Consider the following 115343-nt stretch of genomic DNA (forward strand, 5'->3'; position numbering starts at 1 on the left):
AATCTGATCACCCAGGTCCTGGTTCAGCACATTCAGGCTCACGGTCATACCCGGAATCAGCCTTTCGTCCGGGTTCGGGAATTGCACGCGCACCGTTGTGGTGCCTGAGCGGCGGCCGATGGCCCTGTCGATGGCGACCAGCTTGCCGTTGTGCTCGTAGCGCTCGCCGTTGTTAAAGCGGATAGTGAAAAGCGAGTCAGGCTGCTTGCCCTGCTGCAGGTTGTTGAAGCGGGCGAGCTCGCCTTCGTTGATCACAATGTCAACTGCTATCGGGTCAGAAGAGGAAATGGTGTTCAGCAAAGGTTGTCCCGGCGATACCTGCGCCCCTACCCTTACCTGCGAGATGCCAATGGTTCCGCTGAAGGGCGCATTGATGACCGAGTAGCTCAGGTCGGTGGACGCGCTGCTTACCTGTGCCTGCGCAGCAGACACCTGGGCGCGGGCGGTCTGCACTTCGGTGCGGGCGTAGTCCACCTGCTGGCGGGCAATGGCATCGCGTTCAGCCAGGCGCTCGTAGCGCTCTAGGTCCTTCTCGGCGCGGGCCAGGTTAGCCTTGGCGCTCTGCAGACTGGCCTGCGCCTGCTGTATACCTGCCTGGTATTTGTTCTGGTCTATTTCGTAGAGCTTCTGCCCCTTTTTGACGCGTTGCCCGTCCTGCACAAAGATGTTGGTGATATAGCCCGCTACCTGCGGGCGCAACTCTACCTCCTGCAGCGGTACTACCGTTGCCGGATAGGTATCGCGGCCGGTCACGCTTTGCTGTTTAACCTGAATCGTGTTCACCGGAACGGCCATGGCCATCGGGTTCATCTGCTGCTGTCCGGCATCGTCACCGCCGCAAGACACAAGCATAGTTGGGCTGATGATGGCTGCAAACAGCCAGGTGTACTTATTTTTCATTGTCCTGATTCTCTGATGTTATCGGTTGATGTCTATGTTTCCAAGGGCTCGCTGCAGGTCTAGCTTGCTTGAGAGCACGCTGTAAAGGGCATTGTAGTAATTGAGTTGCGTAGTGCGCAGTTCGGTTTCGGCCACGATCAGGTCCACGTAGGCCTTCACGCCCTCGTCATACTGCAGCTTGATGATCTCGTACACCTCTTCGGCCATCACCAGGTTCTGCTGCACCGTGCGCCACTCTGTGTAGTCGCCTTTGTAGTTGGCCAGTGCCGTCTGGTACTCGGTGTTGATGGCCCTGCGCGTGTCTTCGATCTGCACGTCCAGCCGGTCTTCCTGCAGCTGCGCGATCTTCAGGTTTTGCAGCCTTCTGGTACCCTGAAAGATCGGGAGAGACGCCTGTATACCGACCGACGAGTTGGGGAAGTGCTGATTATAAAGGTTAGCAAACTCGTTGTTGAAGTACAGGAGGTTGTAGTTGGCAAAAGCGGACACAGTCGGCAGGAAGCTCCAGCGGTTGTAGGCCGTGTTCAGCTTCAGCAGCTCGCGCTGTGTCTGCAATTGCTGCAGTTCCACCCTTTTGTCGAAGGCGATCAATTCGGTGGTGTCTACCTGCACCTCCTGCTCCATGCGACCATAATTGTAAGTCAGGTTCAGCTCCTGCTCCACCGGATAGCCCATCAGCTGCTTCAGGTAGGCCAGGCTGGCTTTTATGCTCTCCTGCACCCGCTTGCGGTCTGACCGGATGTTGGCCAAGGTTATGGCAGCTCGCTGGTAGTCGGTCTTGTCAACGATGCCAACCTCGTAGCGACTGCGGGCGTCATTGTACTGCTTTTCCTGGCGCGAAATGTTCTGGTCCAGAATGCGCAGTTGCTCCTTGGTGAGCAGCACATTGTAGTAGGCCTTGCTCACCTCTACCACTGTGTTGATGCGGGTATCGGTCACTTGCTGGTCCAGTAGTAATTTTTGGGAGCGGGAAGCTTTGGAAGCCAGAAACAGGTTGTTGTCAAAAATGCTTTGGGTGGCCTGCAGCGCTATGTTGGAGTTGTATTTCTGTCCGAAGGTGATGATCTCCCCCCCGATTGGCTGCTGCTGCCGCTTGATGTTGTAAGTACCCCCGAAATTGGCACTGATCTGCGGAAACCATCCCGACAGGCTGGCCCTGATCTCCCTTTCGCCGATCTGTTCGTCGATCAGCGCCTGCTCCATGGCCGCCGTGTTCTCCAGCGCGTAGTTCACAACCTGCTCCAGCGTCAGGCTATCTGTTGTGGCCACATTCTTGCTGTCCTGTGCGAACAGAGTGCCCGGCACCAGCAGGGAGGCAATCAGCAAATGTTTAAAATATAGCTTTAATTTCATGTATGCGTTTGGTGTTCAGCTTTTTAGATGAGTATTAAACGTGCAGATGTGGCAACCGATGGTAATTCTGCAGCTTTAGTTTTTTCTTTCATGTTTCATCTTGGCGCTTGTAGTTATTGTTTAAACATTAATAGGCTTGCATTTTTTTGCCTTGGGAGCAGTCGCTAACGACCAAGGGCAATTCCATCCCAGAGCAACTGCTGTATCTGCTGCAGCTCTTTTCTGTCGAAGTGGAGTCGGCCACTGGCCGTCATTTTGGCCATCGAGATGATACTGCTATGGGTGAGCGTGGCCAGAATCTTGGGGCTTACTTTTTTCAACTCCCCCTCTTGTATGCCGCGCTCAAAAAAGGCGAACAGCAAGGTATAGAACCTGTCTTCCGCAAGTGGCGGCATAGTGGTGTGGTATGGCGAGTTCACAAACTGCTCGAAAAACCTCAGCAAATCCTGGTTGTCGCGGTAAAAGGTATAGAGCCCGGTCCAGAGCTTAAAAAAGCACTCCTTGAAAGGTATAGTAGCGGAACTCTCCCGCTCCACCACGGCAACCGCCTGCTGCTGCGCATAGTTAAACAACTCACGGAGCAAATGTTCCTTGCTCTCGAAGTAGTGGTAGATCGTGCCCGCAGCCACCCCCGCATGCTTGGCCACCATGCTCATAGGCGTACCATGGAAGCCGTTTTCCCGGACCAGCTCCATCGTGCTTTTGAATATGGCCCTCTTCTTATCCGACATCTGCTCCATAGACACAACCTCCAATTGAATGTTCATTCGGTTTGCAAAGCTACGGTTGTAGCTACAATTGTGAAAGCATTTCCGTCGAAAAGCAGAATTTTCTGGCCAAACGACTCCGAAAGCATGGTAAATAAACGGGATTGCATGCGGAAACGTAAATATAGCTATAGCGCATTTTTTAATTAAATCATACAGCCATGGCTCTTACACACGAATTCCGCCACAGCCCCCGTATCAACAGCGCCAACAACCCGGTCTGGATGGACGGACTTAGAATCCTCCTCGGCCTGTTCCTATTTGTAAAAGGGATACTGTTTCTGGAGCACACCACCGACGTTTTCTTCCTCCTCACTTCCAGCCAGGACGTGCTTCCGACTGGCAAGGCGCACTTTCTCACCAGCCTGGTGCATGTAGTGGGCGGCCTGATGATCGCTTTCGGGATGCTCACGCGCCTGGCGCTGCTCTGCCAGATTCCGATCCTGCTTGGTGCGCTGCTGGTCGTGGACCCGCAGCGGGGCGCTCTCCTGGGTGACTCCGAGCTGATCATGACCCTGATCGTCACGGCCCTTATCCTGTTCTTTATGATCAAAGGTCCCGGCCGTTACTCCATCGATAATAAGGTGCTGCGACCAAAGCGATCGGGGGTAGAAGCTTAGGCTTGAAGCAGGTTTGACTTGCTGAAAAATATCAATGCCCATGCTATTGGAAACAAGCCTTAGAATGGTTAGATCATCAGGAAATTTCGTTCGCTACGCCTTAGGGATATTGCTCCTTATAGTAGCATTGAACGCATTTGGCGGCGGGTATTACGGCTTGTCGGGAGCAGAAGATATTCCCACTGAATGGTTAGAGGGCAGTCCCTTTCAGGACTATTTTATTCCAAGCCTATTCCTCTTTTTTATTATTGGAGGCTATGCTCTTGTTACTGCTATTGCTCTGTTTAGAAGACACCGCCTGGCAGGTATGATAGCTTATAGCTACGGTATAATCCTGCTGCTTTGGATCGCGATACAGGTTGCTATCATAGGATACACGTCTTGGTTACAACCGGCTACAGCTGTTGCAGCTATTATCATTCTTATATTAACGTGGCAACTTCCCAAGCAGGAGCACTGAACTCCTTTAGCTTTGTAGTACTGCAATTCTCACCTTCGCTTTTACCTGACCATGCGTAGTAATGACTGGAAGAGAATGAATTTATTCCATTAAAAAGACTAATAGCCATCGCAGAAGCTGATACTTCCTATCTGACACTAACTGGATTAAACAGTTATACCTGCCTCTCTAAGGTATAGCCAAAAGATTAGGCTTTTCTACTCCAACGTTTCGACAAAGAGCCGGAATTCCTGGTATACCTCGGAAAGCTTCCGGGGCGGGAAATGCGCGTTCAAGCCGCTAGGGTTAGGCAATACCCACAGCTTCGTGTTCCCGATGGTCTGTTCCTGTATACCTATACCTGCAGTTGCTTTCCCGAAAGCCACGCGGTAGGCGGATATACCCAGCAAAGCCAGCACCTGCGGCTGGTACCCGATTACTTTCTCCTCTAGCTTTGCTGCTCCTTCTTTCAACTCCACGGCTGACAACTCAGCGGCATTTGCCGTGGCCCTGTCCACAACGTTAGTGATTCCGAAACCCAGGTCCAGCAGCTCGCTTTCTTCCTCGGGCAGGTATAGCCGGGGCGTGAAACCTGCTGCATGCAGGGTTGGCCAGAAGCGGTTGCCCGGACGCGCAAAGTGATGCCCGACAACAGCCGTGTAAAGTCCCGGATTGATGCCGCAGAAAAGGACTTTGAGGTTGGGCGCTACGATATCAGGCAAGGTTCTCCCGTTTGCCGCCGCCAGTTCTTCTTTGGTAGGTCTTCGTTTTTGAGGTTGCATACCTGTTCTTTACTGAGGCTTGGTGATTGCAGTTATATCCTGGGATAGGTATAGCATGGGTTGGTCTAGGATGAATAAAGTTGGCAGGCAGGTAATTTGCTGAAGTGGGTGTGTTATTCCGTTTATCTGCTATATTTGGAGTATAGCAGGAGTAGTATTCCTGCTATACTATAGTTGGCGGTAATATAAAACATGAAAACATCCATTATAACCTTACTTATTTGCTTTGTTTTATTTAGCTGTTCAGAAGGGTATCCAGAGTTAGGAGAAGGGTATAAGATTGTTGGTGAAGGAGGCTATACCACTGCCGTAGCGAATAATCAAAATACTCTTATAATTTCGGAATATATACTGGACTATGCAGCAGATTCAACTTTCGTAATTGTTGCACAGTCACCACCTGACAGCTTGCCTGTGATGAATTCTTTTTACTACTCAGATAATGACAGGAAAGAGATTGCATCTGATAAAAATGTATTCAGGCAATATTGGATTATTAACAAGAAGGAGCACAGCAGTTATTCATATGACTCAACAATTCAAATGGCTAGGTATTCAAATGTATATGGACCTTACAATAAAATTCAATATTCTGAGCAACGTATTAATTTAAACGTGTCAAAAAATCTAAAACTTAAAAACGAATAAAACGACTGCCGCCAACAAAGTGCAGCTTTAACCCTTGCTACGCTTCGGGCTTCTTCTGCACCAACCCGTTATGGCGGCATTTATAAAGAAATCATTCAATGTATAAACATGAACAACAACGATATTTTACGCCGGCTCCGCTATACATTTGATTTTAATGACGCTGAGCTGATGGAGCTTTTTAAGTCTGGGGGGGAGCAGGTAACCCGCGCAGAAATCATCGAGTGGATGAAAAAGGAAGATGAGCCCGGGTTTAAGGAAATGAGCGACCTGCACCTGGCAGCTTTTCTCAATGGTTTTATAAACGAGAAACGTGGCAAAAAGGAAGGCGAGCAACCTAAGCCCGAAAATAAACTGAATAACAACATCATACTTCGTAAGCTCAAAATTGCCCTGAACCTGATAGACGAAGACATCCTGGATATTCTGGAACTGGTAAAATTCCGTTTAAGCAAGCACGAACTCAGCGCCTTTTTTCGCAAACCCGACCACCAGCATTACCGCCCGCTCCAAGACCAGATTCTGCGCAACTTCCTACACGGCTTGCAACTAAAGCACCAACCCGAATCAGGTAAATAAGGTAGTTTTAAAACTCGCAAAATGCACAAAGCTTAGTAGAAGCCTAACCCAGTTCTCCCCTACTCTTCTCGAAAAAATATACTTAATTTGGCCGAAAATTGGCTTACAAGGAATTTTACATATAAATGAGCAGCATTCAGGAAGCTCTTCTCACCACACCTTGTCCTTGGTTAGTGCACGCCCACAACCAGCACCAACCAGACAATTACAATAGAAATGCCGCTAATCTTGGCCCTTTCCTGCCCAATTATCTAAATTTGAACCGTATCTTTGCGTATAGAAAAATAACTAAGCATGCTTCACTTCTTTTTTAGTCAGCCCGATACAGTTTACGCCGTACAAACCGAGCGGGAACTAAACGCTACAGACATTCAAAAACTGGAATGGTTATTCGGCAACGCCACTCTAAAGCAGGAAACTGTGCTGAGTGGCTTTTTTGTTGGTCCTCGTGCCGCTATGATCACCCCATGGAGTACCAACGCGGTGGAGATCACGCAGAACATGGGCATCGAAGGCATTATCCGCATCGAAGAGTTTAAAACAGTGGCGGAGGATTTCACGGATTTCGACCCGATGCTTTCCCAAAGGTATAAGAGCCTGGATCAGGAAATCTACACCATCAACATACAGCCGGAGCCTGTGCAGCCTGTAGAGGATATCGCTGCCTATAACAAACAGGAAGGACTGTCGCTGAGCGAAGAGGAAGTGGATTACTTAAACCAACTTTCCGAAAGACTGGGCAGACCGCTGACCGATTCCGAAGTTTTCGGCTTCTCGCAGGTGAACTCCGAGCACTGCCGCCACAAGATCTTCAATGGCAAGTTTGTGATCGATGGCGAAGAGAAAGAAAGCTCGCTTTTCAAGCTGATCCGCAAAACATCCGAAAAGAACCCGAACGATATCGTTTCGGCTTACAAAGATAACGTAGCCTTTGTAAAAGGGCCGGTGGTGCAGCAGTTTGCCCCAAAACGTGCCGATATGCCTGACTACTACCAGGTAACTGACTTCGAATCGGTTATCTCCATCAAAGCAGAAACGCACAACTTCCCGACTACGGTGGAGCCTTTCAACGGCGCCGCAACCGGCTCGGGTGGTGAGATCCGCGACCGACTGGCCGGTGGCCAGGGTGCCCTGCCATTGGCTGGAACGGCTGTGTATATGACCGCCCTTTCCCGTCTCGAAAAAGACCGTCCGTGGGAACAGGCGACACAGGAAAGAAAGTGGCTCTACCAGACGCCAATGGATATCCTGATCAAAGCTTCGAACGGAGCCACGGATTTCGGGAACAAGTTCGGTCAGCCGCTCATCACGGGTTCTGTGCTCACTTTCGAGCATGACGAGAAAGCTGATCTGCTGGAAACGCCACGCAAACTGGGCTACGACAAAGTGATCATGCTGGCAGGTGGCGTTGGCTACGGCAAAGCAAGCCAGGCACAAAAAGGACACCCGAAAACAGGTGATAAAATCGTGATCCTGGGTGGTGAGAACTACCGCATCGGTATGGGCGGCGCTGCTGTTTCCTCTGCCGACACCGGCGAGCACGGCACAGGTATAGAACTGAACGCGATCCAGCGCTCGAACCCTGAAATGCAGAAACGCGCTGCCAATGCCATTCGTGGTATGGTGGAAGGCGAGCACAACCCGATCGTTTCGATCCACGACCACGGTGCCGGCGGACACTTAAACTGCCTTTCCGAACTGGTGGAAGAAACAGGCGGCAAAATCGACCTCGACAAACTACCGGTTGGCGATCCTACCCTTTCCGCCAAAGAGATCATCGGCAACGAGTCGCAGGAGCGTATGGGTCTGGTGATTGGTGAAAAAGATATTGAGACACTTCAGAAAATAGCCGAGCGCGAACGTGCCCCGATGTATACGGTAGGCGACGTGACCGGCGATCACCGCTTTACATTCCAGTCAGGCTCCACAGGTGAAAAACCGATGGACCTGGAGCTGAGTGACATGTTCGGCAGCTCGCCTAAAGTGGTGATGAACGACAAGACAGTTGCCAGAGAATACCAGCCGGTGACCTACGATCAAAGCCAGCTGCATACCTACCTCGAGCAGGTGCTGCAACTCGAAGCCGTGGCCTGTAAAGACTGGCTCACGAATAAAGTAGACCGTTGTGTGGGTGGCCGTGTAGCGAAACAGCAGTGCGCTGGTCCGCTGCAATTGCCACTCAATAACTGCGGTGTGATGGCGCTGGATTTCCAGGGTAAGGAAGGTATAGCCACTTCGGTAGGCCACGCCCCGATCTCGGCCCTGATCGATCCGGCAGCGGGCAGCCGCAATGCCATTGGAGAATCACTTTCCAACATCGTTTGGGCTCCTATGAAAGACGGCTTGCAAAGTGTTTCGCTTTCTGCCAACTGGATGTGGGCTTCCAAGAATGAGGGAGAAGACGCCCGTCTCTACAAAGCAGTAGAAGCCTGCTCTGAGTTCGCGATTGCCCTGGGCATCAACATCCCGACAGGCAAGGACTCGCTTTCCATGAAGCAGAAGTATAAGGACGAAGACGTGATTGCGCCGGGCACAGTGATCATTTCAGCAGCCGGCAACTGCAGCAACGTGCGCCAGGTGGTAGAGCCGGTGTTGCAGCACAATGGCGGCAACATTTACTACATCAACCTATCCAACGACAGATTTAAGCTAGGCGGTTCTTCTTTCGCGCAGGTCCTGAACAAGATCGGAAACGAAACGCCAGATATCACAGACGCTTCTCTGTTCAAGAATGCTTTCAACACCCTGCAGCAGCTGATCAAAGAAGACAAGATTGCCGCAGGCCATGATATTGGCAGTGGCGGTCTGATCACGACGCTATTAGAAATGTGTTTCGCAGACAACAACCTGGGTGCCTCCATTGACCTGACATCGCTCGGCGAAGCGGACAGCATCAAAGTGCTGTTTGCCGAAAACATTGGGGTGGTATTCCAGGCTTCGGCAGACGTAGAAGAAACACTGAAAGCTAATGGTGTTCCTTTCCATAAAATAGGTACAGCGACCTCTTCTGCCACGCTGGAACTGAAGAACGGAAACGATGCCTATACCTTCGATATCGCGCAGCTGCGGGATACCTGGTTCAAGACCTCATACCTGCTCGATATCAAGCAAAGCGGTCCGCACAGCGCCCGGGAGCGATTCGAGAACTACAAGAAGCACGAGCTCACCTATACCTTCCCGGCAGGATTTGACGGCAAAAAGCCAGCGATCGACAGCTCCAAGCCAAGAATCAAGGCGGCCATCATCCGCGAAAAAGGAAGCAACTCGGAGCGTGAAATGGCCAATGCCATGTACCTGGCCGGTTTCGACGTGAAGGACGTGCACATGACCGACCTGATCTCCGGAAGAGAAACCTTGGAAGACATCCGCTTCATCGGCGCTGTGGGTGGTTTCTCCAACTCCGACGTACTGGGCTCTGCCAAAGGATGGGCGGGTGCCTTTATGTACAACGAGAAAGCGAAGAATGCCATCGAGAACTTCTTCAAGCGCGAAGACACGCTTTCGGTAGGTATATGCAACGGCTGCCAGCTTTTCGTGGAGCTCGGTTTCATCACGATGGGGCATGACCAGAAGGCACGCATGCTGCACAACGTGAGCCAGAAGCACGAGAGTATCTTCACTTCCCTGACCATCCAGGAAAACAAATCGGTGATGCTTTCGAGCCTGGCCGGTTCCACCTTGGGTGTTTGGGTGTCGCACGGCGAAGGTCGCTTCAGTCTGCCACACACTGAGGACAAGTACCAGATCGTTTCGAAGTACGCCTACGAAACCTACCCGGCCTGCCCGAACGGCTCTGACTACAACACCGCCATGATCTGCGATGAAACAGGTCGTCACCTGGTGATGATGCCACACATCGAACGTTCGCTCCTGCAGTGGCAGTGGGCGCACTACCCGAAAGGCCGCCACGACGAGGTATCGCCATGGATGGAAGCTTTCGTGAACGCCAGGAAATGGCTGGAAGCGAACGGCAACTAAAGCCAGGTATAACAGTCCTGAAAAATGAAAGGCGCTCCGGTTAATTCCGGAGCGCCTTTTTTGTGTTCACAGCTTTTCTTAAGCAAGGCTGATGCAGGTATACGCCTACAGTGCCCAATGGAAAAAGCATTACCCTTAGGGAAAAGGATTATCCCCAAGGATTATCCCCTTGAGGGGATTATAGGGGTGTATGACTAAGGAGTGTAATACTTGTGTTCTCAGATACTGGTGAATAATCACAGATGTAAACACCCCTCTGCGCTCCCCTCAAGGGGAGAATCTCCTGGAATAAAACTGCATCACCCCAGGTATCGTTATCAAATCCCCTGCAACTGCTGCATGTAGGAAGCCCCCACCGGCACTTCATTTCCTTTGATGCATACCTGGTGGCGCTCTATTTTATCGATCTGCTTTTTGGCTACGATGTATGAGCGGTGCACGCGTACAAAGCTATCGGCTGGTAGTTGCTCGCTCAGTTCCTGTATCGTCATGCGCGAAAGCAGCTTTTTGCCTTCCAGCACAAAGGTCACGTAGTTGCCCGCCGCCTCCAGGTATAGGATCTCGTCGTAGTGTACCTTCACCTGCTCGTAACCTGTTTTCAGGAAGATATAATCTTTAACTGTTGCTGACGTAGCCGAGGTGCCGCGCAACTGCAGCAGTTCCTGAGCCTTGTTGCAGGCCTTCACAAACCTGGGCAATGAAAAGGGCTTCAGCAGGTAGTCCACTGCATCCAGCTCAAAGCTCGTGACAGCGTGCTCCGAGTAGGCTGTTGTGAAAATGACCATTGGCTTCTTGGGCAGACTGGTTACGAACTCCAATCCGGAAATATCGGGCATTTTGATGTCCAGGAGCAGCAGGTCGACCGGCTCGTTCTGCAGGAACTCCAGGGCCTTGAAGGCATCCGTAAAGCAGCCTACCAGTTCTAGGTAAGGTACTTTGGCAGCGTGCGCGCGCACCACTTCCAGGGCCATCGGTTCGTCGTCTATTGCTATTGCGCGCATATCTATTTTTTTAGTGTAGACCTGTTTGAGGGTATTTTATTTTACTTATTCTTTTGATAAAAAGCACTGCGAAAGCCAGTAAATAAATCGCCATCCTATGACAGGCTTTTATCCAGATTTAATCAGCAGTACCTTGAAGCTGTGGATCCAGGAGCAGACCTGTCGTACCCCGTTTCTTCTGTTCTGCTCTTCAACCCTTAATTTACAGATTCCAATTTTGGCAAAGCGTATTCCTTGTTTAATAAAATATGAAAGATCCCCATCACAATTTCTTTATAAGCATAATCAACCCCATTAAAGGTGTATGCAAAAGTCATGTCTTGGTGAGGCATATAAACCAGAAGGGATTTAAATGCGTCCATACCTCCCATGTGGCCAATCATTTTTTCCTCCTGTAAAATAGGAATAGGGTACATTCCAATCCCAGGTTCTTCCTTCATTATCGCAAGGGAATTTTCAGATACTAATTTTCCATCAAAAAGACCGTTCATAAACTTGTTGAGATCTTCTGGAGTTGAAATTATCCCTGCCGCTCCACGGGGAATGCTTAAGTCAATATGAATAGGTTTTTCCCACACGCCATCTTTCTTTTCGTAGGAAATTGACACGAATTTTTTAGGGTTATTCTCCCCGTAATAAGTATTTTTTAGCTTAAGGGGTTTGAGGATCCGCCTTTCCAGAATTTTACCGAAATCCTTATTTTCAATATCTTCAAGAATGAATGATAGTATGATATAATTCGTATTGGAATAGTCTCTTTTTTCCCCAGGAGAGAATACACTGCCGTTTTCTTTGATTTTGATCAACAATTCGTCCTTACTCCTTTTTTCTACCATCCACTCGTTAAAATTTGGGGTTTTTATAATATCAAAAAGACCACTTTTGTGCTGCAGGAGTTGCTGAATGGTTGTTTCATCTGCGTTCGGCAATTCGGGGTAAAAGGCAGCCAGCTTGGTCTCTAAAGATAATTTGCCTTCTTCAACTAGCTGCATGACAAGCGTAGCAGTGAACATTTTGGAAACAGATCCAGTCCTGTATTTCGTGTGAGCCGTTGCTTTTATTTTTTTATCTACATCGGCGTAGCCAATTGATTTTTGATACACACTTTCACCCTTATGATAGACCGATAGACTACCCATTGCTTTGTCATATTTTTCTAACAAGAAAAATAAGCTGTCCATTTTTTTTGTCTCGAACACCTGCGCAGATAAGCTTGTGGCGACAAATAGAAAACCGCAAAAGAATACTAGTATTTTCATGATGCTGATTTTTTGATGGATGATATGTTTTACTAGTCGGACAAAGGAAATTTTGACAATGGACAAAGGACTTCAAATAGACTAAAAATACAGAATTACAATAAAGTGGCCCAAGTCTCAAGAAACTACATAAAACTCTGATTATAAATGTTTTAAAACCTAAAGCTCTTTAATCCTTTGTCCAAACCTCTTTTGTCCTTGCGCTGTACTTACAATTGCAGTGTGAGGTGCACAAAAAACTCTTCCGGCGTATCGCGGATGATCAGTTCATGCCGCTCCGGGTACAGGAGATTGAGTCGCTGTCTTACGTTGATCAGACCTATACCTGAGGCGTCTTTCTCCGGGTCCTGCTCAGATTTCTTCTGCTTGCTGTTATACACGTCAAAAAAGATCTTATTCTGCTCGCTGTGCAGACTTATCCGGATCCAGGACCTATGCTTGAGACTGATGCCGTGCTTGAAGGCATTTTCAATGAAAGGGATCAGCAGCATGGGCGCAATGTAATGGTCCCCTACTACATCGTCAATCTTGGTCTCGATCGAGATGTTGGGTGAGGCCGAGGTGCGCAGCAGCTGCAGGTCAATGTAGTTGCGCATGTACTCGATCTCGCGCGAGAGCAGAATTTTCTGCTGGTGGTTTTCGTGCAGCATAAAGCGCATCATGTCGCCCAGCATCTGTATACCTTGCGCAGTACGTTCGCTGTTCTCCTGCAGGGCTGTTCCGTAGAGGGTGTTCAGAGCGTTAAACAAAAAGTGAGGGTTGATCTGCGAGCGCAGAAAATCCAGGTTAGCGGCCGAATTGCCCAGTTCTTTTTTGAGCACATACACCTCTTCTTTGCCTGCCAACTGGCGCTTGTAGATCTGCCAGGTAATGGGGCCGGTTACCAGAAATTGGAAAAGGGAGTTCACAAAGCTGATTTCGAACGCGGAGTCTTCACTTTGCACGATAACCATCAGCAGCAGGGAAACAGGAACATACGCCAATACCTGTATCAGCAGCACCCGGGCCTGGTAAGCCAGGAATTGCCGCTTTGCCTTGCGGGCTGCTGGTATCAGGTAATGAAACGAAACAAGATACAGGACTATCGCATTCAGAGAAATTATCGCCCACAAGGCGGTCTCATTATCGCCGATGTTGAACACCATCATCAAAAACACGCTCACCATCCAGATAATAAAGACTGTCAGCGTTTCCCGGTTAATAAACCGGTACCTGGCCGAGATAACCGTGGCATTGGACAGCAGGTATAGCCCGCTGTATTTGATAAAGGTATAGATCCCCACCAGCAGCAACAGAAACAGGGTATGGCGGAAGCTGTCCTGGAAAATCAGGTCATAGTCCTGCTCTCCTGGATAATACCAGTTTATCAGGTAGCTTTTGGTGTAGGTGTCGAGCACACCCGACACGAAGCCGTAGGTTAGGTACAGGCCCAGCAGCATCAAGGAATATAGGGGCACACGCTCCTTCTGCATCAGCTTGGGTATGATCCGGAAATTGAGCAGCAGGAAACCCAGGTATAGCAGGGTGTAGCGTATGAGTTGCGGCCAGAAATGGTGCTTATAAAAACGATAGTCTACCCCTGCGTCCTCAAAATCCCATCGATTGGGCCCATGCGTCGTGGAAAGCGCAAAGATCGAAAAAACGAAGATCGCAGTGGCCACCCAGAACTCTATCTTAGTGGTTTGGAGCGGTTTTGCGATGTTGTTGTCTAATGTCATGTCATTCATAAAACAATGATAAATGAAAGGGTTGAGTATAAACAAAAAATGTGATGAAAGCGGCTGATTTTGTGACGGAAGGGGCTAGAACATGGTATCGAGTATAAATTGCAGCAAATGAGATAATTGCGCTACCACATCGCTGTCTTCGAAAAAGAACTGACCCTTGTCCGGTTCGTACAGCGTGGCCAGTACGCGCATCAGCATGTGCTTCAGCCCGTCGTTTGAGGCCAGCAAGAAACACAAACCGAGCAGTATCATCCGATTGATACCTCTCAGGGCTTGCACCCGGTTCGGATAGGTTTTGGAGATGTTTCCGATCGCTAATTCTATCATTTCTGTTTTCTTAACCTGCCTATACCTGGCCAACTGCTTACCAAGGCCTTAACAGGTATAAGATTAGCGAACAGAAATCCGGACTTCAACTAAAAGTGATGAACCACCGGAAAGATGTGATAAACCGAACAAAATATGGATCTGCGCCCGCGTTGGACTCCAATTGCTAGCCAGACTCTCCGGGCTATGAAAAGGACATTTCAGCAGGGTGCATGGAGTACTAATAAAAAAACCGCTCAGGTTCGTGGGCGGTTCTATTAGCAACAGGTTTTCAGGTGTATACCTTGGGCTTTATCCGGATCAGAGCCGGGCAAACCATGGAGATGATTTACAAAGCAACTGTCAGGTTAAACTGGCTTTAGTAGAATCACATAAAATTTTCAGTAACGCAGCGCCAGGTAGGTAAAGAACGTATCGAAGTACTCATCTTTACTCAGTAAGTTATTGCTGTTTCGATCCCAGCTGTCAAAAATTCCCATCGCGAACTCCGCTTCGCTTACCAGTTGACTATTGTCCAGGTTCCACTTTTTAAATAAACCGAGCTTGCTTATTCCTTTGTGGAATTCATCATAATCCAAGTCACCATTCGTGTCTGCGTCCCAGGTGGCCCAGTTTTGCTTTTCGAATCTGAAGTCTTTCACAAACTTCTCCCACTCATCTTTCTTAATATTGTCATCTAAGCTCAACATCATATAGAGGCCATTGCTGAGCTGTGTCTCATTAAATTGGATACCGTTAGTAAAGTCAACCGGAAACCAGCCCCAATCGAGATAGTGATAAAAGGTATTGTTTTCAAAGGCTTTGGCAAATGCTGTTTTGTCAATGTCTGGTGCTTCTACTGTGATCGTGACGGAATCTCTGGCTACGTTATTTTGCCTGTCCTTTGTCTCTGAAACCAACTTGTAAGTTCCGGACGGCATGTCGCGCGGATAAAAAGAGGTATTGAATTCTGTATTTCTCAGGACATCTGTAAACGGAAACAGTTCCATCACTTCGTGCTTTTGCCCATCGGCACTAACCAACCAGGCACTTACGTTTTTCAAAGCATCGTTGTCTGAAAGCCTGACACGAATGGAAACAAGGTTGATGACCAGATGATTCGAGTTTGCTTCCGGAGAAAGAAGTTTGATTTTGGGTTTTTCTGTGTCAGGTAAATTATTATTTGTATTGGGGCTCGGATTATCGTCATCACCGCAGGATACCAGCGCGCACAAAAGAAGCAAAAAGAAGAGTTTATAAATTTTCGCCATAGCCATCGGTTTCAAAAGGAAAGATAGACAAACACGACAGTGCGGAATCAGCCCATAGGAGTGGCTGTAGTGGAATATGAATAGATTTGTGCTCAGGTCAGGTATCCGATGCGGATAGGAATTTTGAGAGACTCAAAATTAGATTCTGTTGCCATTCTGCGTAGACCTGTTCTTTCTTAAATGGTACTGCCCGCGGTACTTCAGCCTAAGGTATACCCCGGCTAATGATAGGCAGGTCTGCTCTATACCTGAATATATACGTTGTGGGCTTATTGCCAGCAAATCCAGAACAGATGGGCGGGGAATTATTACGTAGATGCGCTCATTTTACCCACAAAAAGAATCCAAACAGGGGTAAATTCAGAGGGAGCGTTTCTGTCCGTGCCAGCTTACTTTATACCTGATCTACCCTCACCCACTGCATGCCGGCGGCCTCTGCTGCTTTTACGCCGGGCTCACCGTCTTCAAACACCAGGCAATGCTCGGGTGCAACACCCAGCTTTTCTGCAGCCAGCAAAAACGGGTCGGGAAATGGTTTGCCTTTAGCTGTGTCGCCGGCGCACACCAGCACTTCTACCAGGTGACCGATCTGAAGCACCTCCAGCGTTTTCCGGATCATCTTCTCCGCCCCTCCCGACACCACCCCGATCTTTACCCGCCCGGCATGGGCAACCAGGTGGTCGACCACAAACTGCACGGGCTTTGTTTTGGCGATGAACTCGTGGTAGAACAACTCTGATTTGGTTTTTTCGAAGGCTATCGGGTCGAAGCAGCTCCCGTACCGTTTGTTGATCTCTACAACCACAGCAGGTATAGGTAGCCCGGCAAACTCGTCTATTATCGCAGGGTCAATCACGACACCTTGTTCCGCGGCCACCTGAACATAGGTATCCTTGTGCGCCTGCATGTTGTCAGCCAGCGTGCCGTCGCAATCATAAAGAAAGGCCTGGAAATCCCCTGCTGTTCGCTTGAGGAGTTCTTCATAAAGGCGCTTGTTTTGAATCGCGGTGTTATCTTTTGTCATGGGAGAGTTTGAGTCCAGGTGTAGACAATATTAGCGTATGGCAGCCACAAACCGCCCGATAGACCTGCTCACAGCCCCATTGCTGGCCACCAGCCAGTTGAATAAGAGGATGCCGCACGCAGCACACACTATACCTGCCAACACATCCAGCACATAGTGGTGCGAGGTATAGACGGCCGCGAACCAGATGCCGAACGTGATGATGGTGAAGAGCACTTTGGCAACTATACCCAGCTTGTTCTTTAAGGCGTAGTAGAGCACGATCAACGGGTAGGCGGAGTGTAGCGAAGGCATGGCCGCAAATACATTGGAGCCCTTGGCATACAGCGAATGAAAGACCGTAATGCCAAAGAACGAATCGAAGCGCACCAGACCGGCCGTGTTGCCGGGTGTGGTGGCGATGAAGTCGAAGCCATGCAGCTGCACATACCAGGGCGGCGCGGCCGGGTATAGGTAGTAGACTACAAAGCCCAGCAGGTTAACGAGCAGAAACGTGAGCGAAAAGTATACAAACTGCTGCCGGTTCCAGAAGAACAGAAAACCGGCAAAGGCCAGCGGCACCGGCACCCAACTGAGGTAAAAAATACCGCTCAGCACATCCAGAAAGGTATGGCTGTGCAGCTGCCACCACTCGTTGGGCGTCAGTACAGCGCCACCCTCACGTATCCCGAACACGGCTTTCTCAGCGTTATACAGGTCCCCGATGTGCACGGCGTTGAACCAGTAGTTCGGGAAGGCTTTCATGTAATCGTACAGCACCCAGAACACGATGAAGATCGAGAAGCCGGTGATAAACTTGCGGGTAATGGGCGTGGCAAAGTAGAGAGCATTCGCCAGGCCGATCAAAAACAGCTGATCGGTTTTGAAGCCCACCAACAGGTAGGACAGCAGCAAATACCCAACCGATAAGGCGGCCAGCACCAGTGCTTCCCGTCGCGATACGCCTTTCTTCTCCCCTGCCGCCGCAGTTGTTGTACGCATGTTATTCTTTGTCAAAATCAGATCCGAAATCTTTGTCCCGCAGCGCCTGGCCTATACTATAGCCTGTGGTAACGTCGAAAAAGAGGTGCAAATCCTGGAGAAACTCCCGGCAGGCTGACACGAAATTAAACTTCATCTGTAAACTAAGGCTTTAAGCGACCTGTCACTGCCTTGCCGGTGGCAGCGTCATAGCCGCTCAATTCTACATATAGCACATTAGGCACCCAAAACGTACCGCCTTCGATGCGTACGAACACCCGGTTCAGGATTGCCTCTTGCTTATTGATCGTGGTATAAACGTGGTATTTGCCATCTTTGGCCTTGCGCAGGTATAGCGGCAACTTCCCGTAACTCACGAACTTGAGCTCGTAATTGTCCTTGCCCAGCTTTTTGGTGTTCAGGCCATAGGCGAACTTGCGCTGAATGTAGTTCAGTTCCTTGCGCTCCCCCCCCATCCGCATACCGGATCCAGTAGATGTGTATAGGCTCTGCCTCATTCAGCAAGCCCTTCGCATTCCGGTTCAGTTCGTACACCACCGTGTTGGCATTGGGGTCGCGCTGCACGTAAAATTTCAGGTCCTTAATGCCTTTCGGCACCGGTAGGGAATCAGCTTTTGCTTCGGCTATACCTGCCGGACTATTGGCACTGGCGCTGCTTATACCTGTGTATAACAGCATGAGTGCCAGATAAAATATCTTTCTCACGTTGTAAATCTTCTGCTTAGCGTGCTGCCATCTCTTTCTGCTCCATGGCTTTTTTAGAGTCCATGAGCCTGTTGTAAGCCGTAATATTCGTCATGACGGCCATCACGGTGATGGGCAAGGTGAATACCGACATGGTCTCAAAGATATGGAATGGAATACCCGGCACGTATACCTTGTAATCAGCTCCCACAAAGTAGTAGGTCACCCCGCAGGCAATGGCCGACACGCCGATCAGCACGATCCGTTCCGGCCGCTGCATCAGGCCTCCCTTGCACTCCACGCCCAATCCCTCGGCGCGAGCCCGGGTATAGCTCACCATCATGGAGCCGATCAGGGCCACAAAGGCAAAGAGCGAGCTGAGCAGGTAGTGGTGCGAGATCAGGTAGTAGCAGATACCCATGAACATGATCATTTCGCTGTAGCGGTCGAGCACCGAATCGTACATGGCCCCGAAGGTCGACTTCATGTTACCCAGCCGCGCCACCTGCCCGTCGAGCATGTCGAACACGCCGGCGAACAGCACCAGTGCTCCGGCCCAGCCCACGTACTCTAACTCGCCCCTGTTGCTGGTTTCCCCGCCCCAGATGAAGATGCCGGCTACGCCAATGTTGAGAATCAGGCCGGTGGTGGTGACGGCGTTGGGCGTAAAGCCAAGTTTGATCAGTAGCCTCACAAAGGGGTTGATCACCGTGTAGATCCCCTGCTGCAGCGCGTCGCGTAATTTTTCCATGCTCATGCGTTATCTGACAATTGCTTAAAAATCAAACTTAAACCTGCCCCTTATACCTAATTCCGACACATTAGGATGATCCAGGTAAGTCAGGCGCTTCACCAGATCCACCCGGAAGAAGTTGAAGATGTTGCCTATACCTACGCTCGCCTCCATATACGGCTTGTTTTCCAGGGTATACGTAATTGGCAATCCGTTTGCATCAGTCGGAAAGTGCAACAGGCCCGGATTTTCGTACGGCCTATTTTCATCCCGCACCTTGCCATACAGCGCCTTGAAGGTCACGAATTCCCGCAGCTTGGTTTTCTTGATCAGCGGCAGCTTGTTGAAGATGAAACCGTTAAAGCTGTGGTCGATGTGCACATTGGCGTACTGGTCGCTCACAAACTCGAGGAAATTCATCAGGTTGTAGGACTGCAGCTGGTACGAGTAGCTCTGGTTAGCACGGTGGATCGTGAGCAACGGGAACGGCACCTGCCCGAAGGTATAGCCACCTTCCGTCACCACGTCCGAGTAGCCCAGTTGGGAGAGGTAGAAGCGCTTGTTCACGTTCAGGGCCACCTTCTGGTATTCGAACTGCCCGCCAAACGTGCCCTTTATACCGGCCGCTGCGCGCAGCGTGAACACCGGATGCCGGCTGGCAACAGGCGTGCGGTAGATCTTGCCCTGCAAAAACTGCTCGTTCGGTGCCCAGCGCAGCTCCAGCAAGGCCTCCGTGGTGGTCAGCTGCTGAAGTGGCACTGTCTCGTTTTCGCCGGTTGCATCGCCAACCTGCATGTATTGCAGCGAGCCGGCCGGCGCCTGCTTCCAGTTCCGGAATCCGATGCGGTAAGACATGTGGTTCTCAAACTCCCGCAGGTAATCGATGTTGTAAGTTTCGTTGTAGAGCCACTTGTCGTTATCGCCACGCTTGAATGAGAGCAGGAAATTATCCTCCTGCACAAACTGCAGTTCCTGCCCAGGTATGCTGGTGTCCTTCTGGTAACTCACCCGGATCGCCCGCACCGGAAACTCCCAGATGGAGCGGTCGGTGAGCGAGTAGGTGCCGCCCAGGTAATACTTCCACTTCTCGTCCTTGAAACCATAGGCCGTGTAGGTCTCCAGCATCACTTTCTTGCTGAAGTTGTTGGTCGTACGCCCGCCAAAGCGCAGCCGGAAGCCTTCAACCGGGTTAAAGCTGTAGAACGTATTGATGGGACCGATCTCAATGTTGGCGCCCGCCCGTTTATACCCGGCGATCAGGGCAGTACCCCAGTCCATGGTGCGCCGGAAGGACTTCATGTTCACCAGGCTGTCGATGTTGGTGTAGGTGTTCAACTCCACGGCTGAGAGCGAGTCGTGTCGGCTGGCCTGCCAGAAATCTTCCCCCAGCCCCGCTTGCAGCACGCGTACCACGGCATCGCCTTCGTAATGCGATGCAGGCTGGGCCTCATTTATCTTGTAGTCTTTAAAGGAAACCACACGTTCCCCGTAAAAGCCCATATCGCTGTTCTGCGTTAAGCCGAAGTCGGCTTTAAACCCACTACGACTCAGGTGGTAACGGCCATCCGGGTTCTTCTCGAAGTCCAGTTTGATCTTCAGGTCACGCACCCAGTTGATGCTCACGCCCTTGCTCACTTCCATGTCCACATTTTGCACGGCATAGGTGCCGTCGAGCGTCACGTACAGGCTGCCGGTAAACATAAAGGCCGATGGGTTACGCGGCTCAAACTGGAGCCTGGCCAGTTGCTGTCCGTCCTCGGTCCGCACCGTGTCCTTTAGGTAGAACTTGTAGAACGTAGGCGCCATGTCAGCGATCGGGCTCAGGAACTGGTTAGTGAGGATGGTAATGTTGTTCTCATAAATGTCAACGTCCTGGTACATGTGTTGCATGTACGCCATAACGCCCTTGTTATCGACAAACTCCCCGAAATCCACTTTCTTCTCGGCATGCACCACGGTTTTGTGCGCCTGCGGCGATTTGCGGTAATAGTGCTCCGTCAGTTCCTCCTGTATGAAGAAAGGCAGCACTGCCCTGCCCTCGAGCACAGTCGTGTCGATATTGCTGGTGATGAAGTCGTACTTGCGCAGCAGGATATTCCGCTTCAGTTTCTCCGGTGTGTTCACCAGCGACATCTGCGTTTTTTCGTACTGCTCATACTGCACGTAGTCGTAGTTTTCCGGTCTGTTCTTTGGCTTGTTGGCCACAATTTCTCGGATCAGGTCTACGGCCGGGTTGTTTTTGTTGCTGTAGTGCACCTTGCGTTTCTTGCCCACTACCACCACTTCATTCAGTACTTTGGCATCGGTTTGCAGCTTTACCGCCAGGGTCTGCTCCTGCCCCGGCATCACGGCTAGGGTAGCAGTCTGGTAACCTAGGTATGAGAACTGTATCTTGTTTACGATCTGGTTTGTCCGGATCTGGAAATTGCCCTCGTAGTCGGTGCTGGTACCCGTGCTGGTGCCAGGTATGAAAACAGAAACGCCGATGAGCGCCTCGTTAGTGGCAGCGTCTCTTACGGTGCCTTTAATCGTTGTGAGGCCCTGGGCCATCACAGGTTGGGTGTACATGCCTGCCACAGCGAGCAGCAGGAAACATATCAGCCGGTATAGGTATACGGTATACCTATTCCTATTTGAAAACATATCGTTTTTGAAAAATGTAATTGTAAAAAAAGCCGACAAGCAGCGAGGTAATAATTTTAGAGTAGAGGTAAGGCAAACCGCCATACTGTGTGATCGCATACACACCGGAGGCGTTCAGCACCAGGCTCCCCTTCCAGATAACCAGGTACTTGACTGCCTGCAACGGTACTGTTCTATGCACCGCCTCAAACACCCAGTTCCGACCAAGGGCAAAGTGAGTGACGCCCCCTGAAATGGTACCTGTTACGGTGCCTGTCACATACCAGACACCAAGCAGCTCCACCACCAGCACCGTGACCAGAAAGTCAACAGCAGAAGCCACCATGGAAGCAGCCTGTGCCTTCAGAAAGGTAAACATTTAGAATAGCTTCAGGTATAGCAATATTTGTAAAACAATATTTGCGTAAACGCCCGCCACTACGTCGTCCAGCATTACGCCTAACCCTCCCCTCACTTTCTCTAACCTTCTGATGTACAGCGGCTTCACAATATCAAAGAAGCGGAATAGCACCAGCCCGGCCAGTAATGTACTGAACGACACAGGTATAAACAGCATCGTGATCAGCATACCCGCCACCTCGTCTATTACCACTTTCTTATCGTCCTTGCCCCAGTGCGGTTCCACTTCGTTGGCCGACCAGACACCCAGCACGGTGAGCACCAGGGTGATGATGGGAAGCCAGAAAACAAGCTGGCTCCCACCCGCCTGAGGTATGGCGTACAGACACAGACAGACAGCCACGGCAGCGACCGTTCCGCCTCCCTTGCCTATATAACCGATGCCCAGGCTGGTGGAAACCAGTTTGTGCAGTTTCAGCATGCTGTTTCGTTTACTTCGATTCTACCAGGTCTTCGTAGTAGTCCAGGCCCAGGTGCGTGATCAGGTCTTCGCCCATGATATGGCGCAGCGTGTTTTGCAGCTTGATCAGTTGTTTGAAGATATCGTGCTCCGGACGCAGGCCTTCCGCCGTCTGCGGCGACTTGTAGTAGAACGACAACCACTCCTGTATGCCGCTCATGCCCGAACGTTGGGCCAGGTCGGTGAACAGGGCCATGTCCAGTACGATCGGCGCTGCCAGGATGGAGTCGCGGCACAGGAAGTTGATCTTGATCTGCATCTTGTAGCCCAGCCAGCCAAAGATGTCGATGTTGTCCCAGCTCTCTTTATTGTCGCCATGAGGTGGGTAATAGTTGATGCGCACTTTGTGGTACAGGTCACCGTACAGTTCCGGGTTGTCTTCCGGGTGCAGAATATCTTCGAGCACGCCCAGTTTCGATACTTCTTTGGTCTTGAAGTTATCCGGATCGTCCAGTACCAGGCCATCGCGATTACCCAGGATGTTGGAAGAGAACCAGCCGTTGATGCCCAGCGCCCTAGCCTGCAGACCTGGCGCTACGATCGTTTTCATCAGCGTCTGACCTGTTTTGAAATCCTTACCTGAGATTGCCACGCCATTCTCTTTTGCCAGTTCCACCAGCGCTGGTATGTCCACGGTCAGGTTTGGAGCGCCGTTGGCATAAGGCACACCTAGCTTGAGTGCGGCGTAGGCGTAAATCATGCTGGGAGCGATGCGCGGGTCGTTGTTGCGCAGGCCTTCCTCAAAAGCCGCTATGGTCCGGTGCACGTCGCTCACTTCGGTGTATACCTCCGTAGAGCCGCACCACACGATCACCAGGCGGTCGCAGCCGTTCTCCTGCTTGAAGGTGCGCATGTCGTCCATCAGTGCTTCGGCCAGTTCATACTTCGTGGCGGCTTCCTTCACATTGGTGCCGTCCAGGTTTTTTGCGTAGGACTTGTCAAACACGGCCTTCATTGGCTTGATGGCCTCCAGCTCCGGTTTGATAGAGTGCAGCAGCATCGGTTCCAGCACTTTCGCGTTCGCAGCGGCTTCAAAAACGTTGTCTTCGTACACGTCCCAGCCACCAAAAACGATATCGTTCAGGTTAGCCAGCGGCACGAAATCTTTGATCAGCGGGTTACGGTTATCCGTGCGCTTGCCCAGGCGGATATTGCCCATCTGAGACAGTGAACCCACGGGTTGGGAGAAACCTTTTCGGATTGCCTCTACCCCTGCAATAAAAGTGGTGGCCACCGCTCCCAGTCCCGGAAGCAGGATACCTAAGCGCCCTTCGGCTGGTTTAACTTGATATTCCATCTTATTCACTTAAGTCTAATACTGTTTAAAATTACTACTTATAGCCAATTATTTTCTTTATACCATTTCAATGTGTGCGCCAGCCCTTTTTCCAGGTCGTATGCTGGCACAAAACCCAGGTCCTGCCGGATCCGGTCGATGCTGCAGTTCCAGTTCTCGGCGGCCAGCTCGTTGAGCTTTTCCCGGTTCAGGGCCGGTGTTTTGCTGCTGCCTGCATAGGCCGCCTCCATGACACGGGCCATCGCACTTATTACTCCCATCGGCAGGTGAATGCGGACGGACTTCCTGCCCAGGATGTGCTTGGTAATGGTGGCCAGGGCATAGCGGTCGTAGCTGTTGCCGTCCGACACGTTGTAACTGGCATGCTGTATGTCTGCACCCAGCGCCTGCATCACCGCCCGGGCCAGGTCCTTCACGTACACGAAACTCAGCCACTGCGGCTTGTTGCCGATGTAGGGCTCCAGTCCCAAGTTCAGGGTTTTGAGCACAATGAAAATGTCCTTCTCCCGCGGACCGTATACCGCTGTCGGGCGCAGTACAATCAGGGGCAGGTCCTTGATCTCAGCCAGGTACTGCTCGGCCAGTAGTTTGCTCTTGCCGTAGGCCGTAACCGGCTGCGCCTTGCTTTGTTCATGTATGGGGGTAGTGTCGCTGTAGACCACCGGCCCCAGCGCTGCCAGGCTGCTGATAAAGACAAACTTCTTCAGCGGGATATCAGCTGCCAAAGCAGCCTGCGCCAGCTTTTGGGTATAGCCGGCATTTACCTGCTTATACTCCTGCTCGGTCCTGGCTTTGGTGATACCTGCCGCATGAATGATGTAGTGGTACTGCTTCTCCTCCAGCTCCTTCACCAAAGCCTGGGTATCGTTGAAGTCGAGCGAGGTATAGCGGATGTCGAACGGCTTCAGGTGCGCGATGTCGCTGGAAGGGCGTACGGCGGCGTATACCTCCAGCCCTGCCTGCACAGCCGCTTCGACCAGGTGGTGCCCCACAAAGCCGCTCGCTCCCGTTATCAGTACCCGCTCTTTCATAGCACCTTCTCGTATATCCTGTATTTTTTATAAGGTATAGCACCCATCTTCAACAGCCCCTGGTTCATCAGCAGGTTATTTTCCAGTATCCAGGAGGCCTCCGCAGAATGCATCTTCTTTTCCCGGTGCTTCTGCATGGCAGCGCCATAAAAGCAGGCTTCTATCCCCATCTTCCTGTAACCCTCGATCACCCCGAGCGCGATGATGCGTACGGCCGTTATCTTTTTGCGCAGCATTAGCAACTTGAAAATACCGGTTGGCAACAGGCGCCCTTTTCTGATCTTTTTCAGGATCTGGTTGATGTCAGGTATGGCCAGTGAAAATCCCACTACTTTCCCGTTGTGCTCGGCAATCAGACAGAAATCCGGGTCCACAATCATTTTCAGGTCCTTGGCCATGTAGTCGAACTCTTTTGGCGTCATCGGCACAAAGCCCATGTTTTTGTCCCAGGCGGAGTTGTAGATCTCGCGCAGGCTCTCGGCTTCCTGCTGATAGTTTTTCAGGTTGATGGGGCGGATAATGATGCCTTTCTGCTCTAGGCGCTCACGAAGAGCGGCTGCCATGCGGGCAGCTTTGTCGTTATACCCCTCGGCCAGGAACTGATAGGCCAGCAAGTCCACCTTCTTCTGAAAACCGAGCCCCTCCAGCAGTTCCCTGTAGTAGCTGTAGTTGTAGGGCATCATGGCCACAGGCGAGCTGTCGAATCCCTCTAACAGCATACCGCAAGTTTCGTTCGTCGATAAGTTCACCGGCCCGATCATCGATCCGACTTGCTTCGAGAGCAGCCACTGTTGCGCTTCCTGCACAAGACTACCGGCTACCTCGCCATCGTTCACGCAGTCAAAAAAACCGAAGAAACCGTCCCGGCTGTTGTTGAAGGCGTTGTGGTTGTTGTTGAGGATGGCCGCAATCCGCCCGACGAGCCTGTCCCCGTCATACGCCAGGTATAACTGCACTTCGGAGTGCTCGTGAAACGGATGCTTGCCCGGCGTCAACATATCCTTTTGCGCGATAAAAAGCTCCGGCACGTAATACGGATCGTTCTTATACAGCGCATGCGGAAAGTCGATGAAGGCTTTCAACTGCTGCTTTGTTTTAACAGGCAGTACTCTCTTCATAAGGCATGTTTCGGGAGTTGATGCCCAGCAATTTAAATGCATCGGCAATTTTGGTAACCGCCTCCTCTATCTGGCCAAGGGTATGCGTAGCCATGATGGAGAGACGCAGCAGAGTAGAATCAGCCGGAACAGCGGGTGCTACTACCGGGTTCACGAAGATGCCGTTGTCCTGTAGTATTTTGGTCACCTGAAAGGTAAGATCGTTGTCGCGCACATATACCGGAATTATCGGGGTCTCGGTCGGCCCCAGTTCCAGGCCGGCGGCTGCCAAGAGCTCTATCGCGTAATTGGTGTTGTGCCAAAGCTGCGCACGGCGCTCCGGCTCCGACTGAATGATTTCCAGGGCGGCGAGTGTGCTGGCCACGGAGGCAGGCGACATGCTGGCACTGAAAATGAGCGAACGCGCATGGTGCTTCAGGTACTCGATGGTGTCGAAGTCGCTCGCAATGAAACCACCCAGTGAGGCAAGCGATTTGCTGAACGTTCCCATGATCAGGTCCACTTGGTCTGTCAGCCCGAAGTGAGAGGCCGTGCCTGCCCCCTGCTCACCGATCACACCCAACGCGTGCGCATCGTCTACCATAATGCTGGCGCCATAGCGTTCGGACAGAGCCACCAGCTCCGGAAGTTTTACGATATCGCCTTCCATGCTGAACACCCCGTCCACCACGATTAGCTTAATCGCCTCGGCAGGCAGGCGGCTCAGTTTGCTCTCCAGGTCCTGCATGTCGTTGTGCCTGTATTTGATCACTCTGGAAAATGAAAGCCTGCTGCCGTCGATGATGGAGGCGTGGTTGTACTCGTCCAGAATAATGTAATCGTTGCGGCCGGTGAGGCTGGAGATCACGCCCAGGTTTACCTGAAACCCGGTGCTGAACACCAGGGCGGCCTCTTTGCCGACATAGGCAGCCAGTCTGTCCTCTAGTTCCATGTGAATGTCGAGAGTGCCATTCAGAAAGCGGGAACCCGCACAGCCGCTGCCATACTTCGCAATGGCACTGATGGCCGCCTCCTTCACTTTCGGATGGTTCGTCAGCCCTAAATAGGCATTTGAACCGAACATCAGCACCTTCTGGCCGTTTATAATTACTTCTGTATCCTGAGCAGACTCTATTGATCTGAAATAAGGATAGGCCCCCTGCGACATCGCCCTCTCAGCTGCATGGTATGCAGCGCTCTTCTCTCGGGCGAGGATTTTCTCACGAAGTATTTTGCCCATCTGCAATACTTTAAAAATGATTCGTAATTTATTTATCTGGCACAAACCCACCACATCACCAGTCGGTTTGAAACAGAGCACTTTGTTCCTAAAAGTTCTCCTAGTTCATAAATTATAGAACTACGAACGCATACTAATATTAGCTTTTATTATTGATATTGCCTTGATTTTTGTGGATTTTTTTAATTTTATTTAACGAGGTGAGGAATTTTATGTTTTCAATCCCCGCATTAATATATTGTGGATAATATCCATCCGGCCTTCCAGCGCGGCGAACTTATTTTCAACCAGCAGGCCAACTTCCAGACCCCGAAAAGCGCACACCATGGCAAATGCAATGGCATCTATATCTTCTGCCGCATACTGGGCAAACTCTTTCCGCTCCAGGCCAAAACGGAGGATGTTGCGGACCAGGCTTATTTCTCTCAGTTCGTACCGTTTATGCAGGTCCCGCAGGCGTGGAATATTCGCCTCTATATCCCCTTTGATCACACTATACAGGTTTGCCCTCTTTTTGAGGATATCGAACCGGGTAAGACACAGGGTCCTAAGCTTGTCTTCGGCAGTCTGCATTTTGCCTACCTCCTCCTGCAGCGTCCGGAAAACCTCATCCATTTCGCGCGACACAACCGCATCAAAGATTTCGTCCTTGCTCTTGTAATAGTAGTAGAGGGTGCTCTTCCCCTTTCCGGCGGCTTTGGCAATGTCCTCCATGGTAGTTTTAGACCAACCAAAGTGCCTGAACAGTTTCTGAGCCTCGTCCAGAATCTCCTTTTTTACAAGTTCATCCCTGTCCATCATACCTGTTAGACCAAAATCGTTTTTCGGTCCAAAGGTAAAAGAAAGTCTATCATTTATCTACTTTTTACGAAGCAATATTTTTGAAAGTCTCCCTTGGCAGCAGCCTATACCTGTATTTCAAAAAGCAACAGCAGCACCAGCAAAGCGGGCTTATTGAACTGAAAGGTATTTTCCAACCGGTTAAGTTTAAGAAAAGAGTGTTTGCAAAAAGACCAGGCGTTGACCTGGCAGCCGAGGCGGCTGATTAAGATACACGATAGGAAGCAGGTTGGAGTATGGCGAGAAGAAGCACCCGAAAAAGCCAGAAAGGCAAATAGCAGGTGCTATACCTGCTATACCTGCTATACCTTAAGATAGCGCCTGAGGGGCCGGTCCACCGCCTGCGGGTTTGGAGCGGTCAGCAGGAAGTGGCACATATTCCAGGTTGTCGTTTGGCGGCAACAGGATGCGTCCTTCCTTCCAGTCGGCTTTCGCCTGCTCAATGCGTTCCTTGCGCGACGACACAAAGTTCCACCAGATAAAGCGCTCACCAAGCGGTTCACCGCCCAACAGCATCAGTGTGGCAGGTTCTTTTGCCAGTATGATTGGGTCTGCTCCTTTAGTGAACACCAGCATCTGCCCCACGGTATAGGTTCTGTGACCTACTTCGATGCTCCCTTTGGCCACATAAATTCCCCGCTCGGCATGCTCCTTTGGTAAACCAAAGCGGGCGCCCTTTTCCAGCGCGACATGCAGATAAAACAGGGGTGAAAGGGTTTTTACGTCGTTCCGCAGCCCATAGGCATTCCCGGCGATCAGGCGCATCCACACACCGGTTTCTGTAAAGATGGGTAGTTGCTCAGGTTTGTAGTTTTCAAAGGAAGGCGTAGCTTCTTCGTCCTTCTCGGGCAGCGCGACCCAGGTCTGGATCATTTCCAGTTCGCCGCCGGCCAGGGTGGCGGGGTCTTCGAAGCGCTCGGAGTGCGCAATGCCACTGCCGGCCGTCATCCAGTTCACTTCCCCTGGTCGGATGATCTGCTCTACGCCCAGGCTATCTCGGTGGGTCACCTGCCCGCCAAACAGGTAGCTGACCGTAGACAGTCCGATGTGCGGGTGCGGCAGCACGTCCATGTCGTGGGTGAGCGGCGGCTGCACCTCCACAGGACCGGCATGGTCCATGAAGATGAAAGGGCCTACCATGCGACGCAGCCGAAAAGGCAGTATGCGCCGCACATCCATTCCGGGAGCGAGCGAAGCTTTACGGGCTTCAATAACAATATCCAGCATAAATACGCATTTACATGAATCCTATACCTGACGCAAAGGCAACTACTTTCTGCAATGACAGGGCTTGAAACGGTAATAAACTTACTTACTGAAGTATATGCGGAAAGTTGTGCCTTTGTCCGGCTCGCTTTCCACTTCTATTCTGCCACCAGCATTCTCCACGATCCTTTTCACCATATACAAACCCACGCCGGAGCCTTCTACATGGTCGTGGAAGCGTTTGAACATGGTAAAGAGCTTGTCCTGCTGCGCAGGACGCAAGCCCAGGCCGTTGTCCTTCACCTGCAGCATCTGAAATCCGTCTACCTGTTTGCAACTCACCTTTACCTGCGGCTTTCTGTCCGGATGGCTGTACTTAATACCATTCGACATCAGGTTGTACAGAATGCTGCGCAGGTTTTTCTCTGAAAACGACATAGTGGAACAATCGGCAACATCCGTCTCTATATGGGCGCCGTATTCGGTGATCATTTTCTCCAGATCCAGTTCCACTTCCCGCACGACCTCTGCCACCACCACATGCTCCTGCTTGTTCAGCTCCTCCTTCGGCAGCCTGGAGATTTCCGTCAGACTGGCGATCGTCTTCTTGAACCTGGACACGGAACCCTGGATCATGTTGAGTATTCTCCTGACCTCCAGTTTGCCGAGGCTATCCTCTGAAAGTTCGAGCAACAGCTCGCTTATCAGCATTTCGATATTCGAGATCGGCGCCTTTAAGTCGTGGGAGGCGGTATAGATGAAATTATCGAGGTCTCTGTTGATGTAGACGAGTTGCTGGTTCGCGGTGTCAAACTCTTTGTTGGCCTTTTGCAGCTGTTGTTCGCTTGCTTCCACTGCTTTGCGTGCCTGTACCTGCTCCGTCACTTCCAGTGCGAATACCACCACGCCGTCGATCTGGTTCTGTTCGTTGTAGCGAGCCTGCTGAATGTAGCGGAAGTACCTGTCTTCCATTTCGCCGTCAGGCCGTGCAAAAGGAATGTACATTTCCTTCTCTTGGTGGGTACGGCCCGTCGCATACACATCCCGAAACGTTTTGTAAACCAGGTTGCCTTCTATTTCGGGCAGGGCCTTCAGTATGGGTTTGCCAAGCAGTTGCCGCCCCGGGAAGAATGCAGCATAGGCCGGGTTGACCAGCTCGTATACCAGGTCAGGTCCGTTTAAAATACAGATGGCGGCCGGGGCTCCCATAAACAGGCTTTGCAAACGTTTGCTTTGCCGCTCTGCCTCCGCCTGCGCCTGCTCCAGTTCGAAGGTGCGGCGTTTGATCACTTCTTCCAGGCCCAGATTCATGGTATGCAGCGATGCAGCACTCGACTCCACCTGCCGGCGCGCTGTCACGAAGTCAGTCACATCCAACGCGAAAATCAGGATACCATTTACATTCCCTTGGGCATCCAGCAGGGCCTGGTAGATGAAATTCCAGTAGATGTCCTCGGCGGGTTGCCCTTCGTAGCGCGCCACTGGTATCAGCACTTCTTTTCCCTCGTAGGTGACGCCTGTTCGGTATACCTCGTGGATGATGTCATAAACCGGCTGATGCCTGAGTTCCGGTAAGGCTTCAAACAGGGGCAGGTTCAGCATCTCACGCCCCGGAAAAAGCTGGTAATAGGAGCTGTTGATCACCCTGTAGATGAAGGTTGGCCCTTCAAGCATGGCACAGGCCGCCGGTGCCTGGTCAAAAAAGCGCTCCATGCGCAGGCGTTGTTGCTCTGCCTGAGCGAGTGCGGCCTGCTCCTTTGCACGGCTTTCCTGCAGTTGTGCCTTTGTTTTTAGCTCGTCCGAAATGTTTTTTGTTTCATGCAGAATGCAAACCAGTTCATTCTGACTGTTGTAAATGGGGGTGTTTGTCGAGGCCCAATACCGCTCTATAAATTCCCCACTCTTTTCAGGAGCTTGTATGTCGTACCGCGTGACATCCATTTTGTCAGGTTTGCGGGTAACGATCGCCCGCTCTATGGATGCCCGCAGGGAAACTGAGGGAGTGTGTCCGGGCGTATTCGGGTTGTCAGGAAAAACAGCGAAGAGATGCTTGCCCATGATGTGCTCACGGAGTAAGAACGCTTCACGCAAATAAGCTTCTGAGGCACCCATAATGGTCAGGTCAGGCGAAATAAGCAAGACTAAGCCACTCTGCGCTTCCAGCAACCGCTTATACGGGATAGTTTGGTCAGACTGATTCTCCTGATTGGGAGCGTTGCTATGTAGCATGCGGGATTTTTATTATGAAAACAGATTAGGATTTGTGTAAGGGCCATGTTACTGGAAAGCGGCCTGATCATTATAAAGCGCCATCCAATCATGCCATACCTGAATTTTCGGGGCTCCTATACCTGAGGCACGAGAAGCCCCTGCTCCGCAACAATCAATTTTTTTGTTGCCGGAAGCTGACAATAAACCTGGAACCCACACCCACTTCACTCTCCACAGCGATGCTGTCGCCGGCGTTGTCGAGTATGCGTTTCACCAGGTAGAGCCCTATACCTGTACCTTCCACATGGTCGTGCGCGCGCTTGAACAACGAGAAGATCTTGCCGATCTGACTCGGGGCAAGACCAAGACCGTTATCCTTCACAGAGAGTTCGCATACCCCTTCCCTGGTAATGGCCGTGCTGATGCTGACCACCGGGTTGCGATCGGGGTCTGCGTACTTGATAGCGTTTGAAACCAGGTTGAACAAAATGCTCCGAAGGTTTTTGCGGGCATAGCGTAGCGTGTTAAATTCCATATCGGTGCACTCTACCACGGCGCCGGTGTGCTCGATGTAAGGCTGCAAACTAATCTTGATGTCCTCAAGCATGTCCCCGATCTGCACATCTTCAGGGGATTCCTGCTCATGGTTCAGTCTGGTGACATCCGACAAATCAGCGATCACGTTCTTGAGCGTGCCAAGTGCGCTGCCCATGTAACTTAGCAGTACTTCATGTTGCTCGAGGCTATCACCCAGGTCTTCCCTGAGCGCCTGCAGCAGACCTTCGAGGTTGGTGATCGGGGCTTTCAGGTCGTGGGAGGCGGCGTACACAAAGTTGTCGAGCTCGTTGTTGATCTTGATCAACTCACTGTTTTTGTGCATCAGCTCCTCGTTGCGCCGCCGCTCAGTCAGGTCCCGGGTTACTTTAGAGAAGCCCAGCAGGCGTTTTTTGCTGTTATAGATCGGCGTAATCACCACATTGGCCCAAAAAGCGGTGCCGTCTTTGCGAATGCGCCAGCCTTCGTCTTCAAAGCGGCCCATCTCCTGCGCCTTCTTGAGTTCGTACTGCGGAAACCCGCTCGCGATAGACTCCCGGGTGTAAAACGTAGAGAAATGGCGGCCTATGATATCTTTCGGTTTATAACCTTTGATGCGCTCAGCGCCTTCGTTCCAGCTCATGACGATTCCCTCCGGATTCAGCATCAGGATGGCGTAGTCTTTCACGCTGTCAATCATGAGGCGGCTTTTTTCCTCGCTTTCGCGCAGCTCTTCGTTTGTAAGGAACAGCTGCTGCTCCATTTTCAGTTTATCCGTGAGGTCGCGTGTGATCTTCGAAAAGCCTATCAGCTCTTTTTTGGAATTGTAGATGGAGGTGATCACTGTATTGGCCCAGAACACAGTGCCGTCTTTCCGGTAACGCCAGCCATTGTCTTCAAACCTGCCAAGGGCCTTCGCCTGCTGGAGTTCGTAATCCGGGAAACCCTGCGCGATCAACTCCTGGCTATAGAACCTGGAAAAATACTTCCCGATGATCTCGTGCGCTTCGTAGCCGTTCATGCGGCGGGCACCGTTGTTCCAGGTCGCTACATTGCCTGCCGGGTCCAGCATAAAGATGGCATAATCGGATACGCCTTCTATGAGCAGGCGAAAGCGCTCCTCGCTCTCCCTCAGCTCCTCAAAGGCCCGGTACAGGTCATCTTCGGCTTTTTTGCGCACCGACAGGTCGCGGGTTATTTTAGAGAAGGCAACCAGCTGCCGGTCTTTGTCATACACAGGCGTAATGACCACATTAGCCCAGAATACAGAGCCGTCTTTTTTCACGCGCCACCCTTCCTCTTCGTACTTGCCCTCCGCAATCGCTTTGCCCAGTTCCTGCTCCGGGTGGTTTGTATCAATGTCCTTTTGGGTATAGAAGATCGAAAAATGCTTGCCTAAGATCTCCTTCTCCTCATAGCCTTTGATTTGCCTGGCACCGGTGTTCCAGGTGATGATGTGGCCTTCGGCATCGAGCAGAAAAATTGCATAGTCTGTGATACTGTCAACAAGAATCCGGTACTGCTCTTCGCTGCTGGTGTCTATACCTGCTGCGGTAGCAGTAACTGGTTTTAAGTTTACGTCCATTCAAAAAAGCTGCTTAGGTAAGGTGAGTAAGGTGTAAGAGAGCGTTCAGCCTTTGATGTTTAAAACTGATTGTATTGGGCTAATTTATGGAAAAAAATTAATTCCGTGCGATCGATTCGGTTAAACAGCCCGGGCTATACCTCCTGTGGTTGTAGGATAGCGCTTGGTTCACTTGCCACTGTCGGCTGGTCGAGCCGCTTAATGACGCGGGCCGGGTTGCCCACTGCCACGCAGTTATCGGGTATGTCTTTTACCACGACAGAGCCTGCACCAATGCGCACGTTGTTCCCGACGCGCACCTCCCCGATGATGCACACATTGGAGCCCAGCTCCACGTTGTTGCCGATAATGGGGGAGCCGGTATAGCTGCCGTCTTCGCGACGGATATTACCCAGGGTGGTGGAATGGCGGAAAAAGCAGTTCTCACCGATCACAGAGCAGCCGTTTACGACCAGCGCCTGCCCGTGGCCCAGGAAGAAGTTCTTACCTACTTTGGTCCAGTGGGGCAACTCGATGCCCATAAACCACTCTACCAGTATTTTGTAGAACATCAGGTAGGGCAGCCAGATAATGCGGAAAAAGGTGTTGATGCGGGCAGGATAGGCGATGCGGAACATCAGCATCACAAGGCGACCTTTCAGGTTTCCTCTGTTTGCGTTCCAATCCTGAAAAATGTATGAGAGAAACATAGACTTACTTACATGTATGTTTGCGCATACGCTGTGTTGCGGTCTGGCGTTGCAGGTTTATTTTTATACCTGCTACTTAGTCCTTTTTGCCTCGCAAAGCGCCGTAGAAAATTGGACTAAAGAACCGCAGGTTTTCCAGCACGCAGGCCATGCTGTAAAACTTCTCCGGATCAATCTCGGGCTCCTCCGCCATGGTGGCAAGCAGCACATCCAAGGTATAGGTGAACGTGGCGTCGAACTCTTCTTCGGTCATTTTAAGGTTTTTTTGCCATAAGCTATACCTGTAACAAATTAACAGGCAATTCATTTCACAAAGCAGACATTTTTGTGGAGGGTGGCCTCTTCCCAAACATGCGTCAACTAAGGCCGTACCTTATGAAGGTAGCATCTTATCACTGATTAAACAAATACAACTATGACGATCAAACTTAAACCACTAAAAGACCAGGTAATGGTGATTACCGGGGCATCGAGCGGTATCGGACTGGCCACGGCCTTTGCAGCCGCAAAAAAAGGCGCACGGCTGGTGCTGGCAGCTCGCAACGAGCAGGCCTTGCAGGAAATAGCCCAGGAGATAAACGACAAGGGCGGACAGGCCATTACCGTGGGCGCCGATGTAGGCCGGCAGCAGGATATTCAGCGCATCGCCGACGCGGCCCTCTCCCATTTCGGGGGCTTCGACACCTGGGTGAATGACGCTGGTGTTTCGATCTACGGTCGCCTGTTGGAGGTGAGCGACGAAGACAACCGCCGCCTCTTCGACACCAACTTCTGGGGACTGGTATACGGCTCGCAGATGGCGGCCATGCACCTGCGTAACCGGGGTGGTGCCATCATCAACCTGGGCAGTGTGCTCTCTGATACAGCCATCCCGATGCAGGGGATGTACAGCGCCACCAAGCATGCCGTGAAGGGCTTTACCGATGCACTGCGCATAGAACTGGAAGAAGAAGGGGCGCCCGTTTCGGTTACGCTGATCAAACCGGCCGCAATCAATACACCCTACCCCGACCATGCTAAAAACTACACCGACCACAAGCTGACACTTCCGCCACCAGTATACGAGCCGGAAGAAGTCGCCAATGCCATCCTGTATGCCGCCACGCACCAGAAGCGCGACATTATGGTGGGCGGCGGAGGCAAGTTCATGAGCCTGACCAACAAGCTGGCACCGGGACTGATGGACCTTTCCGGCGAAAAACTGATGACCGACCAGCAGCTGCTCGACGAGCCGGCGCAGCACCGGGAGGGTACCCTGCACCAGCCAGGCGAAGGCGGCCGCATACACGGTCGCATCAAGGACACGATGCCGACCAGCCTCTATACCCGCGCTGTGACAAACCCGGTAGTGGCAGGCGCTGTTGTGGCCGCCGCAGGTGCCGCCGCCCTGGCCCTGATGGGCAAGAAACGCAAGGACAACGGTGCCAAGAAGTATAAGCAGCCGAATACTAAACCGGAGATGGTAGAAGTGGTGGAGATCGTGGAAGAAGTATACGTAACACCGCCGCTGCCTCCACAACGTCCTCTATAAACTGCTTTGCAAGCTCACGATAAGTGGTTGAGACACAGTAGAATCAACTTTTAGAACAGGTGCAGTGGCCAGGAGCTTCTGCACCTGTTTTTGTTTAATGCTGGGCGATTCATTCTATTCAATGTGATTGAAATTGATATAATGCAAATTAAACAAATAAAGAGACTTATAAGGGCTGCCTCTCAAACTTACTAAACTCCGCCTAAAACATTGACATAAACCCTCTATAGGTCATTTTACACCCATTAGGCCCATTATAAAGTTGATATCATATTTTTAATAAACAAATCACCATATCAAAAAACTACCAATTCACGTTGAATCATAATGAATATCATGTTGTTAGAGGTACTACAGTCAGCTGTTGGACTTTCTTGCTCTTGAGGTGAGGAAATTCAATTCAGGTATAGCATCCTGTACGACAATAGCACCACTGAATTTGCCGTTTTGGTAGCAGGCTTTTGAATTGTAGCTTCGCTTTTTAATGAAAGAATATGCTTGAGACGCTCCTTTATGCTTTCCTTTTGAGTATCTCCCCTTTCGGTGAGGCGCGGGCAGGTATACCCTATGCTATCCTGAACAATGTGCACTTTATACTGGCATTCGTCATCGGTACGATGGGCAATGCACTGATCTACCCGCTCTTTATGTGGCTGATCGATACGTTTAGTCAGAAGTTCTGGCCATTCAGAGTATACAAAAGAGGTGTGATCTTCTTGTCGAAGCGTGCCAAGAAACTGGCGGGCAAGGATTTGCAGAAGCATGGCTTCTGGGGGCTGATGATTTTCGTGATGATCCCGCTACCCGGTACAGGCGCTTACATGGGTACAATTGCGGCCAGTATTTTCAAGATTGAGCGCAGGCGGGCTTTCCTGGCCATCAGCATTGGCGTTGTTGTCTCCTCGCTTTTTGTCGCCCTGGCCACACACTTCGGTCAGTTGGGCGTGATGCAGCTTTCCTTAAAATAATAGACAACATGCTTTAACAGAAGCGCTGTTTGCAAAGCCGTCCCGGCCGAAAGCAAACAGGGCTTTTTGATGGTCCACCCTTCGCCAGTGCAAAAAGAATGTGTATTTTTGGCCCATGACGCTCAAAAGAATCACGTCCTATCTTTTACTTTCCCTGCTATTGATTACCGGTGTAGCCGGCTGCAGCTTTATGCATCTCTCACCCCAATTTGGTGGGGAGGCCAAAGGAGAACGGCTCCAACTCATGCAGGCTTCGCCCAATTACGAAGATGGCATTTTTCACAACCCGGTCCCCACCAACATGGACATGGGCTTTGGGGGCATTGTCAAAATGATCAACTCACGCCTTTTCGATAAAACAGAAAACCAGTCGCCTGACTGGGATCTGCCTGTTGAGAAGATAGATCTGAACAAATTCGCCTCAGCCCAGGACACCGCCACCGTGCTCACCTGGTTCGGACACTCCACCTTTCTGATTGAGCTGGACGGCAAGCGCCTGCTCGTTGACCCTATGCTGGGCGACAGGGCCTCCCCGCTCAGCTTCCTGGGTCCGAAACGCTTTACCGACGAGCTGCCCATCACCGTTGAAGACCTCCCCTTCATTGATGCGGTGCTCATTTCGCACGACCACTACGACCACCTTGACTACGGCTCTATCAAAAAGCTGGCAGAAAAGACCGGTCACTTCTATGTGGCACTGGGTGTGGGCGCACACCTGGAGCGCTGGGACATTCCGGCCGAAAAGATAACGGAACTGGACTGGTGGGACGAGGCTGAACTGGCAGGTATAACATTTGTGGCCACGCCGGCCCGGCACTTCTCCGGTCGCGGCATCTCCGACCGTATGAAAACCCTCTGGACCTCCTGGGTGATACAAGGCAAAAACGAGAAAATCTTCTTCAGCGGCGACACGGGTTATTTCGAAGGCTTCAAGGAAATTGGCGAGCGCTACGGTCCTTTCGACATCACGCTGCTCGAGTGCGGGCAATACAACGAACTCTGGTCCAGCATCCACATGATGCCGGAGGAAACCGTGCAGGCGCACCTCGACCTGAAAGGAAAACTGATGATGCCGATCCACTGGGGTGCCTTTGCGCTGGCCATGCACTCCTGGACCGATCCGATCGTGCGGGTGTCGAAAAAGGCAAGGGAGCTGAACGTGCCCATAACCACGCCCCGCATCGGAGAGCCCATCATTCTGAAGCGAAGCATTCCAACGTCGCAGTGGTGGGAGTAGCGGCAGGTATAGCCTTTCGGAAACACAGAAGGCACCGACAGAGTAATGGTGTATAGGTATAAATTTGAAGGCAGGAATTCGTGAACATGAACGAAGAAACAGCACAGGCGGCAAAGCCCAAACGCCTGTTTGATTGCATCGACTGGCAGCTGAAAAACTTTCCGCTGGAAGACATGCTGGCCGCCAAGGAAGACGGCGAATGGATCAGGTATAGCACCCGCGATGTGCAGGACAAGGTGAACCGCATCAGCGCCGCCCTGCTTGGCCTCGGCATCACGAAAGGCGACGGCACTGCCGAGGGCCGCGACAAGATCGCGATCATCAGCCCCAACTGCCCGGAGTGGATGTTGGTGGACATGGCCATCCAGCAGATCGGCGCCATTTCGGTACCCATCTATCCCACCATCAGCAACAGCGAAATGGAGTTTGTGCTGCAGGATGCCGCCGTGAAAATGGTCTTTGTCGGGAACGAAGTACTCTTCCGCAAAATATTAGGCATGCAGGATGCGCTACCTGCTTTGGAAGCCGTCTATACCTTTAAACAAGTGGAGGACGCCCCTCACTGGAAAGAGTTGTTAGCCGAACCCTCTCCCTATACCTTGCAGCAGGTGGAACTGCTGCGCGATGCCGTGGACGAGCACGAGTTGGCCACCATCCTCTATACCTCCGGCACCACCGGCACGCCCAAAGGCGTGATGCTCTCGCACTACAACATCCTGAACAATATGTTCGACAGTGCACTCATCATCCAGGAAGTAGGCGTGTTTCGCAAAAAAGCCATCAGTTTTCTGCCCCTCAATCACGCCTTCGAGCGCATGGCCACCTACTGTTACTTCTATTGCGGGGTGTCGATCTACTATGCCGAAGGGATGGAAACCATTGCCGCCAACCTGCGCGAAGTGAAGCCGACTATGTTCACAACCGTGCCGCGCCTGCTCGAAAAGGTATACGAAGGCATTGTGGCCAAGGGCTCCGAACTCACCGGCAGCAAAAAGAAAATCTTCTTCTGGGCATTGGAACTGGCGGAGCGCTTCGAGATCAACAAGCCGATGCCGCTGGCCTACCGGCTACAACTGGCCCTGGCCGACCGCCTGGTGTTCAGCAAGTGGCGGCAGGCACTGGGTGGCGAAGTGAAATCGATCATCACAGGGGCGGCGGCCTGCCAGGTTCGGCTGCTCCGAATTTTCACTGCTGCCGGTATTGTCATACAGGAAGGCTACGGCCTGACCGAAGCTTCCCCGATCATCAGCGGCAACCGCTACTCCGAACAGAACCGCATGTTCGGCACAGTAGGTCCGTTACTCAAAAGCGTAGAAGTGAAGATTGCCGAAGATGGGGAGATCCTGTGCAAAGGGCCGAACGTGATGATGGGCTACTACCGTCGTCCGGACCTGACAGCGGAAGTCATTGATCGGGCCGGCTGGCTGCATACCGGCGACATCGGCACTATTATCGACGGAAAATTCCTTAAAATTACTGACCGCAAGAAAGAGCTTTTCAAGACCAGCGGAGGCAAGTATGTAGCCCCGCAGCCCATCGAGAACAAGATGGTGGAGAGCAACTGGATCGAGCAGATCATGGTGGTAGGTGAAACGCAGAAGTTCGTGGGCGCGCTGATTGTGCCGGCCTTCAACAAGCTGCGGGAGTGGTACGACACCCAGGGCAAATCCTACCCGGGCAACCGGGAGGTGCTGGAAGACCAGGAGGTATGGAAGCTGATCAAACAGTCGGTGAACCAGTACAACGTGGAGTTCAACCCGGTGGAGCAAGTCAAAAAGTTCGCGCTCATACCTGCCGAGTGGTCCATCGAAAACGGGGAACTCACCCCCACCCTCAAACTGAAGCGCCGCGTCATCCTGGAGAGGTATAAAGACTTGGTGAGCTCACTGTATGTATAGTATGCCTTTGCGCTAGGCGATTCGGCGAAGGACCTGATTTCGTAGCGTTTAAGCTTGTTTAGCTTCTATGCTTCGCATAAGTAGAGGGCCAAAATTTACTGACGATCCGAACTGCCGGGTACTGAGCAAAACGCATGTAGCACGCCTATACCCGATCTCGAACATCTTTCTGACCAGGAGATGGCTGAGGTTCTTAACTGCGAACGATGCATCAGTTCCGGCAAAGCCAAACCCGCACCGGGTACACAGGTATAGCGGAGCGCCCAAGCCGCAAGTAACATGCCTTGAGGCATCACCGGGAAACCATCTGCCTTTCCGGGTAGTAAGTATAGGTATGGAGAACGCTGAAGACAAGCTGGAAGAAACCGGCACCGTATTGCCTCACCCCCAAACGCTCGTACCGACCACGCTGAACAAAGTAAATGTTCTGTTTATCGGGCCTGTAGAGAATGGCTATTTCAAACCTGCGCCGGATCTCAAGCAGACTCCTCCCCGCTGGGAACCAGGCTCATACAGCCTAGCAGCCGGCAAGTGGCCCTCTCTTAACCTCACTGCCGACCTGCTGGACCTTGCACCCTACGACGGGCAGGCCATTATGGTCATTGCATCTGACTGGAACGAGGAAGTGATCAGTGAAGCGCGTATTTTCGGTGTGCTCGACAAAGTTGCCTGCGATGTACTACAGAAGTTTGCCTACGGACACATGCAGGACAAGGAAGAAGAAATAGCCTCCTACATCTCAGGTATAAGTAATTAAATTAAGCTTCTTTCGCAGGAACTGCTACTTACAGAACCAGCAGGGAGTAGGTGCTGCCATACTCTTTGGGTTCTCTCCGTCCGCGTCCGGACCGTTACGCCATTCTGTGCCGTCTACCAGGTATTTGAATTCGTGCTGTGTGTGGCGCGGGAGGGGACAGGTTTTGTTAATGTATTGAGTTTCAGCCAGGCTATCCCAAGCCCCATGTAGGTATAGCTCCTCCATTCAAAGCCCCGATCATTTTAGCCTTGAGATTGTCAAGGCTAATCAGACTCTCAGCTTTGCAGACTAACCTGTTCTGCATGAAAAAAGACTGAATTTTAAAATGGCATCCTTTGAAAAGAAAGAATAAACGTATCTAAAGGCTTTACTTTTTACCAACTTGCGTCTTTATTTTACCGCAATGCATTCTATCACCACAAACCGGCTTTCGCTTAGTCTTTTTTTCCTTCTTTCCGGCTTCAACTTTTCAAGCTGGGCATCCCGCATCCCCACTATTGTTTCCAAGCTTCACCTGAATGAGGCCGAACTGGGCAGCATCCTACTCACCATGCCGGTGAGCTCGCTGATCGGCTTGCCTTTATCGAGCTGGCTTGTCACCCGGTTCGACAGCCGTTTTCCCCTGATTGTGGCCATGGTCCTGAATGCCGCTTCGCTCTCGCTGATCGGGATAGCCGCCACACCATTTGCCCTGATAGTGGCCTTATTCCTGTTCTCGCTGAGCATGCGTGTGTTCAACATCGCGATCAATACACAGGCCATTACGCTGCAGAAACTCTACGACCGCAAAATAAACGGCGCCTTCCATGGTCTCTGGAGCACAGGCGGCATTGTGGGCGTCGGCGTGACCACACTGCTGGTTTCGCTTGGCATATCCATCGTGCCACACCTGGTAGCCGTCTCTGTCATCACGACGCTGCTTGTGCTGGGCGCCTTTCCATACCTCCTGCGCAACGACCGCTCCACGACAGGCAACAAGCTCACGTTTGGCAAGCCCGATCCGTACATCCTATACCTGGGGCTGCTGGTGTTCTTTGCAGCCGTTTGCGAAGGCGGTATGTTCGATTGGAGTGGCATTTACTTCCAGCAGGTGGTGGGCGAAGAGGTCTTTACCGCAGGCTATCTCATTTTCATGTCGTTTATGGCGCTTTCGCGGTTCGTTTCAGATTGGATCATCGAGAAGATCGGGATGGAAAGAACCTACGTGCTCAGTGCCAGCCTTATTTTCTCAGGTATAGCACTGGCCATTCTGTTCCCAAGTTTCTGGCCCGCCATGATCGGCTTCTCACTGGTAGGCTTCGGCACGGCTTCGGTTATACCGATGACGTACACGCTGGCGGGCGCCTCCAAAAAGTACTCGCCTGGCATCGCCATTTCCATGATCGTTACCTTCGGAATTGTGGGTATGCTCATGGGCCCGCCGCTCATCGGCTACCTGGCCCACGCCTTCAATCTGAAGGTATCGTTCATGCTCTTCGCTTTCGCAGGTATCATGCTGATTCCGATATCCAGGAAGTTTTTTAGGCTGGAGCGGTAGGTGAGTGTTTTAGGGGTGTCTGTTATCTATACCCGCTGTGTAGTCGGTTAATCCGTATTTTTTTTTGATTGCCAGAAGGGAATCTCGGCTTAGGCTGAGGTTCTCTTTTTTAATGGCTATACAACTCATCATGAGCCATTTATTACACACTTATACGCAGCAATTCCTTTTCAAACCCGCCTGCGCCCCGAACAATAACGCTAAGTAAGTCCTTACTTTTAAGATTTTCTGTTTAATTTAAACATCCATTAACCTTGTTAACCCCTGAAATTAGCCCATGGAAAACCTAATCAGTTCGGTGAATGACATCGTCTGGAGCAATGCACTTATCGTACTTTGCCTAGGAGCAGGTGTATACTTCTCCTTCGCTACCAAATTTCTGCAGATCCGCTATATCGGCGAAATGCTGCGCCTGCTTTTTCAGGGGGAATCCTCGAACAAAGGCATCAGTTCTTTTCAGGCTTTTACAGTAGCCATTGCCGGTCGTGTAGGCACGGGTAACATTGCCGGTGTTGCCACGGCCATTGCGATGGGCGGACCAGGTGCCGTTTTCTGGATGTGGGTGATCGCCTTCCTGGGCAGTTCTTCTGCCTTTATAGAGGCCACGCTGGGCCAGATCTACAAGCAGGTAAAAGATGGCCAGTACAGAGGTGGCCCGGCCTATTACATCGAAAAAGGACTTGGCGTAAAATGGTATGCCGTGCTGTTTGCTGTCGCTACCATTATCAGTATGGCACTGTTCCTGCCGGGCGTGCAGAGCAACAGCATCGCATCAGGTATAAGCAATGCCTTTCAAGTGCCGGTGGCGTATACGGGTGGTGCCGTTACCCTGCTGCTTGCTCTTATCATTATTGGCGGTGTTAAGCGCATCGGCAACGTGGCACAGATCGTCGTACCGTTTATGGCGGGTGCTTATATCCTGATGGCAGTGGTCATCATTTTGATGAATATTTCTGAAGTTCCGGCCATATTTGGTCTCATCTTCAGTTCCGCATTTGACCTGGAGCCCGCTTTTGCCGGTGTGTTTGGCATGGCCATCGCGTGGGGTGTGAAACGCGGCATCTACTCCAATGAAGCAGGCCAGGGTACTGCTCCACACGCTGCTGCAGCGGCCGAAGTGAGCCATCCTGCCAAGCAGGGCTTAGTGCAGGCCTTTTCTGTTTACGTCGATACGCTTTTCGTTTGTTCAGCTACGGCCTTCATGATCCTGTTTACAGGGCAGTATAATGTGGCAAACCCGGAAGGGGGCTTTCTGGTGGAGAACCTGCCGGGTATACCCTACGGGCCAGAGTATACGCAGCTAGCTGTTAGTACGCACTTCCCTGCCCTGGGTAGCGGTTTTGTCGCTATCTCGCTGTTCTTCTTTGCCTTTACCACCATCATGGCCTACTACTACATTGCCGAAACCAACCTGAGCTACCTGAACACCAAAAACAGAAAATGGATGCTTTGGGCGCTTCGCCTGCTGATACTCGCCGCTACTTTCTACGGCTCAGTAAAGACGGCAGAATCGGCCTGGACGCTGGGCGATATCGGGGTGGGCATCATGGCTTGGCTGAACATAATTGCCATTTTCCTGCTACGCAAGCCCGCCTTACGCACCCTGCAGGATTACCTGGCGCAGCGCAAAGCCGGCCTCGACCCGACCTTTGATCCTGAAAAGCTAGGTATAAAGAACGCCGGAGAATGGAATAAATCGATAGGTATTGACGAGCAGGAAGAGCCAGATCAAAAAGAACTGAAAGCAGTTTAGCTGCGCAAATAGGTGTTATATAAAACAAAAGAGACGCTGTAATCGCGTCTCTTTTGTTTTTATGGTATGCCGTTTCTTGCTCAGAGATTACCCCCTTGAGGGGACCGCAGGGGGGGTAATCGTTAGCAGGCACTTTCTATTTCTTTATAGGCCACTACCCCTCTCCCATTCCACCTCCGGAAACACTACTTCCAGTTGCCGTTTGATCACGCGGTAATTTCCTTTCCAGAAGCTCGCCAGGTCTGACACAGTGGTGATCGGTTTGAGCTCCGGGCTGAGCAATGCCAGTTCCACCGTCATCTCGCCATCGTCTACGGTTGGACTATCTTCCCAGTCCAGCACATCCTGCAGCCGGATTTCCAGTTTGGGTTGACTGCCGCCTGGTTGGTAAGTGAGGTCTATACCTGAGCCATCCGGCAAAGTGATATTAGACGGGGCCAGCACTTCCAGACGGGCACGCTGCTCATCATTCAGGAACTTCGCTTCCAGAATCGGCAGGAGCTCCAGTTCCATCAACTCATCTGGGTGCTCAATATCGAAAAGGTAGGACTTCAGCCAATCCCAGTTAGTCATGAGCAAGGTGGCCGTGCTCACGTCGGGCCAGAACTCGGAGGGGCGCCATTTGCGCAGGCTCAGCACACGGTTTTGCCACTGCCTTACTTCGTAGTTGAAGTCCAGCAGATGTTCTCCTTCGAGCTTGATAGCTTCGGACATGGCAGGTACGCGGTGCTTTTCGTCGGGTGCTGGCAGTGGTTTACTTTGTAGCACGATGCTACCGATACGAGTGTCCATGGAGGCGGTAAGTTCGCCGTCGTTCAGGTCCCAGTGGTAACTTTCCTGCTGCTTCACAAGGGGAGCCAGATCTCTCGGGTTGAGCGGCGAAGCCAGGAAGATGCGGCCCGGATTGTCGCCGGTGCCGGCGTGCAGGTGCGCGATGGCCAGCCAGGGCTCATGCGCCAGGTCGTCGCGGTGACCGGCGGACGCATACTGCCCGCTGGCCAGCTGGAACTGCGCATTGTTGCCGGGACGAGCATAGGCGATGCGCTCCGGGTAGCAATGCGTGAGCAGCACACCGGTTTCATAGTCGTCGAAGGTGCCGTTCTCAGGTTCTATGCTGAAGAGCGAGCGGTATGAGCGGGCAACTTTCTCGATCTTTCCGAATTTCTTGCCTTGCCCTTGCTCTTTTCTATACCTGTGGAGCGCTTCTATCCTTAAGTTAATGTCGATGCCGGCGTTTCGGTCCAGCGGGTCGCGCTCTTCCAGGACGGCGGCAATATCAGAGGCCAGCGCCACCTGGTCGGTTTCTTCAGCTTTGAGCAGCATGTGCGCGATGCGGGGGTGACAAGGCAGCGCGTGCATTTTTTTGCCGTGCTCCGTAATGCGGCCGTGCTCCAGCGCCTGCAGCTGGTGCAGCATTTCGGTGGCGTACTGCAGGGCAGCGCGCGGCGGTGGGTTCAGCCAGGTCAGGCCACGGATATCGGTGATGCCCCATTGCGCCATGTCGAGCACAAGCGAGGACAAATCAGCTTCCATGATCTCGGGGGTGCGGTGCGGGGCCATGCGCTCATGCGTGGTTTTGCTCCACATGCGGTAGGCTTTGCCGGGTCCAAGACGACCAGCTCGGCCGGCACGCTGGTCAGCAGCGTCTTTGGAGATGCGCACCGTTTCGAGGCGCGACAAACCAGACTTCGGATCGAAGCGGGAGGTTTTGCCAAAGCCCGTATCCACCACCACCGAAATGCCTTCTATGGTCAAACTGGTCTCGGCTATACTGGTGGCCAGCACTACTTTGCGTCTGCCGTCGCGGTCGGGCATGATGGCGGCGTACTGCCTACCGAAGGGCAGCATCCCGAACAGCGGGTGTATCCTGAAATCGCGCAACTGGCGGCGCAGGAGTTCTTCTACTTTGCGGATATCATTTTCGCCGGGCAGGAACACGAGGATATCCCCTTCCTGCTCCTTCGCCGCCTGCACCACCACCTTGGCTGTCATTTCGGGCAGCATACGGTCATCGGCATCGCCGGTATAAAAGGTCTCGATGGGGTATTGCCGCCCCATGCTTTGCGCCACGGGTGCCTTGAGAAGGCTCGTGAGCTGCGGCATATCCAGCGTGGCCGACATCACCATAATGCGCAAATCTGTACGAAGCGCCTGCTGCGCCTCCCGGCTCAGGGCCATGGCTACATCGGCATGGATGCTGCGCTCATGGAATTCATCAAAGATCACGATGCCTATACCTGTGAGCGAGCGGTCGCTGTGGATCATGCGGGTGAGGATGCCTTCGGTCACAACTTCAATGCGGGTCTTGTCTGAAATGCGCGTCTCGAAGCGGATGCGGTAGCCGACGGTCTGGCCCACCTCCTCGCCCAGCAGCTGCGCCAGGCGCTCGGCAATGGTTTTGGCCGCCAAGCGACGGGGCTCCAGCATGATGATCTTCTGATCTTTCAGCCAAGACTCATCGAGTATCGCCAGCGGCAGCAAGGTGCTTTTACCGGCTCCCGGAGGAGCGTTTACGATCAGTGTGTTCTGCGCCGTCAGGTGTTCTCTGACGGCAGGTATAATTTCCCGAACGGGAAGGTCTATGGAGAATGGATTGAAAGGCAAGGGAATTTGAGAGTTTAAGATTTTGAGATTTGATGAATTAGCACGTCCCTTAAATTAGCTGTCTGTAAGAGTAGTTTAATGCCTTGAGGTTAGCACGATACTGCTCCAGGTATAGTGCTTTTGTTTCCATATCCAAAAAGCTTTGTGCTATTAAATCGTGTACGGCTTCCTTCTCTTCCCGATATAAATTAAAAAGCTTGATAACTCTGGATTCCATGATGCCGATACGCAGCCCGAATTCATAAAAATCGTCGTAGGCATAATAACCGTTTGCTGCGAAGCTACTGGTTTCATAATCGTCCTCAAACAGGCCTCCTTTTAGAGCCAGGTATGAATCATCTACATGAATCCGGGTATTGATCAGGTCGTAGGCAGGGCTCAGTACAAAGTCGCCGTTTGGTGTCTCGATGAGGCTGAAGTTCTTCAGGTGCGCATCTCCGTTCGAGAACAAATAATTAAACACAACCAGCGAAAACAGCTTCTCCAGCTCCACCACAGACGCCGCCACGTAGCGCTTGACCAACACGGCCAAGGCTTCATAAGTATATTCGTACTTAAAATCCGAGCCAGCTGTCTCGGATGTTCTACCGGCCAGCGAGGCAAAATCTTCTACACCATATTTACTTCCGTCCGGCTTTACATCAAAGCGTTTAGTAATGTAGGCGGGTTCTCCTGTTTGGAAAAAGATCAGCGCATTTTCAGCGGTCTGTATCCCGAATACCTGCCGTGCGATTTGCATGGTCAGGTGCTCGTTGGCGGGCACCTGTTGCACCTTTCGGAGGTCGCGCGGAATAGGTTTTAGAATGTAAGTTCCTTGCTCACCTGACTGTGTCAGCCGAAGCTTGTTTTTATCCAGCACCAGCGATAGCTTCTCCTGCACGCCCGAAATAGAGATGCGTTTTCGGTTCTCCATGAACTTCTCGGCATCTTCCTCGCTTGTCTGCGGGGCATTGTAGGGCAGCACATAACTTACTCTTTTACCACCGAAAACACGCACCAGGCAGGTTCGGCTATAGGCATGGAAGCCTGTTGCCAACGTACCCGGACATGTTGAAATTTCAGGAATAGCCATTCAAGATTAACTTAGTGGTTTAATGGTAACAGCTCCGATCGTATCGGATCCGGCAGTGGCTATGAGCAGGCCGAAATAGTCCTTTTCATCTATCCTGAGCTGACGGACCTGCAGCTGGCGGTTTACCCCTTCAGAAAGCATGTTGAAGAAAAAAGGAAACAAATGATCGGACAGGTATACCTGCTGCGTTTTGGGCAGGGTCAGGCTGATGGCGGGCAGGGCACTGTTCTGAAACCACTCATCGGTATACCTGAATTCATAGTGCCTGTTCGGGTACTGCGTGAGCACACCGACGAAAGCCCCGTTTCTATACACTCCTGCTTGCCGCATCGCTTAAAAGTTTGGTTTCTTTACCTCCAACTTCAACTCCATACCCAGCACCTCTGCCAGCTTGTGCAGAACCTTGAGTGTCGGATTGGCTTTTCCAGTTTCGATCCGATATAAGGTATTGATATTGATATCAGCCAATTCTGCCAGATCAGGCTGCGTGATATGCAGCATGTCGCGGCGAAGTTTGATCTGGTCTCCAAGTTCCTGAGCTAACATTATAATGTGATTTAGCATGTATATCATGACAAAAATAGATATTTAACATCAATTATCATACTATAATGTGATTTACACATCAATTAAAACAGGTAACATATAGAAAACATTTAAAACCACATTATAATGTGGCATAACACTTAGTTTAATAGGCCTTAAAGGTATACCATGCGGCGAATTGAATCGGATTGAGCCAAAAAAAACGATGCTTCCCAGATGCCATTCCTAACACTCTGATATTTCTCTACTACAGGAAGTAAAACCCTTTTTATTGAAACACCGGAGCTCAACAGAAAGCCAGAAAGCTTTCTTATCCGCCAAGCCGCTTTTCCCTCAGCTTAGTTTACGCCGGTAAGTAAACCCGAAAGGTGGTCCCGACATTTTGCTTGCTCTCCACTTCTATCCTTCCGTCTGTGTTTTCCACTATCTTCTTGACCATGTAAAGCCCGATGCCAGTGCCTTCCACATGGTCATGGAATCGTTTGAACATGGTAAAAAGGCCTTTTCTCTGACCGGGAGTCATGCCGAGCCCGTTATCGGCAAAAGTCAGCACATGGAACTGGTCGTCTGTATGGCAACTGATCTGAACCCGGGGTACCCGATCAGCAGCGCGGTACTTGATGGCGTTGGAGAGTAGGTTGTATACCACGCTCCGCATGTTCTTGCCGGAGATGCGGATAGCCGTGTGCGGCGCTACATTCGTTTCCAGCACAGCCTGGGTGGATTTTATCAGGGGCGCCAGGTCTAGGGTCACTTCTTTTATCACCTCCGCCACATCCACTAACTCGACATTGATTTCGTTCTGCTGCTGAAGCTTGGCCACCTCCGTCAGGCTGTCGATGGTTTTCTTAAAGCGTTCCACAGAGCCCTTCATCATATCCAGTATCAGCTGTGTATCACTTCTCTGTTCGCCTGTGGCAGTGTATCCTTGGGGCAGGAGCGCCAGCAGGCCTTCTATGTTAAGGATGGGAGCCTTCAGGTCGTGGGAGGCGGTATAAATAAAATTATCCAGGTCGTTGTTGATGCTGATCAGGTGCCGGTTGTTTACTTCCAATGCCTCCTGTTGCTCCTTCCCCTCGTGCACATCAGTGGCCGTTCCGAACCATGCTGTCACTTTGCCCTCACTGTCGCGTTGAGGAAGTGCGCGGCTCAGGTGCCAGCGATGGCTGCCGTCCCGCATCCGCAACCTGTGCTCTATCTCATAGCGCTTACCCGTCTGCACAGCCTTGTTCCAGGCCTCTACCGTTGGCTGCTCATCCTCTTCAATAAGAATGCTCTCCCAGTGCCATGCACCATTTGGTAGCTGCCTGGCCCCCGAAAACTCAGATACTCTGTTGTTGTAGTAGGTCACCGTCCCGTCTGGTTCGGCGATCCAGACGATCTGTGGCATGGCGTTGGCCAGATTCTGCAGGTCCCGGGCGCTTTGCTCAATCTTTTCTCTGGCCTGTACCTGCTCGGTTACATCAAGCGCTACGTGTATAACGCCGGTCACTTCGCCTTCTTCCATCAGCGGTGTGTAAGACACATTTAAATAATGTGCTTCCAGTTCCCCGTTTTTCAACAGATTGACCAACACTTCATTTCCGGTTTTGGTCTTCCCTGTTTGCAGCACTTCCCGGACAATTCCCAGCACAGGCTGGTCCTTCACCTCTGGCAGCGCTTCCTCTAATTTCTTACCGTTCACCTCGTCTGCCGTCTCTTTGCCCATAATATGCAGCATGGGTTCATTCACATTCTCAAACACCATATCGCTGCTCCTCGTTAAGGCAATGGCGATAGGTGCCTGCTTGATCATATTCCGGAAACGTGATTCGCTTTCCGCTAATCGCCTTTGGGCCAGTACCTCTTCTGTAACATCCACGGCTGTGTGGTGGATACCGTATACTTCGCCTTCTTTGTTAAAAAGTGGTTTATAGGTAAAGTTGAAGTAAGCAGGCTGTAAGCGGCCATCTATTTCCAGTTCCGCTCTTTCTTTAGTGCCAACATAGGTTTGCCCGGTTCTGAAAACTGTCTCCAATAAGTCGGGGAATGGCTGGCCCTCTAACTCGGGCACTGCCTGGCGTAATGTTTTCCCTGCTACCGTGCTGTCTTTTCCCCAGTAACCCAGCATGATTTTGTTGGCATACTGTATTTTTAAGTCCTTGTCCAGATAAAGTGCGGTGGCGATCGGGGCTTCTTCGATCAGGGTGCGATAACGGGATTCGCTTTCCTCGACCTTTCTGCGGGCCAGCACCTGCTCCGTGACGTCATGCGCCACACTAAACACTCCGGCAGCTGCCGTATCGCCTGCGTTGGCATAGTATGGCTGGTATACAAAATTGTAGTAGCAGAGCACTTCCTCTCCATCCTTGATCAGTTTAACAGGAAACTCTGTCGCATAAAAAGGCTGCCCTGTTTCACGCACCTGCACCAGCAATTCAGGGAACCCCTCCGTTGTGATTTCCGGGATGACTTCAAATAACGGCTTGCCAATGAGGTCTGATGTTCTGCCTAATAGCCTGAGCATTTCATCATTGGCGAACTCTACCGTATTTTCAGGGCCGGTGACAATGTAGACCGCCACAGGAGCCTGTATAAACAAGCTGTACTTTTTTTCAATCTCCCGCATGGCAGCAGCCTTTCTTTCTGCCATCACTTGTTCCGTGATCTCAGATGGGGCATGCAAAATATACAGCACGTTGCCCTCTGCATCCAGCACCGGCTTATTACTTGTTTTCCAATACCGCCCTTCAAATACGCCGTCTGCGTTTACCAAATCATAACGCAGCACCGGCATCTGGTCGGTCACTTTGTCTCTCAGTACTTTTGCAAGCGAAACGCTTAAGTTGGAGGGACCCGTTGAGGAGGCATCTTCCGGGTTCTCAGGGTATACCTCAAAGACACTCTTACCAACTAATTCTTCCCTTTTCTGCCCTGTGATTTGCAACTGTTCGTCGCTCACGGCCAGTATAGTAAACAGGGGTGGATTGGGTTGCAGCAAAAAAAAATTGCCGGTTAAGGTGTTAAAAACTATCTGAAAGTCTGTTGTCGGAACACGCCCTCCGGCAAAAATAGCTTGCTGCATGCAGTGTGTAATAAGTGATGTTGTAAGATACACAATTACGCAGCAAGATTAATTCCGCTGCGCTGCAATGTCAGTGTTATGTCAGAAATTTCAGAACTAACGAACTACCCGGAAATGCCTATACCTTGGCCCCGTCACCGATATCTCCCCCACGGTGTTAAACCTCCTACGCCACGTTTTCATCAAAGCCTTCAACAAAGGTATATAAGTGGTTAGAGGGGGTATGAAAGAATTAGTATTATTTACCGTCTCCGGGGAAGATTCGGTAATGCTACAAATTACTTTATGGTAGTATTAATACTCTCAAAGGTCGAAGACTTAAAAATAGTTCTTTGATATAATTCAGTTAATTAAAATTAATTATTTGAAGCAGGAGTAGAACTTGGCAAAACACTGAATCTATTTTTCATTAAGCTATCTAAACGTTTTGTCGCGACTATCTCTAAAATTCTATTTTCAAGAATTTGATTTACTTTAACGAGCGAATCATTTGATGCAATTAAGGAAGCGTTTTTAGCATTAATTTTATTTACAGAATCAATAGGGATCGGCAAGAGGTTTACAGAAAGTTGCTGTTTATCATTATCACCACCTTTTAAAATTTCTTTTGGCTGCTTTAATAATAAAACACCAATAGAGATAAGTGCTAAAAATGTAGAATAATAAAAGATATCAAGTTTTGAATTAGAATCTATTCTAAGAATATTAAATATATTGTTGTTAAAAATTCTAGGATAAACAGAACTCTCATTGCTAATATTTTCTCCCAAGTTAAAATCTGGATACTCTTGTACTAAAGAATTTTCAACACTTATACCATGTAAAACTGCACCTTTTAATAATCTATGATACCAAAATCTGTCTAATAAGTAAAAAGTAACCCAAACAAATGATAAAGCTAGTAATGTCAATCCTCCAATACTAGGAGAATTCACAATAGGAGAATATAGAGTAGAAGTAGTGAAAGTGTCCCAAGTCCTTAAAAATAAGTAAAGCAAAAATATTACAATATACGGAATCAAAAATATTGGTAGCCAATTTTCAATTTTTGTGGCATTTGCCGCATTTATTGCACTTCCCCTTTTTACTAAATCTTTCCTTTTTGCATATAAAAGGATAAGAATCCATGAAGAAACTACAACCAAATATAGAATTGCTGTCAATAGATGCCCCCATCTAATTGGTTGAGCAAGAACGTAATCCTCTTTAATTAAAAATGCTGAAGCTACAATTCCTGCACCAAGTACAGTAATCGCTCTTTCTCTAATATTAAGAAGAAGATCATTAAAATGCTTTTGTACATCTATACTCTGCTTCCAAGCTTCGATTAGGGCATCTTGTTTCTCCCTTGTTATACTCATAGTTTAAATATTTTCAAGAATATGGACCAATTCTGAGAAGTCTTTAATAATATACTTTGGTTCACACTTCTCTTTAGAAAAATCCTTTTCATTCTTAACATCCTCATCCGTCCAATGTGAAACTTTCCTCAATAGCTCGTATTCTTCTTTATGATGCTTTATCCCGTAATCAGCAAGTACACTTAATACATTAGCATCGTTAGCCATGCATATATCTTTCATTAAGCTATCCCCAACAAATATGGCTTGGTCTAATGTTGTGTCATTATCCTTTAGTATATCAATTAAAACTTTGGGATTTGGCTTTTTATCCTCTTTTGGTAAGATTATTAACTCACAATCACTTTTTTCTGTTAATTGCTCAAAGTCATATTTAGAATATAAAGAATTAGTGTTATTAAGCTCATGGCTCTTAGGTGCATAAAGAGCATCAACTAATCCTGACAAACCCAATGTATGCAATCTATAGTAAGAGTAAATTGGCTGAGACTCAGTATAAATCACTATTTTAAGTCCCCTTTCTTTCAATGTTTTAAGAGTCTTTAAAACATTTGGGTATAGCTTTAATTCTCTTCTTCTAGCTTCGAAATATGGAGGAAGAATAGATTCATAAAGCCTCTCTATTTCTTCATTACTTTTAGCTTCTTTTAATATTTCGAGTTCGTCAAGTAAGCGATTATATTCAGAGGTTCTATGTTTTTGATGAATCGGTCTTATACTTTGAAATAAATTATCCTCATTAATTTTTGTTTCTTTAACAACCCCTTGAACCAAAACACTAAAACTTTTATACCAAAATTCAAACCAGTCAAAAAGCGTGTTATCAAAATCACAAATAACTATTCGAATTTTATTTTCCTTAACATTCATATATTTCTCTTAACATTCATATATTTCTTTAAAAAGCATCCAATTCCAAATATATATTAAAATTTAATTATATAACATCAAGCTAGATACATGAATAAATAATTCTATAATAAAGCAAATCTCCATCACTTATACCTACTCAAAACCTTGCGCTACTTCTTTCATATCGGCTATATCGGCACGCACTACAAAGGTTGGCAGCGACACCCCTATGGGGTTGGGGTGCAGCAGGTGATAGAAGAGTGTCTGAAGAAGATTCTGAAGCAGCCGGTAGCGATCGTGGGCTGTGGCAGAACGGATGCCGGGGTACATGCAAGCCAGTTCTTTTTTCACCTGGATGTAGCGCAGCCCTGGGAATTTGATATGCTTTTCCGGCTGAACAAAGTGTTACCGCCCGACATTGCCGTGTTCGATATCATGCCGGTGGAGGGCCAGCCCCACGCCCGCTTCCATGCCAGCAAAAGAAGCTACGATTACTTTATCCATACCTACAAAGATCCGTTTCTGCACGATGTAAGCGCCCTATACCCCGTTCGGAACCTGAACCTGGACGCGATGCAGGCAGCCGCTGTCCTGCTCCCCCTTTACACCGATTACAGGAACCTGTGCCTGACGCCTGCAGAGCATGACAGCACCACCTGCTATGTAACAGAAGCCCGCTGGTTGATGGACCAGCAGGGTGACAGGCTGCGTTTTCAGATTTCGGCAAACAGGTTTCTGAGTCGCATGATCCGCATCATCGTGGGCCAACTGCTGCAGGTAGGAACCGGCGCGCTCAGCCTGCCCGAGTTTGAAAGTTACCTGACGCTGGAGAAAGCACCCAAGCACCTTTCACCGGCCTATCCGCAGGGGCTATACCTGTCCAAAGTAAGCTACCCTTTTTTGGACATCGCGCCCCGACCTTCCTTCTCTCCTGCCACAGCTGCCGGATGGCCAACACGCTGAGGCTACTTCACGACCCGCAAAACATCGGCCTGCACTGCATGCTCGCCAACTGTACGTTCCTCGGTCGGGCTGTCGAATACCACCAGCACGCGCTCGTCGTCCAGAATGGCGAGTCCTTCGGCTTTATCTTTGCCGGAGTTCTCCCCGGAGCCGTGCGGCACCTCGCACAGTCGCTCCAGTTCGTTGTGATGCACCAGTTGCTCCGTGTGTTTGTTCACGGCATCGCGCCAGCGGTAAATGGCAATCACGCCGTCCAGATCCATGGTGGGCCCGGCCAGCAGGTATAGGTCATTCCCGAAAATGCGTAGCTCCCGTATACCTTTGCCCCGCAGGTTCAGGAAGTGCTTCCGGTAGGGTTTCTCCTTTGTCAGCTGCTTCAGGTGCAATATGCCGGCCTTGTCCTCTTCGGGCTCCACTTCCAGCACCATGGCCCAGCCCCTTAGCACCGGGCCGCGCAGCCCTATAAAAATGCGATGCCCGTGTATGGCCAGTCCTTCTATATCGAAGCCATTGTCTTTGCCGGGGATGTCCATAAAAGGAGCAATGTGCGGGTCCTGCCGCAGCACTTCCGTTAACAGACTGCTGGTTTTGTCGCCCTTCAACTGACCCGCACGCAGCATTTTGCCGGGCTTGTCCGGATCTTCTACTTCTTTGTACAAGGTATACTCCCCTGTTGCCGGATCCTGCAGAATAGGAATGCGCGCCAGCAGGTAGCGGTTCGGGTCACTTTTGATCTTTGACAGGCGCTCTATCTGTTTTTTGATCGAGTCAGGCCGCTTCGGCTTCTTTCGCTTCAGGCTGTGGGAGCCGATCAGCCAGAGGTAGTGATCGGCCATGCCCATTCCCTCGATGTCGATCTCGCTGAAGTCCTTTGCCGGGAGATCCAAGTAATCGTGTACATCAAACGAGTGGTGTTTGCCAAAAGAGCCGTCCGGCAAGCGGGTGAGGCGCTCAATGGTGGTGCGCTCGTCACAGCTCAACCATAGGTTATCGCCCAGGAGAAGGGCTGTAGAAAGGCCATCGCGCACATGCTTGCCTTTGGCATTCAGGCTCAGGTCGGGGGAAAAGGAAAGTTTAATTTTATCGCGCATGCTGTATGTTTGGGGTTATGTTCTACCTGTTCAGGTGTACGCAGGTTCAGGTATACAGACTGTGGCTATAAAACGAACCATGCGCCAAATAGTATGTCCTCCGCTGGCACGAATTTGTAACGTTATCTTGTCCCATAAATTTCTGGATATGGGCCTTGGTTTTGAGAAACTGTCCCCTTGAGGACAAGTGAGACGAGATTCGAAACTTGCGACCATAGGTCCTAGGGGTGTAATGCTACGAGGCGGCCGGCTTGTGTGCGCCAATGCCGGTAAATTCACATGTGTAGACACCCCTATAACCCCCTCAAGGGGATACTCTTCTCCTACTGCTGCTACACTTTAGTTGGAAAAGGGCAAATCTGGGAAAGTTATCGGACAAGATAAGGCTTGCAGATCGTGCCTATAACTTTCCACGCAGCTATACCTTCGGCACATATAAAAACGAGCTACAAACTTGAACCGGCACACCATGCATGAATAGTGTAAACTACAAAAGCGGGGCTAGAAGTTTTTACACCCGCCCCGCTTTTGTTTAAGTTACAAAGTATGATTTCTTCGCTACAGTTAACCGAGACCTTAAGCCTCCTGTTTCTGAGCAGCCAATAGTGCATCAAGGCCTTCCATGGCCATGGTCAGGCCTTCTTTGAAGCCCATCTGGATCGTGGTTTCGAGTTGTGCCAGGTCATCGAATACGATCCGGTTCTCTACTAAAGTAACATCCTCTTTGGGTGTAAAGCTTACCTCCCACTTCGATTGCGGCATTTCTGTGTTGACTACACCTTCCGCATCGGCAAAACCATCGAGTGCTGTAAAGCGCTTTTTAGGATCTATGGTCTTGTAATTGGCCAGAGCCCAGTGCTCTTCCCCTTCCGGACCAACCATGGCATAGTGCCAGTGGCCGCCTTCTCTGAAATCCATTGTTTTGGTACGGGATTTCCAGGGTTTGGGCGCCCACCACTGGTCCAGGATCTCGCTTTTTGTGTAGGCATCCCACACAAGCGGGAGCTCAGCGGCAAACTCTCTTTTGACAGTGATCGTTTTGTTTTCTTTGTTCACGTTAAACTCAAATTCCAGGTTTCTTTTCATGGCTTATTGGTTTTTAGGTTTGATAATACGGTATCCAATTCGCTGAAACGGTCTTCCCAGATCTTCCGGAACTGTTCCAGCCATTTGTCAATTTCTTTCATCTTAGCTACTTCAAGCTGATAGTAAATCTCGCGCCCCTGCTGTTCCTGTTTTACAAGCTGGCACTCTGTCAGAATCTGCAGGTGCTTTGAAACAGCCTGCCTGCTGGTGTCAAAATGCTCGGCTATCGCATTCGGCGTCATGGCCTGCAAGGCAATTAAACCGATGATGGCTCTGCGTGTAGGGTCTGCTATCGCCTGAAAAACGTCCCTTCTCATTTCTTTAATTAAGATATGCAACCATTTGTTTGCTAATATACGTGCAACTGAACGGTTGCGTTAATTATTTTTCATTTATTTTTAAATAATTTACTGAGAGACAGTTGCTAAGGAGTAAACTTCATACAGTCTTTCTGAGATAACTAGTTCTACAGAAGATCTCGGGGCAGTCTTTAATAGCTGGGATTTTAAAAAAGCAGCACTGTAAAACCTCCCTGCTCCCGCTAGCGCGAGTTTTCAATTCGTGCCTATACCTTACCACGCAGCTATACCTTCAGCACAAGTTGAAGTACAGGCTCGCACTAGCAAATATTCACTCCCCGTAGATATAAGGATTCACTCCTCCCCATCCACCCCTTCAAAAAAACTTCTCACATCTTGTAGTTTTCCCTTAACTTCTGCAACTAACAGTATATCCGCATGTAAACCGAAAGCACAATGGCGCAGCAAGTAGACGAGACCTTTATGCAGCAGCTAAACCAACACTTAGGTATAGCGCATAAGGTATGCGGCCTCTATTTCTCGGATGCGGAGGAGAAGCAGGATGTGGTGCAGGAAATGCTCTACCAGCTCTGGCGGTCGTACCCGGGTTTCGACGGACGTTCCAAATTCTCTACCTGGATGTACAGCGTCTGCCTGAACACCGCCCTGACCTACCGGCGCAAGGAAAGCAAACACAAAAGCCAGCCGCTTACGCCGAGCCACCACCAGATAGCCGAGGAACCTGCCAACCCCCAGGAAGAGAGCCTGCAGCAGCTCCATAGCGCCATCGCTACCTTGTCCCCACTGAACAAGGCCCTGGTGCTGCTATACCTGGAAGACCTGCGCTACGAGGAAATTGCGCAGATAACGGGCCTGACCAAAAGCAACGTGAGCGTGCGACTGGTCCGGATAAAGAAAGAACTGGAGACGAAGCTAAAGAAACAATCTAATCCTTACAGCGATGCCAACCTTAGATGACCTGAAGCAAAAATGGAACGCGGAGCAGCCTGCTTTAGAGGCCACTGCCCCTTACGATGCCGCTACATTGAACCACATAATCCGAACAAGAATGAAAAAGCAAAACAACACCATCTTTCGTTACTTCTGGGCTACCTTCACCTTTCATATCGTGGTGTACGCCCTGTTGAGCCACGTCCTGATCAGGTATGGCGCCGACACAAATATGCTGCTTCTGGGTCTGCTCGGTTTCGGGGTGATGGTGCCTTTCACGGCCGTCATGCTTTGGCGCTACAAACAAATGGCCGTCGCGAAGATGAACCAGGAAAGTGCCGCCTCCATCCATACCTATGTCAGCCGGCAACGCGCTTTACTGGCCGGTTTCTATACCTTCAAGAAGCGCTACGAACTGGTGCTGATTCCGCTGATCACGGCCATCGGCGTGGTGCTGGTGTTCGCGCTCTACATCCCGGGCGGTGTGATGGTCTACCCTGGCTCAGCCCTGGTCACTTTTGCACTGGCTGCCTTGGTTTGCCTGCTGGCAATCCGCAATGAAAACAAAAAATACTTTATCCGGCCCCTCCAGGAGCTGCAGGATATACTGGAGGATTATAAGGGCTGAGTGATGCGTTTTATCCGTTCGCTGGTGCGCTGTTGTAATTCCTGCCTGCTACCTTTCCTCGCAGCTATACCCTCAGCACAAGCTACAAGCGCCCACTATCACTAAACCCGACAGCATGAAGCCAGTTGCCAATTCAGTATCATTGGATGTACCAGGTAACAGGAAGCTACACTTTATGTATATTTATCGTACATATTTCTTCCTCTCACCTTAAGCTATAAATCATGAAATCACTCCTCTCCATTCGTCAGTTCTCTCCTACCACTTCTGAAAATTCCAGCAGTCACACCCCTTCCGTAGCGGACTACCACAACTACACTGGTGCGGAAGACGAACTGAGCGGCGGGGCCCGCAGAATCACCATCAACACCCCGAAAGGTGAGTTCTTCGTCTGGACGAAACGAGTGGGTAACAACCCAACCATGAAGCTGCTCCTGCTGCACGGTGGACCGGGCGGCACGCACGAGGCCTTTGAGTGCTTCGACAGCTTCCTGCCCAGGGCGGGCATCGAGTACTATTACTACGACCAGTTAGGCTCCCACTACAGCGACAAACCCGACGACACCAGCCTCTGGGAAATCGAGCGCTTTATAGAAGAAGTGGAGCAGGTGCGCCAGGCGCTAAAACTGGATAGTAGCAATTTTTACCTGCTGGGCCACTCCTGGGGCGGCATCCTGGCCATGGAATACGCGCTCAAATACCAGCAGCACCTCAAAGGCCTGATCATCTCGAATATGATGTCGAGCGTGCCCGCCTACAACCGCTACGCCGACGAGGTGCTTGGTCCGCAAATGCCTCCCGAGGTACTGGCCGAAATAAAGCAGATAGAAGCCGATAACGACTTTGAGAACCCACGCTACATGGAGCTGCTGCTGCCGCACTTCTATACCCAGCACGCCCTGCGCCTGCCGCTGGAGCAATGGCCAGACCCGGCCCTGCGCATGCTCGACCACATGAACCAGACGGTGTATGTGCAGATGCAGGGGCCGAGCGAGTTCGGCATCCGGGGCAATGCCTCGCTCCTGAACTGGGACCGCTCCAGAGATTTGCCAGGTATAGCGGTACCCACGCTCACCATCGGCGGGCAGCACGACACCATGGACCCGAAACACATGGAGTGGATGGCCACGCAGTTTCCGAAAGGCCGCTACCTGCACTGCCACGAAGGCAGCCACATGGCCTTTTACGACGACCAGAAAACCTACTTTGAAGGGCTAGTGAAGTTCATGAAAGAGGTGGATGGGTAAAAGACATCGAAGTGTCTGAGCAAGCAGGAAGCATTCGGGTAGACAGCATCAAAAACAGTTTATTTCAAAATTTATAGCCTTTACACCAGTCCTCCGTCTGTTCACGCAGTAATCCGGATAGTTATTCCGCATCTTTTAGAATATAGGTAAATTAGGTACTGCAGCGAACCCGCATGTTCTACCTAAACCTTACCGCTATGAAGATTTTTCTATTCATCTCTTCTCTCCTTCTCTTCGCTTTCCTAATGCTTTCTACACCGATTTTGAAACATCAGCCTGAAACAAGCAAGTTACCGGCTGGTGCTACTACCGCTCTGCAGCAGGATCAGGAAAAGATTAAACTCGGGGAGCACCTGGTACTGACTTCTGCCTGCCACGATTGCCACACGCCAAAAAAAATGACCGACAAAGTTCCGGTGATGGACTACGACAGAGCTTTATCCGGCCATCCGGCTAGTTTGCCACCTCCTGATGTGAATCGCAAAGAGATAGAACAGAAAAACCTGGTGGTAACGCAAACACTAACAGCCTGGATTGGGCCTTGGGGAATTTCGTATGCAGCCAATTTAACCTCCGATGCGACCGGTATCGGCAACTGGACGGAAAAACAATTCTTCACGGCCATACGGGAAGGCAGGTATAAGGGCCTGGAAAACAACCGGACTTTATTACCCCCAATGCCCTGGGATATGTACAGAAACATGACCGACAAAGAGTTGAGCGCCATATTCGCTTACCTTAAATCCACCAAGCCGATCAAAAACGTTGTTCCCGCCCCAGCCCCTCCGGTAGCAGCCGCACCCGGCAAATAAAAATTGTGCTTTGTTTTGATTCATCGAGCAGCTAGTTACGCTTGTTAGATGGGCAAGCACTGGCTGGCGCGGGCTTTCAGCTCGTGCTTATACCTTACCATAATGCTATACCTAACAGCACGCCCAAAGCAGGAGACTTCGTTCTGCTGAATCAGGTTAATCTTACCGGCAAACATCATAACCTGTGCTCTGTTTAAAGAGTAAATAGCTAGAAAAAAAAGCGTTTACTCTGCATGAAACCACAACACTCTCCGGAAGAAATCAACTCTTATTTTATTGAACAAGTTAAAGACTACGCCATTTTTGCGATGGATACCGAGGGTATCATTACCACCTGGAACCAGGGCGTAGAGCAACTGAAAGGATACAAAGAGGCTGAATTTGTCGGCCATTTTTATGGCATGCTGTTTCCGGATGAATATCAGCAGGCTGGCAAACCGGAACTGGAACTGAAATCTGCCCTGGAAGATGGCTTGTATGAAATTCAGGACTGGCGCAAGCGAAAAGACGGATCCCTATTTTGGGCCAACATTAAGCTTACCCCCATTTATTCCGATGGCAAACACATCGGTTTCACGAAAATAACGGGCGACAGAACCGAGCAGAAAGAGCTGCGGGACAAACTGGCGGCACGCCAGCAAAGTGCGCTCGAACACAAGAACACAGAGCTGCAGCGCATCAACCTCGACCTGGATACCTTCATTTATACAGCTTCCCACGATCTTCGCTCCCCGATCATGAACATAGAAGGGCTGATGGAAATCCTCAGAAAGGAACTCGTAGCCGCTGATGCCTTGAACAGCACTACCGAAGAGATTTTGAAGCACGTAGTGGATTCTGTTGGTCGGTTTAAAAGGACCATAGCAGACCTGACAGAGATCAGCAGAATGCAGAAAGGATTCAGCGAAAGTGCTTCGAATGAAGTGATCAATATCAAAGAAGTGTATGATGAGATTATGGCCGACCTGAACAAACCAGCTAATCTGAAGGATTGCTTCATCCATACCGACCTGCAGGTTTATCAGCTGAAGTTTTCGCGCAAAAACTTCAGGAGTATCCTCTACAACCTGATCAGCAATGCCATCAAGTTTCAGTCGCCGGACCGTGACTGCCTGATTACGCTCAGCACCCGACTGGAAGAACCCTGGGTAGTGTTAAGCATTGAAGACAATGGCCTTGGTATTAACGCCCGTCAGCAGCCGCAAATGTTCACGATGTTCAAGCGATTTCATGACCACGTGGAAGGCACGGGTATTGGGCTGTACATGGTAAAGCGTATCCTGGAAAATGCCGGCGGCAAAATAGAATTGAAGAGCGAAGAAGATGCTGGCGCCGAATTCAGGCTCTACTTTCCGGCGGCTGTTTAGGGTTTTCTATAGGTATAAAATAATAAGTTTGCGTGAACTGTCAGCTCAGACAACTATACAGGTATAGCAGGTATCATCCTGCACTAATTTGGTTTGGATCACTTACACTGATAAGTATAGCTTACCGCCTCTTCCCTCCCATCGTTATACCTGGTAATGGAAGTAGTCGGAAAGCCCTGTGCGTTGTAGGTATAGACGGTAGAATGACTGGGGAAACTCGGGTTAACTTCCTGCACATTATAGCTCACGAGGTTATGTGCAGACGGCGGACGCAGCGGCTCGAAATAGGTATGGGCAAAGGTCGCAGCTGGCAGGGGTTTCGCATCGTAGGTTAACTGCACATGATAGTAGCTGTCAGCGCCTGGCACAAGCTGTTCTAAGGATACTGGATCGCCATCTACATAGGTATACCGCCACATCAGCTCCGTCACTGGCTTCCCGGAAGCCATACTGACGTAACTGGCTTCGGCAAGTTCCTGCCGGCTGTTGTAAGTCAGGGTATAGTAGCCCAGTTCCACTTCTTTGAAGTCGCCGATGCGCGAGTTGTACCTGGTCTGCTTCGCCAGTTTTCCTTGTTCGTTGTACTCGTTCACATAGCGGTTATACTTCTGTACAACCTCTGTTACCTGGCTTTTCTTGTTATACTTCAGATCGGCTCTGTCATAATACAAACCTGCATACTCTGTCTGGAAAATGGTGGCAAGCGCCTGCCTGTCGGTATACTCCAACCGGGTCGTGATCGTCTGGGGCTTGTTGGGGTTATCGGGATACAGGACGGGGTCATAGGTAAGCGTACTGGTTTGCTCAACCAGCAGGCACTCCGGCATCGCAACTGGTGTAGGTTCATCGCGCTCAGAGCAGCCCCACAGCAACAGGGCCAGGGGAAAAAGGAAGCGTGTTTTCATGTAAACAGGTATAAGCCAAACAAATATATTGTTTTCTGAATAAGAGTTTACTGCTCTTCATCTATTTATTCATTTCCTTGCTGCCAGCAACAGTGCTGGCAGTTAGTTTCAGGTATATTGCACAGTTCATACTTCTTACCTATAGAAAATACGTATAGGGCTTAGCCGTTTTGAGATGCCTGCGGCTGGCTGGTACGGGTTCGGAGAATATAAGAAGCATGACGAAAGAATATTTGTACGAACACAACAGTATCGTGATTGTGGCTGTTTTGTTTGTGTTGATCCTGCTGGCTCAGGAAGCCGGCTACCGCATTGGCCGCCATCACCAGCGCAAAACCGACAAAGACGTAAAAGCACAGACCAACACCATACAGGCCGGCACCCTGGGCTTACTGGCGCTTATCCTTGGTTTTGCCTTCAACATATCCCTGCAAAGCTACAACGCCCGCACTAAAGCGGTTATAACCGAAGCCAACGCCATCGGCACGGCCCTCATGCGCTCGCACTTGCTACCTGCCCCTTACGATTCTCTCACGCACCAGCAGTTGCAACAGTACATTGACCTGCGTTTGGCCATCAGCAACACGAACTATGTGATGGCGCAGGAGCAGGAAGCCCTCTCCGACGAGACCGAGGTGACCCAGCGCGCCATCTGGGAAGAGGCTGTAAAGGCAGCACGCATCGACCCCAACCCGGTAACCACAGGCTATTTTATCACAGCACTAAACCAGGTAGTGATCGCCCATAACGAACGAAACGCTTTACTGGCCATGCACGTGCCGGAGGTGATCTTTTACCTGCTGTTTATCGTTTTCATTATGTCAGGCGCGCTGATCGGGTATGGTAGCGGACTGGGCCAGAAACGCACCACCCTGCCCTCGGCATTTCTGAGCTTCATGATCTGCCTGGTGGTGTTCATCATCATCGACCTGGACCGGCCCATGCGGGGCATCGTTAAGGTAGACCAGCACAGTCTGGAGCGCCTAAAAGCTGACGACAAACAAGACTAAACTACCAAGGACCAATCCTCTTCTGACAGGCAATAAGTCTGTTGATCCGGCCCAGAGGCTGCTTTCTTAAAATAGAACAGAATAAGCCGTTGATAATGGATTATAGTGCGTATCTTAGAATATGCTAGAAAATATATTCCCCATCGGATCTGAAGTGTTCGCAAAAGTGAATCCGGATCTAAAATTAACGATCAGACAATATTTGAAGCGTATCTACTACTGCACCGTCAATGGTAACCCATTGCAGAGGGACCTCGTGTACTTCGAGCGGGAGTTGATACCGGTACAAGCTAAATAAAAAGCAAAAGCCCCCGCCGAAAGCAGGGGCTTTTTAAATAAATGCGGCTTTTGCGGTCCTGTATAAAGCTACTTGATACTATAGGTCATCAGCGGAATGTTAGCGTGCTGACCGGCATCTGTCAGGATCAGGCCTACGCCCTTGGCCCAGAAGTAATTCATCTCGATGCCCGAATCAATCTCCATTTCCATGAAAGTAACAGAGGTCTTGGCTTGCACATGGATCACCTCCTTGTAGGTCTTGCCCTCCACCGTTTTGGTCATGTTTTTGGCGATAATGGTAAAGGTCATTTTGGTATCGATGCCATTCATCACATTGGTCTGGTACCACGGCTTGCCCTCAGGCGTTTCTTCTTTCAGAAACGTCAGGGCTATATTCCCGATGGTTGGATCCATACCGATACCGGTATACACGCCTTTTTCTTTGAGCAGATAAGACTTTCCTGTTTCACTTCCCTGCTTCGTTTCAAACTCTGAATAGGTTTTCCCTTCGATGACCTTGGTGTTGCCTGTGGCGGTAAGTGAGTAAGGATTGGTACCACCATAATTCCAGGTGGAGCCTTTTGTAGAAGGGAAGTAATCCAGTTCCGTTGTTGCCGGCGAAGCATCTTCGTCCTTGTCGCCGCATGAAACCAGGATGCCCAGCATCAGGCACCACATCATCACAAATCTAAGCTTGTTCATAGGTATATAGTTATCTTACTATGCAAGATAGGAAAATAAAATTCCAGCCAAAATAGAATAGTTTTCTGCCTCGCTAACAGGCAAACCTGGGACGTCCACTCGCCGCGGTATTTCAGGGCTAGCCGGATAAGAAATGGATTGCTGGGAACATTTACCCTTACAATCAGTTAAAAGAAAACGCCTTCCGGCATCAACTGAACAACATCTATAACCACTAAAACAAACTTAAAATCATGCCTTTTATCGAAACAGAAGACATCCAGCGGGGAGAGAATGTATACCTGAACTACCAGGATTATGGCAACGGACAGCCCGTGATCCTGATCCATGGCTGGCCGCTCAGCCACAAAATGTGGGAGAACCAGGTACAGGCCATTGTAGAAGCCGGCTTTCGCTGCATTGCCTACGACCGCCGCGGCTTTGGCGACTCCGACCGGCCCTACCGCAACTACGACTATACCTCCCTGGCGCGGGACCTGCGCGCCCTGATCGAACAGCTCGACCTACGGCACTGCGTACTGGTGGGCTTCTCGATGGGGGGCGGTGAAGTGGTTCGCTACCTGAGCATGTTTGGCAACGACCGCATCGACAAGGCCGTGCTCGTGAGTTCGGTTATTCCGATCGTAAAGAAAACTGAAAACAACCCGGACGGTGTGCCGGAAGACAAGCTGAACGAGATCATGGAAGCGCTCAAAACCAAGCGGGTTACTTTCCTGGCGGAGTTCAGCAAGCAGTTCTATAACTCCAGCGAGAACAAAGACACGGTCACAGAAGAAGTGCTGAAGTATGATTGGGCCATTGCCACGGCTGCGTCTCCGCATGCTACCATCGAAACAGCCAAAGCCTGGGCCAATACCGACTTCCGACCTGAGCTTCGCAACGTAACGGTTCCGACGCTGATCGTGCACGGCGAAGCCGACCAGATCGTGCCGATCAAGACCAGCAGTGACCAGTCTTCCAAAGAAATAAGAAACAACAAGTACATTAAAATAAAAGGGGCACCACACGGCTTGTTCCTCACGCACAAAGAAGAACTGAACAATGCGCTGCTCGATTTTTTGCGGCAATAATCAAAACTATCGCTAAGAATTGCGTGTGCTATAGCAATATTGCCAAACAAAAAGGTCCGGACTTCTCAGCCCGGACCTTTCTAATTTATCAGTTTATACCTATCTACTTACTCACCCACTGCCCCGGTTTATAAGTGGCTTTGGCTCTTTTCTCCACATCTTCGCGGTAGTAGGCTACATCTTTAAAATTAACATCAGCATAGCGTTGGGCCTGGTCGTTGAAGTGCGGTGACTTCGGATCGCCGCTTTGTCCGCCGGCCAGGATGGTCTTGGCTTTCACCTTGTCGCCGAACTCCACCACGGCCACAAAGCTGTTGCCGGAAGTGCCGTAGAGACGCTTGGTATCGTAGCTGTTCGCGCCATAAGAGGCCAGCGCTCCCCAATTGCCCGAAGCCATACCTACCGGTATACTAGGAGCCGCATCGTTGAACGGCTGCTTGATATCACCGGTGAGGCGTTGGAAGCGGTTGATCTCGCCCCAAGCCGTGTTCCATTTCCCAAAGTCCTGCTCCAGTTGCGCAATGGTCTTACGGAAAGTCTCGAGGCGTTCTGCGGCAGGGGCTGTGTTGGCGTAGTAGTCGAAGCGCTCCATTATGTGGCCCTTTGGTGCGCTGCCGTCGCGCAGCAGGTTGGTGGCGTAGAAATGCGCCAGGGACATCGCCACGGATTCTTTCGACACAGCATAGTCCCAGTTGCGCATCACCTCGATGGCGGCTTTCAGTTTCGGGTCGGTTGGCTTTTGGGCATCATAAGCTTTTACGAGTCCGGGTATAAGCACCTCGAAGCCCGGCAGGTATGGGTCGTAGGCCAGGTCTATGAGTTTGTCGAGTGTCAGGTTTTCTGCTTTTTTCAACAGGCGAATGGCATGTACACCCCGGAAGTTCTCCGGCGAAGGCGCCATGTATACCGGGTAGTCCTCTTTCTTCGGGCTGTACTCAGCAGCAGCGGTAAAAGGTGTCGAGTTGCAGTTCTGTATCCAGCCGTTAGGAGGGTTCACAAGGCGGATGGTTTCATCCAATGAGTGTAGACCTTTCCAGTCGGTTTTCGGATTGCTGCCATCTACCGGCTTGGAGTAGTCTAAGGAAGTGTCACGCTTCGGGAAGAAGTTGCCGTGGTAGTAGGCGATGTTACCATCTGCATCGGCGTACACGGTGGCATTCGAAGAGTTGGTGCGCATCTGCATCATCTCGTCGAACTCCTTCAGGTTACTTTTCTTGGTGCGGGTATAGGACTGGATCAGCGCATCAACCGGCTTCCACATCAGAGCAGTAGCCACCCACTTGTCGCCGTTCATGTGCGTAATCGGTCCGTGGTGGGTGCGGTAGGTGGTAAAAGTCTTCTGCTTCAGTTCATTACCGGCCTTATAAGCCAGACTTACTTCCTGCGTTTCTACCGGGCGCAGCTCCTCGCCATACCTGTAGAACAACTTTCCGTCCTGCTTCACAATCGTCTCCTCAAACTCGTCTATCACATCGGCATAAGCCGAGGTATGCATCCAGCCGGTCTTCTCGTTGAAGCCCTGGTAGATGAAAAACTGTCCCCAGGTAACGGCACCGTAGGCATTCAGTCCCTCTTCGCTCACCGCATGCACTTCGCCCCGGAAAAAGAAAGAGGTATGCGGATTGATCAGCAACATGGCGTCGCCGGAGGCGGTGTGCTTGCCCGAAATGGCAAAGCCGTTGGAGCCCTTCGGCTCTTCCAACAAGGCTGGCTGCACCAGGCCATGACCGGCACTATTCAAGCCCAGCGAACGGTCTTCTTCATAAAAAGCCTTAATTCCTTTGGTAGAAATGCTCTCGATGTCGCCGCCAATGGAGCCCTCGCTGAAGTACATCGGCATCCAGGGCTCAAAGCGGGTGAGCAGTTTTGGCTTCACTTCCGGATGGGTGTGCAGGTAATAGTTAATACCGTCGGCAAAGGCCTGGCACAGCTCCTTCAGCCATTCCGGGCTTCTCTCGTATTCAGCCTTGGCTTCTTCTTCTGTCATGTACAACTTTGCACGCAGGTCGCTGTAAAGTTGCTCCTCTCCTTCCACCTCCGCCAGTCGGCCGGTGGCCCACAGGTAGTTGCGTTCCACACGGTTAAAGTCATCTTCGCACTGGGCGTACAGGAGTCCGAATACGGCATCGGCATCGGTCTTGCCATAGACGTGCGGCACACCAAAATCATCGCGCATGATGGTGACGCGGGCGGCCTGCTCCTCCCACTTCGCCAGCTCGGTTGCAGTGTCGGTTTTGCCGTTGGTGGCGCAGGAAGAAAGGTAGATGAATAAAAACAGCAGGAGCAGCTGAGGCCTGAAAAGGTATTTCATGGTTTTGAGGTAGATAAGCTTATAAACGATCAACCAATTTAAGCATAATTCTGAAAAGCGCAGAAATGATGTAGTGCAGGCGCACGCTATACCTGAGGCAGTCATGCACAGCTTCAGGTATAGAGCGCTCTTACAGGTATAGACTCCGAGCGCTCTTTCGGATTTGCAATCCGGAAGTTCAATGGCTGCGGATTTGTAATCCGCATAGTAAAGGCAGTAGCTACTGGCCGGTAAGCGGATCACAAATCTGCAATAGCAATAAATGGCAAATGTGAAAAAGCAAAGGCAGCTATACCTACTGCAATTTCAAAAGCAGGACTACAACCTGCACATTCACAACAGCGACAACATCAAATTCTAGCCTGGTAGGTATAGAGTTGATAGTAACGTCCCTGCTTCTCCAGCAGTTCTTCATGACGCCCCTGCTCGGCAATGCGGCCTTGTTCGATCACCAGAATCTGGTCGGCCTGCCGGATGGTGCTGAGGCGGTGGGCGATCACGAAGGTGGTGCGACCCTGCATCAGGGTTTTAAGGCTGGCCTGAATGAGACTTTCGCTTTCAGTGTCGAGGTTGGAGGTGGCTTCGTCCAGGATGAGGATGCGCGGATCGGCCAGGATAGCACGGGCAATGGCAATGCGTTGCCGCTGTCCACCTGAGAGCTTTACACCCCGCTCCCCGATCAGCGTGTCCAGGCCTTCCGGGAATCGGTCAGTGAATTCCTGCACATGCGCGGCGTGTACCGCCTGCATCAGTTGTTCCTCCGTGGCATTAGGACGTGGGAAAAGGATGTTCTGCCGGATGCTGCCTTCAAACAGAAAATCGTCCTGTAGCACCACGCCCAGCTGACTGCGATAGCTTTGCAAACTTATGCTTTGCAGGTCATGACCGTCTACGGTAATCGTACCGCTGTCAGGGTTCAGGAAGGAGGCAGCCAGCCCCGCAATGGTCGTTTTACCGGAGCCCGAAGTACCAACCAATGCCGTGACAGAACCCGCAGGTGCCCGAAAACTGACATCTTTCACTACATCTTTACCGGTTTCATAAGCAAAAGCCACGTGGTCGAACACGATGTCGCCGTGAATCTGCTCAAGCTTCAGCGTACGGGTTCCGTGCGCATCTTCCAGCGGTGTGTTCAGAATTTCCTGGGTGCGGTCGAGGCCGGCGAAGGCTTCCGTGAACTGGCTTCCGATATTGCTCATTTGCAGGATCGGAGCGATCATAAAACCCAGGTATAGCGTGAAGGCCAGAAAGTCACCAAAGGTCATTTCGCCTTTCATGATCAGGTAGCCGCCAATGCCCATGATACCCGCCGAGGCAAAGCCCAACAGCAAAGTAGCGGCTGAGGTCACCATACTGGTTGTGGTCAGACTCTGTTTTACGTTCAGGAAAAGTCGAGTCACGCCATCCTCAAACGTCTTGATCTCCTGCGCTTCCGCATTAAAACCTTTGATCACGCGCACACCGCCCAGCGTCTCGGTCAGGCGACCGGTCACTTCGGCATTGATCACGCCACGCTCCCGGAAGATGGGCCTGATCTTGCCGAAGGCTTTGAGTGAGATCACCCCAAAAATGGCTACCGGGATAAGTGCAAAACCTGTCATCAGCGGACTGATGTAAATGAGCAGCACGAGACAGATGAGTGAGGTCAGCACGCCGCCTATCATCTGTGCAAAGCCAGTGCCGACGAGGTTTCGCACCCCTTCCACATCGGTCATAATGCGCGAAACGAGTTCGCCGGTTTTGGTATTATCGAAAAAGCGGATGGGCAACTGCATGATGTGGCGCTGCACTTTGGCGCGTAGTTGCGATATGAGGTGCTGGGCCTCCACACTCAGTATCTGGGTGAGCGCAAAAGAAGTAACCGACTGAATGACAATGGCTAGCAGTACGGCTCCGATCAGCCATTTGAGCATGGTACTGTCACCAGTCGGGATCACATCATCAATAAGAAACTTACTGGCACCCGGCAGCACCAGACCAGCCAGGCGGCTGATAACGATCAGCACCAACCCGACAGCGAGATACTTTCTTCGCGGCCAGATGATGGTCCTGAATACTTCTGCAATCGTAACGTTCTGTAGTTTTTTTGATTTTGGCATGGGGGTGAAGATACGACAAAAAAATGCTCACGACAGGTATACCTGCTGTGAGCATTTTAAAAAAATTGACGAGCTATACCTTAAGAAGGAATGCTGCGTCGCCAGTTATTCCACTGCTGGAGCTGGGTCGGGTTCAGCACCGTCTCAATGTCCTGCATCAGGCGGGCGCGGTGCTGGCGCAGCACCTGCATATGCGGTTGTTTCTTTTCATCTTCTCTGAGTTCTCTCGTCACACGATCGAGGAGGGTGACCAGACTCTCGTCCAGTTGCGCTTTTGTGATCTGCTTTTCGTTGTAGGCATTCATGTAAGTGTCGCGCTCGGAGTTGGCCCGCATCAGAATCTGCTGGTGAATCATGCTGATGCTGCCACGGACGGTCACCGTTGACTGCTGGTGATCGCGCGCGAAATCCCGGATTGTGGCAGCCTGGTTGGTCTGCAGGCCCAGCGTAGGCAGGATGTAAGAAAGCGTTTGCCGGTCAGTTTTGGATGTGGCCACGGTGTAGATGTTGAACGCTTTATCATTGCATCCATCGCGTAGCTGCGGTTTTGCCAGCGCATCCAGGTCATCGAGCAAAAACTCAGACGATGAGAACGAGAGATCGACAGCAGGATCAGCGCCGTCTTTTTCATCGCAGGCCGACAAGCTCAGAAAGGAAATGAAGGCCATCAGCCCCCAGATGCGTAAATTTATTTTCATAGCTAAGTATTTTAGAATAAGTAACTTATATATACGAAGCCAGCATTAAAAGGAAGACACTTTTGCTTGAGAAGCAAGTGCGTTCACCATGTTTAACAGCCCTTATCAGAAGCCTTCCCGAAACTCCCGCAAGTGGGCGTAGCAAACCGGACTACTATAATCGTCTGTTTGGTCTTCTGAGAAATGACTGCGTATGTCAGCTGGGGAAGACCGGAGGTATAAGCGCACCAACTGGCCGGGCTCCTGCATACACGTGCAGCTGTTTGTCAGGAGCTTGTTTTTGCGCTTCGGTCCGGTAATGGCTTTTCTGGGCATAGGCATGTGGTTTACTTTTGAGCAGAAGATTGGCGTTGGGGCTGTATGAGCTTTTCTAAGGTATAGCGCAGCACTTCATCTTCCTCGTCGAGCAGGTGGTCACGCACCAGGTGGTCAGGTATAAGTCCGGCCAGTTTCTCATCGCCGTTCGGACGCACAATGTAGCCTTTAGGCACCTTCAGTTCTACGCTCGTGCGGGGCAGCTGAAAACTGAACTGTGCGGCATATAGAGTCGGTGTGTCGCCAGTCTCCTCTCCCACGATCTCACCGAACCCATAGTCCTGTATTAAAGCTCCGCTCACGGCCGCCATGGAATAAGACTGCCGGTTGACGAGCACGTATACCTTGCCCTTAAAACGCCGGTCCTCCGGCATGGGCTGCTGCATGGTTTGCGCGTAGGCGAAGGTGGTGCCATCCGGATTTTCCAGTATCTGGCGGGTGTATTCGTCAGGTATAGCATCGGGGTACTGCTTCCGGGTTTGCTTTTTGAGCGCCTCACTGGTTTTAACGGTGAAATCAGAAAACCAGCGGAAAGGCTTGTCTGCAAAATAGGCGATCAGGTAGTCGCTGAAGGTGTTGTGCCCGCCGGCGTTGCTGCGCAGGTCCAGAATCAGGTAGTGCGCCTGGCTTGTGTTGATGTCTGCAAATGCACTGTCTACGAAGGCTTTGAACTGCGCCTCCCCGTCTGGCTCCGGAGAACTGAATGGACCCGGATGCAGGTAGGCGACATCTTCTTTACACTTGAAAGTACGCTCGCTTTTGAGGATCTCCCCTCCCCGACTTGCTTCATATCCCATCACGGTCATGGCGTCGAGGGTATGGGTGCTGCGCTTGCCACTTGCCTGTTTTACTTTCACTTTGAATTTTTCCTGCTGCCCGAACACGGCCCAATAGTAGCGGGGAAAAGACCAGAACTCAAGTTTAGCATCTTTGAAATACGGCCGCTCTGCCGATATGTATGGGTGGATAGCGGCCTGTATTTTTTTGATGGGTTTGCCGTTGAGTTGCAGCAGCTGGTCGCCTGCTTTAATGCTGGAATCCGTCACATAACTTTTGCGCACAAAAGCCTTCCCGTCTTCAAAGGCCAGCTCGAGCGGAAACACGGTGCCGCCCTGTGTCGCGTAGGTAATGTAAGAACCCGCCGGGAAATCCACTTCGCAGTGCCCCACATTACCGATCGCCAGCAGCTTTTGCATCAGCATGGTCGTTTCGAGCATACTCAGCGAGTCTTTTTGGATCGAGTTCAGCAGGTCGTTGTAGGCCGCATCATAGTCGCGCTTGCTCACATAGGCGAACAGGTTGAAATGGGCTTTTTGCAGTGTCTCGTAGGCATAAGCCATATCAGCTTTCACATCCGTAGCGGCAAATTTGATCGGCTTGTGCTGCGCGGCTACGAGTCCAGGCGTTGCCAGGAACAAGAACAACAGTAGCTGAATCGGTTTTAGAGACAAGTTGCTTTTCATGCTGTCGCTTTTCAGGGGTTTGTACGCTGCCATTTGCTCCGGGCTTACGTCAGCACCAAACGGTACAACAAGATAAGCACACTGACGAAAACAATCGTGGTATAGATCTCTTTATTATACCTGGCCAGCCAGTTAGGCAGAAAAATGTCGAAATTATCACGGGTAGAATCTGAGTAGCGCCGGGCTACTACCGTGATCGGGCACATTTTATTGAACACCAGCAGCACCAGTCCTTCCAGCATAATCAGGCCCAGACAGATCCAAACCCAATGATCGATCCGATTGGTGAGCACGGCATAGAGCAGGTAAAAAATCACCACATTGTAAAACACCCACACCACCGTATGCACCACTTTGATGAGCAGTAATTTCCGCTTCTGAAGAAGTTGCTCATGTTCCTGGCGCTGTTCCATCTTCACTTACCTTTTTTTAATTTTACGAGCACGAGCCCTGTGTGGAACAAAGGACCGTTGCCTATACCTTCCTTCCTTTACTGCGTATAGTTTTTTATCTTTCATCCTCAAAGGCATCGTCTATGCGCATGAGCACTTCCTTACTGCAACTCTATTTTTGATCGGCCGCTTCGGTAGCGCCAAAGCTGGGCACCTGCTGTGCGTCGGCTGTATCACTGTGCCCTATACCTTCGCTCCATTTCCCAACCAGGTATAGGTGCCTTTATTTTCAATTTATACCGAGATAGATCAACATCATGAAGGAAGTAAAAGATAATCCCCTCACAGAAACAGAACTGGTAGCCCTTGCCCAAGAGCATGGATTGCGGCTGCAGCCAGAAACATTCAATTACAACGAAACCGGCCTCGACTTTCAGGTGATTCAGGCGCTGGACGAAAAGCAACAGCCCTGGATCCTGCGTCTGCCCCGTCGCCCGGATGTGTTGCCCCGCGCCAAAAATGAGCACCGTGTGCTTCAACTGCTGCAGGGCAAACTTCCGGCAGACCTCCCCGACTGGCAGATTTTCGACCCGAAGCTGATCGCCTACCCAAGACTGGCTGGTATACCTGTCGCCAACATAGACATGGAGAGGAAGTGCTACGTCTGGAACCTGGACCTGGAAAACCTGCCGGAGGCATTTGTGCAGTCGCTGGGGCAGACCATTGCCGCGCTGCATGCGCAGGACACAGCAGCCGCTGAAAAAGCGGGCATAAAAGTGCTGCAACCGGAGCAGTTGCGTGAGCACCTGCGCGGACAAATGCAACGCGTAAAGGAAGCCATCGGGGTAGCCGAACCAGTATGGGATCGCTGGCAAGCCTGGCTGCAGGACGACAGCTACTGGCCCGGCTATACCTGCCTCGTGCACGGCGACCTGCAGGCAGCCCACATCCTCACCGACGAAAGCGGTAAAGTGAACGGCCTCCTCGACTGGACCGAAGCCGAAGTAAGCGATCCGGCTATTGATTTTGTGGCGCTGCTGGCCGCCTTCGGCGAGGATTTTGTGAAACGCGTGCTCACAGTTTATGAGCAGTCCGGCGGACAGGTATGGCCCCGAATGCTGGAGCATGTACAGCAAAGGCACGGCGCCTATGGTGTGAACATTGGTTTGTTTGTGCTGGAGTCAGGTACGGATGATTATCTGCAAATGGCAAAGGAGGCACTGGGATTAAGTACGTCAAATTAAACGTGACTGAAAACGCAAAGCGTCGGCTATACCTTGAAAACAGGTATGCCGACGCTTTTATTTTGCTCTTATGAGATTCTATACCTTCGCCTACAGATTGCCACCCAGCAAACGACGAAGCACCACGATCTGACCCAGGTGATAAGCATTATGCTCGGCTACCAGCGTGGCTTCGCGCAGGAGTGTCTGGCCGTTTCCATGAGGTATAGGCGCGAAGAGATCGTTTTCAGTATCCTGCACCAGCTGCACCATCATGTCCAGATCCTGGTTAATAGTTTGCAAAGTCTTGTCGAGAACTGCCTGATCGGCCGGTGCTTCTGCGGAGGGCCAATAGTCGTCGGGCCAGGCGGGTTCCTGGTAGTTGGGGTTGCGGCAAAAATCCAGGATGTCGTGCTGGGCGAAACGCAGGTGCTCGAGCAGTTGCCAGATGGTATAAGGCAAGCCCTCTACCCGTTCGCCAGCCTCCTGCACACTAATTCCCTGCAGCAGTTCCCCGACCGGACGAAAGGCCTGCCCCATCCGCATCAGCTTCTCCAAATGATCGCGCAATTCCTGGTCTTCTTTCATGACTTAATTTTTTATTTGATCATACTCCTGATGCAGTAAAAAGAACAGCCGCTACCCGAAGGCAGCGGCTGTTCTGTCAGTTATTATTCAGTCCATTAATTTTAGTAACGGTCGTCGCGGTTACGGCTGTAGCCACCGCCTTGTGAACCATAACCGCCGTAGTTGCCCGACGATACGCGGTTGCTGCGGCTACTATCAAGATCGGTGCCGTAGTCATCTTCAAAGCTGCTGGTGATGCCCTCGTTCGGAACGCCTCTGTTGGAGTGGATGTCTGACTGGCCCATGCGGCCGTAGTCTGAAATTCCGTAGCCCTCGCGCATGCGGTCCTGGCTCATCTGGCCTCTCTGTCCCTGTCCCATATGGCGGCTGCGGTCCTGGTTGCTATAGTGGTCGCGGCTGCGCATGTCACGGTCACGGTCAAACTCTTTGGAACGCTGGCTATACCTATCTGATGAACCGTAGCGGTCCGCATCAGACCAGTTTTGGTTCCGGTTGCGACTTTCGCCCCAGTTGCCTCTGTCTCGCTGGCCGTAATTCATGTTATAGTCGGAATCGCGGCGCGTGGTGCCGCTTCCTTCGCGTATGCGTTCATAGGCATCGCCCATGTTGCCCTCGTGGTAGCTGTGGCGTATGTTACCGCTGTTGCGATTGTAGCGGTCGTCATCTCTATCCCGATGATGGCTGCGATACTCCTGCTCAAACTCGTTGGTCAGGTTGCGGGCACTGTGGTAGTGCTCATCGTTGCGGTCGTAACCGGCGCTTCCGCTGTAGTCGCGGTCATAGTTGTCATGATCGTAGCGATCTCTGTCTCGTCTGTTCATAGTTTTAAATCAGGTTTAAAATAATACTTCCTTTTTTAAACGAGGGCAGCGGATTACGGTTATCCTGACACAGGGTCTCAGGTCTCTTTGATGCGGGAAGCCAACACCCGGAACAGGATGTACAGGAAGGCGAAAACAGCCATGGCGATCAGCGTCCAGAATTTTTGTTCGTTCTTGTCCTGCCAGTAGTCGCGCTCGCTTTCGGTTGACTTTAGCCTGCCGCGCATGGCCTGGTTCGCCAGTTGCTCAATCTGTAGCTCACGGTTTAAGGAATCGAGCGCCAGCGTATCGCGCAGGTATATGGTGCGGGTCACCACCCTACTTTGAGCAGATGCGTAAGGTATAGCCGGCACGGGTGCATAAGGTATAGCCGGTTTTCCTGGTGGATGGGTAGAGCCGAAGTTTCCTCCCTCGGCCTCCTGCGGGCTAAGCGTTGATCGGAAAGGTTGAATGGAAGTTTTGGGATACACGGCGGGCGCATACAGTTTGGGCACCCGTTTGCCGGCGGCAGGTATGGCTTCCTCATCAGCCCCTGTCTGGCGCTGGGTGGCGCAGGCACTGAGCAGCAGCAATAAAACCAGTGTCCATCTCATGCGGCAGGATCATCAATTTAGATAGGCTATACCTGTCGCCTATACGCATGCGCCTGCCTAGTGGGTACGAAAAAGGCGACGCGCCCCTTGTTATTTTTTCAAACCAACGTCATCTCTTTTAACAAGATGCCGTTTGAATTGTCTTTAAGAATAAAGATATTTAAAAAATCAGGTACCCGCTTACAAATGACTACAACCCACCCCATCTCTCCAGAAGTTTTACGCGCATTTGAGGCCGTACCTGACCTCTACCTCATCATCTCTACCGACTTCACTATACTGGGAGCCAGCAAGGCCTACCTCGAAGTGACACAGTTAAAGAAGGAAGACATCAGAGGGCGGTACCTGTTTGATGCGTTTCCTGTTAATCCGGAATCAGAGGAGCCTGATAGCGCCTTCAACCTGAAGAACTCGCTGGAGTGGGTGTTGCAAAACAAGAAACCTCACCAAATGACTGTGCAACGCTACGATGTGCAATTGCCACCTGAGTCGGGAGAGTTTCAGGAAAGATACTGGCTGCCTTCCAACACACCTGTGCTGGACGAGGCAGGCAACATCAGCTTCATACTCCACAAAGTGCTGAATGTAACAGAGCAAATGCTGGTGCAGGAGCGGCTGGATTTTAGTGAGCTAGAGGTGAAAGAGTTGCACGGCGAACAGAGGTTCACGAAAGCCGCTTTATTGGCCGCGCGTGCCGCAGCTGAGCTGGAGCGTAGTAAGCTGTATAATATTTTCATGCAGGCTCCTGCCATGATCTGTATTCTGGATGGCCCGCAGCATGTGTTCAGCTTCGCCAATCCAACCTACCAGCAACTGGTCGGCAACAGACCCATATTAGGTCAGCCTATACTGGAGGCGATGCCTGAGTTGGAGGGGCAGGCAGTGATCACGATGCTGGACAGGGTATACCAGACCGGCGAAAGCGAATTTGCACACGAGATGCTGGTGCGCCTGGACCACACAAACTCCGGCACCTTAGGCAATAATTACTACAACTTCACCTACCAGGCTATCCGCGACCTCACCGGCAAAATAGACGGCATCATGGTGTTCGCCTTCGAGGTGACTTCGCAGGTAGAGTCGCGGCGCGAGATGGAGGCTGCCAACCAGGAGCTATACCTGGCGCAGGAGGCACTGCTGAACCTAAACCAGGAACTCGAAAGACGCATTGCTGCCCGCACAGTGGAACTGGAACTTTCTAAGGCTGCCATCGAAGCTCAACGCAACCAGCTGCACACCATTTTCATGAATTCCCCTACGCCTTTTCTGGTGGTGGACGGCCCTGAGTTCAGATTCCAGTTGATCAATCCGGCCTTCAAGAAAGTGTTTCCTGGTAAAAGAATGCTTGGTAAAAGCCTGCTCGAGGTTTTCCCGGAGCTGCAGGCCACCCCTATTCCGGAGATCATGGAAAAGGTATACCGAACAGGCGAAAATTTTGAGGCCGTGGAGTACCGGCTGATGCTCTCGCGCTACGATGGGGAAGAACCTGAGGAGATCTACCTTACTTTCAGCTTCCAGGCGCGACGCGACGAAAAAGGAGCGATCGACGGTGTACTTGTTTTTGCCCACGATGTAACGGAGCAGGTAAAGTCACGGCAGAAAGTAGAGCAGAGCGCAGAGCGCCTGCGCCTGATCACAGACTCGCTGCCCGTGCTCATCGGCTACCTGGACAAAGAAGAAAAATATCGGTTTACAAACAAGGCTTACGAATCATGGTTTCCGCTAAAGGCAGATGATTTACTTGGCCGTGCCGTGCGGGATGTGGTGGGTGAAAAGGCCTACAGCGGCGTGAAGCAGTACATCGACCGGGCACTGGCCGGCGAGCGGCTCGACTTCGAAAGCCGTATGCCCTACCGCGAGGACTTTGTGAAATACATCCACACCAGCTACGTGCCGGACATTAGAGACGGGGAAGTAGCCGGGTTCTATACCCTGGTGCACGACGTCACAGAGCCCGCCATGGTTCGCCTGAAGCTGGAAGAAAGTGAGTTGGAGGCACGCGCCCTCACCGCGAAACTGGCTGCTGCCAACTTCGAGCTCTCCGAAATAAACGCACAGCTCACCCGCACCAACATTGACCTGGATAACTTCATTTACGCGGCTTCCCACGACCTGAAAGCCCCGATCTACAACATCGAGCGCCTGCTGCTTATCCTGATCGAGTCCATACCGGACGAAGTACAAGCGTCGCAGGAACTGAAGCTAGTGATCGGGATGATCGAGAGCTCGATCGTCCGGTTTAAGCGCACGATCGATCACCTGACCGATGTGACCAAGCTCCAGAAAGAAAATAACCAGGAAGCCTCAGAGGTTGATTTGACTGAACTCATCCACAATATCTCGCTCGATCTCAGTGCCCAGATCGAAACGGTGGGTGCTGACATCGAGGTGGACGTGACAGCCTGCAAAGCGATCCGGTTCTCTGAAAAGAATCTGCGCTCCATCCTCTACAACCTGCTTTCCAACGCCCTGAAGTACAGAGATCCTGAACGCACACCGATCATTAAGATCAGTTGTGAGATAGCCGGCGATTATACCTTGCTGAAAGTGCGCGACAACGGCCTGGGCTTGAAACCGAGTGGGGTGGCCAAGATCTTCTCGATGTTCACCCGCCTGCACGATCACGTGGAGGGCTCGGGTATTGGGCTGTACATGGTGAAGAAGATCGTGGAAAATGCGGAAGGCTGGATCGAAGTGGAAAGCGAGATCGGGCAGGGCTCCACCTTCAGCGTATACTTCAAACGGTAACAGCCTGCGGATTTTTTCAGAACTTGCAGCTGTGCAATTGCGCTATACCCAGCTTATGAACACCAACCGTTCTTCTGACTGCCAGACGGTTACGACCCTCAGGCGCAGCTGCCTATATCACCTTGCCTCTCAATTAAATAACCTTACAGGCAGTAGGGTCAGTACTAAAGTGCACAAACCTCCTTTCCTATCTCACATCCATTAGAGTTGATAATACATTTTAGAGTAATAAAGTATAAAAGGGTCTTTTTATACTTTATTTTCGGTTGTGTAACATTCGTCACATTAACTGTATTAGTTTCACACCAATTTTGCATCACACAGAGAGACATACTCTCTGTTGCTAAGGGCTACTAAAAGTGGGTCCGCAACAACTTATACAACTCAAAAAATCAGCTATATGAAACCTGATAAAATTGTAATCGTGGGAGGAGTAGCCGGAGGTGCCACGGCTGCAGCCAGACTCCGCCGCCTGAGCGAGAATGCACAGATTGTCCTAATTGAACGCGGCGAGTACATATCGTTTGCCAATTGCGGACTGCCCTATTACATTGGTGGAGCCATCGAGAACCGAAGCAAACTGCTCGTGCAAACCGTGGATGGCATGTCAGATCGCTTTAAGCTTGACATACGCAACCGCACCGAGGCGGTGCGCATCAACAGAGCAGAAAAAACCGTGCTACTGCAAGACCTTCGCACGCAGGAGTTCTATACGGAATCTTATGACGTACTCATATTGTCGCCTGGGGCTAAACCCATGCTCCCGCCTGTGCCAGGTATAGCAGAGGCTGCGCATTTGTTTACACTTCGCAACATCCCGGATACTGACAAGATCAAAGGGTTTGTGGACAAGGTACGTCCGCGCAGAGCCGTTGTAGTGGGCGGGGGCTTCATTGGCCTCGAAATGGCCGAGAACCTGCACGAACTGGGTATCGAGGTGAGTATCGTGGAACGCTCAAATCAGGTGATGGAACCACTTGATCCGGAAATGGCCGCCCCACTGCACCTGCACCTGAAGGAAAAAGGTGTTTCGCTATACCTTGGCGACAGTTTAGCCAGCATCGAAGACCAAGGCAAAAGGCTGGTGCTGCAGAGTGGTGCTGAAGTGCAGACCGACATGATTGTGATGGCTGCTGGCGTGCAGCCGGAGAGTTCGCTGGCAGAAGAAGCAGGTCTCGCTCTTGGCAACCGTAAAACCATTGCCGTGAATGAGTACTTACAAACTTCTGACCCCAGTATTTATGCCGTAGGAGACGCCATCGAGGTACAGGACTATGTGAACGGTACAGCCGGTTTTGTGCCGCTCGCCTGGCCCGCCAATCGTCAGGGCCGCATCGTGGCCGACAACATACTCGGCAAGAAAACGCTATACCGGGGTACGCTCGGCACAGCCATTGCCAAAGTGTTTGACCTGACAGCCGCCACAACAGGCAATAACGAGAAAAACCTGGTGCGCCAAGGTATAGCTTATCGCACGGTGCACATACACCCCAACTCACATGCCGGCTATTACCCCGGTGCCAAGCCAATGGCCCTCAAACTCCTGTTCTCACCCGAAGATGGCCGTATACTGGGTGCACAGGGTGTCGGCGAGAAAGGCGTGGACAAACGGATCGACGTGCTGGCAACTACCATCAAAGCCGGCCTGACTGTTTTTGACCTGCCCGAACTGGAACTGGCTTACGCCCCACCCTATTCTTCTGCCAAAGACCCTGTGAATATGGCGGGCTATGTGGCTGTGAACTTGCTGGTAGGTATGCTGGATACTGTGCAATGGCATGAGATTGATGAACTCATAGAGACTGGTCATTACGTGCTGGACGTACGCGAGGACTCTGAGCGCCAAGCTGACCACATAGCAAATTCGGCTCACATTCCACTACATGATCTACGCAACCGCTTAAGTGAGCTTCCAACTGGCGAGACCATTTATATTTACTGCCATGCCGGTCTGCGTGGCTACCTGGCCTTACGCATCCTGCATGAAAATGGCTTTGAGGCAAAAAGTCTGGACGGTGGTTTTAAAACCTATGCATCCGCCCGCGACGGATCTCACGCCATGATCAGTGCCAGCAGCCGGAAATTGAAAATCGCTTAATTGTATACCAGTGACACAACACAAATCCCCGGTAGGTATATCTCTTGCCGGGGATTTGTGTTTTTAACCAACCCAAAACCTCTGGGTATAGGCTATATGGATTTCTTAGAAACAGTATTTGTGTAACTTCTGCAGCATACTTTGTTTGTGGCCCACCAGATGGAATTTGCACGTTTGTAGCCTGGCATTGAAGTACGGGTTCTTGGCAATAGCCTTACCGAAGAATAGGGCGTAAGCATGGGAGATAAAGTTTTATATTTACGGCCCATACCTGTTGCTTTTCAGGTATAGGTATAGCAGTGCTCAGCCTGGCATCGAAGAGCGTTGGTTATTGCTATACCCAATACGAACAACCATGAACAAATTTATACCTAAGGCCGTTGCTGCTGAACTGTTGCAGGAAATTTACTCGTCATCGACCAAGACAGTCTATGACTCTGAAAAGCACCGGCTGACGTTGCTAGACGAAGATGGAACAGAGCAGGTACATTTCCGCTTGCCACTATCTATACTCTATGCTGAATCAGGTATAGCCGAAGCCAAATCGGTAAATTACGTGGTCCTACTGATACAGGCGGGCCACTGTGCTATAGGTTATTTTGAGGATGGGCGATGCCTGAACCACAAAGTATTTCGCTCGTACATGGTGCGGCAGAAACAGGGCGTCAGCCAGATTAAGTATCTTAAGACAAAAGGCAAATCAAGGGCGGGCTCCCGGGTAAGGCTGGGAGAAACCGCTGAGTTTTTTGAGAACATCAACAACCGCCTGCAGGCATATTTTCAGGAACATCGCATCGACCGAATCGCCATGAGTTGTTCTAAAACGCTGCTTCCTCACCTGTTTACCTCCTCCGTGCCCACACCATTCGACAAGCGCGATCCACGGCTGTTCAAAATACCGAAGCACATCCACACGCCCATCTACGAGGTACTGCTCGATACCAACCGCTTCCTGCAGCGGGGTGAGTTAATCCCCCTAACCGAAGAAGGATTTGCCGCCATCCCGCTGCTTCAGGATTTTTTGCTGCACCACTTAAACGCTGATGATGCGAAGGACGCCCCTACCGCCATTGAGGATACTGCCGACGAGGTATATGTGACTGATGAATGGGATGATGAAGAAGACCTATCCATTGATGATGAAGACGAAGAGGATGATATAGTAGATTGGGATTAAAGCAAAAAGGCAGCTACTTAACTGTAACTGCCTTTCTTATTGGCTATTGTCTAACCCTTCAGCTAATCCTTTTTGCGCGTGATTAACACCACGGCTGCGGTGGCCACCAGGGCCATAATTCCAACTTTTTGGATAAGTCCGCTGCGGTTGTGCTCCCAGTCGGCTTTCCAGCCTTTTTCGGCAAAGATGTTCGGCACAGTGCCTTTGGCAAAATCATCCAGTACACCCTCGACCACATTCACGCGGTCTGCCATCAGCAAGGGTAGCCAATGCAGGTAGCTGTTTTCGCTATGCTTGAAAGCGAAACGCCGGATCATGCCGCTCAGTCCGCTTGGCGGTTCTGATGTTCCGAAAACGGCCGTTACATTGGGCCGCTCAATGGAGTGCAGCACTTCGATGTTGATGTCCTGCTGTGTCGGGCGCTCCCAACTGTAGCCCTCCTGCTCAGCGTCGGTGCGGTGTTTCATGGGGTACGTCGGATCGTTCTTCGGATCAGCGTCTATACCCCAGCCTTTTATATGCGAATAATCTTTTGGTGTCTTGTTTTCCATGGTCTTTCTCTCCTTTATCTGGCTGATGGCGGAATCAGGACAGGCTTGATGCAGTTGTCCAGTTTCTCTGAAAAAATATGATAGGCATCTGCTACGTCTTCAAGCGGCACACGGTGCGTGATCAGCGCTTTCGGATTGAGGATGCCGTTCTGCACGTGGTCGATTAGCCTCGGCAGCAGGCGCTTCACCGATGCCTGGTTCGCCCGGATCGTAATGCCTTTGTTCACCACGTTGCCAAGCGGGAAGAGGTTATCGGTTGGTCCGTAAATACCGACGATTGACACAATGCCGCCTTTCTTGACAGAGTTAACTGCCCAGTGCGCCGCCGTAGCCGAGCCTGCCTGCAGCAAAAGCTTTCGACCTGTAATCGTCTGCATCAGGTTACCTGTAGCTTCAGCCCCTACGGCGTCAATCACCACATCAGCACCCATCCAGTCGGTGGTTTTCTTCACAAACACCACCGGGTCATCCATCTCCTCATAGTTGTAGGCCTCGCAGTTGGCGTAGTTGCGCACGAACTCCAGGCGGTATTCCACTTTATCGATCACGATCACTCGGCCGGCGCCGAAGAGCCAGGAGCAGCGTGCGGCCATGATGCCAATAGGACCGGCACCAAATATCACGACAGTATCACCTTTCTGGATACCCCCCATCTCAGCGGCCTGGTAACCGGTTGGCACCACATCCGTCAATAGCACGGCATCGTCAGGATCCATTCCTGGAGGTATAACGGTTGGCCCGACATCGGCATAAGGTACGCGCACGTATTCGGCCTGTCCGCCGTCGTAGCCACCGGCCGTATGCGAGTAGCCAAAAATACCACCTACCGCTGTCGCCTGTGAGTTGGATTCGTGGCAGTTGCCAAACAGACCCTGCTTACAGAAATGGCATTTACCGCAGGCGATGTTAAACGGTACGATCACCATATCGCCCACTTTCAGCTTCTGAATTTCAGATCCAATTTCAATTACTTCCCCGATAAATTCGTGGCCAAAGGTCATGCCCACGCGGGTGTCGGGCACGTTGCCGTTATAGAGGTGGAGGTCCGAGCCACAGATGCAAGAGCGCGTTACACGCACGATGGCATCCTGGGGATGCAGAATCTTGGGCTCTGGTTTTTCGTCAATGCGGACCCGTTGCGGTCCGCGATAGTTCATTGCCAGCATAAGTTTTTTTCAGTTTGTCTTCAAAAGTGCTATCTCTTCCGCCCTGATCAGGCTTCCAATTCATGTCTGAATAAATACTAAACTATACCTTAATGGTTGCAATAATTGTATTTTTAAAAGAAATACCTATATACGAATGCTTTTATACTTTAACTCACAAGTGCTGGTAGCCTACCTATACCTGAATAAAAAAAAGCCACAGGCAACTACTGCCCTCCGTAGCAGCACGGACTACACAAAGTGCACCTCCCGTACAGGCTCCCCGGACTAAAGCAGCGCTTCCTTTTCGCTGACAGCCCTAAGCGCTGTGTCGCTATACCTTACCAAAAAGCGCTATCCTGCGTACACTCAACAATTTTCTTTTGCGGCAGGATGCTATACCTTCGTAGCTGCGCAATTTACACGACAGTATATGGCTAATCTAAAACAGGATCAGACGACAACCGGGCAATTCAAGGGATTTGTAGAAGTGCGCGGGGCGCGGGAGCACAACCTCAAAGACATCAGCCTGTCTATACCCAGGGATGCCCTGGTAGTGTTTACAGGCGTGTCCGGCTCCGGAAAGTCGAGCCTGGCTTTTGGTACACTTTACGCTGAAGCACAGCGCCGCTACCTGGAGTCGGTGTCGCCGTATGCCCGTCGCCTGTTTCACCAGATGGCGGTGCCTGAAGTGGATGCCATTGACGGATTGCCCCCTGCCGTGGCCCTGCAACAGCAGCGCGGCACACCCACTACCCGTTCCTCAGTCGGCAGCGTCACCACCCTCTCCAACCTGCTGCGCATGCTCTACTCCCGGGCCGGCGACTACCCGGAGGGACAGTCGATCATCTATGCTGAAGCTTTCTCGCCCAACACTGCCGAAGGAGCCTGCCCAACCTGCCACGGCCTGGGGCGCATGTACGATGTCACAGAAAAGTCGATGGTACCGGACGACTCGCTTACCATTCGGGAACGGGCCATCGCTGCCTGGCCCATGGCCTGGGGCGGACAAAACCAGCGCGATATCCTGGTAACGTTGGGTTTTAATGTGGACGTACCCTGGCGCGAGCTGCCACAAAAAGACCGCGACTGGATTCTCTTTACCGACGAGCAACCCGTCGTACCGGTATACCCTGGCTATACCCCGGAAGAAACGCAACGCGCCCTGAAGCGCAAAGAGGAGCCAAACTACATGGGCACCTTCAGCAGTGCCCGCCGCCACGTGTTCCATACCTTCGCCAACACCAACAGCCCCCTCATGAAAAAGCGGGTGATGCAGTACATGCTCAGCACTGACTGCCCCACCTGCCAGGGCAAGCGCCTGCGCCCGGAGTCGTTGTCGGTGAAGTTTGCTGGCTACGATATCACAGAGCTTTCGCGCCTGCCACTGAAACGGGTGCAGGCCGTGCTGAAGCCTTTTGCGCGGGGCACCGAGCCAGGCCACTCCCGCACGGAAGTCGAGCACCCGGAGCAGGCTATTGTGGCCAAACGGATTGCGGACGACCTGTGTGCCCGCATCGAGGTGCTGCTCGACCTTGGACTGGGTTACTTATCGTTGGAGCGCAGTACGCCCACCCTCTCCCCAGGCGAACTGCAGCGCCTGCGCCTGGCCACGCAGCTTTACTCGCACCTGTTCGGGGTGGTGTATGTGCTCGACGAGCCTTCTGCCGGCCTGCACCCTGCCGACAAAGTAGCGCTGCTCCGGGCACTCGACGGGCTCAAGAAAGCGGGCAATTCCCTTTTTGTGGTAGAGCATGACCTGGAGGTGATCCGACACGCCGACTGGATTGTGGACGTGGGCCCTGCGGCTGGTGAGAAAGGCGGTGAGATCCTGTACAGTGGCCCCACGGAAGGATTAAGGAAAGTAGCAGCCTCCCGCACAGGCGAGTACCTGTTCGGCCAAGCAAAGGGCTTCAACTCCGATCCACGTGAACCAAAAGGCTGGCTACAACTAAGCGATGTCAGCCGGAATAACCTGCATCACCTTTCGACAACGTTTCCGCTTGGTGTGTTCACATCCGTTACGGGCGTATCGGGTTCAGGCAAATCCAGCTTGGTGAGCCAGGTACTGGTGGAACTGGTAGCCGCTCACCTGGGGCACCAATTACCTGTAGAAGAAGAGGAAGGCGACGAACTCGAGCGTGATATACCTGTCACAACCGGAGGCCACATTACAGTAGGTATGGAAGAGATCAAGCGCCTGGTGCGTGTCGACCAGAAGCCCATCGGCCGGACACCGCGCTCCAATATGGCCACCTATACTGGCTTGTTCGACCATGTACGCAAGCTCTTTGCCAGCACTCCGCTTGCCAAAAAACGCCGTTACGATGCCGGACGTTTTTCCTTTAACGTCGCTAAGGGACGCTGCGAGAACTGTCAGGGAGAAGGTTTTGTGATGGTAGAACTGCTGTTTTTGCCAAGCGTATACGCCCCCTGCCCCATATGTCACGGTGCGCGCTACAATGCCAAGACACTGGAAGTGACCTACCGGGACAAGAATATCGCCGAGGTGCTCGATATGACAGTGGATGCAGCCTGGGAGTTTTTTGACGAGGAGCCCGCCGTGCATCGCGCCCTCACCATGCTGCGCGAAGTCGGCCTGGGCTACCTGCGACTCGGACAGCCGGCCACCGAGTTGTCGGGCGGTGAGGCGCAGCGCATTAAACTGGCTACCGAACTGCAGCGGTCTCAACGCGGCAATACCCTCTATATTTTAGACGAACCCACCACCGGCCTCCACCCTGCTGACGTCGACAGGCTCATGACCCAACTGCACCTGTTGGTGGATGCCGGCAATACGGTCATCGTGGTAGAGCACGACATGCGTGTGGTAGCTGCCAGTGACTGGGTGATCGATATTGGTCCGGGTGCAGGAGAGGATGGCGGACAGGTCGTAGCGGCAGGCCCACCGGATCAGATCGCCAAATCCATAGAAAGCAAAACAGCACCTTTTTTAAGAGCACTATCTAGTCTATAAACTAGAGTTATAAACGTATAATACTGGTATTACTGGCCGCCACGTGCCGCTCTAGCGTTTGGGCGGTCTTTTGCCTGATCGTTGAAACGTAGCGCGAAGCCAAAGAAAAGTACTTTAATGCTGAGGATATTTGAAGGCCTTTGTTCTGACTGTATAAATACTGAGGAGCGGACAAACCAGCAGAAGTGCAAATCTGGCAGCCGCTAAACACATTGATACAAATTGGAAAAAACAGATCCTAAGAATCTGTTTTTTATTCACACTGAAACTTAAGCACTTCACAAATTGCCATTTAGCTTTTTAATTTCGTATTATTAAAATGTTTAGATTTGTAGATTATCATCTTTTTGACTTTGTGCGATGGAATACAGATTCGTGCATCATTGGAATTATGTGCTACGGGAGGACGAGCACCATGTACTGGAGTCTGCCATTTCGCTTATCTCACAGCCACGTAACGAGTCTTTCCTGAAACGGGCGGCTGAATTCATCGCGGCCCACGCGCAGGTACAGTATGTACTGATCGGCAGTCTGAGCGAAGATGGCAAAGATGTCCTTACAAAAGTGTTTCTGAAAAACGGCGAGGTCCTGCCGAATATCTCCTACCCCCTGCAATACAGTCCCTGCGATGCTGTTCTCACACAACGTTTCTGCTATTACCCCAACAACGTACAACGCCACTTCCCCCGCGATATCGAGCTTCAGGAGTTGAACATCAAAAGCTACCTGGGCAGCATTTTCCTGACGGAGGATGGAGAACCAGTCGGGCTGATCGCACTGATGAGTGACCGGCCACTCGAAAATGCCGCTTTTGCTGAGCACCTGGTGCTGGTGCTAAGCCCTGCGATTGAAGAGGAGCTGATCCTGCAGTCTAATCCAACAGTCTGAACATAACAAGGTCATAAAAAACCTCTGCCGACTTCCAGCATCTATGCTGCAGTGGCAGAGGTTTTTGCTATTTCAGAAACAGGTATAGCGCAACGACCTTAGATAGCAGGATCGTTTGGTGTATTTGGGTTGGTGCGACGCTCCTGATCTGGATACGGGTAGAAATTGCGGTTACGCTCTTCCAAGTTCTCCGGCGGACCTGGACGGTTGAAACGGCGGCTGTCTTCCCACTTCTGTCCGCTCAGGTATAGTTCAGCAGATCGCTGTTTGTATACCTCCAGCAGCAAAGCTTCCCTTGTCACCGGACCGCTGTAGGCTGGCAAGCCGGCGTTCACACCAAAAAGATCGCCGGTAGTCTGTGTCCGCACCTGGTTGATCAGTGCCAGGGCCTCTTCCAAAGAACCATTGCTCCGCAGCAGGGCTTCGGCTTTAATCAGTTTCATCTCGTCTGGCAGGTATACCGGTATGCTGGTTGTCTGTGTATTGAAAAAACCGGCCAGTGTCTTTACCCGGTCTCCTAACACATCAGCGCTCGGGTCTGTCATGTAAAAGCTGTATCGGCCATCTCCCTCTTCAAAGAGGGCATCAGGCAAGCCGAATTTATCGCGTGGTCTGTAATAAGCCAGGATAAAAACAGTGTTATAGATCGGGTTCGGACTTAGCGTGCTGTACACGAACTCGGAGCGCTTGCTCAGGTCTACCTTATCTGCGTTAGCGATAGCCGCATCATAATTTCCGGCATATAAGTTATAGCGGGCGTTGTAAGCGTACAGCGTGTTGAGCAGGTCGAAGGCCGGGCCTGCTACCTGTGCCGTGAACTCCGGTGACGGGGGCGTGGCCTCGATCAGGGCGATCCCTTCGTTCAGGTGGGCGATGGCAGCTGCCAGCACCTCTGTTCTGGGTCTGAAAGTCACTTTGTCGGTCCGGCTGGTCTCTGTGTTTGCCTGTTCAAATGCGATGTACAGGTTGCCGAGCGCCATGGCATTGAACAAGTGCGCATGCGCCATTACCCCGCTCAGCGTTCCGCCCGTCAGGGTTGGTACATTGGGAGCGTTCTCCAGAATCTGCTCACTCATCAGCATCGTACGCTGCATGCGGGACCAATATCCAAGGATGTTGCCGTTGAAGGTGGGCAGGGCAGTTCCACCGGCCTCCAGTTCAAGCACGTTGGTAAAGGTGGCTACCCCTTTCATCTCGCGACCCGTCACACCTGCGTATAAGAGTGCCGCCTCCAGGCCCGAGGTAGAGTAAAACTGACGCAACCCTACACTCAGGGCTACGATGCCCTCGCGTGAGTTCAGTACCTCGACGTCACTGGCTGCGTTAGGGTTGGGTATATCCAGTTCGCACCCACTCGTCAGCAGCAGACAGCCCGAAAGGAGACCCACTTTTAAGTAAGAAGCTATATTTTTCATGATGTTTTTCATAAGGTTAAGGAAGCATTAGAAGGTAAAGTTGAGGCCCAGCGCATAGGTTCTCGGGATCGGAACCTCCACAAAATCAAAGCCTCGCACGGCATTGGTCTGACCAGCCGCATTCACTTCCGGATCATAGCCGCTGTAGTCGTCAATCGAGAACAAGTTACGTCCGGCCAGGCTGAGGCGCATACTGTTACCTCCCAAAAAGGCCGGCTTAAAATCATAGGCCACCGACACTTCTCTCAGTTTGATAAAAGAGCCGTCTTCAATGTAATTCTCGAATATCCCGAACAATGCAGCGGAGGTTCCTTTTGGCACTTCCCCTCTTAGCTCCGGCTCGAAACCGGCCAGTCCGCCATACAGGTCGCGCTCACCCACGCGGCGTGTGAAGTTGAACACATCAAAACCGTAAACCGCATCAAACTGCGTACGGAATGACAGGCGTTCGCCTACCGAAATATCGTTCGTCCAGGAGCCCGTCCAGTCAGGGTTAGGATCGCCGATCACCTTGGGCACGGTGGCGCCCATCGGCTGTCCGTTTTCGGGGTTGCGCCCCGCCCGCTCAGGCTGTGGCAGTCCGGCAGGGTTCAGCAGCAGTGAACCGTCGGGGTTCCGGGCAAAATAGGTAGCGTAGAAGGCGCCGAGCGGGTACCCATCCACGGCAGCCACCTGACCGAAACCTCCCGGGAATGGCAGCACACCACCCGGTATGTTATTCACTTCGTTTTTGTTGCGGGAATAGATCAACGTAGAAGTCCAACGCACTCGCTCTGTCTGCACAGGCGCGCCTGTGATCATCAGCTCAAAGCCTTTGTTGGTCATGGTGCCGATGTTGGCGTACTGGTTCAGGAAACCCGAAGAAGGCGTCAGACCGATGAACAGCAGCAGGTCTTCCACATCTTTCTTGTAAACAGAGAACTCCAGACCCAGCCTGCCGCCCAGGAAACTCATGTCGGCACCGAACTCGGTTTCTACCTGGCGCTCCGGCTTAATGCCCGAGTTACCCAATAAGGTGGATGGAATAACGCCCGGTAAGCCTGGAAGTGAAACAGGGTTGTAATTGGTATAGCGGTCATAAGCTCCGATTGCTGTCAGGTTGCCTGCCTGCCCATAGGAGGCCCGCAGTTTGAAAATAGGGATGATATCGGTCAATCCCTGCCAAAAACTTTCGTTTGAAACCAGGTAGCTGGCACTCACTTTCGGGTAGAATTGCCACCTGTTGTCTTCTCCGAACACGGAAGACACGTCGTAGCGACCGGCACCCGTCAGGAAGAAACGCTCTCCGATACCGAACGTTTGCTGGGCGAAAAAGCCCATGATGTTTATATCGGCTCTTCCATCGTTGGAGACTACCGTGGCGCCGCTGGAGCTAACCTGTGCGATCGGTCCTAACTGCGTACCTGTTATACCTGTTGAGTAGTATTTCTCCGTCTGCACCGTACCCCCTATACCTGTGGTAGACTCCAGCCAGTCGGTCAGGAAAGTGCGGTAAGAGGCATTCAGGTCGTTGTTGAGCAGGTAAGAGGTGCGGTCGGCACGGCGAGAGTAGCCCGCATTATAGGAAGGTGTTGTGTTGCCCACCGGTATATAGCCTGTCGCGATCTGCGTTGAATTGTCAAAGCCCAGCACGTAGCTTATGTTCAGGCCATTGATCGGGGTTAGGTTTACCTGAAAATCGCCGATGAAGCGGTTGGTGCGCTGCCCGAAATCGAAGCGGTTGATGGCCTCGAGCGGGTTGGTGCGTCGAAGGATAGCTGTTGGGGCCGTGGAGGGGTATATTCCGTTCACCGGTTCCGGGTTGATGAAGTTGTTGCTGAAGATGAAGCCGGTCAGGGCACCGTATGCTTCGCTCAGGCCGCCGTTCGGAATCTCTTCGCTTGTGCTGAGCACATAGTTGGCTCCTAACGACACCGAGATCCAGTTCTTGATCGTCTGGTCGATTCGAATACGGGCGCCTCCCCGCTTAAAGTTCGTATTGTCGATGATGCCCTGGTTGCTCAGGAAGTTTCCGCTCATGTAGTATTGCGTATTCGCGCTGCCACCCGAAACCGACACATTGTTTTCGGTACCATAGGCAGTCCTGAAGATTTTGTCCTGATAGTCATACCTGGTGACGGGCTCCTGCGTAAGGTCTGAGGCGAGATTGTTCACAAAGCGGAAAGGATACTGGTTGTAATCCAGCGTTTTGCGCACTTCATTCACCCGGAACTGCGTGGAGACCGAGATTTTAGGAGCACCTTCGACCCCGCGCTTTGTAAAGATCTGCACCACCCCATTGCTGGCTCTTGACCCGTAGATAGCAGCCGCAGCGGCCCCTTTGATGATCTCGATGCGTTCAATGTCATTGGGGTTAATATCCACCAGACGGTTCTGCGCATAGCCTCCCAGGTCGATCAGTTCAGGTGAGCTGTTGTTGATGATCACCCCATCCACAATGTAAAGCGGGTCGCCCGATCCAACTACTGTGCTGGTGCCTCGTAGGCGCACACTGATGCCACCGGCTGGGTTGCCCGAGTTCTGGCTGATCTGGGCGCCGGCTACCTTGCCGGATAAGGCCTGGTCTATGGACGTAGCTACACTGTTCTCTAGTGCATCTGCAGAGACGGTGGAGATGGCATTGCCCAACTCTTTCTTGCTGGTTGCCACCGAGGTACCCGTTACCACCACTTCATCCAGGCCTATGATATCTTCCTGAATCTGCGCATCCACCTGCACGGTCTGCTGATCACCGAGAGTAACAGGGCGGGTCTGCGGTTTAAAGCCTATGAACGAGAACGTGAGTTGGTAAGTACCTGGAGGCAGGGCCGCCGTCAGATTGTACACCCCGCTCGCATCAGTGGCCGTGGCGATGTTGTGGTTCTGAAACTTTACCACCACACCGGGCAGCGGGGACTTGGTGCGGGCATCTGTGACAATGCCCGTAATGGCGTAGCGTGCCCCTTGCGCAACGGCTAGCTGACAGGCAGCCGCCAACAGGAGGAAACACAGCAGGACGGCCTTTCCGGAGGCCTTCCCAATCAGGTAATTTTTTCTCATAGTGCCTCTTTTTTGTACAGTTTATAATATGGTGAATAAGTGTTCAGAAATTACTCAGGCAAGCTGATTTTCCCCATCAGCACAGAGGGCACGCGACGCTTGCCAGGACCGAAATGGATGGGCTCCCCCACCAGGCATTCATTGGCCAGGGTGGCAAACAACACCGCCTCTTTTGCATCCGGCGACACCCCGAGCTCGGCCGTGTTACGCACCGTAGCACCAGGTAAAAGCGCTTCAATATTTTGTATGAGAAGCGGATTGTGCATACCGCCTCCACTCAGGAAAATTTCAAAATCAGCATCTCTAAGCGAGCGGGTCAGGGCCTCGCAGATGGCAACAGCTGAAAACCGGTTCAGGCTCGCCATGACGTCTTCCGGGGATAGGTGCTCTGTGTCGGATCTGCGCTGTGCTTCCGCCAGGTATGAGAGGTTGAACAGCTCCGGGCCAGTTGTTTTGGGAAAGTCCTGCTCAAAGAAAGGATGATACAGTAAGGAGGCCACCAGTGCCTGGTTGTAGGTGCCTTTTCTGGCGATGGCAGCATCGGCATCATAATAGGTACCAGGAAACTGCTGCTGCACATAGGCATCCATCAACGTATTGCCAGGCCCTACATCGGTCGAGAAGATACGGCTGGTGTCCAGGTCGCCGGGCAGAAAGGTAAAGTTGGCGATACCGCCGATGTTGAGCATGATCCGGTTCTGATCCTGCTTCGAGAATAGCAGGTAGTCACCGTACACGGCCAGTGGGGCGCCCTCTCCGCCTGCAGCTACGTGCTTCTGCCGGAAATCACTCAGGGTAATGACACCTGTACCCATGGCGATATGGTCGCCGTCACCAATCTGCAGCGTCGCATCCGGCATACCTGCTACACCATGCAGCGACGCCGGGGCATGATAAATGGTTTGGCCGTGGCTGGCAATCACGTCAACTTCAGAAGAATCCACCCCCCACTCCTTCAAACTTTTGTTGATGAGTTCTGCATGGAAGCGTCCGATGTAGGCATTGAGCAGGCAGACACGCTCCAGATCAACTTCCCGTTTTGAGAAAATAGCTTTCACTTCCTTTTTGAAGGTTTCATCATAGGGCATAGTCGCAAATTCCCTGAGATTCATACAGGTTTGGGTACCCTGCCCCTCAAATTCACAGAGGGCAATGTCAAGGCCGTCAAGCGAAGTGCCTGACATGAGGCCGATGATGGTTCTTTTCTTTTTACTGGCAACCTCAAAGAGTTGACTTAATACTTTATTCATAAATTAATTAAATTTGATATGACAAAAAGTCAAAAGAACCATAGGTTCTTCATACGAAACACATAAAGTTTAGGTAATATAGGCACAGGCGAATTTCCGCATAATCAGGCAGAAATTCACAAGTAGGTGATGGCTATGATTGGCTTTATCAGAGTCGTATAATCCGCCCGTCCTCCATTTCGATGATGCGGTGACTGTTTTCGGCGAATTCTGTGTCGTGAGTAACGATGAGCAGCGTTTGGTTGTGCTCCTCGGTAAGCTCTTTGAAGATATTGAACACAATGTCGCTGTTGCGCTTGTCGAGGTTGCCGGTGGGCTCGTCGCCCATGATGATGTGCGGATCGTTGATGAGAGCCCGGGCAATGGCGACCCGCTGTTTCTCCCCGCCCGAAACACGGTAAGCCGACTGCATGGCCAGGTGGTCTATCCCCAGCATTTTGAGGCGCTCCATGGCACGGTGTTCTACTTCCTGTTCGCTGTACCTGCCCAGCTTCAGGCCGGGCAGCATCACGTTGCGCAACACCGTGAACTCGTTGAGCAGGTAATGAAACTGGAACACAAAGCCGATCTTCTCGTTACGGATGCGGGCCAGTTCCGGATCCGGCCGGCCAGACATGAGCTCCTTGTCGATGTAGAGCTCGCCGGTATAGTCGGTGTCCATGGTGGAGAGGATGTAGAGGAGCGTGGACTTGCCGCAGCCCGACTTCCCGATCACCGACACGAACTCCCCTTTATTCACGGTGAACGTGATATTGCGGAGCACCTGCACCGTCACGGGGTCATGGAACTCCTTGTTGATATTCCTCGCTTCGAGTATAACTTCCTGCATCTTTACTTTGCTGCCTTTCATCCTATACTTATTTGCCCCTGATGATCTCAACCGGGTCCACCCGGCTGGCCTTGCGGGCCGGGAAGAAACCGGCAAAGTACGTTGTGATCAGTGAGAAAATCCCGCCGATCACGTAGTACACCACATCGTAGTTAACCGGATAAGTCGTGATGGTAGGCAGTGCTGCCGTCACGAAGGGGATGTTGTCAATGACGACCGAGAATAGGAAACCAAACACGAGTCCCACCACACCCCCGAAAAAGCCGATGCTCATCGCGATCAGTAGAAAGACCAGGTTCACATCCCGGCCCGAAAACCCGGTGGCCTTGAGGATGGCGATGGAGTCCATTTTCTCGTAGATCATCATGTTGAGGATGTTGAAAATACCGAAGCCCGCCACGATCAGCAGCGTGATGCCCACGGCGTAGGATATGAGCGAACGTACACTGCTGCCCGTCTCGAACTGGGCGTTGGCCGTCTGTATGTCTTCAGCATCAACATTGAAAAGCTGCGCATACTCCCTGGAAACGGCCGGGGCCTGCTCCAGGTCATGGAGCTTCACCTGGATGTCAGTCATGTAGTTGGCTGGTTTTCCAAGCAGCTTCTGGGTGGTGGCAATGGAAGCATAGCTCTGCACCTTGTCGATCTCTTGTATACCTGACTGGAAATATCCTACCACTTTCAGCGAAAAACGCTCGCCCTGCGCCGTCGTTACCTGCACCACATCACCTATGTCGGCCACCAAAATCTCTGCCAGCCCCTTGCCCAGGATGATGCTGTTGGCCACGTTCTTGGCATCCAAGGGATTGCCGGCAGTCACGTAGTCCTGGAAGTTAAACAGGCGGCTCTCTTCCTCCACATCGATGCCATTGATCACACCGGTTATTTCAATGGTGCCTTCGTTGTAAAAGACCTGCGCAAGGAGTTTGGGGGTGGCACCCAGCACCCGCTCATCGGCTTTCACGGCCTGCAGAATGGGGCCGCTGTTATAGATCTCCTGCCGGGAGATGCCGGCTTTCACGGAACTGATAAAATTGTAGAAGTTCTTGTACTGTCCGGCCACATTCACCGGCTGGTCTTCGCTGGGCTTGATTTCGTTATAAAGCCGTACATGCGGCGTGCGGTTCAGGATGAGGCCATCAAGCAGGTCGTTGAGGCCGTTCATAAAACCGAGCAGCGTGATGAACATGGCGATACTGAAGGTCACCCCAACGGCGGCCACCAGTGTCTGCCGCCAGCGGGCCAGCAGCATGGATTTCGCGATGCTGTATATCAGTTTAAAATTCATCGCTAAGGCTTCACGATCACATCCTCTTTCGACAGTCCCTCCACGATCTCCACTTTCTGGTAGTCTTTCAACCCGGATTTCACAGGCACGCGCTCGCCGTTCTCATTCAGCACATAGGCACCCTCCACCAGGTATTCGCGGGGTATGGTTAAGGCATTCTTTTTGGCCTGAATGATGATGTTGGCCTCGGTGGTCAGGTTAGGGTATAGCGCGTCGGGTTTGGTTACAAAAGCAGCTTCCACGGTAAAAGAGCGGGTGCGCTCGTTCATGGCCGGGTTGATCTTGGTGATGCGCCCTTCAAATACCTGCCCTCTGTAACTGTCGAGGTTGAGGAGTACCTGCTGGCCTGGTTTCACGCGGGCAATGTCGTACTCGTCCACCTGCAGCTCCAGTATAAACTTGTCGGCATCGCCCAGCACCGCAATCGGCACCTGCGGACTCACCAGCTCGCCTTTCTCGCGCAGCACGCTGTATACCTTGCCCTTGGTTTCGCTTTTCACGGTATAGTCGTCGCGCAGGGTCTCGCTGATCTGCAGATTCTTCTGCGACTGGCGGGCGGCAAAATCCAGCTGTTTTTTGAGGTCGTTGTAGCGCAGTCGGGCAGAGCGGTAGGCTGTCTGGGAGTTTTTGTAGGCTAGTTCACGCTGTTCCAGCTCCACGCGGGTACCGATCTGGCTGGCCCAGAGGTTGCGTTGCCGTGCCAGTAGCAGCGAGTCGTTGCGCATGCGGCTGCGGGCCAGATCGATCGTTTCCTGCAGCTCGTTCAGCTTCTCGGTATTCGCGCCCACACGGGCGTATGCTGCGGCCAGCCGGGCATTTTCCGTGTTTAGCTGGGCGGCTTCGTTGCTGATGCGAACGAGCGTTTGGCCCCTCCGCACGGTATCGCCCTCCGTCACCAGTATTTCCTCGATGATGCCGCTCACAACCGGGTATACCTGGTACTGATTGCGGCTTTTCACGAGGCCGGAAGCGTAGACGGCTTCCGAGATATCCTCCACAGTTGGCTGTGTTGTTTCCTGGCTGTCTCCACAGGAAGTGAAAAAGACCAGCAGCAGAAGCAGTTGTAAATAGTGTTTTATTAACATGATACCTCAAACGTAAAAGACACTATGCAGCAGCACGATCACGTACCCCATCCCTGCTTATACCTGCCGATTCTGTATAGATCAGCTATACCTACCGTAAGCTGGGGCGATAAGGTGCTACGCTTCAAATGTACTACATTCAGTACACGATTTCATGATAATGCGTAAGCTATAAAGCATATTAATTGATAACTGATATATGTTTCTATCAGAAATGACAAGTGTCATAGAAACGACCTTACGGTCTTACGAAATTTGTCCGATAACGAACTTCTAACCCCAAACCAATAAGATTATGAACGAAATGAAATCTAATCAAGCCAAACTGTTTGATGGAAAAGTGGCGCTGGTAACCGGCGGTTCCTCTGGCATTGGCAAATCAGCTGCTTTGCTCTACGCCCGCGAAGGAGCTAAGGTAGTGGTGTCCGACATCCATGAAGAGTCAGGCATGCAGGTAGTGCAGGAAATTGAGCAACTGGGCAGCCAGGCTATTTTTGTATCGGCCGATGTCTCAAAGCCAGAGGACTGCGAGCGTATGGTGCAGCAGGCTGTCGAAAAATTCGGTCGCCTGGATGTTGCCTTCAACAACGCAGGTATAGGCGGTGAATCCAATATGATCGGCGACATGAGCATCGAAGGGTGGAATAAAGTCATCAGCATTAACCTCAACAGTGTGTTCTATTGCATGCATTTCCAGATACGGCAGATGCTGCAGCAAGGCGGCGGTGCCATTGTCAATAATTCCTCCATCCTCGGACAGGTGGGCTTTGCCAACTCAGCTGCTTATGTGGCGGCCAAGCACGGTGTGGTGGGCCTGACTAAAAATGGAGGCCTTGAGTACGCTTCCAAAGGTATACGCATCAACGCTGTCGGTCCGGGCTTTATCAAAACCCCTTTGCTGTCCGGCATGGGCGAGGAAACGCTGCAGTTCCTGACATCCAAGCACCCAATAGGACGCCTGGGAGCCCCGGAAGAAATAGCAGAGCTGGTGATTTGGCTCAGTTCCGACAAGGCTTCTTTCGTATCGGGGGCCTACTACGCTGCCGATGGGGCCTACCTGTCACAGTAAACGCTCGTACTACTTACTGAATACCACCTGCTTCCATAATTCAGATACTCACCTTGTATTGGAATTATAAGGGTCCGGGCGGACATTTCGCTGCTGCGCAGGTATAGATGTCAAGTAAATATGCGTGTAAAGGAGAAAAGAAGTCCACAAAAAACAACTTTACCCCAGGACTGGCACAGCCTGGACGCGCAGGAGGCACTTAAGTTGCTTCAGGTTGACCAGAAAAAGGGGCTAGCAGACGAAGAAGCAGGAAAGCGCCGGGAAACGTACGGACGCAACGTCATGACGCAGCAGAAAAAGCAGAGTGCCCTGGTGCTGTTTCTGCTGCAGTTTCACCAGCCGCTCATCTACATCCTGCTGGCCGCCACCGTCGTCACGTTGCTGCTGGGCGAGTACATCGATTCGAGCGTTATTTTCGGGGTTGTTCTGATCAACTCCATCATCGGCTACATACAGGAATCAAAGGCCTTGGCCGCCATCGACGCCCTGTCCAAAAGCATGTCCGCGAAAGCGACCGTGCTGCGTGGGGGCAGTAAGCAGCAAATCGATGCTTCGGAGCTGGTGCCCGGCGACATTGTGCTGCTGCAGTCCGGCGACAAGTTTCCGGCTGATGTGCGGCTGGTGCAGGCCCGCGACCTGAAGGTGGACGAATCGGCGCTGACCGGGGAGTCGGTGGCGGTGGAAAAGCATGCAGAGCCTGTGGCCGCAGACGATGTGCTGGGCGACCGATTTTCGATGGGCTTCGCCTCCACGGCGGTGACCTACGGGCAGGCGACCGGCCTGGTGGTGGCCACCGGCGACAAGACCGAGGTGGGCAAAATACAGGAATCCATCTCAGGCGCGCAGAACCTGGACACACCACTCACCATCAAAATAAAGGAATTCAGCAACCTGCTCCTCAAGGTCATCCTGGCGCTGTGCGTCGTGCTTTTCCTGGTAGAGTACCTGCGGGGAGCGGACGCGTCTGAAACCTTTATGCTGGCGGTAGCTCTGGCAGTAGGCGCTATACCGGAGGGTTTGCCCGTGGCTGTTACCATCATGCTGGCGCTCGGGGTTTCTAAAATGGCCAAACGCCGCGCCATCATCCGCAAGTTGGTGGCCGTGGAAACCCTGGGCAGCACCAATGTTATCTGCTCCGATAAAACCGGTACGCTCACCGAAAACCAGATGACTGTGCAGCAGATCGTAGCCGGAGCCGAAAAGTATACTGCTACCGGCCTAGGTTACCGACCGGAAGGTGAAATCCATCAAGAGGAAAGACTGGCGGACCTGAGCCACAACAAAGCCCTGGAGCTGTGCCTGAAAGCCGGTTTGCTCTGCAACGACAGCGCCCTGAAAGAGAAAGAAGGACAGTGGCTGATAGAAGGCGACCCCACCGAAGGGGCGCTGGAGGTTGTCGCACGAAAAGCCGGACTTGAGAGGCGAACGTTGGAGCAGCAGCAGCCCCGCCAGGACACCATACCATTTGAGTCAGAATACCAATACATGGCCACGCTGCATGGCGGCGACAAACCCGTCATTTACCTCAAAGGCTCTGTGGAAGCCGTGCTGGAGCGCAGCAGCAAAGCCCTGCTGCCAGACGGCGAACCAGGCGATCTCGACAAGAAGCACATCGAAAAGCAAGTAGAGCAAATGGCCGGCGAGGGGCTACGCGTACTGGCTTTCGCCATGCTGGAGGCAACCCAAGGCCATACGCAAATCGACCACAAACACACCAGCGCCGACCTCATATTCCTGGGACTGCAGGGCATGATAGACCCACCCCGCGAAGAAGCCATGGAGGCCGTTGCCCTGTGCCAGCGCGCAGGCATAGACGTGAAAATGATTACGGGCGACCATGCCGTGACAGCCGCTGCCATTGCCAGCCATATTGGCTTGAAAGGACGACAGGACAACGGGAAGCTGGTAGCTGTGACAGGCAAGCAGCTGCAGCAGATCGGTGACCAGAAACTGTCCGACATCGTTGAGAAGACCGCTGTATTTGCCCGTGTAGCGCCAGAACAAAAACTGCGATTGGTCAAAGCCCTGCAGTCACGCGGCAATGTGGTGGCCATGACGGGCGATGGCGTGAACGACGGCCCGGCCCTGAAGCAGGCCAATATCGGCATCGCCATGGGCATTACCGGAACCGACGTGGCCAAGGATGCCTCGGACATGGTGCTCACCGATGATAACTTTTCGTCCATAGAAGGCGCCGTGGAAGAAGGTCGGGGCGTGTTCGACAACCTGACCAAGTTCATTGTCTGGACGCTTCCTACCAATTTAGGCGAGGCGTTGGTGGTACTGTTGGCCATTGCACTCAATTCTCGGCTCCCCATGCAGCCCGTTCAGTTCCTTTGGATCAACATGACCACTTCGGTGCTATTGGGACTCACGCTGGTTTTCGAGCCTAAAGAGCCCGGCATCATGGACCGTCCGCCACGAGCTTCTAACCAACCACTGCTCACCTCCATGCTTATCAAGCGGACGTTGCTGGTAGGCTTGTTGATGCTTGCAGCTGCCTACGGCCTGTTTCAGTACGAGCTGGGCCGGGGTGCAACGCTCGTGGAAGCCCAGACCGTCGTAACGACGGTGTTTGTGGTAGTGGAATCCTTTTACCTACTCAACTGCCGCTCGCTGGTGAGGCCGATTGGCCAGGTTGGCTGGTTTTCAAACAGGTGGGTGTACTACGGCATTGGCGTCATGTTCCTGGCGCAGGCGCTCTTCATCTACACACCGTTCATGAACATGCTTTTTGGCACCAGTCCGCTGGAGGTCATGCAGCTGCTGCGCATTTTTGGGGCGGGAGCTGTTGTGTTTACAATTATCTCTATCGAGAAGGAGATTCGCTTCCAGCTGGGCGCTAAAAAGCGGGAGGCCGCGAAAAAGGAAGAACAGCTAACCTAGCGTATACCTTGGTGAAAAGGGTGATCGGAGCAGCGGTTTTAATTTGTATCGTATACCTTGTGGTGATGGGCTTACTTTCATTTCAGCAGGAGAAGCTGATTTTCTTTCCGGAGAAACTTCCGGCAGACTACATCTTCCGTTTTGACCGGGAAGCAGAAGAAATACGTATACCTGCGCCGGACGGTATACCGCTGCATGGCCTGCTTTTCAAGACCGAAGCGTCAAAAGGGCTGGTGTTTTACCTGCACGGCAACGCGGGTTCAGTGGCCAGCTGGGGGTGGGTGCACGAGGCCTATACTGCGCTGGGCTACGATGTGTTTGTGCTCGACTACCACGGCTACGGCAAAAGTCAGGGCGAGATCAGCAACGAGAGTCAGTTTTACACTGATGCCGAGGCGGCCTTTCTGGAAGTGGCCGGCAGGTATAGCGGCAAGCAGATCATCGTGGTCGGTTACTCCATTGGCACGGCGGCAGCGGCACGACTGGCAGCGCTACACACACCCACGCTGTTGCTGTTGCAGGCGCCTTACTACAGCCTGGGAGATTTAATGCAAAGCCTATATCCTATGGTGCCGGGCTTTTTACTCCGCTACAAGTTCGAGACGTATAACTTTGTGGCGCAAACCAAATCGCCCATCGTCATTTTTCATGGAGCGCAGGACGAGATCATTTACCCGGGCTCTTCAGAAAAGCTGAGAGCACACCTTAAGCCGTCAGACAGCGTTATCCTTCTCGAAGGACAAGGTCACAATGGCATGAACGAAAACCCGGTTTTCCGGCGCAAACTGGCACAAGTGCTCGCCAGTCTGCCACCTGCAAAGCCCTGAAACTATACCTGTTTGGGAACACAGTGCTATACCTGTACCAGGCACAAAAGCCATACAAAACAAAAGTAAATACGAAAAAAAGAAGAAAGCATGGAAGGCGTTTTTAACACCACAGGTCGGACGAATGTACCGGACTCCTATACCTACAACCCGCAAAACGAGCAGGAAGCCTGGATCGCCATTATGCACGCCTGCGTGGCCGTGGACGACGATGTGGCCGATGTAGAACTGGACGAAATGGCGCAAACCCTGGCTGACCTGCCGCTTTTTGAAGGGCACGACATTATGGCCTACAGCCGGAGTGTCTTTTATGCGCACGTGCAGCTGGGCAGCAAAATATTGATCGACAACTCGGTGGACTTGATCTCAGAAGAAAACCGTCCCGCGCTCTTTGCCCATACCATCCAACTGGTGCTGTCAGACAGCGTGGTGACCGAAAAAGAGGAGGAACTGATACAATACCTGTACTCTGCCCTGGATATGGATGAGAATCAGGCACAGGAGATCGTCCGGGAAGTACTGATCCTCAATAAGGATAAGAAATAGCCCGGCTATACCTGCTGTCGCGCTGAAACGCTTACCTGTCAGGTATAGCTGGCCCGCCTGCTCCCTTCCCGCCTTACACCTCTGCCCATCGCGGCATCGACGCTCCAGATGCCGGAACCGCGTGCGGCCATGTACAGAAATAGAAAGCAGTAGAGCAAAGCCGTCTCCCCCTTATTGAGCAGCGGGTTCCAGCCCTGGGGCGCGTGGGCCATGAAGAAAGCCACCGCCATCTCACCACTGGCAATAAAGGCTGCCCATCCGGTCAGGAACCCAAACGCGATCATGAGTCCGGCAACCAGTTCAATGATGCCTGCCAGCCCCATCAGCGAAGCTATTTCCACGGTGTTGCCGTCGCCGGGCCAGCCAAATAGTTTTTGAGCGCCATGCATGGCAAACATCAATCCGGCCACTATGCGCAGGATGGCGTAGAGTTGCGGGCTGTAGGGCCCCAGAAATCTTTCCATAGTTTTGAGCTTTATACCTGCTTGGTTATAGCAGGCTATTATACAAGCACTTACATACGGAAATAACGATTTTCGGATTATTATGTTGAATTAATCTAAGGCAATCGTCCAGTACGTACTACCACTTTCAGACAGTAATTGAATTTAAGCTGAAAGGCTACTTGATCTCGGAAAAGGCTGTGTCGATCTGGTATTGCTCCAGAACACTCAGAAACTCGTTTTGGAGCACCAGGGTGATGTCCTCTCTCTCTTTCCGGTTGCTGAGCTTCACCTTGTATTTATCCTGGTCGCGCACCAGTAGCAGGTGCTGCTTGCTCGGGCTGTTCTTCAGCGACAGCGAATCTTCCTGTATTTGCTCGATGCGGCGCTGGTTGTTCCCGAAAAGAATGTTGAAAACGTTGATGTCCACGCTCAGGCTCGCATCGCCACGCATGGTGTAGGAACCCCGGAGATCGAAGGACGACAGGTTGTTGTTCATGCTGAAACCAGGCGCGACAAACTTATTCCTGTAAAGCACAAAATCAGCCTCCACATCCTCGAAAAACAGGTGCTCGGTCCGCTCTTTCCGCATGAAGCCCAGCGCTTCCTGTATGGGCTTGATATCGATCAACTCCATGCCCCTGAAAGAGGCCCGGCTATAGGCTACCGTACGGTCGAAGCTCGGTGCAAAAGTCCCGTCCAGCTTGGTATACACGGTCAGGTTACAGTCCGCTTTGCCTTTAATGTTCTGGCTTCCCAGCATATCCAGTTCCATCTGCTCGGCAACGGCAAACAACTGCTCCAGATCGACATCCTGCACCTGCGCCTTCAGCCGAACGGGGATGGTGTCAGAGGGCTCGTTCAGGTACATCATTCCGTGCGAAAATATTTTGCCACCGAAGGCTTGCAGGTATAGCTTGTCGAGTTGCGCCTGCTCCCGGTTCATGCGGGCTCTTATCTCCAGATTGCTTCCTTTCAGGTACTCATACTTCAATTCCTGTGCTTCTACATAAAGTCCCAGATCATACACCTTCTCCCGCAGCTTCGTGCTCATGCCCTTTTCCGGCTCCTCTTTCTTCACCGGCAATTCCTGAGGCTGATCTTCGGGCAGCAGTGTTTTCAGCGCCGCGAAATTTTGCATAAACGCCTGCAGGTCCAGAAAATCATATTGCAGGTGCACATCCAGGTATGGCCGGGTTAGTTTTGAACTAATCAGGTAGAAGCCGCCGTTTGCAGTGGCCGCTCCGCCTTTGCTTGTCTTAAAGCGCATCTCCTGCATTGTCACATGGCTCTTGTTTTTATCCAGGCGCACAGAGAGGTGCTGCAGGTCTTCTTCCCCGGGCAGATCAATATGCTTCACGCGCAGGGATAGCTGTACTTTCTGCAGTGGCATCAGGAAAGTTATACCTTCGGCTTTACCAGCCTTAGCTTTTTCTGCAGATTTCCCGTTACCCGCTGAGCCGGCAATAGCGTTCACCTGTTGCAGGCTCGTCAGGTCGAGGGTGTCCATCTGCGCGGCCAGCTGAATGCTGGCATCATGAAGTTTCCGGTTGTCGTTCGGCGCTGCTACATTCCCGGTCACCGTGATGCCCTGAGAGGTCAGTCCGATGTCGGAGAGTGTGAGGCGCTTGCCGTCACTGCTCAGCCTGGCCTGCATGTTTTGAACAGACGCTGCCTGCAGGTTGAGCTGCTGACACGCCAGCCGCATGTTAAGCCTTAAAAAGTCGGGTATGATCGTTGTGGTTGCGACGGCTGAACTTGTCGGGGCCGCTGGTTTTCCACCGGCTTTAGTGTCAGGTTTCAGCTTTAGCCAGGCCGTGTTTAGCTGCCTGAGGTTGACGGCACCTCTTACAGTCACAGTTTTTTGCTGGCCAAGCAGGTAATTCACCACATCGCGTACTGATCCATCAACCGTAAAAGACTTTCCGCCTATTTTGCCTTCCATACCCTGTAGGCGCAGTTCGTTGCCTGCCAATTTTGCTTCCCCATTCAGGTTGGTGAAGGGCACGGTGAGCTTTGCCGGCTGAAAGCCAACCTCCTGCAGACGGATAGCCCCCTGCCACTGCAGGTCATCCTGCCGCTGGCGGTCCTCGGTGGCATGCAGATTTCCCTTGATGGTGACGTCACCGGCCAGCGTGCCGCGTGGCAGGGAAAGGTAATCCGGAGGCATCAGTTCAGCCAGGCTATCCAGGGTATAGCTCCCGCTGAGACGCGCATCCACAAAAGGTTTGGTAAAGTTTGTAATCTTCGCTTTGAGCTGCAGGCTGTCCTGGCCGGTGCGGACCGCTACCCGATGCAGCGTGAACGAACTTGTCTCCGGTGAATGCTTTGGCCCGTTGTCCAGTTGACCGGAAATTTGGATATGCGACAGTGTGATGCGGCTGGTGGGCCAATGAAGTTTCCCATCCTGCAAGGCAAAGTGCAGTTTGTTTCTGGGGCGCTTCGTGGGTCCGGAGTGGCCGGCAATGTGGTAGTGCAGCTTCACGCGGCCCTCGCTCTCCACCTGCCGGAGCAAAGGTATAGACTTGACAGAATTCATCTGGTTGAGCAGAAAGAAAAAGGGCTGCTCTCCTTTAAAGTGCAGGTCCAGCTCTGAGCCCGGCTCGTTGGCTGTCTTCCGGTGCGTACCCGAGATCAGTACCTCGTTCTTGTTCAGGATGGCTTTGCTGTCCTCGATCGTTCCCAGTTTTTTGTCCAGGTCATAGGTATAGCGCGCATCTGCTGTAAAGTCTCTGTCCTCGAAAAGGCGTAGGTCACGGCTGCTGATGTAATTGATCTTCCCCTTCAGTTTGCCCTTTATTTTGAGGATGTTATCGCGAAGATCGGCTGCCAGGTCGGAGTCGAGTAGTTGGATCGAGAAAGCGCTCTCCTTGTACTGATTTTCGCTCAAAAACCGGGCATTCCGGATCCTGACCTGCGGGATGTTCAATTCGAAATCACCTGAACCGTCGTCCTGCTTTTCTGCCTTGCCAAAGCTGAGGCTGCGCTTGTGGCCAGTCGAATCTACCTGCTGATGAAACGTGAGGCCATCAAGGTATAGCTTACTGATGCGGAGCCGGCCAAAGGGCCACTGCATTACTGGCACCAGCACTTCCATATGTTCGACAGCCAGCACCTCAACAGGCTTCGTACTGCTAGTATCCTTTAGTGAGATATTGTCGAGCGTCAGGGTCAGGTAGGGGAAATTTTTCCAGTTGGAAATATCCGATTGAAATGGCGCGAGTGCTAGGTTGGGATCTTTGGTCAGCACCGTTCTGATGAAGACCGGTAGCTTGTCCTGGTAGAGCGGGGCCAGCAGAAACTGGGCAGCCAGCACCAGGGTGAACAGCAGTCCGATTACCAGCAGAAATATCTTAACGAGGGGGCGCGTTTTCATAACAGATTGTATTGCCTGACCGGAAGCTTAGTTTCCGGTTTGCTTCTACTTAAACTCACTTTTTGCAAGAAAGTTTGGCTCACCCACTCTTATCCGAACCTCCTGTGTTATATAGATTTATGCTATATGGTTCCCTGAATTTATCCAAAGCCGATCCTGATTTGATCATGAGATAGAGAAATGGGGTCCTTGGGCCGTTTGTTAACCCAAAATTGACTCAAGTCCGTACAACGAACTAACCCTGGAGCATTTCCGGGGTCGGTTATTTATGTTCTACCTAAAGAAAACAAACTATGAGCGACAACAATAGAAATATCCCTGAAGATCCGAATTCAAGAAAAGGCGAAGGCGTAAGTGGCCTGGGCAAAGGCAAGCAAACCGGCCCGGTAGCCGGCGGTGCTGACAATACCCGCGGCGAGAACAAGCCAAGTCGTGAGGGAAGCAGCGGTGGTGCCAAGCACGGCAAGGAGAACCCGAGGGAACAAAACAGTCCGCAGGGCTCTAATGCTAACCTCACCACAACCACCCGTGGCGCTGACGGCACCGACAAAGAGTTCCGCAACAACCAGCCGAACCCGAGCACGATTACGGACCCGGATATGAAAAACAAGGAAAGAAATAACTAAGGCTATACCTGAAACGAAAAGAAAAAGCCCCGGCAGTTGTCGGGGCTTTTTCTTTATACCTGTTGAGGTAGCTATACCTTACTTTAGTTCATCCAGCACCACATACATCTTTTTCACGAGCGATGAGGCCGAACCGTTATAGTTGTTCACCACGAAAGAGAAAAGGTACTCCCGTCCGTCTTTAGCTTTGTGGTAACCGGTGAAGCCTTTTACGCCGCGAATCGTGCCGCTCTTCATTTTCATACTGTTGAATGTGGGCAGTGAGGCATGTAAACCCGGATACCACAGCTGCTGGCGGGCATGGAGCAGCAGTTGCACCTGGGCGTGCGTCGTCACGCGGTTGAGCGGAGACAGTCCGGAGCCGTCTACCATCGCCAGTTCGGATTCGGATATACCTTTATCTTTCCAGTGCTGGCGTATTTTGTTCAGTCCCTGACGAGTGTCGCTGCTGCTGCCATCGGTATAGGCAATTGTTTTAGCCAGTGCTTCGCCATACAAGTTAATGCTCTTGCGGTTGAACCAGTATACAATACTGTCCAGTGGCGGGGAGGTGACCGTATGGAAGAAGGTATAGCCTTGCTGCGGTATATCGTCGTGCTGTAAAACGGTCTGCTGCGGCATGCTGATACCGAGTGTACGGAGCGTATCGGCCAGCATGCTTACAAACTGATTCGCTCCCGAAGGAAGTGCGCCTGATATCTTAAAGCTGCTTTCATTGACAGGTATAGTACCCCGTATGGCAGCTGTGGAATTGCCCAGAGGGAAGTAAATGTAGGCATTGTCGCCCGTGCCCGCAGCGGCGGAAGTTAGCTCGGAGCGTAAGCCATAGCCGTTGAGGTTCGGTACTGTTTTTACAATCGAAACGGGCTCGCCGATCTGCTTGCCGGACTTGAGGATGACATCGTACTGATTTTCGCGCCAGTTGAGTTTAGCTGCGCCTGCCCCGTAGTAGTTGGCAATATCCTGCCACATCCAGCCGTCGGGTACGGTTTCTTCGTTCCAGCCTTCGTTACTCACTATCACTTCGCTAACCGTTTTTATACCTGCACGCTGCATGGCACGCACGATATCTTTCAGTACAACGTCCTCTTTGGTCACAGGCCAGCGCCAACTCCCCAACGTTGGGTCACCGCTCGGTATAATGAGGAGCGACGTTTGCTTGCCATTTTTGCGAAGAGCAAATTTCGTTTCGTAGCGGAAATCTTTCCCAAGCAGTTCGTAAGCACTGATGCTCGTGATGAGCTTCATGGTAGAAGCCGGAGCCAGACCGATTTTGCTGTTGCGATCGTACACGACCTGCCCTGTTTTGGCGTCAACCACATAAAGCGAGGCAATGCCGTTCTGCAGCTGCGAATCAGCTTCGAATTTCTGAAAAGCGGTGGTGAGTTTAGATGCAACCGACTGCGCCCAGGTAGGCTGTAGCGTCAGTAAACAGGCAATCAGGAAGGTGAATGAAGTGATGTGGGTTTTCATAAGCAAAAATTACACATTTCTGTTGGTTATCCCCAAACCTAAAAACAAAACGGCCACTTATTCCTGCGAATAAGCGGCCGTTCACATTATTAAATCCTATTTCTACCAGTCCTGGGTATCGCGGTATCTGTTGCGCTCGTCGTAGCGATGCTCGTCCTCGGACCGGCGCTGCTGGTTGTGACCCCAGTTGTTGTAGGCGCTGCGCTCACGATCTTCGTCGCGGTTGTTATACCTGGTAGAGCCGTAGCCTGTGTCGCGGAACTCGTCGAAGCTGCGGTTGTAGCCTCTGTCGCCCCTGTCTTCGTTCCGGTAGCCAGACCTTGACAGGTTACTGTCGATGTAACCCGTACCCCGATAACGGCTTCCCGAATCTTCGTCCATTCGGCCACTATAGTTAGAGCCTCCCGAATGGCCATAGTTCTGGCGACTGTGCTCGTTGTGGTCATAGTAGTTTCTGTCGCCGCCCATGTGGCTCGGTCTTTCGCGATCTGACATTCCGTAGTTCGAAGGTCCGTAGGCTGAGCCGCCGCCATAAGTGCTGCCCCCTTCGCCGTAGCGTGTGCCGCCGCTGAAGTCGCCATAAGCGCGTGTTCCGTGAGACGTCCTACCGCGCTCGTCACGGTTTTCGTAGCGGTCGCGATCACTCCTGTGCTGGCTGCTTTCAGGGTTGAAGCGCGATAAACTGTTGGTGTTACCGGTTCGGGCGTTGCCGTGTTCATCGAAGTCGGCATAATGGTTCTTGCGGGGGCGATCGTTATACTCGTTGTTTCTGTTCATAGCTTTGTTATTTAGGTTAATATACTCCCTCTCATAACGCAGCCGATATGATCATGTTCCTTTCCCGCTTTTTAAAATCCTTTCCCTGACCTACTTCAAAGGTAATTTCCAGGTTAATCCTCCACCGGATTAAAGAATAATTCACACCACTTAAGTACCCACTATACCTACAGTTTATGCAACTGAAAATAACCCAGGTGCATCTCGTCTTCGTGCCCTTCTATGCCTGGTGAAATTTCAAGGCTGAATTTTTGCTTGTCCACAGCTGTCAGGATGTCTTTTACCTCAAATACTTCGTCCACATCCACGCCAAACTTATCGTCAATGTGAGAGGAAGCACCCTTGAAACCGGTGTGTTTGTAGAAGGCCGTTTGCTTGGCCTGCTGCACCGCTCCTGCCTGGTCCTGCGCAACGGCCAGCATCTTGTAATGAAATTCGTCGAACTCGTTTGGTTTATACCCGCCGAGGTTCAGAAAGAAAAGTTTGTCCGCGCCAGCTTCAGCAGGTATAGCCGATTTGGGTGTTACTTTTATCTGGTACCCATTCACCTGCGTAACCTCCCGCCAGGCATCGACGTGGATGTTGCCCTTCGCCTCCGGCCAGAAAGCCTTGATGGCCGGTACCAGGTCTTTCACCTGCTCGCCAATAGCAAAGAACATGTCGTGCTGCTCCGTGTTTCGCCCCGCCGGCCGACATCCGAGCATCAGCATAAATAGTTTTGGATGTTGCATTGGTGTTTTGTTTGTAGTGTTTTATTTATGGTTCTAGAAGTCTAACTTTTCTTGTTGATGTAGATGTTGCTATCGGTTCACTTTACTTATTTGACATCCCGTAAGGATCTTGTAAGTCCGTAGCATAGGCTTAACCTCCCTTTATCCAAGTTCATTAACAGAATGACAGCCTGTTTCAAGCTTGTCTTTTTAGAGTGAAATAGCCCTACCCACGAGAGAGAATTGCGGAACGATTGACATCCCCCTGCCCCCTTCAAAGGGGGACTTTCCGCCGTTACCATCCTACAGGTATAGCTTTGTAGTTGCCGCAATTTGCTACTCCTTCTGATTATACCCACCCCTGCCCCTCCCAAGAGGGGAAGAAGTCTGCCGCTGCCATTCATAGGTATAAGACGTTGTAGTTAATGTCACAGACCACTGGCAGGTATAGCAAGCGTAACTTGCACCTTGAGCAATGAAACAAATCTCTGAGCCAGGTGCACTTAAATGACTACCCACTGTTTGAGCGTTCAGCGAGTTTGGGGAGTCTTGATTTTTTTGCCTACTTTTTTCATCAAGGAAAAAAGTAGGTGCCCGCCGCACAGGCGAAGCTATAAGACAATATCATTTGCTATACCTGCAACAGCGGTTGCTACAAAGCAAAGCAGGCTATACCTATTCCTATACCTATACCTACCCCTGGGCCAGAGGCCCCACTATAATAGACACGAGCGTGGACGCTCGCGCCATATAATTGCTATACCTGAAATAAGCCCCGCCAGCCTGGCAAAAATTCCCCATTACTTATACCCTATAATCGAAGTAAACGTAACCTTCCGCATCAGCTGCCGTGACACCGGATTGATCGCCTCTACAACTCCCTCCGCTTTGAGCGCCTCCAACGCTTCTTTGTAATTCCCCCGGATATAATTCGTGCCAATGTTATGATGCCGGTAAATGCTGTCGATCGGGAGGTTGTGGTAGTAGGCCCTCTTGCCTGCCAGGTCTGTGATCAGGTTTTTGATCGAGTAACGATACTGTTCCTGAAACAGCGACAACTGGTGCTTGATGTTGGCTCCGAAAAGCGGCACGCCGTCTTCCTGGTAGTCGCTGTACATAAGCATGAGCTCTTTCATTTTCATGTAAGGCGCATCGTTCTTCGACACAAAAAACAGGTAGTGGCTCGTCTGGTTCTTCTTGGGCAGACTGATCTTAAAGCGGAACGTTTTGTAATCCTTCTCCCGGAAAACGTCTTCAAACTGGTCTACCATAAAGTCTTCGCGCTGACCGGCATCCTGGTAGCGGTCACAGAATTCTCGGATCTTCTGCAGGCGCTCTTTACCCAACACATCGGCCATAATGCTATCATCTGTAGCGCCCTGCACTACTGCGCGCAGTTTGGCCGGTGTGAAGAGCATGAACAGGTCCAGACCCCAGCGGCGCACCGACTGCAAGAGCAGCTGCTGCGAAAACTCGTAACCAAAGGGGTCCAGGTATAGCAAAGTAGGCACGTCGTTTCCGAGGAGCTTGGCGAGCGTTGCCAGGCTTGCTTCTTCATGCAATAGCACCGGCTTGTGCTGCAAGTCCTGGTAGTAAGGCAGCTGCTGCAGGTTCTCTTTTAATTTGGCGGTGACGGTCTTTTTCTCATCATTGAAAAAAGTGCGCACTACTTTGTTGAGGTTATACTTGTCTGTTGCCCCGAAAATGCTGTTGAGCACACGCACCGGTGTGGCAGGCTTGCCGTCTTCCGACTTTCCGTCACCGGCGTACAGGTCGATAAAGGCCAGCACCGGGTTAGACTTGTAGCGCTGACCCTGCAGCTGGGCACTGCACCAGGCCTTAAAAAATTCGTTCAGCAGCTCAGATTTGATCTCGGCGCTGCTACGCTGTTCTATAAAAAAATCGTTTGTATCGGCAGTAGACATGGAAAAAGGTCAATTCTGCCCGTCCGGCAGGTATAGCAATCTGACTTCCTGTACCTGTGGGGTGGGCCAATGTTTTATGGATAGGTAAAGTTAGGGCTTGTTTCAATTATAACCGTAATTTTGCAGCATGAAACTGACTGGCAACATTCTCAACATTAAAAACAAGCGCGACGACCGCAATGCAGGTATAGCCATTGAGGTGGACAAGATCGAATACGTGACCTACAAAAAGGATGGTAAGTATTTTCAGCCTTTTAACCTGGAGGTGGAGTTGGATGAACCGCTCGTGATCACGGGAGATCAGTTGGCCCGCAAACCAGAGAAACATCTGCAGGAAGGCGAGTACGATTTCGATGTGTATGACAAGGAAGACGAGGAATATGTGCTTAACGAGAACCGGTTTTTGTCGGTGCTGCTGGTGTACGACGAATTTGAACAGGAGCATGTGCTATCGTCGGTAGAGTATACAGTCACAATCTCAAACGAGGAGTTCAAGGTTTTGAAAGAAGAGCAGCATAAACTTCGCCAGTCCCGAAAAGGCCTGGGCAAAAAGAAGAAATAGCCGGCCGCTCATCAGGTATAAAAACAGAAAGACCTGCTTCAAGCATTGCTTAAGGCAGGTCTTTCCTTTTCATGTTCCGTCAAACATGGAAGCAATTCTTCCAAAAAGCTTCTACAAGCTTTATTTCAGGTTTACACCTGTCTGAACGATAACATAATGTCTATACCCAGGTATACGAAACTCAACTTACAAGGTTGATGTTCAGACATTTACTTTTTATTCATACCCAGGTAAATGCCATACCCGATCAGGCCGGCACCCACAGCAAAGAGCACATACTGCTTTTGTTTGGTGTCCAGGCCGTTGTAGGTATCCAGTCCGAACTTGCCGGGATTTTTCACAACGTTCATGATCTCACCCGGATTTTCCATCAGGAAATTCAAAGGATTCGAGGGTTTTGATGTATTGGTTTTCATGTTTTCCAAGTGGTTTATTTTGCTTTCTTCTCTACGGAAGCCATGCGTAAGAAGATATGAAATGTGACTGGCAATGGCCAGCCGATGTGCTTTTTTAATTGCCGGTGCGGTTCAGTTCTTCCAAAGTGCTGCGTTTGCGCTCTTCAGGCTTCTCTCCTTTGCTGAACTTGTAGCGCAGCGTAAACCCAACGTTGCGCTGCCGGAAATACTGGTTCCAGTCACTGACGTTGCCTTCGCCCACCAAGGCACTGATGATGAGGTCCTGGGTTTTGAAGATGTCGTTTGCGTTGACGCTCAGCTCCAGCGTTTCATCCAGAAGGCTTTTCTTCACCCCCACGTTCACCCACCAGCGCGGGTCCACCACATAGAGGGCATAGGCTGCCGGCCCCTGGTAAGTGCCGTTTAACTCCATCTTTATCTTCTTCGGAAGCATGATCGTGTGGTTCGTCTGCAGCATGTAAAACACCTGGTCGTTGATCATCTGCTGCTTGTTCACCACTGCTGAAAACTCATTGTAAGAAAGGAGCATGGTGTTGCTGCTCTCCCAGTTTTTCATGATCGTGAAAGGCATAATGGCAGTCAGACTCAGGTTGCGGGATTTGGGCACGTTGCCGACATAGTAGATCGTGGTGGACGTCTCAGGTATAATCTCTGGCAACTCGGCGATCACATCGCGGTTAAGCTGGTAATTGAGCACCAGGTTGTAAGTCTTTTTGAACGCCTGTGTGATGCCGATGGCATGTGTGTATTGCGGACGCAGATCCGGATTTCCTTGCCAGTAGGTATAGGGATCGCGATAGGCAAAGAAAGGGTTGAGCTGACCGTAGTTCGGACGCTGGATGCGCCGGCTGTAGTTGTAGTTGATCTGATAGTTATCGCTCACTTTCTGCTGCACAAACAGGCTCGGAAATAGATTGAGATAATCACGATCGTTCACATCCCTGGTTGTAATCGACTCTCCCCGCGAGGTGGTATATTCTGCCCGCAAACCGGCCTGCACGCTCAGTTGCTCACCCAGTTTGGAGTTCAGGTTAAGGTAGCCCGCATAGATGTTCTCATCATACACAAAGTGGTTCGTGCGTCGTTCATCCAGTTGCAGTTTTTCGCTGTTGTTAAAGTAAAAGCGGGAGTCATTGTCAGAAACCACCCGGCTGGCTTTTGCTCCCAGTTCCAGCTTGCGGCCGTTGGCGAGCGGACGTGTAAAATCTACTTTGGCCGCAAAAATATCGAACTCGTTGGGCGTGTCGGTATACAGGAAGTCCTGCGTTGGCGGCAGGCCGGTTTCCAGGTTATAAAAGTAATTGTAGAAGTTGGCGTCGCCTCTGTTTTTGATCTTCACAAAATCCAGGTCGGCGGTAAGTGTCGTGCCGATAGTGTCGTACTTGCCCATGTAGTGCAGGTTAGTAGTGAAGTTGGTGAAGCGGTTTTGGTTAAAGTTATCTGCATCAATAAACTGCGTCGGCTGGTTAGGGGCATTTCCAATGTAGGTTTCGGTCAGGAAGTCGGCGTGCAGTTTGTTGGTGTTGAAGTAGCCCATTACGCCTACACTGTGGCGGTCGTCGAAGCTGTAATCCGTACCCACCCGAACGGCAGGAGGACCTTGCACTTCATAATTGCCGGTAGCCACCTGGTCGAAATAAGTCGTGCTTTCGTCTCCTTGGAAAACCCTGTTAAAGGTCGCATCGCGTCCACCTACCCTGCGTGCCATGTCCAGGTTCAGGAAAGAATTCCAGGGTCCGGTTCTGTGGTTGATGTTGCCCCCCGTAGAGAACCCGTACTGCTTGCCATTGTAGTTGGCACCTGCATAAGCACTTCCGTTTATACCTTGCAGCGTGTTGTTTTTCAGGTTGATGTTCAGGATGCCCGAAGAGCCCTCGGCATCGTACTTGGACGAAGGGTTGGTGATGATCTCGATGTTGCGGATGTTCTCGGCTGACATACCTTCCAGCAGCGAACGCAGATCGCGGGCGGAGAGGTAAGTCAGTTTTCCGTCCAGCATAATTGTCACTCCTGCCCTGCCATTGAGCTGTATGTTCCCTTCCTGGTCTATGAAAACGCCCGGCGAGGTGGCCAGCACATCATAAGCCGTCCGTCCTGCCGCCAGTGCTGTTCCTTCTATGCTCACCACCATGCGGTCGGCTTCCTGGGTGATGGTGGGACGGAGCGCCTCTACGGTTACCTCCTTCAGCTGGGTTGTGCTGGGCACCAGCCTGATATTCCCGACCGCCGTCTCTGGTTTTGCCGCGTTGACTGCCACCCGACTGATAAACTTTTTCTGATAACCCAGGAAGCTGATGGCCAGCTGGTAATTGCCAGATGCTATACCTTCAAAAGAAAAGCGGCCATTGGCATCGGTGAGTGCGCTCTGAAGTGCCTGCGTATTGCCGGACTGGAGCAGGGCGACCGTTGCATACTCAATAGCCTTTCCTGTTAGCGAATCAGAAAGTGTGCCCGATATTTTACCAGCTCCCTGCGCCCATGCAGCGCTTGAAACGGACAGGAAAAGGCATAGCAATCCCATCAAAAAAAGTATATTTTTTTTCATAGCCTATCGAATGATAATTTTAATCTTCCGCCTTTGTATTTGTGGGGATAAGCTAAAGACAATCATTTCGGGGCACAGTTGCATCCGCTCCAAACTAAATCTGCCGTCTTGCTGCATTTCGGGCAATGGAATTGAGAAAACCACGTATAGGAAGCTGCAATTAAAAAATTAAGGCTTACTCATGTTTCTGCTTCAGCACGTGTCGCTTCTGCTCATACTTACTACTACCCTCTTCGAAACTCTCGCAAACCTGGACCTGGCTACGCTGCAACTGCTGAATGGCAACAGGGCGACG

100 protein-coding genes and 1 pseudogene (1 of these 101 only partly in view) are annotated in these 115343 nt (G+C 51.5%); 35 read left to right on the forward strand and 66 right to left on the reverse strand.

Annotated elements, in window-relative coordinates; all coding sequences use genetic code 11:
* From AC4QZR_RS10040 to AC4QZR_RS10050, 3 genes are all read right to left on the reverse strand, one after another.
* Positions 1 to 900 carry the 5' portion of an efflux RND transporter periplasmic adaptor subunit gene (locus AC4QZR_RS10040; protein ID WP_494480788.1) on the reverse strand. It extends 246 nt beyond the left edge of the window, so only the first 900 of its 1146 coding nucleotides appear in the window; its start codon is at positions 898 to 900; the stop codon falls past the left edge of the window.
* An 18-nt stretch (positions 901 to 918) separates the two neighbouring features.
* On the reverse strand, positions 919 to 2253 hold the full coding sequence (locus AC4QZR_RS10045) for a TolC family protein (RefSeq protein ID WP_494480789.1): 1335 nt from the start codon (positions 2251 to 2253) through the stop codon (positions 919 to 921).
* Between the two features lie 164 nt (positions 2254 to 2417).
* Positions 2418 to 3020: a TetR/AcrR family transcriptional regulator gene (locus AC4QZR_RS10050; RefSeq protein ID WP_494480790.1), complete on the reverse strand. Its 603-nt coding sequence runs from the start codon at positions 3018 to 3020 to the stop codon at positions 2418 to 2420.
* Positions 3021 to 3181: 161 nt separating this feature from the next.
* Between AC4QZR_RS10050 and AC4QZR_RS10055 the strand changes: the two genes are divergently transcribed.
* Together AC4QZR_RS10055 and AC4QZR_RS10060 are read left to right on the forward strand one after the other, a co-directional pair.
* Complete coding sequence (locus AC4QZR_RS10055; RefSeq protein WP_494480791.1) at positions 3182 to 3640, forward strand: DoxX family protein; 459 nt, start codon at positions 3182 to 3184, stop codon at positions 3638 to 3640.
* Positions 3641 to 3704: 64 nt separating this feature from the next.
* A complete protein-coding gene (locus tag AC4QZR_RS10060) occupies positions 3705 to 4100 on the forward strand; it encodes a hypothetical protein (RefSeq protein WP_494480792.1) in 396 nt (131 codons plus the stop codon).
* A 197-nt stretch (positions 4101 to 4297) separates the two neighbouring features.
* Here the strand turns inward: AC4QZR_RS10060 and mug are convergent, their stop codons facing one another.
* Complete coding sequence (mug, locus tag AC4QZR_RS10065; RefSeq protein WP_494480793.1) at positions 4298 to 4861, reverse strand: G/U mismatch-specific DNA glycosylase; 564 nt, start codon at positions 4859 to 4861, stop codon at positions 4298 to 4300.
* Positions 4862 to 5053: 192 nt separating this feature from the next.
* Between mug and AC4QZR_RS10070 the strand changes: the two genes are divergently transcribed.
* From AC4QZR_RS10070 to purL, 3 genes are all read left to right on the forward strand, one after another.
* Positions 5054 to 5509, forward strand: coding sequence for a DUF3997 domain-containing protein (locus AC4QZR_RS10070; protein ID WP_494480794.1), 456 nt, complete (start codon positions 5054 to 5056; stop codon positions 5507 to 5509).
* 108 nt (positions 5510 to 5617) lie between these two features.
* Complete coding sequence (locus AC4QZR_RS10075) at positions 5618 to 6088, forward strand: YehS family protein (protein ID WP_494480795.1); 471 nt, start codon at positions 5618 to 5620, stop codon at positions 6086 to 6088.
* A 294-nt stretch (positions 6089 to 6382) separates the two neighbouring features.
* On the forward strand, positions 6383 to 10066 hold the full coding sequence (purL, locus tag AC4QZR_RS10080) for a phosphoribosylformylglycinamidine synthase (RefSeq protein WP_494480796.1): 3684 nt from the start codon (positions 6383 to 6385) through the stop codon (positions 10064 to 10066).
* A 317-nt stretch (positions 10067 to 10383) separates the two neighbouring features.
* Here purL and AC4QZR_RS10085 read toward each other — a convergent pair whose 3' ends face one another.
* The 18 genes and pseudogenes from AC4QZR_RS10085 to AC4QZR_RS10170 all read right to left on the reverse strand — a co-directional run bounded on the left by AC4QZR_RS10085 (position 10384) and on the right by AC4QZR_RS10170 (position 28020).
* On the reverse strand, positions 10384 to 11067 hold the full coding sequence (locus AC4QZR_RS10085) for a LytR/AlgR family response regulator transcription factor (RefSeq protein ID WP_494480797.1): 684 nt from the start codon (positions 11065 to 11067) through the stop codon (positions 10384 to 10386).
* Between the two features lie 197 nt (positions 11068 to 11264).
* Positions 11265 to 12326, reverse strand: coding sequence for a serine hydrolase domain-containing protein (locus AC4QZR_RS10090; RefSeq protein ID WP_494480798.1), 1062 nt, complete (start codon positions 12324 to 12326; stop codon positions 11265 to 11267).
* 209 nt (positions 12327 to 12535) lie between these two features.
* The gene (locus AC4QZR_RS10095) at positions 12536 to 14044 is read right to left on the reverse strand and encodes a sensor histidine kinase (RefSeq protein WP_494480799.1); all 1509 of its coding nucleotides are present in this window, start codon (positions 14042 to 14044) and stop codon (positions 12536 to 12538) included.
* 84 nt (positions 14045 to 14128) lie between these two features.
* Positions 14129 to 14380, reverse strand: a complete 252-nt coding sequence (locus tag AC4QZR_RS10100; protein WP_494480800.1) for a hypothetical protein — start codon at positions 14378 to 14380, stop codon at positions 14129 to 14131.
* A gap of 380 nt (positions 14381 to 14760) precedes the next feature.
* On the reverse strand, positions 14761 to 15630 hold the full coding sequence (locus AC4QZR_RS10105) for an EF-hand domain-containing protein (protein WP_494480801.1): 870 nt from the start codon (positions 15628 to 15630) through the stop codon (positions 14761 to 14763).
* 394 nt (positions 15631 to 16024) lie between these two features.
* Positions 16025 to 16654, reverse strand: a complete 630-nt coding sequence (locus AC4QZR_RS10110; protein WP_494480802.1) for an HAD family hydrolase — start codon at positions 16652 to 16654, stop codon at positions 16025 to 16027.
* A 30-nt stretch (positions 16655 to 16684) separates the two neighbouring features.
* Positions 16685 to 17635, reverse strand: coding sequence for a phosphatase PAP2 family protein (locus AC4QZR_RS10115; protein WP_494480803.1), 951 nt, complete (start codon positions 17633 to 17635; stop codon positions 16685 to 16687).
* A gap of 1 nt (position 17636) precedes the next feature.
* Positions 17637 to 17771, reverse strand: a complete 135-nt coding sequence (locus AC4QZR_RS10120; RefSeq protein WP_494480804.1) for a hypothetical protein — start codon at positions 17769 to 17771, stop codon at positions 17637 to 17639.
* A gap of 7 nt (positions 17772 to 17778) precedes the next feature.
* Positions 17779 to 18232: pseudogene (locus AC4QZR_RS10125) on the reverse strand (DUF4833 domain-containing protein).
* Positions 18233 to 18356: 124 nt separating this feature from the next.
* Positions 18357 to 19070, reverse strand: a complete 714-nt coding sequence (locus AC4QZR_RS10130) for a CDP-alcohol phosphatidyltransferase family protein (protein WP_494480805.1) — start codon at positions 19068 to 19070, stop codon at positions 18357 to 18359.
* Between the two features lie 24 nt (positions 19071 to 19094).
* Positions 19095 to 21695 carry a DUF5686 and carboxypeptidase-like regulatory domain-containing protein gene (locus tag AC4QZR_RS10135; protein WP_494480806.1) on the reverse strand — a complete coding sequence of 867 codons (2601 nt, stop codon included), beginning with the start codon at positions 21693 to 21695 and terminating at the stop codon, positions 19095 to 19097.
* Positions 21682 to 22053, reverse strand: coding sequence for a GtrA family protein (locus AC4QZR_RS10140; protein ID WP_253406159.1), 372 nt, complete (start codon positions 22051 to 22053; stop codon positions 21682 to 21684). The genes AC4QZR_RS10135 and AC4QZR_RS10140 overlap by 14 nt, the downstream gene beginning before the upstream one ends.
* Positions 22054 to 22515: a phosphatidylglycerophosphatase A family protein gene (locus AC4QZR_RS10145; protein WP_494480807.1), complete on the reverse strand. Its 462-nt coding sequence runs from the start codon at positions 22513 to 22515 to the stop codon at positions 22054 to 22056.
* Positions 22516 to 22525: 10 nt separating this feature from the next.
* Entirely contained in the window at positions 22526 to 23851 is a 1326-nt protein-coding gene (locus AC4QZR_RS10150; protein ID WP_494480808.1) for an inositol-3-phosphate synthase, read from the reverse strand.
* A 38-nt stretch (positions 23852 to 23889) separates the two neighbouring features.
* Positions 23890 to 24882, reverse strand: a complete 993-nt coding sequence (locus AC4QZR_RS10155) for an NAD-dependent epimerase/dehydratase family protein (protein WP_494480809.1) — start codon at positions 24880 to 24882, stop codon at positions 23890 to 23892.
* Positions 24879 to 26000: a GNAT family N-acetyltransferase gene (locus AC4QZR_RS10160; protein WP_494480810.1), complete on the reverse strand. Its 1122-nt coding sequence runs from the start codon at positions 25998 to 26000 to the stop codon at positions 24879 to 24881. The genes AC4QZR_RS10155 and AC4QZR_RS10160 overlap by 4 nt, the downstream gene beginning before the upstream one ends.
* Positions 25978 to 27219 (reverse strand): serine palmitoyltransferase, encoded by a 1242-nt coding sequence (spt, locus tag AC4QZR_RS10165; protein ID WP_494480811.1) that lies wholly within the window; start codon positions 27217 to 27219, stop codon positions 25978 to 25980. Before spt ends, AC4QZR_RS10160 begins: the two co-directional genes overlap by 23 nt.
* A gap of 210 nt (positions 27220 to 27429) precedes the next feature.
* Entirely contained in the window at positions 27430 to 28020 is a 591-nt protein-coding gene (locus AC4QZR_RS10170; RefSeq protein ID WP_494480812.1) for a TetR/AcrR family transcriptional regulator, read from the reverse strand.
* Positions 28021 to 28100: 80 nt separating this feature from the next.
* Between AC4QZR_RS10170 and AC4QZR_RS10175 the strand changes: the two genes are divergently transcribed.
* Complete coding sequence (locus tag AC4QZR_RS10175; RefSeq protein ID WP_494480813.1) at positions 28101 to 28268, forward strand: hypothetical protein; 168 nt, start codon at positions 28101 to 28103, stop codon at positions 28266 to 28268.
* 100 nt (positions 28269 to 28368) lie between these two features.
* Here the strand turns inward: AC4QZR_RS10175 and AC4QZR_RS10180 are convergent, their stop codons facing one another.
* The 5 genes from AC4QZR_RS10180 to AC4QZR_RS10200 all read right to left on the reverse strand — a co-directional run bounded on the left by AC4QZR_RS10180 (position 28369) and on the right by AC4QZR_RS10200 (position 34537).
* On the reverse strand, positions 28369 to 29286 hold the full coding sequence (locus AC4QZR_RS10180; protein ID WP_494480814.1) for a pirin family protein: 918 nt from the start codon (positions 29284 to 29286) through the stop codon (positions 28369 to 28371).
* Between the two features lie 81 nt (positions 29287 to 29367).
* Complete coding sequence (locus AC4QZR_RS10185) at positions 29368 to 31494, reverse strand: PAS domain-containing sensor histidine kinase (RefSeq protein ID WP_494480815.1); 2127 nt, start codon at positions 31492 to 31494, stop codon at positions 29368 to 29370.
* Positions 31495 to 31648: 154 nt separating this feature from the next.
* Complete coding sequence (locus AC4QZR_RS10190; protein ID WP_494480816.1) at positions 31649 to 33595, reverse strand: PAS domain-containing sensor histidine kinase; 1947 nt, start codon at positions 33593 to 33595, stop codon at positions 31649 to 31651.
* 134 nt (positions 33596 to 33729) lie between these two features.
* Positions 33730 to 34284 (reverse strand): serine acetyltransferase, encoded by a 555-nt coding sequence (locus AC4QZR_RS10195; RefSeq protein WP_253406169.1) that lies wholly within the window; start codon positions 34282 to 34284, stop codon positions 33730 to 33732.
* A 76-nt stretch (positions 34285 to 34360) separates the two neighbouring features.
* Positions 34361 to 34537 (reverse strand): hypothetical protein, encoded by a 177-nt coding sequence (locus AC4QZR_RS10200; protein ID WP_494480817.1) that lies wholly within the window; start codon positions 34535 to 34537, stop codon positions 34361 to 34363.
* Positions 34538 to 34699: 162 nt separating this feature from the next.
* On the opposite strand from AC4QZR_RS10200, the gene AC4QZR_RS10205 reads away from it, so the two are divergent.
* The 5 genes from AC4QZR_RS10205 to AC4QZR_RS10225 all read left to right on the forward strand — a co-directional run bounded on the left by AC4QZR_RS10205 (position 34700) and on the right by AC4QZR_RS10225 (position 40675).
* The gene (locus AC4QZR_RS10205) at positions 34700 to 35815 is read left to right on the forward strand and encodes an SDR family oxidoreductase (protein WP_494480818.1); all 1116 of its coding nucleotides are present in this window, start codon (positions 34700 to 34702) and stop codon (positions 35813 to 35815) included.
* 494 nt (positions 35816 to 36309) lie between these two features.
* Complete coding sequence (locus AC4QZR_RS10210) at positions 36310 to 36783, forward strand: COG2426 family protein (RefSeq protein WP_253406172.1); 474 nt, start codon at positions 36310 to 36312, stop codon at positions 36781 to 36783.
* Positions 36784 to 36898: 115 nt separating this feature from the next.
* Positions 36899 to 38020 carry an MBL fold metallo-hydrolase gene (locus AC4QZR_RS10215; protein ID WP_494480819.1) on the forward strand — a complete coding sequence of 374 codons (1122 nt, stop codon included), beginning with the start codon at positions 36899 to 36901 and terminating at the stop codon, positions 38018 to 38020.
* An 86-nt stretch (positions 38021 to 38106) separates the two neighbouring features.
* On the forward strand, positions 38107 to 39918 hold the full coding sequence (locus AC4QZR_RS10220) for an AMP-dependent synthetase/ligase (protein ID WP_494480820.1): 1812 nt from the start codon (positions 38107 to 38109) through the stop codon (positions 39916 to 39918).
* A gap of 67 nt (positions 39919 to 39985) precedes the next feature.
* Complete coding sequence (locus AC4QZR_RS10225) at positions 39986 to 40675, forward strand: hypothetical protein (protein ID WP_494480821.1); 690 nt, start codon at positions 39986 to 39988, stop codon at positions 40673 to 40675.
* A 24-nt stretch (positions 40676 to 40699) separates the two neighbouring features.
* Here the strand turns inward: AC4QZR_RS10225 and AC4QZR_RS10230 are convergent, their stop codons facing one another.
* Positions 40700 to 40900, reverse strand: coding sequence for a hypothetical protein (locus tag AC4QZR_RS10230; protein WP_494480822.1), 201 nt, complete (start codon positions 40898 to 40900; stop codon positions 40700 to 40702).
* A 178-nt stretch (positions 40901 to 41078) separates the two neighbouring features.
* Here AC4QZR_RS10230 and AC4QZR_RS10235 point away from each other — a divergent pair, with 178 nt between their 5' ends.
* Complete coding sequence (locus AC4QZR_RS10235; RefSeq protein WP_494480823.1) at positions 41079 to 42212, forward strand: MFS transporter; 1134 nt, start codon at positions 41079 to 41081, stop codon at positions 42210 to 42212.
* 277 nt (positions 42213 to 42489) lie between these two features.
* Positions 42490 to 43965 carry an alanine/glycine:cation symporter family protein gene (locus AC4QZR_RS10240; RefSeq protein ID WP_494480824.1) on the forward strand — a complete coding sequence of 492 codons (1476 nt, stop codon included), beginning with the start codon at positions 42490 to 42492 and terminating at the stop codon, positions 43963 to 43965.
* Positions 43966 to 44109: 144 nt separating this feature from the next.
* Here AC4QZR_RS10240 and hrpB read toward each other — a convergent pair whose 3' ends face one another.
* From hrpB to AC4QZR_RS10275, 7 genes are all read right to left on the reverse strand, one after another.
* The gene (gene hrpB, locus AC4QZR_RS10245; RefSeq protein WP_494480825.1) at positions 44110 to 46569 is read right to left on the reverse strand and encodes an ATP-dependent helicase HrpB; all 2460 of its coding nucleotides are present in this window, start codon (positions 46567 to 46569) and stop codon (positions 44110 to 44112) included.
* A 49-nt stretch (positions 46570 to 46618) separates the two neighbouring features.
* The gene (locus AC4QZR_RS10250; protein WP_494480826.1) at positions 46619 to 47641 is read right to left on the reverse strand and encodes a type II toxin-antitoxin system HipA family toxin; all 1023 of its coding nucleotides are present in this window, start codon (positions 47639 to 47641) and stop codon (positions 46619 to 46621) included.
* A gap of 6 nt (positions 47642 to 47647) precedes the next feature.
* Positions 47648 to 47971 carry a HipA N-terminal domain-containing protein gene (locus AC4QZR_RS10255; RefSeq protein ID WP_494480827.1) on the reverse strand — a complete coding sequence of 108 codons (324 nt, stop codon included), beginning with the start codon at positions 47969 to 47971 and terminating at the stop codon, positions 47648 to 47650.
* A 3-nt stretch (positions 47972 to 47974) separates the two neighbouring features.
* On the reverse strand, positions 47975 to 48187 hold the full coding sequence (locus tag AC4QZR_RS10260; RefSeq protein WP_494480828.1) for a helix-turn-helix domain-containing protein: 213 nt from the start codon (positions 48185 to 48187) through the stop codon (positions 47975 to 47977).
* Positions 48188 to 48530: 343 nt separating this feature from the next.
* Positions 48531 to 51251 (reverse strand): PAS domain-containing sensor histidine kinase, encoded by a 2721-nt coding sequence (locus tag AC4QZR_RS10265; RefSeq protein WP_494480829.1) that lies wholly within the window; start codon positions 51249 to 51251, stop codon positions 48531 to 48533.
* Positions 51252 to 51607: 356 nt separating this feature from the next.
* Positions 51608 to 52612 (reverse strand): hypothetical protein, encoded by a 1005-nt coding sequence (locus AC4QZR_RS10270; protein WP_494480830.1) that lies wholly within the window; start codon positions 52610 to 52612, stop codon positions 51608 to 51610.
* Between the two features lie 3 nt (positions 52613 to 52615).
* Positions 52616 to 53482 (reverse strand): HAD family hydrolase, encoded by an 867-nt coding sequence (locus AC4QZR_RS10275; RefSeq protein WP_494480831.1) that lies wholly within the window; start codon positions 53480 to 53482, stop codon positions 52616 to 52618.
* Positions 53483 to 53629: 147 nt separating this feature from the next.
* Between AC4QZR_RS10275 and AC4QZR_RS10280 the strand changes: the two genes are divergently transcribed.
* Positions 53630 to 54427 (forward strand): tRNA pseudouridine synthase A, encoded by a 798-nt coding sequence (locus tag AC4QZR_RS10280; protein WP_494480832.1) that lies wholly within the window; start codon positions 53630 to 53632, stop codon positions 54425 to 54427.
* A 2-nt stretch (positions 54428 to 54429) separates the two neighbouring features.
* Here the strand turns inward: AC4QZR_RS10280 and AC4QZR_RS10285 are convergent, their stop codons facing one another.
* From AC4QZR_RS10285 to AC4QZR_RS10295, 3 genes are all read right to left on the reverse strand, one after another.
* On the reverse strand, positions 54430 to 55518 hold the full coding sequence (locus AC4QZR_RS10285; RefSeq protein WP_494480833.1) for a DUF3616 domain-containing protein: 1089 nt from the start codon (positions 55516 to 55518) through the stop codon (positions 54430 to 54432).
* A 576-nt stretch (positions 55519 to 56094) separates the two neighbouring features.
* Complete coding sequence (locus AC4QZR_RS10290; RefSeq protein ID WP_494480834.1) at positions 56095 to 56604, reverse strand: SRPBCC family protein; 510 nt, start codon at positions 56602 to 56604, stop codon at positions 56095 to 56097.
* Positions 56601 to 56921 carry an ArsR/SmtB family transcription factor gene (locus AC4QZR_RS10295; RefSeq protein ID WP_253406188.1) on the reverse strand — a complete coding sequence of 107 codons (321 nt, stop codon included), beginning with the start codon at positions 56919 to 56921 and terminating at the stop codon, positions 56601 to 56603. The genes AC4QZR_RS10290 and AC4QZR_RS10295 overlap by 4 nt, the downstream gene beginning before the upstream one ends.
* Before the next feature lie 438 nt (positions 56922 to 57359).
* On the opposite strand from AC4QZR_RS10295, the gene AC4QZR_RS10300 reads away from it, so the two are divergent.
* The 4 genes from AC4QZR_RS10300 (at position 57360) to AC4QZR_RS10315 (ending at position 60541) form a co-directional block, all read left to right on the forward strand.
* On the forward strand, positions 57360 to 57881 hold the full coding sequence (locus AC4QZR_RS10300) for an RNA polymerase sigma factor (RefSeq protein WP_494480835.1): 522 nt from the start codon (positions 57360 to 57362) through the stop codon (positions 57879 to 57881).
* On the forward strand, positions 57865 to 58482 hold the full coding sequence (locus AC4QZR_RS10305; RefSeq protein WP_494480836.1) for a hypothetical protein: 618 nt from the start codon (positions 57865 to 57867) through the stop codon (positions 58480 to 58482). The genes AC4QZR_RS10300 and AC4QZR_RS10305 overlap by 17 nt, the downstream gene beginning before the upstream one ends.
* Before the next feature lie 224 nt (positions 58483 to 58706).
* Positions 58707 to 59729 (forward strand): proline iminopeptidase-family hydrolase, encoded by a 1023-nt coding sequence (locus tag AC4QZR_RS10310; protein ID WP_494480837.1) that lies wholly within the window; start codon positions 58707 to 58709, stop codon positions 59727 to 59729.
* Between the two features lie 197 nt (positions 59730 to 59926).
* Positions 59927 to 60541, forward strand: a complete 615-nt coding sequence (locus AC4QZR_RS10315) for a c-type cytochrome (RefSeq protein WP_494480838.1) — start codon at positions 59927 to 59929, stop codon at positions 60539 to 60541.
* 44 nt (positions 60542 to 60585) lie between these two features.
* Here AC4QZR_RS10315 and AC4QZR_RS10320 read toward each other — a convergent pair whose 3' ends face one another.
* Positions 60586 to 60720 carry a hypothetical protein gene (locus tag AC4QZR_RS10320; protein WP_494480839.1) on the reverse strand — a complete coding sequence of 45 codons (135 nt, stop codon included), beginning with the start codon at positions 60718 to 60720 and terminating at the stop codon, positions 60586 to 60588.
* Between the two features lie 54 nt (positions 60721 to 60774).
* Here AC4QZR_RS10320 and AC4QZR_RS10325 point away from each other — a divergent pair, with 54 nt between their 5' ends.
* Positions 60775 to 61908 (forward strand): sensor histidine kinase, encoded by a 1134-nt coding sequence (locus AC4QZR_RS10325; RefSeq protein ID WP_494480840.1) that lies wholly within the window; start codon positions 60775 to 60777, stop codon positions 61906 to 61908.
* Positions 61909 to 62006: 98 nt separating this feature from the next.
* Here the strand turns inward: AC4QZR_RS10325 and AC4QZR_RS10330 are convergent, their stop codons facing one another.
* A complete protein-coding gene (locus AC4QZR_RS10330) occupies positions 62007 to 62813 on the reverse strand; it encodes a hypothetical protein (RefSeq protein ID WP_494480841.1) in 807 nt (268 codons plus the stop codon).
* Between the two features lie 218 nt (positions 62814 to 63031).
* On the opposite strand from AC4QZR_RS10330, the gene AC4QZR_RS10335 reads away from it, so the two are divergent.
* Positions 63032 to 63823 (forward strand): bestrophin-like domain, encoded by a 792-nt coding sequence (locus AC4QZR_RS10335; RefSeq protein WP_494480842.1) that lies wholly within the window; start codon positions 63032 to 63034, stop codon positions 63821 to 63823.
* 366 nt (positions 63824 to 64189) lie between these two features.
* Here the strand turns inward: AC4QZR_RS10335 and AC4QZR_RS10340 are convergent, their stop codons facing one another.
* A complete protein-coding gene (locus AC4QZR_RS10340; protein ID WP_494480843.1) occupies positions 64190 to 64804 on the reverse strand; it encodes a hypothetical protein in 615 nt (204 codons plus the stop codon).
* 233 nt (positions 64805 to 65037) lie between these two features.
* Here AC4QZR_RS10340 and AC4QZR_RS10345 point away from each other — a divergent pair, with 233 nt between their 5' ends.
* Positions 65038 to 65874: an alpha/beta fold hydrolase gene (locus AC4QZR_RS10345; protein ID WP_494480844.1), complete on the forward strand. Its 837-nt coding sequence runs from the start codon at positions 65038 to 65040 to the stop codon at positions 65872 to 65874.
* 103 nt (positions 65875 to 65977) lie between these two features.
* Here AC4QZR_RS10345 and AC4QZR_RS10350 read toward each other — a convergent pair whose 3' ends face one another.
* The 6 genes from AC4QZR_RS10350 to AC4QZR_RS10375 all read right to left on the reverse strand — a co-directional run bounded on the left by AC4QZR_RS10350 (position 65978) and on the right by AC4QZR_RS10375 (position 73173).
* Positions 65978 to 68185 carry an acylase gene (locus tag AC4QZR_RS10350; protein WP_494480845.1) on the reverse strand — a complete coding sequence of 736 codons (2208 nt, stop codon included), beginning with the start codon at positions 68183 to 68185 and terminating at the stop codon, positions 65978 to 65980.
* A 350-nt stretch (positions 68186 to 68535) separates the two neighbouring features.
* Complete coding sequence (locus tag AC4QZR_RS10355) at positions 68536 to 70284, reverse strand: ABC transporter ATP-binding protein (RefSeq protein WP_494480846.1); 1749 nt, start codon at positions 70282 to 70284, stop codon at positions 68536 to 68538.
* A gap of 80 nt (positions 70285 to 70364) precedes the next feature.
* Positions 70365 to 70982 carry a hypothetical protein gene (locus tag AC4QZR_RS10360; RefSeq protein WP_494480847.1) on the reverse strand — a complete coding sequence of 206 codons (618 nt, stop codon included), beginning with the start codon at positions 70980 to 70982 and terminating at the stop codon, positions 70365 to 70367.
* Between the two features lie 105 nt (positions 70983 to 71087).
* On the reverse strand, positions 71088 to 71297 hold the full coding sequence (locus AC4QZR_RS10365; RefSeq protein WP_494480848.1) for a hypothetical protein: 210 nt from the start codon (positions 71295 to 71297) through the stop codon (positions 71088 to 71090).
* An 11-nt stretch (positions 71298 to 71308) separates the two neighbouring features.
* Positions 71309 to 72760, reverse strand: a complete 1452-nt coding sequence (locus AC4QZR_RS10370; protein ID WP_494480849.1) for a S41 family peptidase — start codon at positions 72758 to 72760, stop codon at positions 71309 to 71311.
* Positions 72761 to 72804: 44 nt separating this feature from the next.
* Positions 72805 to 73173, reverse strand: a complete 369-nt coding sequence (locus AC4QZR_RS10375) for a hypothetical protein (RefSeq protein WP_494480892.1) — start codon at positions 73171 to 73173, stop codon at positions 72805 to 72807.
* 296 nt (positions 73174 to 73469) lie between these two features.
* Here AC4QZR_RS10375 and AC4QZR_RS10380 point away from each other — a divergent pair, with 296 nt between their 5' ends.
* Positions 73470 to 74396: a macrolide 2'-phosphotransferase gene (locus AC4QZR_RS10380; RefSeq protein WP_494480850.1), complete on the forward strand. Its 927-nt coding sequence runs from the start codon at positions 73470 to 73472 to the stop codon at positions 74394 to 74396.
* Positions 74397 to 74486: 90 nt separating this feature from the next.
* Here AC4QZR_RS10380 and AC4QZR_RS10385 read toward each other — a convergent pair whose 3' ends face one another.
* From AC4QZR_RS10385 to AC4QZR_RS10395, 3 genes are all read right to left on the reverse strand, one after another.
* Entirely contained in the window at positions 74487 to 74963 is a 477-nt protein-coding gene (locus tag AC4QZR_RS10385) for a DinB family protein (protein ID WP_494480851.1), read from the reverse strand.
* A gap of 101 nt (positions 74964 to 75064) precedes the next feature.
* Entirely contained in the window at positions 75065 to 75784 is a 720-nt protein-coding gene (locus tag AC4QZR_RS10390; protein WP_494480852.1) for a hypothetical protein, read from the reverse strand.
* A 77-nt stretch (positions 75785 to 75861) separates the two neighbouring features.
* Complete coding sequence (locus AC4QZR_RS10395; RefSeq protein ID WP_494480853.1) at positions 75862 to 76377, reverse strand: hypothetical protein; 516 nt, start codon at positions 76375 to 76377, stop codon at positions 75862 to 75864.
* 186 nt (positions 76378 to 76563) lie between these two features.
* Here AC4QZR_RS10395 and AC4QZR_RS10400 point away from each other — a divergent pair, with 186 nt between their 5' ends.
* From AC4QZR_RS10400 to AC4QZR_RS10410, 3 genes are all read left to right on the forward strand, one after another.
* Positions 76564 to 79125, forward strand: a complete 2562-nt coding sequence (locus AC4QZR_RS10400; protein WP_494480854.1) for a PAS domain-containing protein — start codon at positions 76564 to 76566, stop codon at positions 79123 to 79125.
* A gap of 400 nt (positions 79126 to 79525) precedes the next feature.
* A complete protein-coding gene (locus AC4QZR_RS10405; protein ID WP_494480855.1) occupies positions 79526 to 81223 on the forward strand; it encodes an FAD-dependent oxidoreductase in 1698 nt (565 codons plus the stop codon).
* A 355-nt stretch (positions 81224 to 81578) separates the two neighbouring features.
* Complete coding sequence (locus AC4QZR_RS10410; RefSeq protein WP_494480856.1) at positions 81579 to 82400, forward strand: hypothetical protein; 822 nt, start codon at positions 81579 to 81581, stop codon at positions 82398 to 82400.
* A gap of 62 nt (positions 82401 to 82462) precedes the next feature.
* On the opposite strand, the gene AC4QZR_RS10415 is transcribed toward AC4QZR_RS10410, so the two are convergent.
* Positions 82463 to 82951 carry a hypothetical protein gene (locus AC4QZR_RS10415; RefSeq protein ID WP_116544208.1) on the reverse strand — a complete coding sequence of 163 codons (489 nt, stop codon included), beginning with the start codon at positions 82949 to 82951 and terminating at the stop codon, positions 82463 to 82465.
* A gap of 14 nt (positions 82952 to 82965) precedes the next feature.
* Positions 82966 to 84117, reverse strand: a complete 1152-nt coding sequence (locus tag AC4QZR_RS10420; RefSeq protein WP_494480857.1) for a zinc-dependent alcohol dehydrogenase — start codon at positions 84115 to 84117, stop codon at positions 82966 to 82968.
* 136 nt (positions 84118 to 84253) lie between these two features.
* Between AC4QZR_RS10420 and AC4QZR_RS10425 the strand changes: the two genes are divergently transcribed.
* The 3 genes from AC4QZR_RS10425 (at position 84254) to AC4QZR_RS10435 (ending at position 87961) form a co-directional block, all read left to right on the forward strand.
* Entirely contained in the window at positions 84254 to 84388 is a 135-nt protein-coding gene (locus AC4QZR_RS10425; RefSeq protein ID WP_494480858.1) for a hypothetical protein, read from the forward strand.
* Between the two features lie 141 nt (positions 84389 to 84529).
* A complete protein-coding gene (uvrA, locus tag AC4QZR_RS10430; protein ID WP_494480859.1) occupies positions 84530 to 87073 on the forward strand; it encodes an excinuclease ABC subunit UvrA in 2544 nt (847 codons plus the stop codon).
* A gap of 360 nt (positions 87074 to 87433) precedes the next feature.
* Complete coding sequence (locus AC4QZR_RS10435; protein ID WP_494480860.1) at positions 87434 to 87961, forward strand: hypothetical protein; 528 nt, start codon at positions 87434 to 87436, stop codon at positions 87959 to 87961.
* 98 nt (positions 87962 to 88059) lie between these two features.
* Here the strand turns inward: AC4QZR_RS10435 and AC4QZR_RS10440 are convergent, their stop codons facing one another.
* The 6 genes from AC4QZR_RS10440 to AC4QZR_RS10465 all read right to left on the reverse strand — a co-directional run bounded on the left by AC4QZR_RS10440 (position 88060) and on the right by AC4QZR_RS10465 (position 96867).
* Entirely contained in the window at positions 88060 to 89376 is a 1317-nt protein-coding gene (locus AC4QZR_RS10440) for a RagB/SusD family nutrient uptake outer membrane protein (protein ID WP_494480861.1), read from the reverse strand.
* A gap of 27 nt (positions 89377 to 89403) precedes the next feature.
* Positions 89404 to 92415 (reverse strand): SusC/RagA family TonB-linked outer membrane protein, encoded by a 3012-nt coding sequence (locus AC4QZR_RS10445; protein ID WP_494480862.1) that lies wholly within the window; start codon positions 92413 to 92415, stop codon positions 89404 to 89406.
* 50 nt (positions 92416 to 92465) lie between these two features.
* A complete protein-coding gene (locus tag AC4QZR_RS10450) occupies positions 92466 to 93665 on the reverse strand; it encodes an anhydro-N-acetylmuramic acid kinase (protein ID WP_494480863.1) in 1200 nt (399 codons plus the stop codon).
* A gap of 148 nt (positions 93666 to 93813) precedes the next feature.
* On the reverse strand, positions 93814 to 94494 hold the full coding sequence (locus AC4QZR_RS10455; RefSeq protein WP_494480893.1) for an ABC transporter ATP-binding protein: 681 nt from the start codon (positions 94492 to 94494) through the stop codon (positions 93814 to 93816).
* Positions 94495 to 94522: 28 nt separating this feature from the next.
* The gene (locus AC4QZR_RS10460) at positions 94523 to 95782 is read right to left on the reverse strand and encodes an ABC transporter permease (protein ID WP_494480864.1); all 1260 of its coding nucleotides are present in this window, start codon (positions 95780 to 95782) and stop codon (positions 94523 to 94525) included.
* Positions 95783 to 95784: 2 nt separating this feature from the next.
* Positions 95785 to 96867 (reverse strand): efflux RND transporter periplasmic adaptor subunit, encoded by a 1083-nt coding sequence (locus AC4QZR_RS10465; RefSeq protein WP_494480865.1) that lies wholly within the window; start codon positions 96865 to 96867, stop codon positions 95785 to 95787.
* A gap of 295 nt (positions 96868 to 97162) precedes the next feature.
* Between AC4QZR_RS10465 and AC4QZR_RS10470 the strand changes: the two genes are divergently transcribed.
* From AC4QZR_RS10470 to AC4QZR_RS10485, 4 genes are all read left to right on the forward strand, one after another.
* On the forward strand, positions 97163 to 97936 hold the full coding sequence (locus tag AC4QZR_RS10470; RefSeq protein ID WP_494480866.1) for an SDR family NAD(P)-dependent oxidoreductase: 774 nt from the start codon (positions 97163 to 97165) through the stop codon (positions 97934 to 97936).
* A gap of 120 nt (positions 97937 to 98056) precedes the next feature.
* The gene (locus AC4QZR_RS10475; protein ID WP_494480867.1) at positions 98057 to 100822 is read left to right on the forward strand and encodes a cation-transporting P-type ATPase; all 2766 of its coding nucleotides are present in this window, start codon (positions 98057 to 98059) and stop codon (positions 100820 to 100822) included.
* 65 nt (positions 100823 to 100887) lie between these two features.
* Complete coding sequence (locus AC4QZR_RS10480; RefSeq protein WP_494480868.1) at positions 100888 to 101649, forward strand: alpha/beta hydrolase; 762 nt, start codon at positions 100888 to 100890, stop codon at positions 101647 to 101649.
* Between the two features lie 90 nt (positions 101650 to 101739).
* Positions 101740 to 102195, forward strand: coding sequence for a TerB family tellurite resistance protein (locus tag AC4QZR_RS10485; RefSeq protein ID WP_494480869.1), 456 nt, complete (start codon positions 101740 to 101742; stop codon positions 102193 to 102195).
* A 38-nt stretch (positions 102196 to 102233) separates the two neighbouring features.
* Here the strand turns inward: AC4QZR_RS10485 and AC4QZR_RS10490 are convergent, their stop codons facing one another.
* Together AC4QZR_RS10490 and AC4QZR_RS10495 are read right to left on the reverse strand one after the other, a co-directional pair.
* The gene (locus AC4QZR_RS10490; RefSeq protein ID WP_494480870.1) at positions 102234 to 102659 is read right to left on the reverse strand and encodes a DoxX family protein; all 426 of its coding nucleotides are present in this window, start codon (positions 102657 to 102659) and stop codon (positions 102234 to 102236) included.
* Positions 102660 to 102816: 157 nt separating this feature from the next.
* Positions 102817 to 106014 carry a hypothetical protein gene (locus AC4QZR_RS10495; protein ID WP_494480871.1) on the reverse strand — a complete coding sequence of 1066 codons (3198 nt, stop codon included), beginning with the start codon at positions 106012 to 106014 and terminating at the stop codon, positions 102817 to 102819.
* Between the two features lie 293 nt (positions 106015 to 106307).
* Here AC4QZR_RS10495 and AC4QZR_RS10500 point away from each other — a divergent pair, with 293 nt between their 5' ends.
* Entirely contained in the window at positions 106308 to 106640 is a 333-nt protein-coding gene (locus AC4QZR_RS10500) for a hypothetical protein (protein ID WP_494480872.1), read from the forward strand.
* Between the two features lie 78 nt (positions 106641 to 106718).
* On the opposite strand, the gene dacB is transcribed toward AC4QZR_RS10500, so the two are convergent.
* The 3 genes from dacB to AC4QZR_RS10515 all read right to left on the reverse strand — a co-directional run bounded on the left by dacB (position 106719) and on the right by AC4QZR_RS10515 (position 109621).
* Positions 106719 to 108113, reverse strand: a complete 1395-nt coding sequence (gene dacB / locus AC4QZR_RS10505; RefSeq protein WP_494480873.1) for a D-alanyl-D-alanine carboxypeptidase/D-alanyl-D-alanine endopeptidase — start codon at positions 108111 to 108113, stop codon at positions 106719 to 106721.
* A 102-nt stretch (positions 108114 to 108215) separates the two neighbouring features.
* Positions 108216 to 108890 carry a hypothetical protein gene (locus AC4QZR_RS10510; protein WP_494480874.1) on the reverse strand — a complete coding sequence of 225 codons (675 nt, stop codon included), beginning with the start codon at positions 108888 to 108890 and terminating at the stop codon, positions 108216 to 108218.
* A gap of 167 nt (positions 108891 to 109057) precedes the next feature.
* Complete coding sequence (locus AC4QZR_RS10515) at positions 109058 to 109621, reverse strand: DUF1543 domain-containing protein (protein ID WP_494480875.1); 564 nt, start codon at positions 109619 to 109621, stop codon at positions 109058 to 109060.
* Between the two features lie 607 nt (positions 109622 to 110228).
* On the opposite strand from AC4QZR_RS10515, the gene AC4QZR_RS10520 reads away from it, so the two are divergent.
* Positions 110229 to 110354, forward strand: a complete 126-nt coding sequence (locus AC4QZR_RS10520) for a hypothetical protein (protein ID WP_494480876.1) — start codon at positions 110229 to 110231, stop codon at positions 110352 to 110354.
* A gap of 46 nt (positions 110355 to 110400) precedes the next feature.
* Here AC4QZR_RS10520 and tcmP read toward each other — a convergent pair whose 3' ends face one another.
* On the reverse strand, positions 110401 to 111525 hold the full coding sequence (tcmP, locus tag AC4QZR_RS10525; protein WP_494480877.1) for a three-Cys-motif partner protein TcmP: 1125 nt from the start codon (positions 111523 to 111525) through the stop codon (positions 110401 to 110403).
* Positions 111526 to 111652: 127 nt separating this feature from the next.
* Here tcmP and AC4QZR_RS10530 point away from each other — a divergent pair, with 127 nt between their 5' ends.
* A complete protein-coding gene (locus AC4QZR_RS10530) occupies positions 111653 to 112087 on the forward strand; it encodes a hypothetical protein (protein WP_494480878.1) in 435 nt (144 codons plus the stop codon).
* 209 nt (positions 112088 to 112296) lie between these two features.
* Here AC4QZR_RS10530 and AC4QZR_RS10535 read toward each other — a convergent pair whose 3' ends face one another.
* Entirely contained in the window at positions 112297 to 112503 is a 207-nt protein-coding gene (locus AC4QZR_RS10535; protein ID WP_494480879.1) for a hypothetical protein, read from the reverse strand.
* A 94-nt stretch (positions 112504 to 112597) separates the two neighbouring features.
* Complete coding sequence (locus AC4QZR_RS10540; RefSeq protein WP_494480880.1) at positions 112598 to 115048, reverse strand: TonB-dependent receptor domain-containing protein; 2451 nt, start codon at positions 115046 to 115048, stop codon at positions 112598 to 112600.
* Between the last annotated feature and the right edge of the window lie 295 nt (positions 115049 to 115343).

The organism is Pontibacter sp. YIM B11418, from assembly GCF_059278805.1.

Bases quoted from the DNA above. Each gene is read 5' to 3' on its own strand.
- AC4QZR_RS10390 (WP_494480852.1), bottom strand. From the start codon at position 75,784: ATGAACAGACGAGACAGAGATCGCTACGATCATGACAACTATGACCGC.
- AC4QZR_RS10275 (WP_494480831.1), bottom strand. From the start codon at position 53,482: ATGAATGTTAAGGAAAATAAAATTCGAATAGTTATTTGTGATTTTGAT.
- AC4QZR_RS10460 (WP_494480864.1), bottom strand. From the start codon at position 95,782: ATGAATTTTAAACTGATATACAGCATCGCGAAATCCATGCTGCTGGCC.
- AC4QZR_RS10380 (WP_494480850.1), top strand. From the start codon at position 73,470: ATGAAGGAAGTAAAAGATAATCCCCTCACAGAAACAGAACTGGTAGCC.
- AC4QZR_RS10090 (WP_494480798.1), bottom strand. From the start codon at position 12,326: ATGAAAATACTAGTATTCTTTTGCGGTTTTCTATTTGTCGCCACAAGC.
- AC4QZR_RS10260 (WP_494480828.1), bottom strand. From the start codon at position 48,187: ATGTTAGCTCAGGAACTTGGAGACCAGATCAAACTTCGCCGCGACATG.
- AC4QZR_RS10495 (WP_494480871.1), bottom strand. From the start codon at position 106,014: ATGAAAACGCGCCCCCTCGTTAAGATATTTCTGCTGGTAATCGGACTG.
- AC4QZR_RS10330 (WP_494480841.1), bottom strand. From the start codon at position 62,813: ATGAAAACACGCTTCCTTTTTCCCCTGGCCCTGTTGCTGTGGGGCTGC.
- AC4QZR_RS10535 (WP_494480879.1), bottom strand. From the start codon at position 112,503: ATGAAAACCAATACATCAAAACCCTCGAATCCTTTGAATTTCCTGATG.
- AC4QZR_RS10255 (WP_494480827.1), bottom strand. From the start codon at position 47,971: ATGCGGCAAGCAGGAGTGTATAGAAACGGGGCTTTCGTCGGTGTGCTC.
- AC4QZR_RS10365 (WP_494480848.1), bottom strand. From the start codon at position 71,297: ATGCCCAGAAAAGCCATTACCGGACCGAAGCGCAAAAACAAGCTCCTG.
- uvrA (WP_494480859.1), top strand. From the start codon at position 84,530: ATGGCTAATCTAAAACAGGATCAGACGACAACCGGGCAATTCAAGGGA.
- AC4QZR_RS10115 (WP_494480803.1), bottom strand. From the start codon at position 17,635: ATGCGTACAACAACTGCGGCGGCAGGGGAGAAGAAAGGCGTATCGCGA.
- AC4QZR_RS10060 (WP_494480792.1), top strand. From the start codon at position 3,705: ATGGTTAGATCATCAGGAAATTTCGTTCGCTACGCCTTAGGGATATTG.
- AC4QZR_RS10270 (WP_494480830.1), bottom strand. From the start codon at position 52,612: ATGAGTATAACAAGGGAGAAACAAGATGCCCTAATCGAAGCTTGGAAG.
- AC4QZR_RS10425 (WP_494480858.1), top strand. From the start codon at position 84,254: ATGCTTTTATACTTTAACTCACAAGTGCTGGTAGCCTACCTATACCTG.
- AC4QZR_RS10305 (WP_494480836.1), top strand. From the start codon at position 57,865: ATGCCAACCTTAGATGACCTGAAGCAAAAATGGAACGCGGAGCAGCCT.
- AC4QZR_RS10440 (WP_494480861.1), bottom strand. From the start codon at position 89,376: ATGAAAAATATAGCTTCTTACTTAAAAGTGGGTCTCCTTTCGGGCTGT.
- AC4QZR_RS10235 (WP_494480823.1), top strand. From the start codon at position 41,079: ATGCATTCTATCACCACAAACCGGCTTTCGCTTAGTCTTTTTTTCCTT.
- AC4QZR_RS10095 (WP_494480799.1), bottom strand. From the start codon at position 14,044: ATGACATTAGACAACAACATCGCAAAACCGCTCCAAACCACTAAGATA.
- AC4QZR_RS10510 (WP_494480874.1), bottom strand. From the start codon at position 108,890: ATGAACAGAAACAACGAGTATAACGATCGCCCCCGCAAGAACCATTAT.
- AC4QZR_RS10110 (WP_494480802.1), bottom strand. From the start codon at position 16,654: ATGACAAAAGATAACACCGCGATTCAAAACAAGCGCCTTTATGAAGAA.
- AC4QZR_RS10340 (WP_494480843.1), bottom strand. From the start codon at position 64,804: ATGAACAAGCTTAGATTTGTGATGATGTGGTGCCTGATGCTGGGCATC.
- AC4QZR_RS10200 (WP_494480817.1), bottom strand. From the start codon at position 34,537: ATGACCGAAGAAGAGTTCGACGCCACGTTCACCTATACCTTGGATGTG.
- AC4QZR_RS10195 (WP_253406169.1), bottom strand. From the start codon at position 34,284: ATGTTTCTCTCATACATTTTTCAGGATTGGAACGCAAACAGAGGAAAC.
- AC4QZR_RS10135 (WP_494480806.1), bottom strand. From the start codon at position 21,695: ATGTTTTCAAATAGGAATAGGTATACCGTATACCTATACCGGCTGATA.
- AC4QZR_RS10075 (WP_494480795.1), top strand. From the start codon at position 5,618: ATGAACAACAACGATATTTTACGCCGGCTCCGCTATACATTTGATTTT.
- AC4QZR_RS10250 (WP_494480826.1), bottom strand. From the start codon at position 47,641: ATGGCTATTCCTGAAATTTCAACATGTCCGGGTACGTTGGCAACAGGC.
- AC4QZR_RS10155 (WP_494480809.1), bottom strand. From the start codon at position 24,882: ATGAAAGAGCGGGTACTGATAACGGGAGCGAGCGGCTTTGTGGGGCAC.
- AC4QZR_RS10050 (WP_494480790.1), bottom strand. From the start codon at position 3,020: ATGAACATTCAATTGGAGGTTGTGTCTATGGAGCAGATGTCGGATAAG.
- AC4QZR_RS10355 (WP_494480846.1), bottom strand. From the start codon at position 70,284: ATGCCAAAATCAAAAAAACTACAGAACGTTACGATTGCAGAAGTATTC.
- AC4QZR_RS10475 (WP_494480867.1), top strand. From the start codon at position 98,057: ATGCGTGTAAAGGAGAAAAGAAGTCCACAAAAAACAACTTTACCCCAG.
- AC4QZR_RS10515 (WP_494480875.1), bottom strand. From the start codon at position 109,621: ATGCAACATCCAAAACTATTTATGCTGATGCTCGGATGTCGGCCGGCG.
- AC4QZR_RS10300 (WP_494480835.1), top strand. From the start codon at position 57,360: ATGGCGCAGCAAGTAGACGAGACCTTTATGCAGCAGCTAAACCAACAC.
- AC4QZR_RS10500 (WP_494480872.1), top strand. From the start codon at position 106,308: ATGAGCGACAACAATAGAAATATCCCTGAAGATCCGAATTCAAGAAAA.
- tcmP (WP_494480877.1), bottom strand. From the start codon at position 111,525: ATGTCTACTGCCGATACAAACGATTTTTTTATAGAACAGCGTAGCAGC.
- AC4QZR_RS10190 (WP_494480816.1), bottom strand. From the start codon at position 33,595: ATGGACGTAAACTTAAAACCAGTTACTGCTACCGCAGCAGGTATAGAC.
- AC4QZR_RS10490 (WP_494480870.1), bottom strand. From the start codon at position 102,659: ATGGAAAGATTTCTGGGGCCCTACAGCCCGCAACTCTACGCCATCCTG.
- AC4QZR_RS10315 (WP_494480838.1), top strand. From the start codon at position 59,927: ATGAAGATTTTTCTATTCATCTCTTCTCTCCTTCTCTTCGCTTTCCTA.
- AC4QZR_RS10395 (WP_494480853.1), bottom strand. From the start codon at position 76,377: ATGAGATGGACACTGGTTTTATTGCTGCTGCTCAGTGCCTGCGCCACC.
- AC4QZR_RS10310 (WP_494480837.1), top strand. From the start codon at position 58,707: ATGAAATCACTCCTCTCCATTCGTCAGTTCTCTCCTACCACTTCTGAA.
- AC4QZR_RS10400 (WP_494480854.1), top strand. From the start codon at position 76,564: ATGACTACAACCCACCCCATCTCTCCAGAAGTTTTACGCGCATTTGAG.
- AC4QZR_RS10105 (WP_494480801.1), bottom strand. From the start codon at position 15,630: ATGGCGAAAATTTATAAACTCTTCTTTTTGCTTCTTTTGTGCGCGCTG.
- AC4QZR_RS10485 (WP_494480869.1), top strand. From the start codon at position 101,740: ATGGAAGGCGTTTTTAACACCACAGGTCGGACGAATGTACCGGACTCC.
- AC4QZR_RS10540 (WP_494480880.1), bottom strand. From the start codon at position 115,048: ATGAAAAAAAATATACTTTTTTTGATGGGATTGCTATGCCTTTTCCTG.
- AC4QZR_RS10230 (WP_494480822.1), bottom strand. From the start codon at position 40,900: ATGGAGGAGCTATACCTACATGGGGCTTGGGATAGCCTGGCTGAAACT.
- AC4QZR_RS10455 (WP_494480893.1), bottom strand. From the start codon at position 94,494: ATGCAGGAAGTTATACTCGAAGCGAGGAATATCAACAAGGAGTTCCAT.
- AC4QZR_RS10350 (WP_494480845.1), bottom strand. From the start codon at position 68,185: ATGAAATACCTTTTCAGGCCTCAGCTGCTCCTGCTGTTTTTATTCATC.
- dacB (WP_494480873.1), bottom strand. From the start codon at position 108,113: ATGAAAACCCACATCACTTCATTCACCTTCCTGATTGCCTGTTTACTG.
- purL (WP_494480796.1), top strand. From the start codon at position 6,383: ATGCTTCACTTCTTTTTTAGTCAGCCCGATACAGTTTACGCCGTACAA.
- AC4QZR_RS10530 (WP_494480878.1), top strand. From the start codon at position 111,653: ATGAAACTGACTGGCAACATTCTCAACATTAAAAACAAGCGCGACGAC.
- AC4QZR_RS10320 (WP_494480839.1), bottom strand. From the start codon at position 60,720: ATGATGTTTGCCGGTAAGATTAACCTGATTCAGCAGAACGAAGTCTCC.
- AC4QZR_RS10185 (WP_494480815.1), bottom strand. From the start codon at position 31,494: ATGCTACATAGCAACGCTCCCAATCAGGAGAATCAGTCTGACCAAACT.
- AC4QZR_RS10295 (WP_253406188.1), bottom strand. From the start codon at position 56,921: ATGAGAAGGGACGTTTTTCAGGCGATAGCAGACCCTACACGCAGAGCC.
- AC4QZR_RS10290 (WP_494480834.1), bottom strand. From the start codon at position 56,604: ATGAAAAGAAACCTGGAATTTGAGTTTAACGTGAACAAAGAAAACAAA.
- AC4QZR_RS10345 (WP_494480844.1), top strand. From the start codon at position 65,038: ATGCCTTTTATCGAAACAGAAGACATCCAGCGGGGAGAGAATGTATAC.
- AC4QZR_RS10405 (WP_494480855.1), top strand. From the start codon at position 79,526: ATGAAACCTGATAAAATTGTAATCGTGGGAGGAGTAGCCGGAGGTGCC.
- AC4QZR_RS10240 (WP_494480824.1), top strand. From the start codon at position 42,490: ATGGAAAACCTAATCAGTTCGGTGAATGACATCGTCTGGAGCAATGCA.
- AC4QZR_RS10410 (WP_494480856.1), top strand. From the start codon at position 81,579: ATGAACAAATTTATACCTAAGGCCGTTGCTGCTGAACTGTTGCAGGAA.
- AC4QZR_RS10100 (WP_494480800.1), bottom strand. From the start codon at position 14,380: ATGATAGAATTAGCGATCGGAAACATCTCCAAAACCTATCCGAACCGG.
- AC4QZR_RS10085 (WP_494480797.1), bottom strand. From the start codon at position 11,067: ATGCGCGCAATAGCAATAGACGACGAACCGATGGCCCTGGAAGTGGTG.
- AC4QZR_RS10360 (WP_494480847.1), bottom strand. From the start codon at position 70,982: ATGAAAATAAATTTACGCATCTGGGGGCTGATGGCCTTCATTTCCTTT.
- spt (WP_494480811.1), bottom strand. From the start codon at position 27,219: ATGGGCAAAATACTTCGTGAGAAAATCCTCGCCCGAGAGAAGAGCGCT.
- AC4QZR_RS10415 (WP_116544208.1), bottom strand. From the start codon at position 82,951: ATGGAAAACAAGACACCAAAAGATTATTCGCATATAAAAGGCTGGGGT.
- AC4QZR_RS10465 (WP_494480865.1), bottom strand. From the start codon at position 96,867: ATGTTAATAAAACACTATTTACAACTGCTTCTGCTGCTGGTCTTTTTC.
- AC4QZR_RS10325 (WP_494480840.1), top strand. From the start codon at position 60,775: ATGAAACCACAACACTCTCCGGAAGAAATCAACTCTTATTTTATTGAA.
- AC4QZR_RS10180 (WP_494480814.1), bottom strand. From the start codon at position 29,286: ATGCTGGATATTGTTATTGAAGCCCGTAAAGCTTCGCTCGCTCCCGGA.
- AC4QZR_RS10375 (WP_494480892.1), bottom strand. From the start codon at position 73,173: ATGGAACAGCGCCAGGAACATGAGCAACTTCTTCAGAAGCGGAAATTA.
- AC4QZR_RS10265 (WP_494480829.1), bottom strand. From the start codon at position 51,251: ATGCAGCAAGCTATTTTTGCCGGAGGGCGTGTTCCGACAACAGACTTT.
- AC4QZR_RS10145 (WP_494480807.1), bottom strand. From the start codon at position 22,515: ATGCTGAAACTGCACAAACTGGTTTCCACCAGCCTGGGCATCGGTTAT.
- AC4QZR_RS10225 (WP_494480821.1), top strand. From the start codon at position 39,986: ATGCTTCGCATAAGTAGAGGGCCAAAATTTACTGACGATCCGAACTGC.
- AC4QZR_RS10445 (WP_494480862.1), bottom strand. From the start codon at position 92,415: ATGAGAAAAAATTACCTGATTGGGAAGGCCTCCGGAAAGGCCGTCCTG.
- AC4QZR_RS10420 (WP_494480857.1), bottom strand. From the start codon at position 84,117: ATGCTGGCAATGAACTATCGCGGACCGCAACGGGTCCGCATTGACGAA.
- AC4QZR_RS10205 (WP_494480818.1), top strand. From the start codon at position 34,700: ATGACGATCAAACTTAAACCACTAAAAGACCAGGTAATGGTGATTACC.
- AC4QZR_RS10055 (WP_494480791.1), top strand. From the start codon at position 3,182: ATGGCTCTTACACACGAATTCCGCCACAGCCCCCGTATCAACAGCGCC.
- AC4QZR_RS10160 (WP_494480810.1), bottom strand. From the start codon at position 26,000: ATGAAGAGAGTACTGCCTGTTAAAACAAAGCAGCAGTTGAAAGCCTTC.
- AC4QZR_RS10435 (WP_494480860.1), top strand. From the start codon at position 87,434: ATGGAATACAGATTCGTGCATCATTGGAATTATGTGCTACGGGAGGAC.
- AC4QZR_RS10140 (WP_253406159.1), bottom strand. From the start codon at position 22,053: ATGTTTACCTTTCTGAAGGCACAGGCTGCTTCCATGGTGGCTTCTGCT.
- AC4QZR_RS10170 (WP_494480812.1), bottom strand. From the start codon at position 28,020: ATGATGGACAGGGATGAACTTGTAAAAAAGGAGATTCTGGACGAGGCT.
- AC4QZR_RS10370 (WP_494480849.1), bottom strand. From the start codon at position 72,760: ATGAAAAGCAACTTGTCTCTAAAACCGATTCAGCTACTGTTGTTCTTG.
- AC4QZR_RS10150 (WP_494480808.1), bottom strand. From the start codon at position 23,851: ATGGAATATCAAGTTAAACCAGCCGAAGGGCGCTTAGGTATCCTGCTT.
- AC4QZR_RS10120 (WP_494480804.1), bottom strand. From the start codon at position 17,771: ATGAAGTTTAATTTCGTGTCAGCCTGCCGGGAGTTTCTCCAGGATTTG.
- AC4QZR_RS10130 (WP_494480805.1), bottom strand. From the start codon at position 19,070: ATGGAAAAATTACGCGACGCGCTGCAGCAGGGGATCTACACGGTGATC.
- AC4QZR_RS10470 (WP_494480866.1), top strand. From the start codon at position 97,163: ATGAACGAAATGAAATCTAATCAAGCCAAACTGTTTGATGGAAAAGTG.
- AC4QZR_RS10210 (WP_253406172.1), top strand. From the start codon at position 36,310: ATGCTTGAGACGCTCCTTTATGCTTTCCTTTTGAGTATCTCCCCTTTC.
- AC4QZR_RS10285 (WP_494480833.1), bottom strand. From the start codon at position 55,518: ATGCGCGATAAAATTAAACTTTCCTTTTCCCCCGACCTGAGCCTGAAT.
- AC4QZR_RS10450 (WP_494480863.1), bottom strand. From the start codon at position 93,665: ATGAATAAAGTATTAAGTCAACTCTTTGAGGTTGCCAGTAAAAAGAAA.
- mug (WP_494480793.1), bottom strand. From the start codon at position 4,861: ATGCAACCTCAAAAACGAAGACCTACCAAAGAAGAACTGGCGGCGGCA.
- AC4QZR_RS10335 (WP_494480842.1), top strand. From the start codon at position 63,032: ATGACGAAAGAATATTTGTACGAACACAACAGTATCGTGATTGTGGCT.
- AC4QZR_RS10480 (WP_494480868.1), top strand. From the start codon at position 100,888: ATGGGCTTACTTTCATTTCAGCAGGAGAAGCTGATTTTCTTTCCGGAG.
- AC4QZR_RS10385 (WP_494480851.1), bottom strand. From the start codon at position 74,963: ATGAAAGAAGACCAGGAATTGCGCGATCATTTGGAGAAGCTGATGCGG.
- AC4QZR_RS10045 (WP_494480789.1), bottom strand. From the start codon at position 2,253: ATGAAATTAAAGCTATATTTTAAACATTTGCTGATTGCCTCCCTGCTG.
- AC4QZR_RS10220 (WP_494480820.1), top strand. From the start codon at position 38,107: ATGAACGAAGAAACAGCACAGGCGGCAAAGCCCAAACGCCTGTTTGAT.
- AC4QZR_RS10215 (WP_494480819.1), top strand. From the start codon at position 36,899: ATGACGCTCAAAAGAATCACGTCCTATCTTTTACTTTCCCTGCTATTG.
- AC4QZR_RS10070 (WP_494480794.1), top strand. From the start codon at position 5,054: ATGAAAACATCCATTATAACCTTACTTATTTGCTTTGTTTTATTTAGC.